Below are 115,343 nucleotides of genomic sequence, written 5' to 3' on the forward strand. Positions count from 1 at the left end.
GCCGTCGCGTTGGTGATGGTGGTCGTCGTCGCCAGCTACCGGCAGAATGTGCACGCCTACCCGTCCGGCGGCGGCGACTACGAGGTCGCGACGGTCAACCTGGGGCCCAATGCCGGCTTGACGGTCGGCGCGGCGCTGCTGGTCGACTACGTCCTGACGGTCGCGGTGTCGATCTCGTCGGCGATGGAGAACATCGGCTCGGCGTCGTCGCTGGTCCACGACCACAAGGTGATCTTCTCCGTCGCGGCGATCGTCCTGCTCGCCTCGGTCAACCTGCGCGGCATCAAAGAGTCCGGCACGCTGCTGGCCATTCCGACCTATCTGTTCATCGTCAGTGTCGCGATCATGCTGGCCTGGGGTGCGATCGACATCTTCGTCCTCGGCGACGACGTCCAGGCCGAGACCGCGGGGTACGCCATCCGCGCCGAGCACGACCACTTGGTCGGACTGGCCTTCGTCTTCCTGCTGGCCCGCTCGTTCTCCTCCGGTTGTGCGGCGCTGACCGGCGTCGAGGCGATCAGCAACGGCGTACCCGCGTTCCGCAAGCCCAAGTCGCGCAACGCCGCGACGACGCTGCTGCTGCTGGGGTCGTTTTCGATCGTGCTGCTGCTCGGCCTGGTGCTGATGGCCCAGAAGATCAACGTCAAATATGTCGCGAATCCCGTCACCGACCTGGTCGGCGCCCCCGCCGGATATCAGCAGAAGTCGATGATCGCGCAGCTGGCGCATGCGATCTTCAACGGCTTCACACCCGCCTTCTATGTGGTCGCGGTGGCCACCGCACTGATCTTGATGCTGGCCGCGAACACCGCCTTCAACGGTTTCCCGGTGCTCGGTTCGGTGCTCGCGCAGGATCGTTACCTGCCGCGGCAGATGCACACCCGCGGCGACCGTCTCGCCTTCAGTAACGGCATCGTCTTCCTCGCGCTCGCCGCGATCATCTTCGTCGTCGCGTTCGGAGCCGAAGTCACCGCGCTGATCCAGCTGTACATCGTCGGCGTGTTCGTGTCGTTCACGCTCAGCCAGACCGGCATGGTCCGACACTGGACCCGCCACCTGCGGACCGAGACCGATCCGCGTGCCCGCACCCGGATGTACCGTTCGCGGATCATCAACGCCATCGGTCTGGTGATGACCGCCACCGTGCTGGTGATCGTGCTGATCACCAAGTTCGCGGCGGGCGCCTGGATCGCGATCGTCGCGATGGTGACCCTGTTCATCATCATGAAGCTGATCCATCACCACTATGCGACGGTTCAGCGCGAACTCGACTCCAGCGAAGAGGACGAGGTGCTGCCCAGCCGGACCCACTCGATCGTGCTCGTCTCGACGCTGCACCTGGCCACCAAACGGGCGATCCGCTACGCGCGAGCCACCCGGCCGGACACTCTGGAGGCGATCACCGTCAACGTCGACGACCGCGACACCCGCAGACTCGTCTCAAAGTGGGAGGCCAGCGACATCACGGTGCCGCTGAAGGTGATCGCCTCGCCCTATCGCGAGATCACCCGGCCGGTGATCGAGTACGTCCGGCGCGTGCGACGCGAATCGCCGCGTGACGTCATCACCGTGTTCATCCCGGAGTACGTCGTCGGGCACTGGTGGGAGCAGATCCTGCACAACCAGTCGGCACTGCGCCTCAAAGGTCGACTGCTCTTCGAGCCGGGGGTGATGGTGACGTCGGTGCCGTGGCAACTGACCTCGTCGGAACGGCGGAAGAACGCCGACGGCGTCTACACCGCGCCCGGTGACGTGCGCCGCGCGCTCGGCGACGCCGCGGAACGCCGGTGAGCGCCCCGGCGTCGACGCCGCGTGGAGCATGGTCGGGTCGTGAACTCGAGGTCACGCTGGACCGGCTGGCGCACGGCGGAGCCGCGGTGGGACGGGTCGACGGCCGCGTCGTGTTCGTGCGGGGCGCGCTCCCCGGCGAACGGGTGCGGGCCCTCGTCGTCGACGATCGCAAGGCGGCCTTCTGCCACGCCGACGTCGTCGAGATCGTCGAGGCCAGTCCGTATCGCATCGACCCGGCGTGTCCGGCGGCGGCCGCCGGTGCCGGTTGCTGCGACCTGTCGTTCGTCAGTCTCCCTCACCTGCGCGACCTCAAGACCGAAGTACTGACCGACACCCTGGCACGAGTCGGACGCCTGCCCGACGTCGAGGCGAGCGTCCGCTCACTCATCGGCCCCGACGACCCCGGCGCGGCCTGGCGCGTTCGCGCACGGCTCAGCGTCGACGGCCAAGGGTATCCCGGATTCCACCGCCATCACGGCGCGCAGATCGTCGCCGAACCGTGTATCGCGCTGCACCCGGCGATGTACGCGACCGTCCGTGACCAGCGTTATCAGCCCGGCAGCGACGTGATCGTCGTGCGCGATACCGAAGCGCAGGTGCACGTCGTCGAGATTCCGGAGGAGTCGGCTCCGCGTCGCGGCCACTCGCGGGCCACCGCGCAACGCAACCGGGCACGGTCTGGACGTAAGACCTCGCATCTGGTGGCCGGCTCGGCGACGGCGACGTTCCAAGTGGGACGACGACGATGGGAGATCCCGTCGACCGGCTTCTGGCAGGCCCACGAGCGCGCCCCGCAGGTGTACTCCGACACCATCGCCGAACTGGTCGCCGCTCATCGGCCGCTGTCGGGCGGGTCCACCGTCTGGGACCTCTACGGCGGGGCGGGCGTGTTCACCGCCGGACTGCTCGACGCCGCGGCGGCGGGCGGCGTGGAGCTCGGCCAGATGCATATCGTCGACACCGACTCCACCGCCCTCGACGCGGCGCAGACCACCCTCGACGACCTGCGCGTGCACGTCCATCGCGGCTCCGCGCAGGCGGTCGTCGACGGGCTGCCGACTCCCGACGTCGTGGTGCTCGATCCGCCGCGCAGCGGTGCCGGACGCGAGGTCGTCGAGGCCGTCGCCGACGCCGATCCCGCGATCATCGTGCACATCGGCTGCGACGTCGCCGCGTTCGCCCGCGACCTCGGTCTGTTCGCCGACCGCGGCTATCGGGTGGTTGAGCTGCGCGGGTTCGACGCCTTCCCGCGGACCCACCACGTGGAGGCGATCGCCGCACTGGTACCGGCGTCGGGGTGAGCTCCCCGTCGCCGGTGAACGTGCCGCCGGGTGACGGCTGTCGGGTTGATCACGCTTGAGCGCTTGTGGCGGTACAAGCGTGGGTGTGCGGTGGTCGAGTCCGTAGACTGACCGGAGAATGACACACGCCGACGACGCGGGCCCGTGCGTGACGGGCGCATCCGTCACTCGGATGGCGTCGGCGCAGCGATGAGGAGGACAGGCGATGAGTGTGCTGGAGACGATCAGCTCACCGGCCGATCTGGCGGGGCTGGACCAGCAGCAGATGACCGAGTTGGCCGTCGAGATCCGGGAGTTCCTCGTCGACAAGGTCACCGCGGTCGGTGGTCACCTCGGCCCCAACCTCGGGGTGGTCGAGCTGACCCTGGCGATCCATCGCGTCTTCGACTCACCCACCGATCCGGTGATCTTCGACACCGGCCACCAGTGCTATGTGCACAAGATCGTCACCGGCCGGCGGGACGGTTTCGACGAGTTGCGCCAGCGCGGCGGGCTGACCGGATACCAGGAACGGGCGGAGAGCCCGCACGACTGGGTCGAGTCGTCGCACGCGTCGGCGGCGCTGTCCTACGCCGACGGGCTGTCGAAGGCCTTCGAATTGCGCGGTGAGGATCGCACGGTCGTCGCCGTCGTCGGCGACGGCGCGCTCACCGGCGGCATGTGCTGGGAGGCGCTGAACAACATCGCCGCCGCGCGCCGGCCGGTGGTGATCATCGTCAACGACAACGGGCGGTCGTACGCGCCGACGGCCGGCGGCTTCGCCCAGCATCTGTCCGGGCTGCGACTGCAGCCCGGCTACGAGAAGTTCCTCGACGAGAGTCGCCGTGCGCTCAAGCAACTGCCCGTCGTCGGGCCGCCGACCTATGCGGTCCTACACGGCATGAAGAGCGGACTCAAGGACCTGCTCGCACCGCAGGCGATGTTCGCCGACCTCGGGCTCAAATACGTCGGCCCGGTCGACGGCCACGACGAGGAGGCGCTGGAGGCGGCGCTGCGCTCGGCCAAGTCGTTCGGACGGCCCGTCATCGTGCACGCGGTCACTCGCAAGGGCATGGGGTATGCGCACGCGGAGAACCACGAGGCCGACCAGATGCACGGCATCGGCGTCATCGACCCGGCGACTGGGCGCTCGAAATCCGTTGCGGCACAAGACTGGACGTCGGTGTTTTCGGGTGCCCTGGTGGAGGCGGGCGGTCGCCGCGACGACGTCGTCGCAATCACCGCGGCGATGGCCGCACCCACCGGGCTGGCACCGTTCGGCGAGAAGTTCCCCGACCGGCTCTACGACGTCGGGATCGCCGAACAGCACGCGATGACGTCGGCGGCAGGCCTGGCGCTGGGCGGCATGCATCCCGTCGTCGCGATCTACGCGACCTTCCTCAACCGCGCGTTCGACCAGATGCTGATGGACGTCGCGCTGCTCAAACTGCCGGTCACCATCGTGCTCGACCGGTCCGGCATCACCGGCCCCGACGGCCCCAGTCACCACGGCATGTGGGACCTCAGTCTGTTCTCCATCGTGCCGGGTATCCGTGTCGCCGCACCGCGCGACGCTGTGCGGCTGCGCGAGGAACTCGACGAGGCGCTCGCCGTCGACGACGGTCCGACCGCCGTGCGTTTCTCCAAAGGGGCTGTGCCAGAAGATATTCGGGCCACCGCGCGGCTCGATGACGGCGTCGATGTGCTGAATCACACGCGCGCGGGCGGTGGCGCGCTCGCCGGGGACGTGCTGCTCGTCGGTGTCGGTGCGTTCTGCGGACTCGCCGTCGAGACCGCCGAACGGCTCGCGCAGCAGGGGATCGAGGCGACCGTCGTCGACCCGCGCTGGGTGCTGCCGGTGCCGCATTCCCTGGTCGATCTCGCCCGCAGGCACACGCTGGTGGTGACCGTCGAAGACGGTCTGGCCTCCGGTGGTGTTGGGTCGGCGATCAGTGATCTGTTGTCCGACAACGATGTTCATGTCCCGGTGGTGCGGCGCGGCGTCGACAAACGGTTCATCGAGCATGCCTCACGCGGCGAGATCCTGGCCGAGTTGGGGCTCACGGCTCAGGATCTCGCGCGCACGATCACCGCGACGGTGTCGGGCATGTCTCCGGCGCCCGCGGTGAGTCTCGACGAGACCGCGGGTCGGTAGCGGATTCGGCGGGTTCGCCCCGGCGTCGACCGGCGAGAACAGCGCCGAGGACCGCTGCGACGGGCAACGCCCAGGGCAGTGAGTTGATCCAGGTGACCGTCGACCCGGTCAACGTCGGGTAGTTGGCGACCATCAGGACCAGTGCCACGGCGAATCCGACGACCGCCAGGGCCGGTGCGACGATGCTGGTGACGACCGACTCGGTCAGCCGGTTGCGCAGGAAGTAGGCAACGATCGAGGTCGCCGCAATGGCCTGCAGCACGACGATGCCGAGCACGCCGAGCCCATAGAAGCTGATCCCCATGCTGAGGTACGGGTGCTGACCGGCCACGCCGAAGCCGACGGTGAAGACGATGACGACGACGAGCTGGGCGGCGCTGGCCGCGACCGGTGAGTGGTGGCGGGAATTGATGCGCGCCAGGAAGCGGGGGAGCAGCCCGTCGCGGGCCAGTGCCACGTGGTAGCGGGCGGTGTTGCAGTGGAAGGCGAGGAACGCCGCGAACAGGCTGGTCACGACCAGGATCGCCATCATATCGGTGACAGCCTTGCCCAGATACTGGGTGGACGCGTTGAAGATGAAGTTCTCGGTGTCGGCCTGCGCGGCCTGCTGGGCCTTGCCGACCCCGTAGGCGCTGATGGCCGCCCAGCTGATCAGCACGTAGAAGACGGTGATGACGGCGAGGGACAGGTAGGTCGCGCGGGGCACCGAGCGCCGCGGGTCGCGTGCTTCCTCACCGTAGAGGGAGGTCGCCTCGAAGCCGACGAAGGAACCGAACGCGAGCATCAGGCTGATGCCGAATCCGCCGCCGAAGACCGCGGCGGGTGCGAACACGTGCATCGAGAAGCCGTGGAAGCCCAGGCGGACCAGCACCGCTACGTTGAAGGCGAGCAGGATCAGCACCTCGGCGGCGAGCGCGACGGCCAGTACCTTGGCGCTGGCGGTGACTTCGAAATACGACAGGACGGCCACCGCGATGAGGCAGACGACGGCCACCGCGGGCCACGGCACGCTGACGCCGAACAACTGACTGGCGACGTCGGAGCCGTAGTAGACCAGACCGCCGAAGATCCCGACGGTCGCGGCGTTGTAGGCGACTACCGCGACCATCGCCGTCGCGCCGCCCGCGCGGCGGCCGAGTCCTTCCTGGGCGAAGGTGTAGAAGCCGCCGACGTTGGTGATGCGGCGGCTCATCTTGATGTATCCCGCGCTGAACAGCGCGAGGATCGCGCCGGCGACGACGTAGGCGCCCGGTACGCCTGCGCCGGTGCCGCGGGCGATCGACACGGCGAGGATGGCGACGACGACGCCCATCGGGGCGACGCCGGCGAGAACGAAGAACACGATGTCGGCGGTGGTGAGACCGGTGCCGCTCTTGAGTTCGTCGGGTGAGGATTGGGTCGTGGACATCGGGTGCATTCTCCGTGGCTAGGCTGGACGAGAGTCATTGCGACTGACTCTGGCAATTCAAGTAATACACACGACTTGAATTGAGTAGGATCATATGGCGGGCATCACAGTTGCGCAATGGCCAATGTGCGGCCGGGTGAAAGAGGTAGGCGATGAAGTACGTGGAAGCGTCGGTGCGGCGCCCGCAGTTGGTGGCCGCGGCGCAGGTCGTGTTGGCGCGCGACGGCGTGGCCGGTACCGCGTTGCGGGCGGTCGCGGCCGAGGCGGGGGTGTCGCTGGGAACCGTGCAGCATGTCTTCGGGTCGAAGGCCGAACTGTTGCGCGCGGTCATCGAAGACGTCGTCCACGGCATTGCCGAAGTACTCGACGATGCCGCGCACCTGGGCTCGGGCTTGGAGTTCGCGATCCGCGACGGGATGACCGGCTTCTGGGACATCCTGGTCGCCGACGAGGTGAACCTGCAGATCATGCAGTACGAGTTGACGTTGTACGCGCTCCGGGAGCCGGGCCAGGCGGAACTCGCGCGCTGGCAGTACCAGCGCTACGGTGAGATCGTCGCGAGCTGGTGTGAGAACGCGGCGCGCAACGCCGGGGAGACCTGTGCGGTTCCCTTCGATCAGCTCGGGCGGCTGATCGTCAGCGGCATCGACGGAATCCTGATCCAATACCTGGTCGAGCGCGATGCTCGGCGTGCGCGCGCCGACTTGGCGGCCACCATCAAGATGCTCGTCGGGTTGGCCGACGTACGGCTGGCGCCCGCGCCGCTGTAGTCGGCGTCAGGTGTCGGACTGGTGCTTACGTGTTGTTCGACTGCCTGTGACGCGCGCGCATTCGGAATCGTACGTATGTATTGAAAATGCCCGTGGTGACAGCCCGTCGTCCGCTCTGTTGTTCCGTGGCCGCGAGGTCGCGAGACGTTCGGCGAACACCTGGGCTCGTAGCTGCTCAGCGGCGACGACGAGTTGACTTGAACGCGATACGACCCGGTCAGATCGCGGCGATTCGCGAAGAACATCCGAAATCATGTGAAATTCCAGCGAACAGTTTCGCCCACGCGCCGCCAAATGGATGAGTTGTGCGGGCTGGGTCGCTAATGTGCGCAACGGGGCGGGAACCGCAACGAAGGAGAATCATGGCTGTATCGGTAAACCTGGCGAAGGCGCTCGACAAGGCTTATGAGGACAAGGACCTGTCCGAGATCCTGGATGCGCCGCCGTCGGCGCTCGCGGGCCTGACCGAGAAGCACGACGCCGCGCTCAAGGAAGCCTTGAACATCAAGACGATTCGCGAGCTCGGAACCAACAAGTTCATCGCGGTCGCCAGCGTGCTCGCCGCACTCGAGGGCAAGACCGGCTAGGACGGCTCCGACGTCGGGTCCCGATCGCGTCCGCCGCGGCCGCGACCCGACGTCGGTCGGCACCTGCCCCGGCCGCCGGACAGATCTCACGTCGCGGTGCCGTTGAACACTACGTAGAAGGGGCCGATACCCCAGGGTCGGTGTGCGTGCAGAACAGCGCCACCGCGTTGTTGGCTGCGGTCACACCCGCCGGGCCGATCGCGGCGCGCAATCGACTGCGCAGTGTGCGCTGCGTGTCCGCGTCGAGAACCAGCTGGTGCGAATAGGTGAAGACCATGTCCAGGTACGCATCGGCGTCGTAGTGCGACCGTTCGTGGTATTCGCGGTAGTCGACGGCGAATCCGGCGTCGGTGAGCTCCTGCAGCGCGCGATCGCGACCCCCGTCGAAGCCGTGCGCGGCGACCGGTACGCCCCGCACGTCGGCATGAATCTCGTCGAACACGATCTGCTCGGGTTCGACCGCGGCGATGCGGTTCCACATCAACACCAGTTGGCCGCCGGCCGGCAGCAGGTGCACGACCTTGTCCAACGCAGGACTTGGTTGCACCCAATGAAACGATTGCGCGAACACCACGCGGTCGAACATCCGCCGGTCGGAGTGCCACTGCTCGAACGTGCTGATCTCGACGTCGATGCCCTTGTCCGCCGCGACGCGGGCCATCCGCTCGTCGGGCTCCACCGCAACAACCCGCGCGCCGGCATCACGCAGCTGGACCGAGGCGATTCCAGTGCCCGCGCCCACGTCGAGCACTCGCAGACCGGCACGTGGGACCACGTCGGCGATGAGCGCAGCGGGATACCGCGGGCGAAACGCGTCATACGCGGCCGCCGCCGACCCGAACGACTCCGCCCGACGACGATCCTCATAGGACCGCGGTATGCCCGTCACCGGGCCGCCTTCGACATTCCCGGGACTCGCTCCGGTTGAGTGCAGATCACCTCGCCAACGGTACTCACGATCGTCCGCTCCGGCTCGACGTCGGTGCGACCGATCCGCTGACCGCGGGAGATTCCTTGGCAGACAAGTCTATTCGTGCTCGGACTCGACGACGGGTTCGATCGACACGCCGCCCGACGTCAGCTCGACACGGCACCGATCACAGGCCAGACGTGGACGGAACTCGTGGCCGGTGCCGCGGTGGGTGAAGATCAACGCGGGCCCCTCGGGAGCGTGAAACCACCGCTGCCCCCACGTGATCATGAACACCACGACGGGAAAGAAGGCGAGACCCTTGCCGGTCAGCCGATAACTGACCCAGTCGGGTCGGGCGGGGTTGGGGACGGTGTCGACGGCACCGAGGCGCACGAACCGAGCCAATCGGTCGGCCACCATGGTCGGTGGAGCACTGGTCCGTTCGGAGAATTCGCCGAACCGGTGCGCGCCGAGAAACAGTGCCCCGAGGATGGCCGCCGACCAGCGGTCGCCCAGCAGTTCCATGGTGTGCGCCAACATCTGCGACGGCTGCTTGGCTTTCGCCGAACGGCGTCGCGCGATCGACGCTGGGACGCTGCGCGACCATACCCCGCTCGGTCCGAGGTCGGCGACGACGTCGTGTACGTCCACCGCCTTGCCGCACTCGCGGCAGATCAGCATCGGCGAGAACAACTCTCCGCAGGTCAGGTGGCGCATCTCCGGCAACGGAGGCGACGACGTGGGGGCCCACACCTGTTCCCAGGCCCACATGCTCAGCAGCAGCGTCCAGACGCCCGCGCCGCGTCGGGTCAACACATACTCGTACCGATCGGGCCGCTGCGCGTACTGGACACGTTCGAACAGCCCCTTCTCGGTGAGGTTCGCCAGACGCGACGACAACACCGAATTCGAGATCGCGCCCTGGCCCATCCAATCGCCGTACCGCTGGGCGCCCTGCACCGCGTGCCGCAGGATCCACAGGTTCCACTCGTCGCCGAGAATGCCCAAGGCAACCGCGATGGCGTTGTCGCCGTCGGGTTCGAGTGTGGTGACGCGGTCGCACTCCACTTCGAGACCCCTCGCTCAGGTGGCGCTGCCGACGGCGCTGCGCTGTGCGAGTCGACGGCACGCGGCGTCGTATTGCGCCTCCAGTCGGTCGACCACGTCCGCGACCGGCTCGACGGCGTCGATCGACGACAATCCCTGCCCGGCGGCCCAGACGTCGCGCCATCGGGCGGGAACGCCGCCGGCGGAGTCGTAGGTGCGGGCGCCGGTGAAGGCCATGCGGTCGGGATCGAATCCGTTCGCGATCAGACTGGGGCGCAGCCAGGAGGCGTCGGCTCCGGTGACGCCGTCGCTCACGACGAGGTCGTCTGCGGTGGAGTCGACGACCATCTGCTTGTACGCCTGCGGTGCCATCGATTCGGTGGTCGCCAGAAACCGGGTGCCCATGTACACCAGGTCGGCGCCGGCCGCGATGGCACCCGCGACGCCCGCGCCGTCGGCGATCCCGCCGCCGACGGTGACGATTCCGTCGAAGAACTCGCGGACCGCACTGACGAACGCGAACGGCGAGAGGTGTCCGGTGTGTCCGCCGGCTCCGCTCGATACGCACGCGAGACCGTCCACGCCGGCGGCGACGGCCTTGCGCGCCAACGCAATCGATACGACGTCGGCGATCACGACGCCGCCGTAGGACTTGACCACGTCGATCGCCGGGGCGGGGGAGCCCAGCGCGGTGATGACGATGCCCGGTCGGTGTTCGGCGACCAGACGCAGATCCTCGGCGAGTCGCGTGTTGGTGCGGTGGGTGATCAGATTCAGCGCCCAGGGGGCCGTGTCCGACGCCCCGACGCTATCGGCGATCGTGCCCATCCAGGTGTCGAGCTCGGCGGTGGTTCGGCAGTTTGGGCTGGGGAACGACCCCACCACCCCGGCGCGGCACGCCGCGACCACCAGTTCGACGCCAGAGACCAGGAACATCGGTGCGGCGACGACCGGCAAGCGCAGATGCTGCGAGATGGGTTGTGTCATAGTCGAATTCCTCACTCTCGAGCCGTGCTCAGCCGACGACGAAGCTCGCGACGGTGGTCGTACTGCCGCCGATGTTCAGTGTGGCGGCCCGCCGGGCGCCGTCGACCTGGTACCCGCCCGCGGTGCCGGTGATTTGCCGGTGACAGTCGAGCAGCATGCGAATCCCGGTGGCGCCCACCGGATGTCCGCCGCCGAGCAGGCCGCCGCTCGGGTTCATCGCGACGCGGCCGCCGATCTCCAGTTCGCCGTCGGCGATCGCCCGCCAACTCTCGCCCGGCGCGGTGAGCCCGAAATGGTCGATCGCCAGGTATTCGCTGATCGTGAAGCAGTCGTGGGTCTCGATGACGTCCAGACCGTCGACATCGTCGACGCCCGCCCGCCCGAGCGCATCCGCGATCGTGTCGGCCACGTGCGGGAACACCAGTTCTGCGCCTGCGCTGCGGGCCAGCTTGTCCTCAAGCAGCAGACCGACGGTGCGGTGACCCCAGCCGAGGACGCGCGAGCACCCCGACGAGTCGAGTGCCGGATGGGTGCGCCGATAACGGTCGGAGACCAGTACGACACCGGCTCCACCGTCGGTCAGCGGGCCGCAGTCGACTTTGCGCAGTCGGCCTTCGACGATCGGGTTGGCATCGTCGTCGTCGGTGAACGACGCCGGGTGATACTCCCAGCCGCGCGTCTGCGCCAACGGATTTCTGCGGGCGTTGCGCGAGTTCAGCTCGGCGATCTGCCACAGGTACGTCGCGTCGAGCCCGTAGCGCTTGTCGTACTCCTCGGTGATGCGGCTGAACATGTACGGCCACATGAAGTTCGCGTCGCGACCCTCCTCGCCGATCCACGCGGCACCGGCCATGTTCCGCGCTCCGACGTCGCCGGGGACGTTCTTCTCCAGCTCCGCGCCGACGACGAGTGCGCAGTCGTAGCGTCCCGACTCCAGATCGGCCATGGCCGCGAGGATCGCCAGCGATCCGGAGGCGCACGCCCCCTCGTGCCGGCTCGCGGGCACACTCCAGAGTTCGGGCCGGACCGACGCGGGCATCGCTCCCAGGTGCCCCTGCCCGGTGTAGACCTGCCCGAACGCATTGCCGACGTGAATCACGTCGACGTCGTCGACGGGGACGCCCGACGCCGCCAGTGTTCCCGCCACAACCTCGTCGAACAGCGTGGCGAGGCCACCGCCTTCTCGGGTCAGATTGCGGGCGAAGTCGGATTGGTATCCGCCGGTGATCCATACGGTGGTGTCAGACATCTTGACGAATCGCTTTCGGAGACGAGTCAGCTACAACTGCGAGAGTAATGAAGTCGAATCGTCGAGGGAAGTCTTGACAACCCCTGGCTGACTCGGTCACTCTCGTAACTGTAGTCAGTTCTTCGGAGGAAGTTGAGGCAATGGAGATCGAGGTACTGGGCAAGCTGCTCTCGACGCTGCCCGCAGACGACGACCATCCCTACCGAACCGGACCGTGGCGGCCGCAGACCACCGAGTGGAAGGCCGACGACCTCACCGTCGTATCCGGCGAGATCCCCGCGGACCTCGACGGCGTGTATCTGCGCAACACCGAGAACCCGCTGCATCCGGCGATCAAGAACTATCACCCCTTCGACGGCGACGCGATGATCCACGTGGTGGGCTTCCGCGATGGAAAGGCGTTCTACCGCAACCGATTCGTGCGAACAGACGGCATGCTCGCCGAGTACGAGGCGCAGCGGCCGCTGTGGGCCGGGGCCTCGGAGATGCCCGAGTGGGCGCAGCGCGAGGACGGTTGGGGCGCGCGGCGTCGGATGAAGGACGCGTCGAGCACCGACGTCGTGGTGCACCGGGGAACCGCGTTGAGCAGCTTCTGGATGTGCGGGGATCTGTATCGTATCGATCCCTATTCCGCTGCGACCCTCGGCAAAGAGGACTGGAACGGCGCATTCCCGTATCACCTCGGCGTCTCGGCGCATCCCAAAGTCGATGACCGGACCGGTGAGCTGCTGTTCTTCAACTACAGCAAAGAGGCGCCGTATATGAAATACGGCGTCGTCGATGCAGACAACAATCTGGCACACTACGTCGATATCCCGTTGCCCGGCCCGCGTCTGCCGCACGATATGGCATTCACCGAGAACTACGCCATCCTCAACGATCTGCCGCTCTTCTGGGACGAGGAGTTGCTGAAACGCGGTGTGCATCATCCGCGCTTCCACCGCGGCATGCCCGCACGATTCGGGGTCATCCCGCGTCGCGGACAGTCGTCCGATATCAGGTGGTTCGAGGCCGATCCGACGTATGTGCTGCATTTCGCGAATGCCTACGAAGACGGCGAGGAGATCGTCCTGGAAGGCTTCTACCAGGGTGAGCCGGAACCGAAAGCCGACGGTATCGCCGATAAATGGCAACGCGCGTTTCGATTCCTTGCGCTCGATCACATGCAGTCGCGCCTGCATCGCTGGCGGTTCAATCTGCGCACCGGGCAGACGAGGGAAGAATCACTGACCGATCAGATCACCGAATTCGGCATGATCAACGGTGCTCACGCCGGAGTTCGACATCGGTACGTGTATGCCACGTCCGGCGTCGACGGGTGGTTCCTGCTCAACGGCGTCGTGAAGCATGACACTGAAACCGGTGTCGAGGAATCATTCCGTTTCGGAGACGGAGTGTTCGGCAGTGAAGCGTCGATGGCGCCTCGTATCGGTAGCACCGACGAAGACGACGGCTATCTGATCACGTTGACCACCGATATGAACGACGACGCGTCCTATTGTGTCGTATTCGACGCCAAACGTGTCTCCGATGGTCCGGTTTGCACTCTGCAATTACCGGAGCGCATTTCCAGCGGAACACACTCCACGTGGGCGGCGGGCAGTGAATTGCGTCGGTGGCGCAATGTCGACAATGCGGCGCAGGCGGTAGGACTGTAACGCTACCATTCGACAGCGAGGGGGAAGACGGGCGAAGCAACAGTCGGAGGAAATGGCCAATGGTCGCCTTGAAACGCGGGCTTCATCCGCAAGCCCGCATCGACCGCTACCGCGAACGCGGCTGGTGGTCGGACCGCACCCTCGACCGCGTCTTCGCCGACCAGGCCGCTGCGCGCGGCGACGCACTCGCGATCGCCGACCCCGCCAATCGCGCCGCGCTGCTGGGATCGACTCCGCGGCGGCTGACGTGGAACGAAGTCGACGACGAGGTGACCTTTCTCGCCGCGCGGCTGCTCGAATACGGCGTCACACGCGGTGACGTCATCGGCGTGCAATTGCCCAACACGATCGAACTCGCCGAGGTCTACCTGGCGGCTTGGATGATCGGCGCGGTGGTCTCACCGCTGGCCATGCAATACCGTGAGCGCGAACTGACGGCGATGGCGAACAAAGCCGAATTCGTGCTGTTCATCACCACCGGCACATTCGGCGGGCGTCGTCCCGCGGCGTCGGCCGACGCCATCCGTGACGAACTGCCGCAATTGCGCGCCGTGCTCACCTTCGGCGACGCCGCCGACGCCGGCGGCGGTGACGGACATATCACGCCCGGCAGCGCCCGGCCCGGCGATTGCGAGACGCTCGCGGCGTATCGTCGAGCCGACCCCAATGACCCCAACGACTGTGTCACGATCTGCTGGACGTCGGGCACCACCGGTGAACCGAAAGGCGTGCCGCGCACCCATTACGACTGGCTCGCATTCACCGTCTCGACTATCGGCGCGCCGCACGTCGTCGCCGACGACGTGTTGTTGAATCCGTTCCCGATGATCAACATGGCTGGAATCTGCGGCATGTTTCTGCCGTGGATCTGCACCGGTGCCACCTTGATTCAGCACCATCCATTCGACGCGGTGACATTCTTCGGTCAGATAGCGGCGGAGAAGGTCACCTATACGCTCGCACCTCCGGCACTGTTGTGGAAACTGCTCAACGATGAGTCGCTGCTCGACGCGGTCGATATCTCCACACTGACGCGAGTCGGGTCGGGCTCGGCTCCACTGCAGCCGGCTATGGTACGCGGATGGCAAGAGAAACACGGATTGAATGTCATCAATTTCTTCGGCTCGAATGAAGGCGTATCGCTGCTGTCCGACCCCGTCGACTTCCCCGATCCCGACACTCGCGCGCGCTTCTTTCCCCGGTATGGAACGCCCGGAGTGTCGTGGGAGTCGGCCATAGCCGACCGCACCGTCGTGAAGATCGTCGACGTCGAGACCGGCGCCGAAATCACCGAGCCGGGGCGCCCGGGAGAATTGTTGATCGGCGGACCGGGAGTCTTCCCCGGCTATCTCGACGGCGCGAATCTCGCCTGCCCGTTCGACGCCGACGGACTTCTCAAGACCGGCGACATGTTCGAGATCGACGGGGAACAGAATCAATACTTGCGCTACGTCGACCGCTGCAAAGATCTCATCATCCGCGGTGGAATGAACGTCGCGCCGGCCGAACTCGAGGGGCTCATCGCCGAACACCCCGCCGTGGCCGAATGCGCCGTCGTCGGCGATCCCGACGACTCTCTCGGCGAGACGGTCGCGGCGGTCGTCGTGCTGAATGCCGGGCAGCGCCTCACCCTCGGCGATCTGACCGACTTCCTCAGGTCGCAGCGCATCGCGTCCTACAAACTCCCCGAGCGGCTCGAAATACGAGAATCATTGCCGCGCAACGCAGTAGGCAAACTGATGAAACGCGAACTTCGCCGGCTGGCGGGTTGATTGCGCGGGGTGAGCCGGGCGAGCCGCACCCGCTCCGCTCCCCGAGTGCCGAAGCGGACTGTCGTGCCTACCCGAGCCGCAGCCCCTCCGCTCCCCGAGTGCCGAGGCGAGGTACGAGCTTCGGTGTAACGAGGGGTCGGTGCGACGAAGCACTCAACGGAACCCCAGAAACGTTGGAGACAAGCAGTTTTCGCCCATGGCGCTCGTGGTCACGATCCGACGCCATCTCACCGCATCTCGATCGCCGGCGGGCTCGCTGCGCTCGCACGACGGCACTCGATGAGCGAAACGCCATCGTGCCCCGCCAGCCGCCCTACGACCCCGTGCCCTCGACCTTGCGCAGCGCGGCTGCGATCGTCTCCGACGTGAGTTCGCGCTGCCACGGGCGGGCGCCGCCGGTGGCGAGTGCGGCGTCGACGGCGTGGGCGTCGATCTCGCCGGCGATGCCGGTCCAGCTGAGCTGCCGCACGAGGTCGGGGGAGAGCAGGTTCTCGACGGGCAGATTGTGTTGTTCGGCAAGCTCTTTCACGGCCGGCCGGACCACCGCGACTCGGGCCGCGGCCTCCGGGTTGCGCTGATCCCACCGGTTGATCGCGGGCAGCCCGACCGTCTGGATCTTCTTGGGGGGCAGCTCGGCATCGGGCAACTGTCGTGCCCGATCGATCGCCGACCACCACACCCCTGCCTGCCTGCGTTGGCGCGGGCCCCCGAACACCGGCAGAGCGGTCAGCTCAGCCACCGTCTTGGGGTAGGCCGTCGCCGCCGTCACGATCGCCGAGTCGGGCAGCACCCGCCCCGGCGCGATGTCCCGCCGAGACGCGACATCCTCACGGGCGGTCCACAATTCGCGTACGACGGCCAGTCCGCGCTGCGTCTTGATGGCGTGGATGTTCGACGTCCGGCGCCACCGATCGGCACGCGGTGGGGCCGGCGGTCGGTTGAGCACGTACTCGAATTCCTGTGCGGCCCACTCAGATTTGCCAGTCGCCGCCAGTTCGTCCGCGATCGCCGCCCGCAACTCGATGAGCACCTCGACGTCGAGTGCGGCGTAATTGAGCCAGTCGGCGGGCAGCGGACGGCGCGACCAGTCGGCGGCTCCGTGTCCCTTCGCCAGGCCGAGCCCCAGGAAATGGGCGATCATCGCCGCGAGATTCACCCGCGGCAGTCCGAGCAGGCGCCCGGCAAGCTCGGTGTCATACAGTGTCGTGCAACGGAAGTCGAGTTCGCGCAGGCAGGGGAGATCCTGGTCGGCGGCATGCAGAATCCATTCCGGACCGTCGAGCGCCTCGACGATCGGCGTCAACGCATCCGGGTGTTCGATCGGGTCGATGAGGAAACTGCCGGACCCAGTGCGGCGCAACTGAATCAGATACGCGCGCGCGGAATACTTGTAGCCCGACGCCCGTTCGGTGTCGACGGCGATCGGGCCGGTCCCGGTCGCCAATCGTCGTGCGGCGTCAGCGAATTCGTCGGGCCGCAACAGCACCGGAGGCACCCCGTCGCGCGGGGCGGGCAATGGTGTCGGTTCGGGTCCGTCGGCGTCGTCGACGGTGGTGCCGGTGTCGTCGGTATCCGCTGTCGCCATCAATCTAGAACGACTTGAGTTCGGTGATCCCCAGCGGCGGCAAACCGGCTGCGGATGCGAGCGCCTCGGAGAAGGCCTCGAGGTGTGAGGCGACGTCGCCACGGGTCGCCGTCCACGACGCGCGCAATTCGAGTTGGTGCGCACGGGGTGGACCGGCGATGTCGCCGAATCGCACCGACGTCGTTGAGGTGACTGTGCCGCCGAGCGCGGTGACCTCCTCCGACGTCGCGCCTTCCGACGTCCCCAGCGCGTCGGTCAACCAGCTCCACGCCACCTCCGGGAGCAGCGGATCCGATGCCAGGTCCTCTTCCACCTCGGCTTGAATGTAGGCGACGAGCCGAATGTTGCCATTCCATGCTTCTTGGCCGTCGGGGTCGTAGAGCAGAATGAGTCGGCCGAACGCCGATCCCTGGGAATCCGTGGACATCGCGTCGAGCTCGGCGTCGTCGGACTGGCGTATCTCGGCGCCGATGGCGTAGCTGTACGGGGCCAGACGCTGGGGCGGGCGGATCGCTCCGACCTCGATCTCTGGGCGCACCCGTGCCGTATGCAGCGAGTCGACGGCCGTGCGGAACTCCGGTGGCTCGGTCGCAGCGCCCGATCGAGGCGCACCAGAAGTGGTCACCATCTGAAAATAGGACGCGCCGAGCGCTCGATGGTGGAGGCGCGCCGCGCCGTCTCAGCCCGCACTCAGGTTCTGCGGCCGACCCGGTTGAACCCGAGCGATCCGGGCAACGCGATGTGGGGAAACGTCGCAGTCATGGCACAGTAATGGTCGTGGCTGAAGCGAAGACGTCCTCCAAGCCCCTGATCGCCGCCGCGACCGGGGGGACACCGAGCCGACGGCCGGTTTGGTTCATGCGGCAAGCCGGGCGGTCGCTGCCGGAGTATCGGGCCATCCGTGCCGATCGCGGCATGCTCGAATCGTGTTTCGACGCCGCGCTGGTCTGCGAGATCACCATGCAGCCGGTCCGCCGCCACGACGTCGATGCAGCGATCCTGTTCTCCGACATCGTCGTTCCGCTCAAAGCGGCCGGCGTCGACCTCGACATCGTCGCCGGCACCGGGCCCGTCGTCGCGCGCCCCATCCGTACCGCCGACGACGTCGCGGCGCTTCCCCGCCTCGACGCCGCAGCCGTCGGGTCGGTGTCACAGGCCGTCGGACTCATCCTCGGCGAACTGACCGACGCCCAGGCACTCATCGGATTCGCCGGCGCCCCGTTCACCCTCGCGTCATACCTCATCGAGGGCGGCCCCAGCCGCACCTACGAGAACACCAAGGCGATGATGTACGCCCGCCCCGAGCTGTGGCATCAGCTGATGGCGCAGCTCGCCGACATCACCGTCGAATTCCTCCGTGTTCAACTCGACGCCGGGGTCCACGCGGTGCAGTTGTTCGATTCGTGGGCCGGCACGCTGTCGGTCGCCGACTATCAGACCTATGTCGCGCCGCACAGCGCGCGCGTACTCGCCGAAATCGCCGAATACAAGGTGCCGCGCATCCACTTCGGAGTCGGGACCGGCGAGTTGCTGGCCCCGATGGCCCACGTCGGGGCCGACGTCATCGGCGTCGACTGGCGTGTCCCGCTCGACGAAGCCGCCCGCCGCGTCGGGCCGGGCAAAGCGGTGCAGGGCAACCTCGATCCGACGCTGTTGTTCGCCGGGCCCGAGGTGATCGAGTCGCAGGTTCGCCGGATCGTCCGGGACGGCGAGAAGGCGATCGACGCGGGCGCGGTCGGTCACATCTTCAACCTGGGGCACGGCGTGCTCCCCGCAACCGACCCCGACGTGCTGACCCGCACCGTCGAACTGGTCCACCGGTTGTGACCTCGCGTCTCGCGGTCATCGGCGGCGGGCTGTCCGGCCTGACCAGCGCGTATTTCGCGCGTCTGGACCTCGGCGCCGATGCCGTGATCGACGTCTTCGAGCGCACCGATCGCCCCGGCGGTATCCTGCGCGCGGCGACGGTCGCGGGTCGTTCCGTCGACGTCGGGGCCGAGGCGTTCGTCGTTCGACGCCCCGAGGCACTCGCGCTGATCACCGAACTGGGCCTCGCCGATCAGGTGGTGTCGCCGACGGGCCGACGCCCGGCGGTGTGGGCCGGTGGGCGCCTGCACGCGTTGCCGACGCCCGCCCTGATGGGAATTCCCGCCGACGCCGCCGCACTCGGTTCGCTCGTCGACGATGCCGCCCGGGCGCGAATCGAGTCCGAACGGACCCGCCCGCTCGCGTGGACGCCGGGGGCGGATCGATCGGTCGGCGCCCTCGTGGACGAGCGCTACGACCCGGAGATCACCGCGCGCAGTGTCGACCCCATGCTCGGCGGTGTCTATTCCAGCTTGGCTGGGGATATCGGTGTGCGAGAAGCACTTCCGGCGCTGGCGGCGCGACTCGACGCCGGGGCGCCGAGTCTGGGCGATGCGGTGTCGTCGTTGTTGCCGCCCGCCGGAAACTCGGCGCCGGTGTTCGGCGCGGTACGCGGCGGGTATCGCACCGTCGTCGCACGGTTGCTGGAGGCGTCCGGCGCACGATGGCTCGCGGGTTCGGCGCCGGAGCTCACCGGTCGTCCCGGTCGGTGGTGCGTCGACGGCGTCGACTACGACGCCGTCATCGTCGCGCTGCCCGCGCCCGACGCGGCGCGGGTGCTCGCCGATGTCGCCCCCGACTCCGCCGCGGAACTTGGGCGTGTCGCGATGGCCGGTTCGGCCCTCGTCGCACTTGCATTGCCGCCGGATACCGTGCTTCCGGACAATTCCGGAGTACTCGTCGGCACCGGAGAATCGTTGCGCGCCAAGGCGTTCACCTTCAGCTCGCGTAAGTGGGCGCACTACTCGACGCCCGACGCCGTGTGGGTGCGAGTGTCATTCGGGCGGTTCGGTCAACCCGTCGTCGTCGACGATGCGACGCTGATCGATTGGGCGACGACGGATCTCGCTCAGGTGTGCCGGGCCGCGGGTGCGCCGGTCGACGCCGCACCGCTCGACGCCGTCGTGCAGCGGTGGCCGGCCGGGTTGCCGGTCTACGCTCCCGGTCATCAGGCGGCGATGCGACGGGCGCTGGCCGCCCGCCCCGCGGGTCTCGGATTCGCGGGGGCGAGCTATCAGGGCGTCGGGGTGCCCGCCTGCATCGCACAGGCACGCGCGGCGGTGGACGCGGTGATCGGCGAATCAATCGCCAGTGGCACGATGGATTCATGACCCGCTTGGACTATGCCGAACTCAACTCCACCATCCGCTACCTGATGTTCTCGGTGTTCGCGGTTCGACCGGGTGAACTGCCCGACGACCGCACCGACGCCGCCAACGAGCTCGCCGAGTTCATCAAATCGGTGGAAGATTCCGGCATCGTCGTGCGCGGCGTCTACGACGTCTCCGGGCTGCGCGCCGACGCGGACTTCATGATCTGGTGGCATGCGCCGGCCGTCGAGGATCTGCAGGGCGCCTACCAGCGATTCCGCCGTGAGACCGCACTCGGCCGGGCCAGCAATCCGGTGTGGAGCAACGTCGCGGTGCATCGTCCCGCCGAGTTCAACAAGAGCCACATCCCGGCTTTCCTCGCCGGCGAGGACCCGGGCAATTACATCTGCGTCTACCCGTTCGTGCGTTCCTACGAGTGGTACCTGCTGCCCGACGAGGAGCGCCGCAAGATGCTGGCCGACCACGGCAAGGAGGCACGCGGCTACAAGGACGTCCGAGCCAACACGGTGCCTTCGTTCGCCCTCGGCGACTACGAGTGGATCCTCGCCTTCGAGGCCCCGGAGCTGATCCGGATCGTCGACCTGATGCGCGACCTGCGTGCTACCGAGGCGCGCATGCATGTCCGCGAGGAGACGCCGTTCTTCACCGGTCCGCGAGTGGATCCGGCGGCACTGGTCTCGTTGCTGCCGTAGTGGGCACCCGCACAGTGTGTCGTCGGGGGTCGGCGAGCCGAGACCAGGGGAGCACCGTTGACACCATCTGACGACCGAACTCCGGTCATCGTCGGCGTCGGGCAGCTTCGTGCCAATCGGGGTCGCGACCCACGGGCCGCGCGGTCACCGCTCGACCTTCTCCTCGACGCCATCGGCCGTGCCGCCGTCGATTCCGGTGTCCCGGACATCGTCAAGCGGGCCGACACGATCGGCACCACCGACGTGGCGTCCTGGGGATACGACGATCTGCCCGCGATCGTCGGGCGCGAGATCGGTGCGCGGCCAACGCAATTCATCTCCGGGCCGATGGGTGGCAACCAGCCGGGACAGATCCTCGACGACGTCGCCGCCGCGATCACGGCGGGCACGAGCAGTGTCGCGATACTCGGCGGTGCGGAGGCGGTGGCATCGCTGCGCGCGGTCCTGGCATCGGGGTCGATGCCCGACTGGTCGCCGGGCAGCCTCGCCCGCGTCGACGTCTCCGAGATCGCCTCGGCGACGATGATGCGCTATCACCTCGGGCTGCCCGTGCGGTGCTATCCGCTGTACGAGAACGCTTTTCGCGCCTACCGCGGGTTGAACTACGCCGACGTGCAGGCCGAGTCGGCGCAGTTGTTCGCCGACTTCACCACCGTCGCCGCACGTCAGGCGGCGGCATGGGATCCCGCTGTGCGCACCGCCGCCGACATCGGCACCGTCACGCCCGGCAACCGGATGGTATGCCAGCCCTACCCGGTCCGGATGAACGCGCAGATCGGCGTCGACCAGGCCGCGGCGGTGATCGTGACGAGTGTCGCCGTTGCGCGCGACGCCGGGATCGACGAGTCTGACTGGATCTACGTGCGCTCCGCGGCCGGTGCGGCGGAGCCGGTGGATATCATGTCGCGCAACGACTTTCATTCATGTCCGGCGCTCGCGACAGCGCTGGAGACGGCTCTGCGGCGCGCTGGGATCACGGCGTCGGACCTCGCCGTCCTCGACATCTACAGTTGCTTCCCGATCGTTGTGAAGCTTGCCGCGCAGGTATTGGGGCGTCCGCTCGACGCCCGGTTGACCGCGACGGGCGGTCTTTCCGCGTTCGGCGGACCCGGCAACAACTATTCGACGCACGCGCTGGTCGCGGTCACCGAGCGGTTGCGCTCGCAGGGCGGCGCGGGACTCGTCTACGCCAACGGCGGCATGCTCACCAAACACCATGCGGTGGTGCTTGATTCACGACGACCGACCGAGCCGTTCAGCGGGGGAGCGGCGTCGTCGAATGTGCGGGACCATCCGCCGATCGTCGAACCCCACACCGGGATCGGTACCGTCGAAACCTACACCGTCGAATTCGATCGTGACGGAGAACCCGTGCGCGGCTGGGTGATCGGACGCACCGCGGGCGGGCGCTTCCCGGCGATCATCGTCGACCGAGAGACGCGCGCCGAGTTGCTCCGCGAGGACGTCGAACCGATCGGACGCCGGGGCACCCTGTCGACGATCGACGCGGCGTCGGTGAGCGATGGGTCACACGAAGCGACGGGTCGGTTGACGACCTTCTCATTCTGAGCTGCGCGTCAAGATGGCGTGGAGTTGTTCCCGCCGAGCGCAAAGCTTCCGTTAAGACCGGTGACGGGGCTTCGGCGCGGGAACACCATGGGCTCATGACCAGCTATCAATGGGGCAGTTACAGCGAGTCCGACGAGTGCTACGGCCTGCACCGAATCCACATGGTCGTCTATCCGCCCGCGACGAGCAGCGGCGATCGGACGTGGCTGCGCGTGTGGCGGGCCTGGCCGATCGTCGGCTTGCTGGTCGGCGCCGCGCTGTATTCGCTCATCGCCGGTCAGCTGAGCACCGCTCCGGCGATGACCGTCGCAGTCGTGGTTCCCCTCGCCGTCGGGGCCGGGTTGGCCGTACGGGTACGCGCCATCCGATCGCAAGTCGCCGAGGTGCTCACGCTGACCCCGCCGCGCGCGCGTTTCGGCCACCCCGCGGCGGGCCTGATCGTCGCCGAGCGTCTCATCGACGCGAGTGCCCGGCATCGTCGGGGGGAACTCGACGACGCCGCGTACCGGCGGGACTGGCAGCGCGCCTATGACTACCTGCGCGGGGCCGCGCGGGGCGCGACTACTCCGTCGGCTCCAATGACAAGCTGATCGAATTGATGCAGTAGCGCAGGTCGGTGGGAGTGTCGTAGCCCTCGCCGGAGAACACGTGCCCGAGGTGGCTGCCGCAATTGGCGCACAGCACCTCGACGCGGCGCATACCGAGCGAGTCGTCGGCGCGTTCGATGATCTTGTCGCCGGCGAGCGGCGAGAAGAACGACGGCCAGCCGCAGTGCGAATCGAATTTCTCGTCGCTGCGGAAGAGTTCGGTGTTGCAGGCGCGGCACCGGTAGACGCCGGTGGTCTTGGTGTCGGTGTACTCGCCGACGAACGGAGCTTCGGTACCCGCTTGACGCAGCACACGGAACTCGGCGGGCGTCAACCGTTCCCGCCACTGCTCAGCGGTGAGGTTGCTCAGGTCGTCGACGGGCGCGGGCTGCGAATCAGAAGTCATTTGTCCAGCGTAGCGACGAAGGGTCGGTCGCTGCCAGATTCCTCGTCCGACTGCGTCGAAGGGGCGTCGGACTTGGCGAATTCTTCCAGGATCGGTCCGGCCAGACCGGCCTTACGCAGGTCGAGATAGCGGAACAGCAGCGAGCAGAACACCGCGATCATCAGCAACGACCAGCCCCAGGTGACCTTGTTGTACTCGATGGCGCGGCCGAATGTCTCCCAGCGGGTGGAGAAGTAGGTATCGAAATTGAAGCACCCGTATACGCCGAGCCAGGCCGGCCAGTTGCGCATCGGCGACCCGGGCAGGAACACCGACATCAGCAGCGGGAACAGCAGCATCGAGTAGTACCCCTGGCCGAGTGGACCGACGAGGAACCAGGTGCACAGCAGAATGCCCGACGACGCCGTCAGCCACAGCAGCGGCTGCGATTTCCGGTAGTAGCGGTAGAGGAACCAGAGACCGAAGACCGCCATCGCGGCGAATGCGACGCGCAGCACCAGGACAAGCCACGGGTCGACGCCGTAGTGCAACCCATTGCCGCCGATGGACGAGTTGTAATAGTCGCGAACCTCGCTGAGGTACGGGTACGTGCGGGTGAAGAATTTCATCGGGTCGACGCTTGCCGGCCACGCGGCGGCGGTCAGCAGTGCGGGCACCCCGACGGCCGTGACGAGAATCCGCCACTGCCGATTGAGCAGCGGCAGCAGCAACAGGGGCGCCAGCACGGGTTTGACCGCGAACGTCAGCCCGAGCGGGATGCCGGCCCACCACTGGTGATTGCGCATCATCAGAATCATGAACGCCAACATGCCCAGCAGGACGAACGAGTTGAAGTTGGTGAAGATCAGCGTGTGCGCCACGGTCTCGGTGCTGAAGAAGAAGAACAGCACGGTCGGGAACACCCAGGAACGCCAGCCGTAGCCGAACAGCATCGTCAGCAGGTACGCCGAGGCGATCAGAGCAATCACGCTGAAAGTGATGAACAGCCAGCGTGCCCGCTCGGGGTCGATCACCGCGAGCGGTGCCATCAGCAGCGTGCCCGACGGCGGATAGAGGTAGTGCGGTTCAACGGTCTGGTACGCCTCGCCGTACACCGGCTGATTGTTCAGAAAACGCAGTGCTGCCTGGTAGACGGGCGTGAAATCATCGGTGCGGTCGCCGTTGACGCCCAGGATGATCGAGCGCTCCAAGACCATCATGATGCTGATCGGCCACAGGATCATCGGAATGATCCGTTGCGCGTTGAACTGCGGAAACAAGACACGGTCGGCTATGGCCACTTGCGAACCCTACTACGTCGTCGTGAGCGGAGGAAAAATCATGGGTGCTACGGCCGTGTACCTGCTCCTACGGCATCGATTCCCGCCGTACGAGGCTCGATCAGAGATGCGCGGCCTGTCGGACTACCGCGAGCAAGCGCGGAATCATCCGACCGTACTCCAGGCGCTCCACGTCCACCGGACCACCTCGAAGCCAAGGGATCGGAGCAGGTCCTCCCGAATCTTCTCCTCGATGACGACGTCCGACGACTCCTGGCCCTCGCGCATCAGCTTCGCAAAGTTGGTGAAGTGCACGCGTTCGAAATCTGCGGCCAGCAGATCCAGACCGTGTACCGCTGCCGCAGATTGGAAGCTCAGCACCGAAGTGGGAGCCTCGGCCGACGCCACAGACGACCCGACCGCCAATGCGACGAGCCGGTGCCACTCTTCGGGGAACAGATGTCGATCGGGTCGTCGCACGTAAACTCCGGGGGCCACCCGGGCGAGCTCGCGCGTCTTCGATGCCGCGCGTTTGAGCTGTGCATCGGTCATCCCGTACGCGAGTGCCGCGCCGCGGAAGACGAATGCCTGTGGATCGAGGATTGATTGCGACATGAGTATTTGACGCACACCACGTCCGATCGGTTCCATCGGACCTTCCAACGGCACGTCTTGCAACATACGGCGTTCACGCGAGCCGTATTCTGCGATTCGCGCCGTAGGAGCCCCTACAACACCATCACCGAGAACTGGTCGGCCCGACATTGATACACCGACCCGAACCGCGCATCCAGCCAGCTACAGCTAGCTCGGGCACGCGCGTTCAGCCGGGCCGGACAGCGGTGTGGCGCCGAGATAGTCGCCGACGACGTCGGCCGCGCACGAACTGTGTGCGAGCACCGAGTAGCCCAGTCCGTCCCAGGAGACGGAGATCGGTGCCGTGCCGGCTTCGGTGAAACCGGCGTTGAGGGTCGAGGCGTCGCTGCCGTTGATGGGGTCGTTGGTTCCGGCGAGCACCAGCGGCGCCGTCGTATACGAGGTCGGTGCCTTCGCCGGCTGCGACGTCGCCCAACCGTTGCAGCGGACCAGCGACAGCGCCGCGTTGGTGCCGGTGATCGGATTCTGTTTGGTCCACTCGGTGATCAAACCGGGAACCTGATCCAGCCCGACCGTGCCCGACGAATTGTTGCACCTGCTGAGCAGCTGCGGCTGTGAGTCGCGAAGCCCCGTGGTGGTGCTGACCAGTGTGGTCAGCGCTTTGGTGTCACCGCGGTCGGCGGCACTGATCGCGGCCGCGAGCGCGGCGCGGTCGGCGTCGGAGATCGCGGTGCCCAACGCGGTCGTGATCGCGGTTAGGACATTGGTATCGGAGATGTCGGGGATATCGCCTTTCGCGGCCTTGTTCACCACGCTCGCGATGGTCGCCAGGCCGTTGCCGCCCAGCGAGCACTGCGCGATCTGCGCGCACCGCGACGCGTACGTCGTGAGCGCCCGCTGCACACCGGTCGCCGCCGTCGACGCGCGGTCGCGGGTGTTCGAGCCGAACGAGGTCGGCGTGTCGAGGATCAGGCGCCCGACCCGGTCGGGATACTGCGCGGCGAACGACAGCGCGACGTCGGCGCCCTCGCCGAGCCCCAACACGGCCAGGCGGTCGACGCCCCATCGGACCCGCAGGGCGTCGAGGTCGCTGGCCGCGAGGACCGAGGTGAAGTTCACCTGATTGGGCGTCAGGGTGTCATTGCAGCTGTCCGCCGCCGACGAGCCCGACTTCGCGAGGCGGTCGATGCGCTGGGCAGTGGCCAGTGCGGCCGGAGCGCGTAGCGGGCCGGGGTAGCCGGCGATGCCGTTGTTCACGATCGTCGACGAGTCGAGCATCGTCATGCAGTCGATCGTCGAGCGCGAGTCGGTGCCCCTCATCTCCACCGCGACGACGGGGTTGCGCGCCAGAATCGACTTGCCGTCGCCCGCGGTCAACATCAGCAACGCCCGCTGTGCGGGCATGTCGGTTCCAGTGGTCAACACCAGAGGTGGAGCGTCCTTCGGCGTCGCGGCGGTGCGAGCACGCACGGCATCGATGGTCAGCAACTCGGCCGACTGTTGGTCGGGAGTGATCGGTGACGTGAACGATGCGCATTCGATCGAGGTGCCGGCCGGTGCGGTCATCCCGAACCGGTCGGACACGGCCTTCGCGCAGTCGGTCCAGCCGAGGTCGTTGCGCGGCGCGGCCAGCACCGGGCCCTGCGGCGCGCTCGACGACGACTGGGCGGGATTGCCGTCGCCCTTCCCGCCGGTGATGGCGGTCGGACCGGTATCGGGCCCGGTCGCGCAGCCGGCGAGCAGCAGGATCGCGGCGGTGAGGCCGGCACCCAGAATCAAGCGTGGTCGCATACCGGCGAGGGTAGTCGGAGGCACGGGCGCTCTCCTCAAGCCCGCCGCTCCCAGCGTGCGTACAGATAGCCGTCGTCGTCGCCGAGCAGCTGCGTGAGCCGCACTCTCTTGGCGTCGATTGCGTTGGCGCCGTGCGCAATCCGCGGACCGTCGCCTGCCGCGAGCAGGGGAGCGGTGGTGAGGCACAGTTCGTCGACGAGATCGTCGGCGAGCAGCGTGGCGAACAACGACGGCCCGCCTTCGCACAGCAACTTGAGCTGTCCGCGAGCCCGACAGTGGGCGATGAGCGTAGCCATGTCGACACCGTCGGTGCCGCAGTCGACGATCGTCGCGCCGGCCTCGGTCAGCGTCGCGCGGCGGTCGGGATCGGCCGTCGTGGACGTCACGACGACGACTCGCGGCGAACGCAGAGTCTCGTAGTCGGTCGGGATCGACAGCGACGCCGAGACGAGGTAGAGAACGCCCACGTCGGGAGCGTGATAGTTCTCCGCGACCGCGGTGCGGGCACCGACGATGACCGCGTCGGCCAGGCTGCGCAGCACACCGAAGATCAGTCGGTCGCCGTCGCCGCCCAGCCCGCCGGAGCGGCCGTCGACGCTCGCGGCGCCGTCGACAGTGGCGATGAAGTTGACCCGCAGCACCGGCGTGTCGGCGTCGGGGTAGGCGTAGGCCTGCGTCAACCAGGGGGTCGGATCGGCGCCCGGCGCGGGCACGGACGTTGTGACCTGGGTCGCTTTATGCAAGAGGAACACCATGACATTGTGCCTGTACTGGTTACCCTTACCTGCATGGATAGTTGCACGGCGAGTCAGGCGGTTCGATGACAGCACGACTTTGTGATCGAAACCCGGTCGTCGCACCGGACGCACTCATCGCCGAGATGGTCCCGCCGCCGACCTTCGACGACGTCAGCTTCGACAGTTACATCCCCGATCCCAACGAGCCGACGCAGGCCGCCGCCGTCGCCGCCGGGCGCAACTTCGTCGAACGGGCCAGCAAGGCGCGGTCGGGTAAGCGCGGCTTCTTCGGCCGCAAAGCCGCACCTACGGGCATCGGCCTGTACCTCGACGGCGGATTCGGCGTCGGCAAGACCCACCTGCTGGCATCGATCTATCACTCCATGCCCGGCCCCAAGGCATTCGCGACCTTCGTCGAGATCACGCAGGTCGTCGGGGCACTCGGCTTCATCAACGCCGTCGAACGGCTCTCCGGACACAGTGTCATCTGCATCGACGAGTTCGAGCTCGACGATCCGGGTGACACCATGCTGGTGTCGCGGCTGCTCGCCGAATTGACGGCGAAGGGCGTGTCGATCGTCGCGACGTCGAATACGCTGCCCGGCCAGCTGGGCGAGGGGCGCTTCGCCGCGCAAGACTTCCTGCGGGAGATCCGCAAATTGTCGGGCATTTTCGAGACGATCCGCGTCGACGGTCCCGACTACCGTCACCGCGATCTGCCGCCGGCGCCTGATCCGCACTCCGATGCCGAACTCAGCGCGCTCGCGGCGTCGACCGACGGAGCGACCCTCGACGACTTCGACGAGCTCTGCGCGCACCTCGCGACACTGCACCCGTCGAAGTACAAGGCGCTGGTCAACGACGTGAAGCTGGTCTGCGTCAGCGGTGTGCATCCGGTCAACGACCAGTCGGTGGCGCTGCGCATCGTCGTGCTCGCCGACCGCCTGTACGACGCCGGTGTGCCGGTGATGGTCTCGGGTGCGAAGCTCGACCAGATCTTCACCGAGGAGATGCTCAACGGCGGGTACAAGAAGAAGTACCTGCGCGCGACGTCGAGGCTCCTGGCATTGTCGCGGTTCGCCGAGGCCGGGGTGTAGGTCGGGGTCAGCGGCTGAAATCTGTAGAATACTGGTCGATCGAGGGCAGAATGCCCTCGATCGACCTTTTGTTTGCAGAAATGATAGAGCCGCGCTTCTGACATGCGGGAGGTCCGGCAGAAATCAGCAGACAATCTGCGTGTTGAGGGCAGTATGCCCGCAACGGGGTATTGTCTGCGGACTTCTGTTTGTCTTGTGGCTATAACCAGTTAGTTCCAGTAACAATGCACCGCCGCGCATTCGTCCGATCGGGCTACATCGGTGTGCAGCATCGACGGCTACTCTCGATCACACAACAGATTGGTAGGCGTCGTCGAATCGATGGCGCGTCAGCTGTTGTAGCCAAGGTGAACGACGGGAGCAAAGATGTACGACGATCGCTGCAAAGACTGCCGATATGGGCAGTGCTCGACTTGCAAAGGGGCCGGGAAAGTCTGGGGTATGTCGGGAAACTGCACCAAGTGCCACGGTCAGGGTGGAAAGCCGTGTGCGCGGCACAGATAGCGACGATCGATCTGTTCTGTGAATGATATCGGCACGGCGCACTCCCGTTGTTTTCCAATCCATCCAACGCGGGGTACGTCGGGCGTCTGTCAAAATCCTCTGATCGTTTGTTTCGGTCGCAACTAACTACCTTGGTAGAGAAGGAACGGTGGGTGAAGCATGGGGATGTTTGAGGATGCCCAGAGGCAACGAGAATCAGAGTTGGCGCATGACAGGGCGGAGGCACGTGCGCTGGCTATGGGAGCAGACTCGCAGCGTGACGCCGTGCGAGAGTTTGTTGACGCAATGAACAAGTTGGGGTGCGCGGCGTATGCGGTGCGTCTCGCGAATTCAGGGAAACGAGGCGCCTACATAACGGGCTGGCGAATTGACAATTCCTCCCGCGACATCATGGATCGATCGGACCAAGCGATTGTTGCAGGAGATATTGAAGCAAGCTTAATAATCGACCAAAATGCGGAAAGTAATGCTGCGAGACGTGACTTTATTGTAACTCCGGACTATCGTGTCTTTGCTGCATCGGGGGACGTTAATGGTAAGTCTGTGCGTCCGGTAGAATTGGAATTTCCAGTCGGTTTGCGGATGGGACTTTGGCGGGCAAATAGATCATCTGATCTCACCGACAAGTATGGCCAAACCCTCGCAACGATACTGTCTGCCTACGTACAGCAGGTAATGCGGTCAGGTTATCTCTATGGTAAAGCTCCCCTCGAAACGGAGAAAGAAAAGCGTTCCCGGCTTATTCGCAACTTCAAAGACAGGCTTTCAGTGGTGATACCTGGAATGCTCTTGACTCTTGGAATCCTGTGGATAGCAAGCGTGATCGGCCATCCCACGAAAAGTGCACACGAAGACGTCCAGACCTATATACCTGACTTCAGCAATTTGTACCTGGCTACGATATTGTCCTCTGTTGTTGCGTTGGCGCTCACAAGCTTGATTGAAGTCATTCATGAGGGTAAGAGCTTCTGGTTCTACGTCGGGTTCCTGATGGGCGTACTGATCTTCTTCATCCATCTACCCTGGAGCAAGCTGGATCAGTTCGGCGGCTTGATGTTCTCGGTTGCATCGTGGTGGATCGCACCTATGCTCGCTGTAGCCGGATATGGGTTGTCGGCCATCTTGGCCGTGATGAGACCGCCGCTTGATGCGCGGAGGACGTAACTGCATTCTGCGGGTACCGAACTTGCACCTGCCCCCTTTCGTTGGGGAGGTCAGAACTCGGCTCAGGCCGCTCGTTGAGCGAAAGCCCAATTGTGAGTGGCTCGTCACCCCAACCCCAACCCCAACCCCAACACGAAGTCCTGCTCGATCACCCCACCCAGATCAAAGGTCTTCGTCCCGACCTCGACGAAGCCCATCTTGGCGTAGAACCGTTGCGCCCGAACGTTTTCCTGGTTGACGCCCAACCATACGACGGCGCTACCACGCGCCCGTGAGATGGCGATCGCCTCGGCCATCAACGCGTGCGACGTTCCCGACCCGTGATGGTCGGGCAGGACGTAGATCTTGCTCACCTCCGACGCCGGTCGATCCGTGACCACCGCCGCGACGTCGGGATCCGCCGGATCTCGGTGCAGCACAAGCGAATAGCCGATGATCGCGCCGTCACCGCCGGATGCGATCAGCACATCCGCGTCGGCGCTGTCGATGTACTCCCGGAACTTCGACGCCGACAGGTGTGTAGCGATGAACTCGGCGATCGCGGGCGCGGGCGAGTGCGGGGGACAGGCGAGCGGAAAGGTCACCGCCGCGACGTCGGCGATCTGGTCGGCCAGCGCGACGTCGACGGCGAGTGACGCCGACACGGTACGGTTCTCGGTCACCGGGCAACCGTAGCGAATCGCCTCAACACGTTTCACTACCGGACAGAAACTGACCTCATTGGGCGTCAGACTGGTTCTCGTAAGCACGACGGACCACTCACGACGGACCACAAGGGAGCGACCATGTACCTGCCGCAGCGCGACGACGAGGCAACCGGCATCGCCAACTACATCGACCAGCAGCTCGCCGCCATCCGCGCGGCGGCCTTCGGCCTCACCGCCGATCAACTGCGCGAAACACCTTGCCGCAGTGCTCTTTCCATCGGCGGCCTGATCAAGCACTCCCTGCACGGTCTCCGCGGGACCGTCCAACGACTGTCCGGGGAGGACATGACGCCGGAGGTATCGGAGGCCGGCATCGCCGACTACCTCGCCCAGTTCGCCGTCGGACCCGACGAATCCGTCGATCAGCTCCTCACCGACTTCGACGCCGCGCAGGCGGAGGTACGCGCACTGATCCTCGCGGCGGACCCCGACGCCGAGGTCGTCGCTCCGCCCGCTCCCTGGAATGGTGTCTTCTACTCCCGCCCCATCCGGCTGCGCTACTACCTCAATCACCTCGTCGAGGAGTTCGCGCGGCACGCCGGCCACGCGGACATCATTCGCGAACAGATCGACGGAATGTCGGTGCCCGCCTTGGTGATGACCCTCGAAGGCGCCCCCGCCAATCAATTCTTCACGCCCTACGTTGCCGCCTCCGGAACCATCGGCGCGTAGCTTTCCTGCCGACTTGTCACCCCCGGTCGGTACGGTCGACCACGTGGACACCGCATTCAGCTCTGCCGCCGACCAGCTCGCCGCGATGCGCCGTGGCGAGATCACCTCGATCGAACTCACCGACGCCGCGATCGCCCGCATCGAAGCGCTCGACGGCAAGATCAACGCCGTCTGCGTACCCGACTTCGAGCGGGCGCGCGCGGCGGCCCGACGCTCCGACGCAGCCCGCGCGGCCGGCGACGACCGTCCGCTGCTGGGGCTGCCGGTCACCGTCAAGGAATCGTTCAACATCGCCGGGCTGCCCACCACCTGGGGCATCCCGGCGTCGCGCGACTTCATCGCCGACGCCGACGCCGTGCAGGTCACCCGGCTCACCGACGCCGGTGCGGTCATCCTCGGCAAGACCAATGTGCCGCTATTCCTCGGCGACCTGCAGAGTTACAACGACATCTACGGCACCACCAACAACCCGTGGGATCTCACTCGCACACCGGGCGGATCGTCGGGCGGTTCCGCGGCGGCGCTCGCCGCGGGATACGGCGCGTTGTCCATCGGCTCCGACATCGGCGGCTCCCTGCGCACACCGGCTCACTTCTCCGGAGTCTATGCACACAAACCGACTTTCGACCTATTGGCATCGCGCGGTCATACACCTCCCGGCGCGCCCGCGTTGCCGTCGAGCGTCGATATGGCCGTCGTGGGCCCGATGGCCCGCACGGCGCCGGATCTGACGCTGCTGTTCGACGTCATGGCTGGACCCGATCCACTGACGGAGGGCATCGCTTATCGGACGCAGGTGCCGGCGCCGCGCCATGACCGCATCGCCGACTTCCGGGCACTCGTGCTGACCGACCATCCGCTGGTGCCGACGGGCTCAGCGGTCCGCGCAGCCGTCGAATGGATCGCGTCGACGATGGAAAGCCAAGGCGCACAGGTCATTCGTTCGTGTGAAGCGCTACCCGACCTCGGCGTTGTCGCCGCCCTCTACAGCGAGATGCTGATGGCCGAGCTCGCGGCCGCGTTCCCGCCGGAGGTCTACCGGACGCTGGCCGCGCAGGCCGACGGCCTCGCGCCCGACGACACCAGCCTCGACGCGGCTCGCCTGCGGGGCGCGGCGTCGACCCATCGCGCCTGGATCGAGTCGGCCCGACGCCGGGAGGTCATCCGCCACCGGTGGCGTCAGGTGTTCGACGAGGTCGACGTGGTGATCGCCCCGATCACGCCGACCCCGGCCTTCCCACACGACCACACCCCCAATCCCCATGCGCGGCGACTCGACGTCGACGGCGTCGAAATCTCGTTCAACGACCAGCTGCTGTGGGCGGGTGTCGCGACGCTGCCCGGTCTGCCCGCGACCGCGATTCCCACCGGACTGTCCGAGCAGGGTCTGCCGGTCGGCGTGCAACTGATCGGCCCGATGTTCGAGGATCGGACACCGTTGCGCCTGGCCGAACTGCTCGCCGACGAGATCGGCGGATTCGTCGCACCGGAACTATGACGATCGAGCCACAAGGATGGGCTTCTCGATGAACCGTGAGCGCCTGATCCGAATCGCCGGCCAACTCGGCGTCGATGCCGAGGAAGCAGGTCGGGCCGCCGACGCGGACGAACCGGTCATCGCCCGCGCTCTGGTGCTGCGCCGGATCTGGAACGAGATCGACGCGCTCAGCGCCAGCACCGGCCTTCTTCAGGCGGTGCCTGCCGGACGCCGGCTCGTCGAGGCCGGAGCCGACGTCGACGACCTACAAGCGCTCACCGCCCACGCGGCCTATGAGATGGCCTTCAGCGTGTTGTTCGGATTGTCCGAAGGCATGGCCGCGGATATGCCGATCGATGCCGCAGACCTTCCCGGCGTCGCGCTGATGGAAATCGACAGTGACGGCGATCTCACCGATCGAAACCTCGTGGGTATACACGAGTCGTTGTTGTCGGCGGATCCGTCCGGGATGCAAGGACACCGGTTTCTGCGCTGACCGCAGGAGAACGTCAAGCCTTGCTGACGTGAGAGCAACATCACATGACGTCACCCGTAGCGCCGGAGGTCTCGAGCATGCGGAGGCGAAGTTGGCAGGCAAACAGAAAGGCACCCCAGAAAGGGTGCCTGAACTGCGATAACGATGGTGCGCGATACAGGGATTGAACCTGTGACCTCTTCCGTGTCAGGGAAGCGCTCTCCCGCTGAGCTAATCGCGCGAGATTATGAAAGTTTATGTCACCGGTGGAGGTGGCGACGGGAATCGAACCCGTGTGCACGGCTTTGCAGGCCGTTGCCTCACCACTCGGCCACACCACCAGTTGCGAGTGGAACTCGCGTGCGAGTCCCGAGGGACCCACTCCGAGCGGATGACGGGATTCGAACCCGCGACCCTCACCTTGGCAAGGTGATGCGCTACCAACTGCGCTACATCCGCATTCCCGCACCTCCCGGGCCGTGTTGGCCTCCTTGGCGGTGCGAGATGAAACATTATCGGATGCGATCTAACTTCGCCAAATCGGCTGGTCAAACCGTGTTTTCGCGTTGAATTGCCTGTCTGTCGGTGACCATCGGATGACTTTTCAACGACATCGCGGGGCGGACGGAGTTGATTTGGTTAATCAGGGGGGACACGTGCTAGTGTTCTGGCTCGTGCACGGGAGTAGTTCCCGTCCGGTCCCATAGCTCAGTGGAAGAGCGCTCGCTTCACACGCGAGAGGTCGCTGGTTCGAACCCAGCTGGGACCACTTTCGAAACCACCTGGTGACAGGTGGTTTCTTCCGTTTCGGGGGAATCGATCATCGTCGACCGGGGAACGCCTCTGCCGTGCCGAGTCCGTGGAAAGTGATCTCGCAGATGATGCGCGCGGTCGCGTCGACGTCGAGTTCGATGCCGCGGAAGTGTGCGTCCATGGCGGCTCCCCAGCACATCCCGACGAACATCGGCGTGGTGATCGCCGGATCGAACGGACGGTGCTCCCACGCGGCGAGATTGCTGCCTACGGTTGCCGCCGTCGCGTCGATGAACGGAACGATCCGCTCGGTGTAGAACGTCCGCCCGGTTTCACGGTCACCGAACAGCATGGTGCCGAACAACTCGATTGTCTCGGAGAACACGCGGAGCACCGATTGGTAGTACGCGTACGTGTACTCGGTCACTCCGACGTCACCGATCGCAAGTCCGGTGGCCTCGGCGAGCAGGCGAGAGGCCAGTTCGTCGAGAGGTTCGACGATCGCCGCCTCGAAGAGTTCCTCCTTGGAATCGAAATGGCGGTAGATCAGCGCCACGTTGACGCCGGCCCGGTCGGCGATGTCGCGGATTCTGGTTCCGTCCGCACCGGACCGCAGGAACTCTTCGCGCGCCACCGCGAGCAACTGCGCGCGTCGATCTGCGGCTGACAGCCGTGCCATGACTTCTCCTCTCGAGTGACCCCAGCCTAGGCATGAGCTCCAGTGTGATTCTTGACACGGGGCGCAAACTAAGTCAACGTTTACTTACTTAGTGCATCACGTTTGGGAGCCTTATGAACATCAGCACCACCCACGGAGTTGTGACCGGTCGTATCGAGAACGCCGTGTCGAGGTATCTGGGGATCCCCTATGCCGCACCGCTGTCCGCGGCGAACCGCCTTCGTCCACCTCGACCGGTGGCTTCGTGGAGCGGAGCGAGGAATGCCCTCGAGTTCGGCCCGACGGTGCCGCAGAACGGGTACGCGCCGCCGTACTCGGGGTTTTTCGTCGAGCCCGACATCCCCGGCGAGGAATCCCTGAACCTGAACGTCTGGGCCCCGGAGTCCGCTCGCGGAGCTCCAGTCCTGGTGTGGATCCACGGCGGCGCCTTTGCTCACGGCTCGGGCGCCGTGCCGCAGTACGACGGGACCGCCTTCGCGAAGTCCGGGATCGTATGCGTCACCATCAACTATCGACTGGGCGTCGAGGGCTTCCTCGACCTCGGCGACGGTGACGTCGCCAACGTCGGCCTGCTCGATCAGCTCGCCGCCCTGCGCTGGGTTCGCGACAACATCGCCGCGTTCGGCGGAGACCCGGCGCGGGTGACGGTGGCCGGAGAATCGGCCGGGGCGATGAGCATCGGCTGTCTGCTGGCCAGCCCGCTCGCCGTCGGCCTGTTCCAGGCGGCGATCCTTCAGAGCGGCGCCGCACATCACGCAATCGGCCAGGACACGGCGCGGGCGGTGGCGGCGCACGTCTGCGACGAACTCGGGATCGAGCTGACTCGTGAGGCTGTCGCGACGGTGCCTACCGCGCGGCTCCTCGAGGTGCTGGGCGCGGTGGAGCAGCAGGTGCAGACGCAGCCCGACTTCACCCGCTGGGGCGAGGTTGCGGCGACACTGATGCCGTTCATGCCCACGATCGACGGAACGGTCGTTCCCCAGCGGCCGCTGGCAGCGATCGCCGGGGGTTCGGCCGCGGGTATTCCGTTGCTGATCGGCACGAACACCCATGAGAACCGGCTTTTCATGGCGCCCACCGGTGTTGTCGATCTCATCGACGAGGCCACCCTCACCGGGGTTGTCGCCGCTTACGGATTCACCGATGCCGGTGCGATCGCCGAGCTGTACCTCGACCCGACCGATCCCTCACCCGGCGCGACCCTCGCGGCCCTGTCGACCGATTGGATGTTCCGAATCCCCGCCATTCGACTGGCCGAAGCGCAGGGCGCCATCGGTGCCCCGACCTGGATGTACGAGTTCGCCTGGGAATCGCCGGTCCAGCGACTTCGGGCCTGTCATGCGTTGGAGCTGCCGTTCGTCTTCAACTCCCTCGACCGCGACGGCTCCGACCTGATGACCGGCCCGGATGCGCCGCAGGCCCTCGCCGGGAGAACCCATGCGGCGTGGGCGCGGTTCATCACCAACCACGACCCCGGCTGGGACCGCTACACCTCCGAGCACCGAGCCGTGCATACCTTCGACCTAGACGACCACACCGCACTCGACCCCGCCCGCGACCAGCGGAAGTCCTGGGACGGACTTCGCTAGAACCCTGAAACGAGACGACGATGACAAACGCCACTCACGACGTGTCAGACATCTACCTTAAGTACGCCGCCGAGCGCGACAAGCGTCTTCGACACGACGGCCTCGGCCAGTACGCCAGGGTCACGAAGGTACTCACCGGCTACGGCGTCGACCCTCACCAACCGGTGCAAGCGCGCGAACCCGTCACCGATCACGTCACCTTCGCCTTCATCGGGGGCGGCTTCGCGGGGCTCACCGTGGGTGCCCGGCTCCACGAGGCCGGTATCGACGACGTGCGATTGATCGACAAGGCCGGGGACTTCGGCGGTGTCTGGTACTGGAATCGGTATCCGGGCGCAATGTGCGACACCAGTTCGCTCATTTACCTGCCGCTGCTCGAGGAAACCTCGTACATGCCGACCGAGAAGTACGCACACGGCCCGGAGATCTTCGAGCACGCCCGGCGAATCGGCCGACACTACTACCTCTACGACAACGCGCTGTTCCACACCGAGGTGCTCTCCGTGGACTGGGAGCAGGATGCGTCGAGGTGGCGCATCACAACCAACCGGGGCGACAGCTTCACCGCCCAATTCGTCGGCGTCGGATTGGGCCCACTGCACGTGGCCAAGGTGCCCGACGTTCCCGGCATCGACTCCTTCGCTGGCGTCTCCTTCCACACCACGCAGTGGGACTACGGGTACACCGGCGGCGACGCCGACGGGGCACCGATGGACAAGCTCGCCGACAAGCGGGTCGGTGTGATCGGGACCGGCGCCACCGCACTACAGGCCGTTCCCGAACTCGCCAAGACCTGCGGCGACCTCTTCGTCGTCCAGCGGACACCCACCTCGGTTGACATCCGCAACAACGCCCCGATCGACCCCGAATGGTTCGAGCAGATCTCGGCGGAACCGGGCTGGCAGCAGGCCTGGCTGGACAACTTCACCGCGAACTGGGAGGCCTACCTGGGCAATGCCGCCGACCACGCCGAACTCGAAGACCTGGTGGGCGACGGCTGGACCGATTTGGGGCGGCGGCTGCGGGATGCCGTCGCCGAGATACCGGCCGGGGAACTGACCGAAGAGCGCTTCATCCAGGCGATGGCGGGCGCGGACCTGTCCAAGATGGAGGAGATCCGTGCTCGCGTGGACGACGTGGTCGCCGATCCCCGAATCGCCGAAGGACTCAAGGCCTGGTACAGCCAGCTGTGCAAGCGCCCGGGGTTCCACGACGACTATCTGCGGGTCTTCAACCAGGACAACGTCCATCTGGTCGACACCGACGGCAAGGGCATCGAACGGATCACCGAGCGCGGGGTCGTGATCAATGGCGAGGAGTTGGAGCTCGACTGCATCATCTGGGCGACCGGCTTCGAATACGCGACGGACTACGCGTCTCGCACCGGTTTCTCGCTGGCGGGCCGCGACGAGGCGACGCTGGCGAAGCATTGGGCCGACGGAATGCGCACAATGCACGGCATGCACATGCGCGGCTTTCCGAACCTGTTCCTGGTGCAGATGTTGCAGGCGGCGTTCCTCGGTTCGAACGTGCCGAGCAATTACGCCGACAACGCGCGGACCATCGCCCAGATCGTCGGGCATGCCCGCGGCGCCGACATCGCAACGATGGAAGTGACCGCCGAGGCGGAGCAGGCCTGGGTGGACATGCTCTACGAGCGCGGGCGTCCGTTCGGCTCACCGGAGTGCACTCCCGGCTACTACAACAACGAGGGATCTGCCGTCACCGATCGGGATCGCTACAACGTCGGCTACCCGGACGGCGCCGGCGCGTTCTTCGCACTGATGAAACAGTGGCGCGCTTGCGGTGATTTCGAGGGCCTGACCTTCTCCTGACACGGGGCGGCGCAAGTGCGGCTCTTGGGCCCCTCGACGAGTCGCTCGCGTTGCTGCACCGCCGTCGCAGACTTGCGGCGTAGGGTGTCAAGGCGTGTCCAGTGACTCGTCAGAGGGCTCGGCCCGGGGTACCGAGCCGATAACGCTGACCTGGTGGATCGTTGCCGGATTTGGAGTTCTTGCCGGTCTGGTCGTGATCTGGCACGCTACCGCCATACCGCTGGACAACCCGTTGTACGGACTGTTCGCGAACTACACCGATCTGCGCGTGTACCAGGCGGGGGGTCGCGCGGTTCTCCACGGTGCGCCCGTCTATGGCGGTCCGTTGCTGTGGCAGCTGGAGTTCACCTATCCACCGATGTCGGCACTGGTCTTCGTGCCGCTCGCGCTCGTGAGCGCGCCGACCGTCGCGGTCGTCTGGTGGTCGGCCACCTATGCGGCGCTCGTTGCCATCATCGTCTTGTCGTTTCGCAGTCTCGGCTACCGTGTCGACGTCAAATTGTGTTGTGCCGCAGCCTTTCTCGGGATCGCGGTGACCGCGCTGGAGCCGGTGCGCTCGACGATCTGGCTGGGTCAGATCAACGTGTTCCTCGTCTTGATGGTCGTTGCGGACCTGGTTGGCCGACGCCCCGGTGCGTCGTCGGGACGATGGCGGGGCGTCGGTACCGGACTGGCCGCCGGACTGAAACTGACGCCCGGATTCTTCCTCGTGTACTTCGCGGTGACCCGCCAATGGCGCACGTGCGCCACCGCCGCGGCGACGCTGGCCGCCACGATCGCGGTCGGATTCGCGGTGATCCCGCACGACGCCTGGCAGTACTGGACGCATGATCTCGCCGGGTCCCAGCGGGTCGGCCGCGCCGATTCACCGGCCAATCAATCCATCCACGGATTTCTTTCCCAGTTGCTCGCGTACTTCGACATTCGACGATTCCTCGTACGTCAGGAATTCGGTCCGCCGGCGTTCGACGCACCCAAATGGATGTGGATGAGTGCGGCGCTGGTCGTCGCGGTGCTGGCGCTGTGGGCTGCGGCCGTCGCACACCGCTCGGGCCGCGAACTCCTCGCGGTGACCATTGTCGGTATGACGTCGTGTGCCGTCTCTCCGTTCGCCTGGGGACATCACTGGGTGTGGTTCGTGCCGCTACTGGTGGTGGCGTTCGACGTCGTCTACCGCAGCCGGCTTGCGCGCGACCGCAACTGGTGGTGGCGCCTGATCCTGCCGATCGGGGTCGTCGCGCTGAGTTTCACCTACGTGTACAACTGGTTCGATTCGGGCAGGCACCTCACCTCCGACCACATCATCGGATTGGGGTTGTTCATGATGCCGCGCAACCCGGCGTCGAACTGGTGGAACATCCCGCCGACCCTGTTGTACGCCGGCGGCTATCTGTTGGTGCTGGCGGCGACGGTCGTGCTCACGGTGCTCGACGCGCGACGCACCCGCGTCGCCGACGACGCCGAGCCCGCCGATTCGACGCGCTAGAGCGCCCACTCGCGCCGGAGGGCGGCGCACGTCGTGTCGGTGTGCGCGGATAACATACTTGCCAGGCATCGTCGTCGGCGATGTGAATTCCGCCGCGCTCTCCGCGCGGCCGTCGTGTGCAAGGAGTGTTACCAGTGCCCGAGGACCAACTAGTCACCAGCGCAGCCACGATCCGTGTGCCGGCCGGGACTACCGCGGGCACCGCGCTGCGCGAACTCGACCTGCCCAACAAGGGGCCGCAGGCGATCGTCGTCGTGCGCGACGCCGACGGGAAGCTGCGCGATCTGTCGTGGGCGCCCGACGCCGATACCGACGTCGAGCCGGTCGCCGCCGACACCGAAGACGGTCGCAGCGTCATCCGGCATTCGGCCGCACATGTCCTCGCGCAGGCCGTGCAGGACCTCAACCCCGACGCCAAGCTCGGCATCGGCCCGCCGATCCGCGACGGCTTCTACTACGACTTCGACGTCGCCGAGCCCTTCACCCCCGAGGACCTGACGGCACTCGAGAAGAAGATGAAGCAGATCATCAAGTCGGGCCAGCGCTTCTCGCGGCGCGTCTACGGCTCACTCGAGGAGGCCAAGGCCGAACTCGCCGGCGAGCCGTACAAGCTCGAACTCGTCGACGACAAGGGTGCGGGCGACGACCCCGAGGTGATGGAAGTCGGCGGGGGAGAACTCACCGCCTACGACAACCTCAATCCCCGCACCGGGGAACGCATCTGGGGCGATCTGTGTCGCGGCCCGCATGTGCCGACCACCAAGTACATTCCGGCAGTCAAGCTGACCCGGTCGTCGGCGGCGTACTGGCGCGGCGATCAGAACAACGCCGATCTGCAACGCATCTACGGCACCGCGTGGGAATCGCCGGAGGCGATGGAGCACTACTTGGCGATGCTCGCCGAGGCCGAGAAGCGTGATCATCGAAAGCTGGGGCTCGAACTCGACCTGTTCTCCTTTCCCGACGAGCTCGGCTCGGGGTTGCCGGTGTTCCATCCCAAGGGCGGCATCATCAAGCGTGAGATGGAGGATTACGTCCGCGCCAAGCACATCGAGAACGGCTTCCAGTACGTCGGGACGCCGCATATCTCCAAGGAACATCTGTTCCACCTGTCCGGGCATCTCCCGTACTACTCCGAGGGCATGTTCCCGCCCTTGCGCGTGGACGAGGAGCGCAACGAGGCGGGGGAGATCACCCGCCAGGGCCAGGACTATTACCTCAAGGCGATGAACTGCCCGATGCACAACCTGATCTTCCGGTCCCGCGGGCGGTCGTATCGGGAACTGCCGCTGCGACTGTTCGAGTTCGGTCACGTGTACCGATACGAGAAGTCCGGTGTGGTGCATGGGCTGACCCGCGTTCGCGGGTTCGCTCAAGACGACTCGCACAGCTATGTGACGCCCGAACAGGCCGCCGACGAGATCCGTCACCTGCTCGACTTCATTCTCGGGCTGCTGCGTGACTTCGGTCTCGACGAGTTCTACCTGGAACTGTCCACCCGCGACGACTCGCCGAAGTTCGTCGGCTCCGACGACCAGTGGGCGCAAGCGACCGAGGTACTCGCGCGCGTCGCGCAGGAGTCGGGCCTGGATCTGGTCCCGGATCCAGGAGGCGCGGCCTACTACGGACCGAAGATCTCCATCCAGGCCAAGGATGCGATCGGCCGTACCTGGCAGATGTCGACCATCCAGTACGACTTCAACCAGCCCGCCGGCTTCGACCTCGAATACACTGCGTCCGACGGCACCAAGCAGCAGCCGGTGATGATCCATTCTGCCAAGTTCGGCTCCATCGAACGCTTCTTCGGTGTGCTGACCGAGCATTACGCGGGAGCGTTCCCGGCCTGGTTGGCGCCGGTGCAGGTAGTGGGCATCCCGGTGGCCGAGGCTTTCGGCGACCATTTGCAGGAGGTGGCCGAACTGTTGCAGCGTAAGGGGATTCGCGCCGAAGTGGATCATTCCGACGATCGCATGCAGAAGAAGATCCGCAACCACACCACGCAGAAGGTGCCGTTCATGCTGCTGGCCGGTGAGCGCGACGTCGAGGCGGGTGCGGTGAGCTTCCGCTTCCGCGACGGTACCCAGGTCAACGGGGTACCGGTCGCCGACGCAGTCGAGCAGATCGCCGACTGGGTGGCCGCACGACGCAACGAATCCCCGACGGCGGAACTGCTGGCCGGACAGGCGCAACCGTGACCGGCGTCGACGACGAGATACGCGACAGCGGGCCCGGGTCGCCCGACCACCTGCAGCGGTTGTGGTCGCCTCATCGGCTGACCTACATCACCTCCGAGCCGGCGGCCGCGAAGTCGACTGGGCACCCGTTCCTCGATATCCCCACGATGTCGGACGAGGACGGACTGATCATCGCGCGCGGCGAGACCGTGTACGCGGTGCTCAACCTCTACCCGTACAACCCCGGCCATTCGATGATCGTGCCGTATCGGCAGGTCGCGGATCTGGAAGCGCTGACGCCTGCCGAATCGTCGGAGTTGATGGCGTTCACGCAGCGGATCATCGCGGTGATCAAGCAGGTGTCCAATCCGGACGCGTTCAACGTCGGGCTGAACCTGGGCCGCTCGGCGGGCGGCTCGTTGTCCGAGCACCTGCACCAGCACGTGGTGCCGAGGTGGGCCGGTGACGCCAATTTCATCACCGTCGTCGGCGAGACCAAGGTCATGCCGCAGCTGCTGCGCGACACCCGCGCGCTGCTCGCGCAGGCATGGCAGGATCAGACTTCGTGCTGAGTATTCTCGGGCGAGCGTCGGTGTCGAAGGTGACATTGCCGATGGGGCGGGCGTTGCTGCGCACCGGGCTGACCCCGGATGCGGTGACCGTGATCGGAACCGTCGCGTCCATCGCGGCAGCGCTGACCCTGTTCCCGACGGGTCACCTGTTCTGGGGAACGATGGTCATCTGGCTGTTCGTCATGTTCGACATGCTCGACGGCGCCATGGCCCGCGCGCGTGGCGGCGGTACCCGGTTCGGGGCGGTCCTCGACGCCACCTGCGACCGCATCGCCGACGGCGCGATCTTCGCGGGTCTGGCGTGGTGGTGCATCGTGACCCAGCCGCACCAACTGCTGTTCGTCGCGACGCTGATCTGTCTGGTCACCTCCCAGGTGATCTCCTACGCCAAGGCCCGCGCCGAGGCGAGTGGGCTCAACGGCGACGGCGGCCTCATCGAACGACCCGATCGCCTGATCATCGTGCTCGTCGGCGCGGGTGTCACCGGCTTGGGACTGTGGTGGGCGATCCACGTGGCCATGTGGCTGCTCGCCGCGGGCAGTGTGATCACCGTCGGGCAGCGGATGTACTCGATCGCGCAGTCACCGGGCGCGCGAGACCTAATCCCGACGGCTGCTCCGGCGAGCGACTCCACCGACGACCCCGCGACCGGTCCGCCCCATGAAGCGGGAGCCCAGTGAGGATCCCGGGAGTGGGGGCGGTGTCGGAGACCCTCACTGATGTCGGCTATCGCGCCGGGTGGGCGGCCGTACGCTATGCGCCGGACTCGTTCGCACGCAAGGCGTTCGGCGCCGCGGGCGGCTACTTCGGCAGGCGCGACGGCGGTCCGGATCAGTTGCGGCGTAACCTCGCCCGCGTCCTCGGCGTCGTACCGGAGGCGGTTCCCGACGACCTGATGGCGCAGGCGATGGCGTCCTACGCTCGGTACTGGTACGAGGCCTTCCGGTTGCCGTCGATGAATTTCGCCGAAGCTGCTGCGAACGTCCACATCACCGACGAGGACGTCGCGCGATTCACCGCGGAACTCGACAAGGGCAAGGGCCTGATCTTCGCCCTCCCGCACAGCGGCAACTACGACATGGCCGGGGTGTGGCTGGTTCAGCACTTCGGCAGTTTCTCCACGGTCGCCGAGCGGCTCAAACCGGAGTCGTTGTTCCGGCGATTCCTCGAGTATCGGGAGAGTCTGGGCTTCGAGATCTTCCCGCTGACCGGTGGCGAGCAGCCGCCGTTCGGGCAACTCGCCGACCGGCTGCGCGACGGCAAGATCATCTGTCTGATGGGGGAGCGCGACCTCACGCACAAGGGTGTGCCGGTGACGATGTTCGGCGAACGGACCCGGATGCCGGCCGGTGCGGCGAAACTCGCCATCGACACCGGCGCGGCGTTGATGCCGGTCCACCACTGGTTCACCGACGGCCCGACGTCGCGGCTGCAAGTCGGCGACGCGCTGGACACCTCCGGCGGCGTCGAGGCCACCACCGCGCGGCTGGCCGCCGAATTCGCGAAGAACATCGCGGCTCACCCGGCGGATTGGCATATGCTGCAACCCTTCTGGGAGGCGGACTGGTCGGCGGAACGGCGTCGCCGACTCGCCGTCGCCGAGGGCGGATCCTGATGAAGATCGGGATGGTCTGCCCGTATTCCTTCGACGTTCCCGGCGGCGTGCAGGCGCACGTCGTTGAGTTGGCCCAGGTCTTCATCGAACGCGGCCACCAGGTCAGCGTGCTCGCGCCCGCGGGCGTGCAGACGGTCCTGCCCGACTACGTCGTCTCCGCCGGTCCCGCCCTGGCGATCCCCTACAACGGGTCGGTGGCGCGAGTGAACTTCAGCCCCACCGGCTACCGCCGCCTGCGACGCTGGATCGACGAGAACCAGTTCGACGTCATGCACGTCCACGAGCCCAACTCGCCGTCGATTTCGATGCTCTCGCTCATGGTGGCCGACGGCCCGATCGTCACCACCTTCCACACCGCGACCACGAAGTCGTTGTGGCTCAGCACTTTTCAGAGCATTCTGCGCCCGTATCACGAGCGCATCTCCGGCAAGATCGCAGTCAGCGAGCTGGCCCGACGCTGGCAGATGGAATCGCTAGGCTCCGACGCGGTGGAGATTCCCAACGGAATCAATGTGCCGATGTTCGCCGACGCCGCACCCCTCGACGGTTACCCGCGGGCCGGGGGCACGGTGTTGTTCCTCGGCCGCTACGACGAACCCCGCAAGGGCATCGACATCCTGATGCGCGCGTTGCCGCGCGTCGTCGAACAATTTCCCGATCTGCAGGTGATCGTCGTCGGCGGCGGCACCGAGAAGGCGCTGCGACGCCGTGCCGGCGAACTGTCGAAACATCTGGTGTTCCTCGGTCAAGTCGACGACGAGACCAAGGCGCGCGCGCTCGCGTCGACCGACGTCTACGTCGCTCCGAATCTCGGCGGTGAGAGTTTCGGCATCGTGTTGGTCGAGGCGATGGCCGCGCGCGCGGCGGTGATCGCCAGTGACCTCAATGCGTTCGCACGCGTCCTCGACGGTGGGCGAGCCGGGAAACTGGTCACCACCGGATCCGGTGAGGCACTCGGCAGTGCGCTGATCGAGTTGCTCTCCGACGACGCGGCGCGTGGCGAACTCGTCGAGTCGGCGTTCGCGCACGCCTGGCGCTACGACTGGTCGCGGGTCGCCGATCAGATCATGCGCGTCTACGAGACGGTCACGCTCGGTGCGGGGCCAGTCGAGGTCGTCGCCTGATGGGCATCGTCGTGGTGCTGATCTGCCTCGGCGTCGTCGTCGTGGCCGCGCTCGGCTGGGCCTACCGAACAGCGCATCGTCTCGATCGGCTCAACGTCCGCGTCGATCTGGCCAGACAATCACTGCTCGCGGCACTGGATCGGCGGGCCGTCGTGGCGCGAACCATCGGTGCGGCGCTTCGCGACGGGTCCGACGCCGCGCGAGCCGAGATCGGTCGCGAGCTGATGGTGGCGGCCGACCTGGTGGAGAGCGTCGACGAGGCCGACCGCGAAACCGCCGAGAACCAGCTGTCGTCGCTGCTCGGGCAGATCGGGGTGGGTGCACGGCCGGTCGCTCTCGCGACCGAACTCGCCGACGCCGAGACCCGCGTGATGATCGCCCGGCGGTTCTACAACGACGCTGTCCGCGACACGCGCAACCTGGCGTTGCGGCGTCCGGTTCGGTGGCTGCGGCTGGCCGGACGGGCCGCGCCGCCCCGCTACTTTGAGATCATCGAGCGTGTAACTCCCCGGTAGCCACGTCCGCTGGTGAACGGCGCGCGACGCTGGCCTAAACTGGTCGGGTACCGAGCTGTCTTTATTGATTCAGGAGTTTCACAGTGAGCGATATCCAGTCAGGCGCCCAGCCCGGACCGGACACCCCGACCATCCTCGGCGCCGACGGCGGCACCGGCGGCGCGGGAACGGCCCGAGTCAAGCGCGGAATGGCTGAAATGCTCAAGGGCGGTGTCATCATGGACGTCGTCACTCCCGAGCAGGCGAAGATCGCCGAGGATGCCGGCGCCGTCGCGGTGATGGCGCTCGAGCGGGTGCCCGCCGACATCCGAGCGCAGGGCGGCGTCTCGCGGATGAGCGACCCGGACATGATCGACGGGATCATCAACACAGTCTCCATCCCGGTGATGGCGAAGGCACGCATCGGCCACTTCGTCGAGGCGCAGATCCTGCAGAGCCTCGGCGTCGACTACATCGACGAATCCGAAGTTCTCACCCCGGCCGACTACGCCAACCACATCGACAAGTGGCAGTTCACCGTGCCTTTCGTCTGTGGCGCAACGAATCTCGGTGAGGCGCTGCGTCGTATCACCGAGGGCGCCGCGATGATCCGCTCGAAGGGTGAGGCGGGCACCGGCGATGTGTCCAACGCGACGACGCACATGCGTAAGATCCGCGACGAGGTCCGCCGCCTGACGTCGCTTCCCGAAGACGAATTGTATGTTGCCGCAAAGGAATTGCAGGCACCCTACGACCTCGTTGTCGAGGTCGCCAAGGCGGGCAAGCTGCCCGTCACGCTGTTCACCGCCGGTGGCATCGCGACCCCGGCCGACGCCGCGATGATGATGCAGCTCGGCGCCGAGGGTGTCTTCGTCGGATCGGGAATCTTCAAGTCCGGCAACCCCGAACAGCGCGCGGCGGCCATCGTTCAGGCGACCACCTTCTACGACGATCCCGATGTGCTGGCCAAGGTGTCGCGCGGTCTGGGTGAAGCGATGGTCGGCATCAACGTCGACGAGATCCCGCAGCCGCACCGGCTGGCCGAGCGCGGCTGGTAATCGCCATTTGACCAGGTGAACAGGCCCACGCTGCGGAGTTTCGTAGCGTGGGCCAGATTCTTTCGGAGATGCCGCTGTGGTGAAGGGCCGTGGTCCAAAGTGGGATCGCCGCGTACAGGTCGACCCGGGAACGCGGCTGCGTCATCGGTGGCACTACTGACGTAGCACGCCGTGGGCTCGACTTTCGGCACCGGGCCACCGCCTGGGAATGGTGATCGCATGCGAACACAGTCCGGAATCAGTGGCCCTACCGAGGTGCCTGGTCATGTGCTGCGCAGGCTTCGGTGGGCGGTGCTGGGGCGGCCCGGAGTGCGGGGTATGACCGCCGACGGAGCCGATGAGCAGCGAGTACGCCAGGTCGAGTCCCACTGAAGCCCAGGTCAGTACGACGGCCCGACCTTGCGTGGTGACGAAGATGTTGGTGACGAGCATGCCAGGATCAGGTCTGTGATGCCGTCGACGACATCAACCTCGACACTACCTGTCCGCCCCGTGTCCCTGGCGCGACGAAGATCTGCTTGCGCGGTGCCTAATCGGTCTTCCCGCAACACCTCGCGGGCCCCTTAGTGTTCGCTGCTGAAGAACCGTAGCAACAGCGGGCCGACGATCTGTGGGTCGACGACGTGATCCGGCCCCTTGAGGGTCTTCCGTTGAGCGTGGGGTAGGAGGTCTGCAAGTTCGTCGGCAGCGCGATCGAAGAAGTCCGGGGGCAGGCCTGCCATGTAGGGGACCGTGATCGGTCCTCCGGTAGTGACCAGGACCGGTTGGGTGACCGTTGCCAGTCGATCGGCCGGCACCTGGTAGTGGTTGAGGAAGAGGCTGTCGTGGACCAGTGTGGGCGCGAGGGCGACCGAATCCGCCCAATGCGCCGTCTGCTTGCCTGCCGCTTTCCTGGCCGCGATGTTGTCGTCGGAGGCGCCGGTCATGCGCATGAACAGTTCGAGAACCTCCTCGTCTCGCCCGGCGTCGAAGGCGTGTCGGGTGTCTGCTACGTACTCCTCGAATCGCGGGCGGATGTCGTCCCCGACCGCGTACGGCACCTCCCACACGGCGATCGTGTCGATGGCTGACCCGGCCGCGGCGGCTTCCAGCGCCAGAGCGCCACCAGAGGACGCCCCGAACAGGTGTGCCGAGCCGCCCGCCTCCGCGATCAATGCGTCCAGGTCCTCGATCTCCCTTTCCACGGCGTAGGGCTCGGTGAAGCCGCTCGCGCCGCGTCCCCGACGGGCATAGTTGTAAACCGTGAAGTGCTCGGCGAGAGCAGGTATCAAGGGAGCGTTCTCGGCTCCGGCGTCCTGTGCGCCGCCTACCAGGACGACAGCCGAGCCGCTTCCCTTCCGGTCGTAGGCGATGGTGGTGCCATCGTTTGACGTCACGCGAAAGGCCATCTCGTTCATCTCACATCTCCGTTCGAGAGGTTTGTCTCAGCGCCTGAGCAGCGTGCCGACGACGGCCTCGGTGCGCGACCACCGCGCCCTTGCGATCACGGCCGCCACGACGAGAAGGGGGAGCGGCAGCCAAGAGCTCTGCTCGAACACGAACTGATCGGTGATGACAGCACAGGTCAGCAATGCCGCCAACCCGAGACTGGCCAGGCCCGCCAGAGACGGGATCAGAGTCCAACCCCTCCCGCGACCTCCAGCGCTCCGACCAGGTACCCGAGCCACTGGCCAGCCCCGATGTCGGCGAACATGTCCACCATGACCGGGTCGCCGGCGAGCTTCGAGATTTCCGCCGCCGGCGATTATCGCCGCCAGCACGACTTGCAGAATCCAGACCCCGATGCTGCTCGCCCGCCCGGGTGTGCGCAACGGTTTCCGAGCTGTTCTTGGGGATGACGCTCATTGAGCTCTCCTTGCCGCGTCCGGACGTAGCTGGCTAGTCAACTTTGATTACTCGCCTAAAGTACACAAGGATGAGCGTCTAGTCAAGGTTGATTAGGGGACCGTTCGCCACGAACCCGGATCATCGGCCATGGTGTAGGCGCCCTCAGCCAGTCGTTTGCTCAGGCTCTTCGCCCACTCCAGTTCGGTGCGTGCGTGTCCCGCCCACAGTTCGGCCTGATCGCGGACGTGTTCGGGAATGTCGGGGTTCGGGTGCTCCCGCCACTTGGTCTGCTCTGCGAGCTCCGCTTCTAGGCGCGCGACCCGCTCGTTAACGTGCGCGATGGCATCTGTCCTGGTCAGCATGGGCAACATGGCGATGGACGCGTCGAGCATGGTGGGGTCATGGGTGCGCCGCAGACCGTCGCGGACCAGTTCGACTATCTCGTCACGTCCCCGAGCTGTCGCGCGATACAGAACGCGATCCGGCCCGGAGCTGCCCGGCTCGGCGTGCTCGGTGAGGAGGCCATCCGCCGCCGCCTTCTTCAGCGCGTGATAAATCGAGCCGGGCTTGATATTCGCCCAAATGTCCGCACGCCAGGTCTGCAGTTCGGACCGCACCTGGTAGCCATGCGCGCCGCCGGAGAGATGCACGATACCGAGTACCAGGAGCTTCGTCGCCGACATACGCCCACCTCCGCTCAATCTGCTCGGACTCGCTCCGCTTGCGCGCCCGCCAGGGTCGTGTCAACTCCCGCCAACACTAGGGTGCCCTCCTGGTCCGGGTGGTGTCAGCACTGACCTACAAGACGGTGCTGGTGAAGACCTCCAATTCCACACGCTCGACGAGCGAGGGCAGCGTCCGGCTCGTGTCACTGGCTGCTCAACTCGTGATTGGAGTAACGACGTCATGCCCTCACGCGCTTAGTTCGTGATGTCCGTATCGCGGCACAGGGTCGCGATGTTCCCTATCGGGACCGGGTCTTGATTGCGCACCATGCCCGATGCCCGCGCCGAGTGTGCGCCGAGATACCCTTGTCGGCATGCGTGTAACTTCGCCAAACGCGGTTCAGCTTGGAGTTTCGCCCACTTTGGACCATGGCATCGACGTCGACGAGATCCCGCAGCCGCACCGGCTGGCCGAGCGCGGCTGGTAATTCATTCGTGCTAGTTCACCGTGGTAATACGCCGGTGTCGACCCTCGGATGAGTAGGATCTGCTGATCATGACAGCGGCACAAATCGTGCGAGACGACACTGCAACCGGATCCGATGTCGTGGGGGGGCTGCGACTGGACTGGTCGGTGTCGTGCAACGTCGGACGGGTACGCGAGGCAAATGAGGATGCCGCCCTGGTTCTGCCGGGGCGGTATCTGCTCGCCGACGGCATGGGCGGCCACGAGAGCGGCGAATTGGCCAGTGAAGCAGCGCTGCTCGCGCTGTCCGAGGCTCCCGTCTACGACGAGCAGGACGCCACCCGCGACAAGCTCGACGAGCTGCTCCGCTCGGCGCAGCGGGCCATCAGCGACATCGATTCGGAGAGCACCCGCCGCGCGGGCACCACCGCCACGGGTGCCGTGCTGGTGACCTACTCCGACGCACCGCACTGGCTGGTGTTCAACATCGGCGACTCGCGCACCTACTGCTCGCGCGGCGGCCTGCTCGAACAGGTCACCATCGACCATTCGCAGGTTCAAGAATTCGTCGACGCCGGGTTCATGACGGCGGACCAGGCCCGCATCGATCCACGACGCAATGTCATCACCCGGGCCCTCGGCGCCGGGATGTCGGAGCCGCAAGCCGACTTCTTCGCCTTCGAAACCGAACCCGGCGACAAACTGCTGATCTGTTCCGACGGCCTCACCGGCGAGCTGCCCGACGAGGAACTCAGCGAACTCCTCAACGCTGCGGCCACCCCCGAGGCGGCCACCACCGCATTGGTCGACGCCGCGCTCGCGCTCGGCGCGCACGACAATGTCACGGTGATCGTGGTGTCGGTCGCCGACGACGCCGACGATGTCTCGAGCACCGTCGTCGACGAGGCGGCGACACTGAATTTCGAAGCGGTCGACGACACCACCGTCACGGACGCCTCGGCGGTCGATGACACCGACGTCGACGACGGAAATGGCAATCAAGGAGAATCTGCGGCCTCCGACGGCACGCGGGAGGGATGAGTCGACCTGATGGTGCCGGACGGGATAGATGTCGAGACCTACGTCGAGTACTGCGGTGAGAGGTTTCCGCTGTCGCCGCAACAGCGGTTCTTCATCGGCCGCGAAGCCGACCTCTCGGTAGACAACAACCCGTACCTTCATCGACGTTTCCTCGTTCTGCACTTCGAGGGCGGCATGTGGTGGCTGTCCAACCTGGGCTCGCACCTGTCGGCCAGCATCTCCGCGGGCGACGTCGGATTCTCCGGCGTCGTCGGGCCGGGTGCCCGGATGCCGCTGGTGTTCGGCAAGACGACGGTGGTGTTCACCGCCGGGCCCACGACCTACGAGCTCGACGTCTACGCGGGCGCTCCCGGTGTCGACGAAGTGACTCAGCCGTACATCAACATCGGTCAGACGACGGTGGGGGTGCCGAAGCTGACCGAGTCGCAGAAAGTGCTGATCGTCGTGCTGGCAGAACAGATTCTGCGTCGCGACGGCACCGGATCGAGTGCGATTCCGTCGTCGGCGCAGGCCGCCGCACGGTTGGGGTGGTCGCTGACCAAGTTCAATCGCAAACTCGACAACGTCTGCGACAAACTCGATCAGCTGGGTGTGTCCGGCATGCGCGGCGGCGGAGGCAAGCTCGCCAGCAACCGTCGCACGAAGCTCGTCGAGTATGCGATCGCGTCGCGGGTGGTCACCCGTGACGACCTGCCGCTCATCGACGAAGAGGCACAGCGCAACGCACAGGGTATGTAAACGCCTGCGCCGCCGGCCTATTCGCCGCGTAACCCCGCTGAGCCCAGTACCCGGGACACCGTCACCTCGATGACGACCCGACGGGGATTGGGCTTGGGGCGGCGGTAGCGCGCCGCGTACCGGTCCTCGGCGTCGCGCACCCGATCGGGCTCCCGGCTGACCCGTGCGGGCCCCTCCAGCGTGAGCCAACGCGCGCCGTCGACGTGCGTGAGCGACGCGTACCCGCCGCGTTCGACGTTGCGAACCTTCTGGCTGCCATCGAATGTGATGACCCGGGCGAGGGCCGTGGCGGGATCGTAGGTGAAGCCGACGGCGACGACATGCGGGGTACCGTCGGCCCGGACGGTACCCAGGGTTCCCAGGTGGCGTTCGGTGAGGAAGTCGAGGGCCTCGGGGGTGAGGTCGGCCGTGTTTCGGTGCCGTGGGGTTCGAGTCACCGCTTCACGTTAGTGCCCGGATACCCGGGCGCGTCAGCGGCATCGGCCGGGTGGGATGATCGAGGAATGTCACAACCCGACGCGGGCACCATCATTCTGTTCGGCGGCCGCAGCGAGATCGGCGTCGCGCTGGCAGCTCGACTGGCAGCGGGCCGTCGAGTGGTGCTGGCGGCCCGACGTCCCGACGACTTGGCCGCCGAGCGCGCGATCGTCCTCGCCGCGGGCGCGCGCGACGTGACGGCCGTCGCCTTCGACGCCGACGACACCGCATCGCATCCCGCGCTCGTCGAACAACTGACCGCCGACTACGGCCCGGTCGAGGCCGCGATCGTCGCCTTCGGCATTCTCGGCGACGCGGCGAAGTCGGAGACCGACGTCGCACACGCGCTGCAGATCGCGCAGACCGATTACGTGGCACAGGTCAGCATTCTCACGCTGCTGGCCAACAGTCTGCGCAAACAGACCATGCGCTCGACGCTGATCGTCTTCTCGTCGATCGCCGGCGCGCGCGTCCGGCGAGCCAACTACGTCTACGGCTCCACCAAGGCCGGCCTCGACGGCTTCGCCAGCGGATTGTCGGATGCGTTGCACCACACCAAGGTTCGCGTGCTGCTCGCGCGGCCCGGGTTCGTCATCGGCGCGATGACCGCCGACCTGATGGCCACCGGCGTGAAGCCGGCCCCGATGAGCGTCACCGCCGACGCCGTCGCCGACGCCGTGGCGCGCGCCTACCGCAGTGGTCGGCGAGAAGTGTGGGTGCCGTGGGCGATACGCCCGACGATCTTCGTGTTCCGCCTGCTGCCACGCGCGATCTGGCGCCGGCTGCCGAGGTGAGCGCGGTCCGCTTCGTCGTCGTCGGCATCGGAGCCGACGGCTGGGAAGGCCTGACGCGCGCCGCGCAGAACGAATTGGCCGGCGCGACCACGATCCTCGGTTCGCCCCGGCAACTGGCGATGCTCGACGGCCACGTATCGGCGACAATCGTGCCGTGGCGCTCACCGATGAACGAGCACCTGGACGAGCTGGCCCCGCGCTCGTCGGGCGAGGAAGGCAGCTCGGAAGTTCGGGCCCTGCGCTCCCCGGGCGAGGAAGTTACCGGCTCCCCGAGTGCCGAAGCGAGCGTGCGAGTTCGGGACCTCCGCACCCCGAGTGCCGAAGCGAGCTCGCGTGTTCCGGACCTCCGCTCCCCGAGTGCCGAAGCGAGCGTGCGAGTTCGGGCCCTCCGCTCCCCGAGTGCCGAAGCGAGCTTGCGAGCTTCGGTGTATCGAGGGGCCGGCGACCCAACCCACCCCACGCACATCCTCGCCTCGGGCGACCCGATGTTCCACGGTGTCGGGGCGTCGATCATCGCCCGCGTCGGCGCCGACGCGGTCCGGGTGATCCCGGCCGTCTCCAGCGCCAGCCTCGCCGCCGCCCGTCTCGGCTGGGATCTCGCACGGACCCAGGTGGTGTCCCTGGTGACCGCGTCGCCGTCGACGATCCTCGCGCACGCGTCCGGCGGCACCCGCCTGCTCGTCCTGTCGCGCGACGCACGCACGCCGTCGAATATTGCGGAACTACTGTGCGACAACCACTTCGGCGCGAGCTCGATGACCGTCCTGGAGCAGCTCGGCGGCCCGGCGGAACGGATCAGGTCCGACCGCGCCGACGTCTGGAAAGCCCCCGACGTCGACCCGCTGAACATCGTCGCCCTGCAATTGCGCGGACCCAAGCGGATCGCCACCCCCGGCCTCGACGACACCGCCTACGATCACGACGGCCAGCTGACCAAGAGGGTCGTCCGGGCGCTCACCGTGAGCGCGCTGGCGCCGAGCGACGGACAGCTGCTCTGGGACGTCGGCGCAGGCTCGGGCAGCGTCGGCATCGAGTGGCTGCGGGTCGAGCGATCAAGTCGCGCAATCGCTTTCGAGACGGTGACGACCCGGGCCGGGCGAATCACCGGCAATGCCGCGCGACACGGGGTGGCCGACCGCTTGACGATCGTCGGCGCGGCGCCGGCCGCCTTCTCGAAGGCGCCGGACCCCGACACGGTGTTCGTCGGCGGCGGACTCGACCGCACACTCTTCGACGCCGCGTGGGCGCGTCTGCGGCCGGGTGGACGACTCGTCGTCAACGCGGTCACCGTCGAGAACCAGACCCTGCTCGCGACCCTGTTCGCCGAGTTCGGCGGAACGATGACCAGGCTCGGCATCGAACAAGCTGGGCCGCTGGGGACGATGACGACGTGGCGGCCGTTGCTACCGATTGTGCAATGGGTGGTTGAGAAGGGGAGTGGCGAGTGACGGTCTACGTGATCGGCGCGGGGCCGGGAGCGCCCGATCTGCTGACGTTGCGGGGCGCCGAGCTCCTCGCTCGGTGCCAAACCTGTTTGTACGCGGGCTCATTGGTTCCGCGGGAGATGCTGGTGCACTGCCCACCGGATGCGACGCTGATCGACACGGCGCGAATGCCATTGCCCGACATCATCGAGCACATCGCCGCCGCCGATGCCCGCGGACATCATGTGGCTCGGCTGCATTCGGGCGATCCGTCGCTGTATTCCGCTGTGGCCGAACAGGTTCGACGCCTTGCGGAGTTGGGCATCGACTATCAGATCGTGCCCGGCGTACCCGCCTTCGCGGCAGCCGCGGCGGCGATGTCGACCGAGTTGACGGTGCCCGGCGTCGGGCAGAGTCTGCTCATCACGCGGGTGTCGACGCTGTCGACGGATATGCCCGACGGAGAGGATTTGGCGACGTTGGCCACGACTGGCGTCACCCTCGCTCTGCATCTGGCCGCGCATCAGGCACAGCAGATAGTGGATGCGGTGGCGCCGCATTACGGGGCCGACTGTCCCACGGCGACAGTCGCTTTCGCGAGTCGCGACGATCAGCGGATCGTTCGGTGCGCGCTCGCGGACCTGCCGGGAGTGCTCGACGCCGTAGGCGTCCGACGGACCGCCGTCATCTTCGTCGGGCGGGTGCTCGACGCCGCGGCGCATCCGGACGTCACCGACAGCTACCTGTACTCGCAGGCCCGAATGACCAAGTTGCGCAACGATGCCGGGCACTGAACGGGGCGGTCGCCTGTTGATTCTGGGTGGCACCGGGGAGGCGCGTGAGTTGGCGGCCGGTGCCGTCGATGACGGTATGGACGTCGTGTCGTCGCTGGCCGGCCGGGTGCAGCGGCCCCGACTTCCCGTCGGCGAGGTCCGTATCGGCGGCTTCGGCGGCGTCGACGGCCTGGCGGACTATGTTCGGGCCGAACGGATTTCGTGCGTCGTCGATGCGACGCACCCGTTCGCCGCGACGATGACGCGCCACGCGGTTGCCGCGTGCGCGGCATCGTCGACGCCGTTGCTGCGTCTGCGTCGCCCGCCGTGGTCGCCGAGTGCCGGGGACGATTGGTTTCGCCTACCCGACATGGCCGCCGCCGCCGACTACGTCGCGACGCGACGCGGCCGTGTATTTCTGACGACCGGACGCCAGGACGTCGGCGTATTCGCGGGCGTCACCGATGCATGGTTTCTGATCCGCGTCGTCGACCCACCGTCGGCGCTACTGCCACCGAACGCCGAAATCCTCTCCGCGCGTGGGCCATACCGTCACGACGACGAGGCCGCGCTTATGACGGCACACCGGATCACGACACTGGTGACGAAGAACAGCGGGGGAGCGCTGACGCGGGCCAAACTCGACGCCGCGCGAGAGTTGGGCATCGAGGTCGTGATGGTCGAGCGCCCGGTCGAGCCGGCGGGACTGGTAGCGGTCGACGACGCTGCGTCGGCGCTGGCTTGGGTGCGGACGGTGATTCGGCGATAGCCGTGGCGAAAGGTACCCGTCAGCTGTAATGGCGGGGCGTGAACACCACGTCGCCCGCGGACCGCTCGACCACCCGAGTCGTCGACGACCCGACGATGATCAGCGTCCGCATGTCGACGACGGTCGGGTCCAGCTCATCGACGCTGGTCACCCGCGTCGACTGCGTCGGCCCGCCGACGTCGCGTCCCAGCAGGACGACGCGATCGCCCGGAAGATGCTGTTGCAGAAGCGCTTTGAGTTCGCCGACCTGCCACGTCCGTTGCGACGACCCCGGGTTGTAGATCGCTACCACGAGGTCGGCCGTCACCGCGGCGCGAATGCGTTCGGCGATCACCTCCCACGGCTTGAGACGATCCGACAGCGACACGATCGCGAGGTCGTGGCCCAGCGGGGCGCCGAACGCGGCGGCCACCGCAGTCGCCGCGGTGACACCCGGCAACACCCGCACCGCGACGTCGTGCCAGCGTGGCTCCGCCGCGATCTCCGCAACCGCGGTTGCCATCGCGAAGATCCCCGGATCACCCGACGACACCACCGCGACCCGCGCACCACGCTCGGCGAGACTCAACGCGAACTCGGCGCGCTCGGACTCGACCTGATTGTCACTGGCGTGTACGCGCTGCCCGGGCCGCGCGGTCAGCCGGGCCAGGTATGTCTTGTATCCGATCAGGTCGGTCGCCTCGGCCAGCGCCGCCGACACCTGCGGGGTGGTCTGCGCGTCGTCACCCGGCCCCAGGCCGACGACGGTCACGCAACCCGGCGTCGACGCGGCGTCGGGTACCTCCACTCGATCGCCGACCCAGTCCCGATTCATCGGCGACGGGACGACTATCAACGAGAAGTACGGCACCGACGCGGGGTCGACGTCGACGACGCGCGCCACCCGCTGTTGGCTCGTCGATGCGCGTTCGACGTACCACGCCTCGTCGAGGCGTCCCGATTCCTCAAGTGCGGCAACGACAGTGGGGAAGGTCCGGCCCAACTTCATGATCGCCAGCGCATGTCCCGCCCGCAACTTCGCGACGAGTTCGGCCTTCGGGGCGGTCCCCGGCAGTACCGTCAGATTCTCCTCGCCCTCGACGAGCGGGACGCCGATCGCCGCCGACGCCGCGGACACCGACGTCACACCGGGAATGATCTCCGCGGGGAAGTGCGGCGCCAGCCGCTTGTGCATGTGCATGTACGAGCTGAAGAACAGCGGGTCGCCTTCGGCCAGGAGCACCACGTCGCGCCCCGCGGCCAGGTGAACCGCCAACCGCTGTGCGCTCTCGGTGTAGAAGTCGGCGAGCGCGCCGGCATAGCCGCCGGGATGATCGGTGGTCTCGACCGTCACCGGGTACATCAACCGCTCCTCGATCTGTCCCGACGACAGATACGGCTGGGCGACACCGCGCGCGATGCTCCGACCGTGCCGGGCGCAGTGATACGCCACGACGTCGGCGTCCCCGATGACCCGAGCGGCCTTCACGGTGACGAGTTCGCTGTCACCGGGGCCGAGGCCGACGCCCCACAACTTTCCGACCCGCACGGCTGCCTCGCTCATTCGACCGGACTCGCAAGCGCGTTGAGTGCCGCGGCGGTGATCGCCGAACCGCCCCGCCGGCCGAGCACCGTGAGGTAGTCGACGTCGGGCCGTGCGGCCAGGGCCGCGCACGATTCCGCAGCCCCGATGAACCCCACCGGCGCACCGATGACCGCCGCAGGCACGGGTCCGCCGGCGTCGATCAGCTCGAGCAGCGCGAACAGCGCGGTCGGAGCGTTGCCGATCGCGACGACGGCACCGGCCAGGTGCGGGCGCCACAACTCGACGGCCGCGGCGGTTCGGGTCGTACCCAGCTTCTCCGCCAGCTCGGCCAGTCCGGGCTCGCCGAGAAAGCACCGGACGTCGTTGTCGGCGGGCAGTCGCTTGCGAGTCACGCCCGACGCGACCATGGTGGCGTCGCACAGAATCGGCGCGCCGGCGTTCAGCGCGGTGCGCGCGGCGTCGACGAGTCCGGTGCTGGCCCGCACGTCGGTGGTCAGGTCGGTCTGCCCGCTCGCGTGAATCATGCGAACGACGACCGTCGCGAGGTCGTCGTCGAAGGCCGACAGGTCGGATTCGGCACGGATGGTGGCGAAGGACCGACGATAGATCTCCGCGCCGTCGCGGACATAGGAGTAGTGCTCACTCATGATGAAAGTCAGCCTATGACATGGGCGTACGACGATATTCGGTCGCCCCGGAGGCGTCGGAGATCGCCTCGACCCGCACATGCGCGTGGGTGGGCGTTCCGCAGCCCCGACTGCAGCCGACCCAGTGTTGCGCCGTACCGATCTCACCGGGAGCCACGGTGGCGACGTAGGCGACGAGGTCGTCGCGCACCGGTGCGAGCGCCTTGGCGCATCCCGGCATCCCCGCGCATGACGACACCGACGTCCACGGCGACGCCGCGTCGAAGATCAGCCCCATCGGTGCGAGGACGCGCACGACGGTCTCGGCGACCCCTTCGGTGAGGTCGCAGATCAGGATTTCGCGGTGCGGTGTGATCACCAGCGGCGCGCCGATCGCCGCCAGGAACTCGGCGGTCCGCGCGGGGAGCCGTCCGAGCGCGACGGTGGCACCCAACAAGACCCGGCCGTCGTCCTGATCGAACCACCCGACCACCGGGGTACGCGGTGCGGGAGCCGGCGCAGCGGTGTGAAATGCCGGGGCCAGGGACGTTCCGAGGTGTGCGCGCATCGCCGCGACGAGGCGCGCGTCCACCTCGCTCACCCGCCAGGCATCAGGCGCGGCGGACACGAAATGCGTTGCGACACCCAGCAATACGTCGACGGCACCGGCCGCGTCGGTCGATCCCACGTGCTCATCGCCGAACACGACGTCGAACCGTTGCTCGCCGGTTGCCACCAACGTCACGTCCGGCCGCTGCGCGATCACGTCGCCCCGACCGTCGTCGACGCCGAACCAGAACCGCCGGGACAGCCCGCCGGGCGCCGCGCCCCCACGCAGCGCATCGTCGAGTCGTCTGGCCACCTCACGCACGTCGTCGACGCCTCCGACCCGCCCCGACAACGCCGAGACCACGACGTTGCGCTGCCGATCGGTCGCCGCATCGGCCACCAGCCCGGCGTCGGCGATCAACGCGGCCACCGCCCCGACGTCGCGGATCGCGCGCAACTGGACATTCGCCCGTCCGGTCAATTCGAGGTGACCGTCGCCGTGGTCGGCGGCGGCGCGCGCCAATGCCTGCAACTGCTCGGCGGTCAGTGCGCCGCCGGGCAGCCGGATTCGGGCCAGCGGACCATCGGCAGCGGCGTGGGTCGCGAAGACGCCGGGGCAGTGGTCATCGCCCGTGCGGGGTGCCGTCTGGGCCGCGGATCGGGGACTGAGGGTCACCTGACCAGGGTAGCCACGTCGCCATTAGGCTGGCAGCACCATGACTGCTGACGCCGCTGACACCGACACCGCCCAGATCCTGTTGCTGTCCACTTCGGACACCGACCTCATCACCGCGGCCGCGGCCACCGACCGGCGCGATCACGCCAGATTCGCCGGCGCCAACCCGTCGCGGCTGCTCATCGACGACATTCCCGACCTCGCCGCCGACGCCGACCTGATCGTCGTGCGCATCCTGGGCGGCCGTCGGGCCTGGGAGGAGGGCCTCGACGCGGTGCTCGCCGTCGGCAAACCCGTCGTCGTGCTGTCCGGCGAGACGTCGCCCGATCCCGATCTGATGGCGCTGTCCACCGTCGCGGCCGGCGTCGTCGCGCAGGCGCACAACTACTTCGCCGCGGGCGGCGTCGACAACTTCGCCAATGCCTACAACTTCCTCTCCGACACCGTGCTGTTCACCGGACTCGGCTTCGTCGAGCCGGTGCAGACGCCGTCGTGGGGAATCCTCGACCGTGCGACGAGTGACGCGACGTCGGAGACCGCCGCGGACGAAGCGGCGTCGCAGGTCACCGTCGGCGTGCTCTACTATCGCGCCCAGCATCTGGCCGGCAACACCCGCTACGTCGACGCATTGTGTGCCGCAATCGAATCCGCGGGCGCGCGGGCGCTGCCGGTGTTCTGCGCCTCCCTGCGTTCGGCGCCCGACGAACTCATCGAGTTGCTCGGTACCACCGACGCACTCGTCGTCACCGTCCTCGCGGCGGGCGGAACCACTCCGGCGACCGCGTCCGCGGGCGGCGACGACGAGGCCTGGAACATCGAACGCCTCGCCGCGTTGGACATCCCGATCCTGCAGGGCTTGTGCCTGACCGGCTCGCGCGAGGACTGGGCCGCCAGCGACGACGGCATGTCGCCGCTCGACGTCGCCAGTCAGGTGGCCGTCCCCGAATTCGACGGCCGCATCATCACCGTGCCCTTCTCGTTCAAGGAGTTCGACGAGAACGGTCTGCCCTGGTATCAGCCCGACCCCGAGCGGTGCGCGCGCGTCGCGGGCATCGCCGTGCGCCACGCGCGTCTGCGGCGCATCCCCGCCGCCCAGCGTCGCGTCGCCTTGCTGCTCTCGGCATACCCGACCAAACATGCGCGCATCGGCAACGCGGTGGGCCTCGACACCCCCAAGAGCCTACTGCGACTGTTCGACGCCCTGCGCGCCGCGGACTACGACATCGGGCCCGCGGCCGGCGACGATGCGATTCCCGGCCTGGCACAGGACGATTCCGATGCGCTGATGCACGCACTGATCGCCGCGGGCGGTCAGGATCCCGACTGGCTCACCGAAGAAGCGTTGGCCGCCAACCCGATTCGTGTCTCCGCCGCCGACTACCGAGCCTGGTTCGCCACCCTCCCGCGGGGGCTGCGCACCGCTGTCGAGGAGCATTGGGGACCAGCGCCGGGCGACCTCTTCGTCGACCGCTCGGCCAACCCGGACGGCGACATCGTCGTCGCCGCACTGACATTCGGCAACATCGTGCTGATGGTGCAGCCGCCGCGTGGGTTCGGGGAGAAGCCGGTCGCCATCTACCACGACCCCGACCTCCCGCCGAGCCACCACTACCTCGCCTGCTATCGCTGGTTGGCCGACCAGCAGTGGGGCTTCGGCGCCGACGCCGTGGTGCACGTCGGCAAACACGGCAACCTCGAATGGCTGCCCGGCAAGACGCTGGGCATGTCGGCCGACTGCGGCACCGACGCCGCGCTCGGCGACCTGCCGCTGATCTATCCGTTCCTCGTCAACGATCCCGGCGAAGGCACGCAGGCCAAGCGTCGTGCACACGCCGTCCTCGTCGACCATCTGATTCCGCCGATGGCGCGTGCCGAGTCATACGGCGACATCGCTCGACTGGAGCAGTTACTCGACGAGCACGCGAACATCTCCGCGCTCGATCCCGCCAAGCTGCCCGCGATCCGTCAGCAGATCTGGACGCTGTTGACGGCGGCCAAGATGGACCACGACCTCGGACTCGCACAGCGCCCCGACGAGGAAGTCTTCGACGACATGCTGCTGCACGTCGACGGCTGGCTGTGCGAGATCAAAGACGTGCAGATCCGCGACGGTCTGCACATTCTGGGCGCACCGCCCAGCGGTGAGTCGGAGACCGACCTCGTCCTCGCGATGCTGCGGGCTCGGCAGCTCTGGGGTGGCACCGCCGCGCTGCCCGGGCTGCGTGAGGCGCTGGGCATGATCGAAGGCGACAGCATCCAACGGCGCCGGGAGCGCAGCGAGCGGGCCGAAATGATCCGCGCCGACGTCGACGCCACCGAAGCCGTTGCACGCGAATTGGTTTCGCAGTGTGCGGCGGGGGACTGGTCGACGCAGGCGGTCGCCGCGGCGTCGGCGGGACGCCCACGGGCCGTCGCCGACGTGCTGACGTTCGCCGCCACCGAGGTGGTACCCCGCCTGCGCCAGACCACCGCCGAGATCGACCGCATCCTGCATGCGCTCGACGGCGGGTTCATCCCCGCGGGACCTAGCGGTTCACCGCTGCGGGGACTGATCAACGTGCTGCCCACCGGACGCAACTTCTACTCGGTCGATCCCAAAGCGGTGCCGAGCCGGTTGGCCTGGGAGACCGGCCGGGCCATGGCGGACTCGCTCGTCGAGCGCTATCTCGCCGATCACGGCGAGTACCCGACGTCGGTCGGCCTGTCGGTGTGGGGCACCTCGGCGATGCGCACCTCCGGCGACGACATCGCCGAAGTGCTTGCGCTGCTTGGCGTCTCACCGATCTGGGACGAGGCGTCGCGGCGCGTCGTCGATCTCGAACTCATCGACCTCGCCGAACTCGGCCGGCCTCGCATCGATGTGACGATCCGCATCTCGGGCTTCTTCCGCGATGCGTTCCCCCACGTCGTCGCGATGCTCGACGACGCCGTCGCGCTCGCCGCGGGTGCCGACGAACCGGCCGAGCAGAACTTCGTCGCGGCACATGTCACGGAATCGCTCGCCGAGCACGGGGACCGTCGTCGAGCCACCACCCGCGTCTTCGGCTCCAAACCCGGAACCTATGGCGCCGGGTTGCTGGAGCTGATCGACTCGCAACAGTGGCGTACCGACGCCGATCTCGCGCAGGTCTACACCGAGTGGGGCGGCTATGCCTACGGTCGTGGGCTCGACGGGGTGGCCGCCGTCGACGACATGCGCAGCGCGTACCGCCGGATCGCGGTCGCGGCGAAGAACACCGACACCCGCGAACACGACATCGCCGACTCCGACGACTACTTCCAGTACCACGGCGGCATGGTCGCCACGGTGCGCGCGCTGACCGGGTCCGCGCCGGAGGCCTACATCGGTGACTCGACCCGGCCGGACGCGGTGCGCACTCGTACGCTGTCGGAGGAGACCAGCCGGGTCTTTCGCGCCCGAGTCGTGAATCCGCGCTGGATCGCCGCGATGCAACGCCACGGTTACAAGGGCGCTTTCGAGATGGCCGCGACCGTCGACTATCTGTTCGGCTACGACGCGACCACCGACGTCGTGGCGGACTGGATGTACGAGAAGCTCACCGAGTCCTACGTCCTCGACGAGACCAATCAGAAGTTCATGAACCAGTCGAATCCGTGGGCGCTGCACGGTATCGCCGAACGACTCCTCGAAGCCGTCGAACGCAAGATGTGGCAGGCACCGCCGGACCAGATGCTCGACGACCTACGTCAGGTGTATCTGCAGACCGAGGGCGACATCGAGGGGCGAGGAGAGTAGGCGCCGGGAGCAAAATCGTCTCCTCGTTCGTTGTACTCGACGTGCGGCTTGTTCACACCGGCCGCGGAAGTCTGCGAAGGGACGGAACCTGTCATGAAACGCCTCATCTTTCTGGCCTACCTCGTCGTCGAGATCGGGGTGTTCGTCGGGCTGTCGATATGGCTCGGCTTCGGCTGGGCACTGCTGATCGCCGTCGCCGCCGGCGGAGCGGGACTGATCCTGCTCGCCCGGCGCGGCCGAGCGGTCTTCGGCGACCTGGCCATGGCCGCGCGCAACGAGATCGCACCGGCGAAGGCGCTCACCGATACCGCGCTGCTGGCGGTGTCGACGATGCTGCTGATCGTGCCGGGGATCGTCACCTCGGTGCTCGGGTTGGCGCTGCTCGCCAAGCCCGTGCGGCGGGCTCTCGCGCCCGCGGTGAGCGCCTACGGTGAACGCAAATTCGCCGGCGCCGTCGACCGTGCCACCCTCTACGCCACCGGTGCGATGCCGGGAACCGTCGTCGACGGCACGGTGTTCGTCGAGAGCACCGTCGTCGCCCCGACTACCGCCTACCCGCACGTCATCACCCAGCCGCAACTCGAGCGGGGGCACTGACCGCGGGCGTGCCCGGGCACGGCACACTAGAAGCCCTATGGCTACCCAACTTCTGGTCTCCGGTCACGTCTATACCCCGGCCTCGCCGGACGCCACCGCGATGGCGGTCACCGACGGTGTCGTCGTGTGGGTCGGCTCCGACGCCGTCGGCGCGGCACTTCACCCCGACGCCGAGGTCATCGACCTCGGCGGGCGGTTCGTAGCACCGGCATTCGTCGACTCACACGTCCACCTGACCCCACTCGGGCTTGCGCTGAGCGGGCGCACCGCCGCAGACGCCGTGTCAGCGGCGGATCTTCTCGATCGACTGCGCGTGTTGGTCGGCGGTCTGAGCCGCGACGCCGTTGTCATCCAGGGCGGGTGGGACGAATCCACGTGGACCGACCGCCGGATCCCGACGACCGAAGAGATCGACGCCGTCGTCGGGGACCGGTTGGTGTATCTGTCCCGGGTGGACGAACATTCGGCGCTCGCGTCGTCGGCGCTGCGTGCGGCGGTTCCGGAGCTTGCCGGCATGACGGGTGTCGGCGTCGACGGCCCGCTGACCGGGGACGCCCACCACGCGGTCCGAGCCGCCGCCCGCGCGTCGCTGTCCGCGGGGCAACGCGCGACCGCTCAGCGGCGTGCCCTCGACCACTGCGCGGCCGCGGGCATCGTCGCCGTGCACGAGAACGGCGGCCCGGAGATCGCCGGCCTCGACGATTTCCGCGCGGTCGGCGACCTCGATCACCCGGTCGCCGTCCGTCGACTCTGGGGCGCACCGGTCGCCAGCGCAGCGCAGGCCACGGCGGTCCTCGCCGAAACGGGCGCCGACGGCCTCGCCGGCGACCTCTTCGTCGACGGTTCCCTCGGCTCGCGCACGGCCCTGTTGTCCGAGCCGTACGCCGACGATCTGGGCACCAGCGGCGTCGAATTCCTCGACGCCGAGCAGATCTACACCCACCTGCGCGCCTGCACCGATGCCGGTGTGCAGGCCGGATTCCACGTCATCGGCGACCGCGCGATGGCCGGCGTCGTCGATGCGCTGGACCGCCTCGCCGCGCAACTTCCGACGGCGTCGATCGCGAAATGCGCGCACCGCGTCGAGCACGCCGAAATGGTCACGGCCGCACAGGCGGCGACACTGGCGCGCTGCGGCGTCATCGCGAGCATGCAGCCCGCCTTCGACGCCGCATGGGGCGGACCCGGCGCGCTGTACCGTACTCGCCTCGGCGATCGCGCCGACGGTCTGAACGACTTCGCGATGCTCGCGAAAACCGGTGTGGCACTGTCATTCTCGTCAGATGCTCCAGTCACCCAGGTCGACCCGTGGGCAACGGTGCGGGCGGCGGTACATCACCACACGTCGACCAGCGCGGTGTCGGCGCGAGCAGCGTTCGCCGCCTGCACCCGCGGCGGGTGGCGCGCGGCGGGCATCAACGACGGGATGACCGGAACGCTGGTTCCGGGGGCGCCCGCGCACTACGCGGTCTGGGAGGTCGAAGACTTCGTCGTCGCCGGCTCCGACGAGAAAGTGCAGCGCTGGTCCACCGACCCGCGTTCGCGAGTTCCGTCGCTGCCCGACGTCGCTCCCGGCGCCACGTTGCCGACCTGCGTCGCGACCGTGTCGGCCGGTCGGGCGATCTTCGGCGACATCGGCGTCGGAGCCGACGCCCGGTGATCAGCGTCGAGCCGGGACGGCTGTTGCGCGACGAGCGCGCCCGCGACTGGGGGTGGCGCACCGCCGTCGGCGCCGTGGCGGGCGGTTTGATGTGGGCGGCCTTCCCGCCGCGCAATCTGTGGTTCCTGGCCGTCGTCGCACTCGGTCTGCTCGCCGTCGCATTGCGCCTGGGCCGGCCGCGCGTACGTCTGGGCGCCTGGGTGGGCTTCGTCTTCGGGCTGGCCTTCTTCATTCCGCTGCTGCCCTGGATCGGGGTGTACGTCGGGCCGTTGCCCTGGCTGGCGCTGGCGACGGTGTTGGCGGTGTTCCTCGCGGCCTTCGGGGTGATGGCCACGGTGAGTATGCGTCTGCCGGTGCCGCCGCTGTGGTTCGCGTTGAGCTGGGTCGCCGTCGAAGCGGCCCGCTCGACCTTTCCGTTCGGTGGATTCCCCTGGGGCAGAGCAGCTTTCAGTCAAACAGATGGTCCGCTGCTGCCATTGGCCTCGGCGGTCGGCGTCACCGGGTTATCGTTCGGCGTCGCGCTGTTCGGGTCGTCGGTGGCGTGGTTGCTGGTGATGCTCGGGCAGTCGTATCGGCGCTCGGCGTCCGACGACGCGCTCAGCCCCGACGACCGCCATCCATTACGCTCGGCGCGGCTGCGGACGGCGATGGTCCTCGTCGTGCTGGCGTTGGTGGCGCCGGTCGCAGCGATCGCGCTGACTCCCGGGTCGCAAGACAAGAATCTATCGCCGACGACGGCGTCGGTCGCGGTCATCCAGGGCAATGTCCCGCGGCTCGGTCTCGACTTCAACGCACAGCGTCGCGCGGTGCTCGACAATCACGTCGCGCAGACACAACGACTGGCCGCAGCCGTCCACGCCGGAACGACACCCCGGCCGGATTTCGTCGTGTGGCCGGAGAACGCCTCCGATATCTCCCCGCTGACCAACTCCGATGCGGCCGACGAGATCACCGCGGCGTCGGTCGCCGTCGGCGCACCCATCCTCGTCGGCACGCTGGTGAGCAATCCCGACGGCCGATACACCAACACGGTGCTGCTGTGGGAGGGGACGCACGGCCCGGTAGGGCGCTACGACAAGCACATCGTGCAGCCGTTCGGCGAGTACCTGCCGTGGCGGCCGTTCTTCCGGCTGTTCTCGTCCTACGCCGACATGGCGGGGGACTTCGAAGCCGGCACCGGTCCGTCGGTGCTCGACGTCGCGGGCACGTCGGGGCCGGTGCGCGTCGGTGTGTCGACGTGCTGGGAGGTCGCCTTCGACCGATCCGCCCAAGCAGCCGTCGATCAGGGCGCGCAGATCCTCTACGTACCGACCAACAACGCGACCTTCGGCCGCACCGAGATGACCTATCAGCAGCTGGCGATGTCGCAGGTGCGCGCCGTCGAACACGGTCGCACGGTGCTTGTCGCGGCGACGTCGGGAATCAGCGCGATCGTCGCACCGGACGGATCGATCACCGCCCAGAGCGAGTTCTTCACCCCCGACACCCTGACCGGACGAGTGGTGTTGCACACGTCGAAGACGCTGGCCACGCGGCTGGGCGGCTGGCCGACGCGGGTTCTCGTGCTCTTTGCCATCTGCGGTTTTTTGTTTGCGATCGCCACGCACACTAGATTGAGTAGTCGATTCAACCGACTGCCGGGTGCCCCGAGGGGAGACGGCACAACTACGAAGGAGCCCGATGGCAGCCGGGACTGACGGTGCGCAACACCCGACCGAGCAGGTCGGCCCCCATGGCGAAGGCGCACTGGTCGTCATTCCGACCTTCAATGAGCGGGACAATCTGCCGATCATCATCGACCGGCTGCACAAGGCGTTGACGGGTATTCACGTGCTCGTCGTCGACGATTCGAGTCCGGACGGAACCGGGGAGGTCGCCGACAAGCTGGCAGCTGCCGACACCGACGGCCGGATCCACGTGCTGCACCGCGTCGAGAAGGACGGACTCGGCAAGGCCTATCTCGCCGGCTTCGCGTGGGGCCTCGACCGCGACTATCACGTCATCATCGAGATGGACGCCGACGGTTCGCACGCGCCCGAACAGTTGTCGCGGCTGCTCGACGCCGTGAACGCGGGTGCCGACCTCGCGATCGGCTCGCGCTACGTCCCGGGCGGGCAGCTCGTGAACTGGCCCAAGCGCCGCGAGTTCCTGTCCAAGGGTGCCAACACCTACGCCCGACTCGCGCTGGGGTCGTCGATCCGCGACATCACCGCGGGGTTCCGCGCCTATCGGCGCAGCGTGCTGCAGACGATAGGCCTCGACGAGGTCGATTCGGCCGGGTACTGCTTCCAGATCGACCTGGCCTGGCGGACGCTGCAGGCCGGGTTCATCGTGCGCGAAGTCCCGATCACCTTCACCGAGCGGGCCATCGGCGAGTCGAAGATGAGCGGCGGCGTGATGACCGAGGCGTTCCTGCAGGTCGCCAAGTGGGGCATCGAAAGTCGGCGCAAGAAGTTCGCCCGCACGTAGCCGCGGGCGAGGCCTGCACCGAGACGAGGCCGCCCCCGACCGGAGGTACCGGTCGGGGGCGGCTGTCGTCGGTTGGGGCCTATCCGCGGCGACGCGCCTTGAGGATGTCGAGGCGCTCATTGAGCAGCACTTCGAGTTCCTCTTCGGAACGACGCTCGAGCAGCATGTCCCAGTGGGTACGCGGCGGCTTGACCTTCTTCTCCTCCATCACGCCACCTTCGAGGATGGTGCCTTCCATGCCGTTCTTGCACGGCCATTTCGAGGGCACTTCGGCGTCGTCGGCGAACGGGACGTCGAAGATCTCGCCGTTGTCGGTCTTGTACTGAACGATGCGCCGAGGCGCGAGATCGTGATCTCGATCGGTCTCGTAGCTCACCGCGCCGAGACGGCTACCCCGAAGAACTCGATCTGCCATGAAAATTCCTTCCAAATCGCTTGCGCGTAACCCGGCCATTCTACGCGCTTGTATTCTCGACCGTGTGACCAGTGTTGTTGCCGGGCGCCGGCGCCCGTATGCCTGCGCGTGGTGCGGCGCTACCATCGTCGATTCGGAGCGGGGCAGGCGGCGCAAGTACTGTAAGCAGTCGTGCAGGCAGCGTGCCTACGAACAGAGAACGCTCACCGAGGGTACGTCCATTCCCGCTGACGCGATGATTCTCGCTCCCGACGAGCTCGAATCGTTCCGGGATCGGCTCTTCGAGCTGCGCTGCGCCGCCGAAGATCTTGCGACGGCGGTCGCCGAGGGAGCGGGGAGTGACGAAGTGACACGACTGTGCGACGACGTAGTGACCAGGGCGACACAAGCCGAGAGGTTCCGCTGATGACCGAGGATCTTGAACCGGATCCTGATGCAGTGCCGCAGACACAGCCGCGACGGTCGGCGCGCCGGCGCGCCGTCGAGTTGATCGAACGGGCCGATTCCAGCGAATCCGCCGTCCGGATGGCTCGTACCGCGCGCAGCATGGTGGCGGGCTCCCCGATCACGGTCAATCCGGCTGAGCGGACGTCGGATCGTCTCGCCCGGCTGATCGATGAGGCCAATCGTGAACAGCCAAGTGCGGTAAGAGAATTGGGTCTGGCGACAGTTCAGGTATGGCAGAATCTCACCCGTCGTCGGGCGAACAGCGATGAGCCGGTGCCCACCACGATCCTGTTCACCGACCTCGTCGCGTTCTCCACCTGGGCCCTGGCCGCCGGCGACGACCAGGTTCTCAAACTCCTCTCCGCGGTAAACACCGCGACGTCCGACGTCGTGCGTCAGCACGGCGGACAGGTCGTCAAGGGACTGGGCGACGGCACGATGGCGGTCTTCGCCGACGCCGGTGAGGCGATCATCGCCGCCCACGAGACGATCCAGGCGGTGAACGCCATCACCATCGACGACTATCGGCCCCAACTGCGGGCGGGGGTGCACACCGGAGCGCCGCGGGCCGTCGGCGACGACTTCCTCGGCGTCGACGTCAACATCGCCGCCCGGGTTGCCGCCGCCGCCGGAGCGGGGGAGGTCTTCGCCAGCGACCGTGCGCTCGCGGAATGCGACCCGGAGGCATTCTCCGTGCGCCGCAAACGGTTCAAGGCCAAAGGCGTGCCGAAGGAGCTGAAAGTGTTCTCCGTGGTACCGAGGTACTCGGGACCACCGGTCGATTGAGTGGGCGCGAGAATGGCTGTGTTCGCTCGACCGGGGTCCACGGTGGTAGGTCTCCTGGGCTGGTTGAGCCTGGTTTCACCGGCCGAAGCGTCCCTCTGCTGGTTGAGCCTGGTCGAGCGCCGTGCTGAGCGAGGCGCTAGCCGAGTCGAAGTAGCGCTACCCGAGGCCGTGTCGAAACCATGTCGGCGCAACCGATTTCGTCGGGGGTCGGGTTCGCTGAGGTGGTTGCGTGGTTTCGACTCGCTGCGCTCGCTCAACCAGCGGGAATAGCTCGCTCAACCAGCGGGAATAGCTCGCTCAACCAGCGAGAGTAGTTGGCAGTGTTACTTCGGATCGCGCAGCTCGGCGTTGGCGGCCCGCTCCTTCGCGAGGGCCCGGCCGCGGCGGCGGAACCGCCAGATGTAATAGCAGACGAGCGCGCCGACGACGGCGGCGATGATCGCTCCCCACGCGCCGGCGCCGCGGAAACCGGGACCGTTGACGTCGAGGATGAACTGTCCTCGGTACGCACCGCTGGTGCGCCCCAACACGATCGACAGTGTCAGCAGGTTGGGGACCGCGGCGACGACGGCGAGCACGGTGAATGCGATCGTCGGGACGTACTTCAGTTTCGCCCGGTTGACGAAGGCGAGGCACAGGAACACAATCGGCAGCAGGGTGCAGAAGAAGGCGAGCGTGAAGCCTACCCAGATGCCGGTGCTGAATCGCCCGCTGACGCGTTCGGCGATCCGTTGCGCCCACCACTGCGGTAGCAGATTGGCCAGCACGAAGTAGGTGATCACCGCGAGGCCGATGAACACCAGCCAGACGACCCCCTTCTTCGCGAGGCGATTGACCTTGTCGCCCAACGCTTCCGGCTTCGCCGGTGCCGGCTGGTCGACGTCGAGTCGCGGCTTGTCGAAGGCGGTCGGATCCAGGCCGGGCTGGGTGTGATGGTCGGCCGGGTGCCGACCCGTGGAGTGATTCGCGGAGGGATCGTACGACGACGGGTCGTACGCGGGCGGGTCGCCGTGCTGATTCGGGCTCATGTCAGCGAGTCTAGGACGCAGCTGAGGTCTGTTCTATGTGTGCCACGCCGGGTTTCGCACTATTGGGCGAGTCAACTCGACAGATGCCACACTGCGGCGACCGCGAGCGCTCCGGTGGCGTTGAGGGCCCAATGTGCGGCGATCGACGCGAGCAGCGTACTGCTGCGGTAACGCAGCCAGCCGAACACGATGCCGGCGAATGTCGTGGCGATCACGGCACCGACGATTCCGGCGATCTCCCCGAATGTGCCGTCACCGAGGATGCCGCTCAATCCCCGGTTGCCGCCGGTGAGGCCGAAAGACGAAGCGATGTGCCAGGTTCCGAAGAGCAGTGCGCCGATGGTGATCCCGATGCGCAGCGGAAACACCTTCAGCATCGCGGCCTGCAACACACCGCGAAACGCGATCTCCTCCGGCAGAACGGTCAGCAGGGGGATCGTGACGAAGGCAGCGTAGAGCGCATCGCCCGACGACCCGTAGCGGTCCGAGGTGAAGAACTGTCGAAACCATGGGATGGCCACGGCGATCGCGACGATCACCGCGACGACGCCGATCGCACCGCCAGCCCAGGGCAGCCCGACGCGCAGTTGCCGGGGCGTCAATCCCAAGTCGTACCAATTCAATCCGGCGAGCGCGCCACCGGCGAGCAGCAGCGCCGCCGCGATCGGAACCACGATCACCGAGGCGAGCGGCGTCGTGAAGTGCGCGAGCAGGTTTGCGGCGACGAGGACGGAGATCACCGTGAGTACCAGCGCCAGTCCGCGCCGGTGCTCGGCGAACAACGACAGCGCACGCGACATGCGCGACCCGATACCCGACACCGTGCAAGCGTACGCGTCCGACGCCGCGGCGTAAGTTGATGTCGGTGAGCAGCAAGCAGTTTCAGATCTCGCAGCGCGCGCAGCGGGTCGCGCCGTTTCAGGCGATGGAGTTCGCCAAGCATGCCGACGCCATGGAAGCCACCGGCCGCCACGTCACCCGCCTGAACATCGGCGAGCCCGATTTCGGTGCGCCGCCGGAATTCCTGCGCACCGTCCGCGAACTCGCCGATGGGCGTCCTACGCCGTACACGCCGTCGGTGGGAATCGGGGAACTGCGGTCGGCGATCGCCGAGCACTACCGCGCCGTCGACGGCCTCGACGTCGATCCGCGGCGCGTCTGCGTCACCGCCGGGGCGTCGGCAGCGTTGCTGTTGTGTGCCGCCGCGCTGATCGACCCGGGCGACCGCGTGCTCGTCGCCGATCCCTCCTATCCGTGCAACCGGCAGTTCGCGGAGAGTTTCGGCGCCGACGTCGCATTGCTGGCGACGTCAGCGGCGACCAGATTTCAGCTCGACGCGGCCTCGGTGATCGCGGCATGGGACTCCGATACTCGCGGGGTGATGCTCGCGTCACCGTCGAATCCGACCGGAACATCGCTCGCCGCAACGGAATTGACGAAGATCTGCGCGGCGGTGGCCGAGCGCGGCGGCTGGCGCATCGTCGACGAGATCTACCTCGGCCTCACCCACGACGCCGGGGCGCGCAGCGTGCTCACCGTCGACGACGACGCGATCGTGGTGAACAGCTTCTCCAAGGTGTTCGGCCTGACCGGTTGGCGTCTCGGCTGGTGCGTCGTGCCCGACGTCATGGTCCCGGTGATCGAGAAGTTGGCTCAGAACTACTACATCTGCCCGTCGACGCCCGCGCAGTACGCGGCGGTCACCTGTTTCGAGCCGGCGACACTCCAGCTGGCACAGGATCGGCGACGCCGGATCGTCGAGCGCAAAGAAATTGTGCTGCAAGCGCTTTCGGAGATGGGACTACCGGTTCCGGTTGCGCCCGACGGCGCCTTCTACGTGTACGTCGATGTGAGCGGCACCGGGCTCACGTCGTGGGAGTTCTGCGAGCAGGCACTTGAGCGAGCCAGGGTCTCGTTGACGCCCGGCCACGACTTCGGAGTCACCGGGGCCGAGCGGTTCGTCCGGCTGTCCTACGCGATCGCCCCCGACGATCTTCGCGCCGGTCTGCGGCGGCTAGCCGACTTCGTCGCCGATCAGCCGACGAAGCCCGCGCCGACGTCGTAAAGCAGATACAGGTTCAGCCCGGTGATCACGACGGTGATCACCAGCATCGCGATCGTCGTGCCGAGCCGATTGACCATGTCGCCCATGATCGATCGGCGCCGCGTCAACAACAGCAGCGGTACCAGCGCGAACGGTATGCCGAACGACAGCACGATCTGCGAGACCACCAGTGCCTCACTGGGATTGACACCGATGGCGAGGATGACGAGCGCGGGTGCCATCGTGATGGCGCGCCGCAGCAGCAGCGGCATCCGCCAGTTCATGAACCCGGCCATCACGATCTGCCCGGCGTGGGTGCCGACACTCGCCGACGACAGGCCCGAGGCCATCAGGGCGATCGCGAAAGCCAGTGCCGCACCGCCGCCGACCATTGCGCCCAGTTGGGCGTGGACCTCGTTGAGATCGCTGACATCGGTCATCCCAGCCGAGTGGAACAGTCCGGCGGCGATGCACAGCATCGCGAGATTCACGACTCCGGCCAGGCCGAGACCGATGATGCAGTCCCATTTGTTGTAGCGGAGCAGGACCTGGCGGTCGGCGGAGCTGTCGGCGCGAATTCGATTGCGCTGCAATGCCGAATGCAGATATACGACGTGCGGCATAACGGTCGCTCCGACGATGCCGACGGTCAGCGCGGCGGCTCCGTGGCCGCCGAGGTCGGGGACCAGCCCGGCGATCAGCGCACGATAGTCCTGATGCCCGGCGGCGAAGAACACATACACGAAACCGGCTCCGACGAACGCGAGCATCGCGATGATCGCCAGTTCGAATTTCCGGTAACCACGCTGTTCGAGCGCGAGGATCGCGAATGCGACGACCGCGGTGATGATCCCGGCGGGCAGCAGTGGAATCCCGAAGATCAGGTAGAGCCCGACGGCGGCGCCGATGAACTCGGCGAGGTCGGTGGCCATCGCGACGACCTCGGCCTGCAGCCACAACACCGCGTTCGTCTTGCGCGGGAAGTGGTCTCGGCACAGCTCCGGAAGCGATCGTCCGGTCGCCAGACCGATCTTCGAGGACAGATACTGCACGACGATGGCCATCACATTGGCCATCACGATGACCCACACCAGTTGGTAGCCGTGCCCCGAGCCCGCGGCGAAGTTGGTGGCGAAGTTGCCCGGGTCGATGTAGGCGACGGACGCGACGAACGCCGGACCGAAGAGTGCGACGACGACCCGCCAGCGCCCCTTGGTCTGCAGTTCACTGACCGACACGTGAGGACCGTCGACCTGCTCGCGCCGTCCATCGTCGACCGCCGTCACTGGCGTCCACCACCTTTCGCCTCGGCTCGCCGCACCCGTTCGATGGGCCGCCGTGAATCAGATGGTGGTCATCCTAACCCAAAAGTTCGGGTACCCGAAACATTTCCCGTCGGGGAATTGTCACACAGAGTCCGGCGGCGAGGGCGCACAGCAGGGCGGCGACCACGAACGTCGAGGTGTAGGAGCCGGTGACATCGCGCATGACGCCCGCGCCAAACGCGGCGACAGCCGCACCGACCTGGTGCGATGCGAAGATCCAGCCGAAGACCACCGGCGTCGAGTTGCCGAAGACCTCGCGGCAGAGCGCGATCGTCGGCGGTACCGTCGCCACCCAGTCGAGCCCGTAGAAGACGATGAACACAGCCGTGCCCGCGGACGCATGCGGCGACAGCAACGACGGCAACACCGCCAGCGAAGCACCGCGGCCCACGTAGTAGACCACCAACAGCACGCGGGGGTCGTAACGGTCGGTGAGCCAGCCGGACACGACGGTCCCGCCGACGTCGAAGATCCCGACGAGCGCCAGCAGGCTAGCCGCGGTGGTCGCAGGCATTCCGTGATCGCCCGCCGCCGGGATGAAATGGGTCTGCAACAGGCCGTTGGTGGTGGCGCCGCAGATCGCGAAACTCCCCGCGAGCAGCCAGAACACGCGCGAACGCACGCCGAGTCGTAGTCCCGCGAGCGCGTCGGGCACGACGCCGTCGCGTTCGGTGGGATCGACCTCGGTGGCACCGAATGGGGCGACCCCGACGTCGGACGGCCAGCTGCGCAGTCCCGCGACCGCGACCGGAATGACGATCAGGGTGGCACCGGTGATGACCAGCGATGCCACTCGCCAGCCGTGCGCGGAGGTGACCGCCGCGACCAGCGGAAGGAAGATCAACTGGCCGGTCGCGCTCGCAGCCGTCAGGACGCCGGTGACCAGTCCGCGGCGAGTGACGAACCATCGGGTGGCGACGGTCGCGACGAAGGCGCTGGACAGGCATCCCGCGCCCGCGCCGACGAGGATGCCCCACAGTAGGACGAGCTGCCACGAGGCGGTCATCATCGTCGACAGTGCCGTGCCGACGGCGATCGACGCTAGCGCCGCACCGACGACGGGCCGCACGCCCCAGCGGTCCATCAACGCCGCCGCGAACGGCGACACCAGGCCGAACAGCATCATGTTGACCGACATCGCGAGCCCGATGATGCCGTGTGACCAGCCGAATTCCCGGTTGAGGGGGTCCATCATCACGCCGGGGGCGGAGCGGAAGGCCGCCGCGGCCAGGAGCGCGACGAAAGCTGCGCCGAAGACGATCCAGGCGCGATGTAAACGAAGCATGGGTACGAGCATGGCAGTTCGCGACGGAGCCGACCATTGGCATAAGTGCCAATATATGAAAGGATTCTGCCATGAGTCAGTCGCCGCACCGGATCGTCGTACTGATCCTCGCGCCGGTCATCGGCTTCGATGCGACCATCGTTCCGATGGCGTTCGGCGCGGCCGTCGACGACGCCGGGGAGCGGCTCTACGATGTTCGCCTGTGTTCGATCGACGGTGAACCGGTCGAGTCGACGCACGGTTACGCGCTGGGTGTGCACGGCGACCTGGCGCTGCTCGACGACGCCGACACGGTGATCGTCCCGGGTACCCGCAATCCGTCGGTCCGCGACACGGGCACATTGCCCCGCGAGGTCGCTGAAGCGTTCCAACGGCGCTCTCCGACAACGCGTTTCGCATCGATCTGCACGGGCGCGTTCGTGTTGGCGGCCGCCGGGATCTTCGACGGCCGCCCGGCGACCACCCACTGGCAGTCGGCGGCCGACCTCGCCGCGATGTTCCCGACGGTCGTCGTCGATGAGAAGGTGCTGTTCATCGACGACGGCGATGTTCTGTCGTCGGCCGGCCTGTCCGCGGGAATCGACTTGTGCCTGCACATGATTCGCCGTGACCATGGCACTCGGGTCGCCAATCGGGTCGCGCGCTATGCGGTGGTGCCACCGTGGCGGGACGGCGGCCAGGCCCAGTTCATCGAGCGACCGGTCCCCGACGATGCCGGACAGTCGACGACCGACGTGCGACAGTGGTTGTCGCGCAACCTGTCCGAATCGGTGACCGTCGCGCAGATGGCCCGCCGCGCGCACATGAGCGAGCGGACCTTCGCCCGCAGATTCCGGGCCGAGACCGGCGAGTCGCCCGGTGACTGGCTCGCCGCGCAGCGGATCAACGCGGCCCGCGGACTGCTCGAGTCCACCGATCTGCCGGTCGACGACATCGCGGCGCAGGTGGGATTGGGCAGCGGCACCAACCTACGGGCGCATCTGCGTCGAGCCGTCGACGTCGCACCGTTGCAGTATCGGCGACGTTTTCGCGGTGCGGCGTCGGGCTAGGGTATGTCTCCCAAGGTTAACCGGACAACCTAATCCGATAGGCTCGGATCATGAGCGAGTGGCTCGATGAAGCAAGCATGCAGGCCTGGATGGCCTATGTCCGGATGCGGATGAAGGTCGAAGGCGAGATCGCCTTCGGGCTCGAGCAAGACGGACTGTCGGGCGCTGATTATGAGGTGCTGACCACGTTGTCGGATCAGCCGGGCGTCAGCATGCGCGCCAAAGACCTTGCGCGCGTCATGAATTGGCACAAGGCACGGCTGTCGCGGCAGCTCGCGCGAATGGACAAGCGAGGCCTGCTGACTCGCTGTCAGGCGCCCGACGACGCACGCGGAATCGTGGTGACGCTCTCCGAACAGGGCCGCACGATCCTTGAACAGGCGGCGCCCAAACACGCCGCCCTGATTCAGCGGATCTTCGCCGACCAACTCACCGAACCGGAGATCGAAGCGCTGATCTCGTTGTCCGCCAAGGTGATCGCCGCGGCAGACAAGGAGAGCGACAGCCTCTAGTGCAGCGCAGCCTGCGGCGCAGCGAGGGGAGGTTTCGTCGCTACCACCTCGGTCCCCGAGTGCCGAAGCGAGGAACGAGCTTCGGTGTAACGAGGGGCTGGTGACCCGACGACGCCGCCCTCCGACGGCGGTAGTCGATTCGCTACTGCGGTAACCATTTCCCGCGACGGTGGTTACCCAAGTGTTGGGGGTTGCCGCAGTGGCCGGTCAAATAGCGCGGTGCCGACGGGTTACCGCAGTGCACGCTGGGGCCACGACTAGCGATGCTTCGATATGGCCGCGGGGCGCGTCGGGGGTCGGGTTGGGTTCTTCGTCTCACCAGCCCCTCGTTACACCGAAGCTCGTTCCTCGCTTCGGCACTCGGGGAGCGGGGTCGTTAACCGACTGCGATCGCGTCGTCGTCGGTGGCGGTGGCCGGCACTGCCTGCGCGGACCGCTTCTTCGCCACCGGGATGAACAGGGTGATCGCGGCGCCGACGAATGCGGCGACGGCGCCGATCAGGAAGCACAGATGGAAGGTCGACTCGGCGGGCAGGGTATGTCCGCCCAGATCGATCGTCGACGACGTGAGCACCATCGTCATGACCGCGGCGGCCGTCGTGGTGCCGATCGAACGCATCAGACCGTTGAGACCGACGGCCGCACCGGCCTCCGACAGCGGAGTCGCGTCCATGATCAGCGTCGGCATCGCCGCATAGCCGATGCCGACACCGGCCGAACCGATGACCGAGGCGACCAGCAACTGCCACGGCGCGTTCATCAGCAACAACGCGGCCAGGTAGCCGATGCCGAGCACCGTCGCCCCGAGGGCGAGGGTCGGTTTGGCGCCGAACCGATTGATCATTCCGCCGGAGATCGGCGCGAAGACCAGCATCATCAGACCGCCGGGAGCCATCCACAGACCGGCGGCCAGCAGACTCTGGCCCATGCCGTAACCGGTGGCCTCGGGCAGTTCGAGCAGCTGCGGGATGACGATCGACTGCGCCATCATGCCGAATCCGATGGCGATCGCGGCGAGGTTGGTCAGCAGCACGGCGGGACGGGCCGTCGTGCGCAGATCGACGAGGGGATCGCTGTGGCGCAGCTCGTACACGCCGAAGCCGATCAGCACGACGACGCCGCCGACGAGCAGAACCAGCGTGGCGGGCTCGCCCCAGCCCCAATCGTTGCCTTTGCTGATCGCGATCAGCGCGGCGACCAGACCGACGGCTAGCAGCAGGGCGCCGACGGCGTCGAAGTGTCCGCCGACGGCGTCGTCGACACGCGGGACCACAATCGCCACGAGCGCGGTGACGATGGCGGCGAGGATGGCCGACATCCAGAACAACGCATGCCAATTCCACTGCTGCGCAACCCAAGCCGAGAGCGGCAGGCCGATCGCGCCGCCGACGCCGAGCGTCGCGCTCATCGCGGCCACCGACATCGACGTCAGGCGCGGCGGTGTGACCTCACGCATGAGGCTGATGCCCAGCGGGATGAAACCCATCGCCAAACCCTGCACGGCGCGACCGATCACCATCGGAACCAGTCCCGAGCCGAGCGCGCAGACGAGTGATCCGACGACCAACAGCACCGCGCTGATCAGAATGACGCGGCGCTTGCCGAACATGTCGCCGAGTCGACCGGCGACCGGCATCGCAACGGCGGCCGCGAGCAGGGTCGCGGTGATGACCCACGACGCGTTCGAGCTGCTCGTACCGAGCAGTCGAGGCAGTTCGGGCTGAATCGGAATGATCAGCGTCTGCATGAGCGACGCGACGAGGCCGCCGCCGCACAGGGTCGCGACGATCCAGATCGCTTTCGCGGTCGATTCGTCGGCGGGGTCGGCGGATTGTGCGGTCGTTGACGGTTCGGCACTCACCGGGCACCTCCTACAAGGGTGGGAACTGAAGTGTGGAACTGGAATCGAGCAGTGGATATGTATAGTACATATGTAATCTACATATGCAAACCCGACGATTCTGCGGGCGCTAGGGTAGTCAGCGGAGCGGCTGACGGCACGGAGGATGAGTCACGGGTGAACGATGATGAACGCGCTATCTGGCCTTCGCCGTTGTATGCGGACCTGGTCGACGAGATCCGCAGGTTGGGGCGGCGCAAGGCCACTCATTACGCGGGTGCTCAGCTCGACGGCTCGGCGTTCTCCATCCTGCTGGTGCTTTCCGACGGTCGCTCGCGGACGCTGCGCGAGTTGTCGCTCGAACTGGAACTCGAGCAGTCGACGATCAATCGCCAGGTCAACGCCGCCATCAAGCGCGGGTACCTGGAACGTTACGACGTTCCCGGGCAGGTCAGTCGACTGATCCGCCCGACCGTACTGGGTGCGCAGGCATTTCACGACGACGGCATGCTCCGGGTCGACCGATTCAACCGGATCTTCGACGACCTCAGTCCGGGTACGCCCGAAGCGCTGCTGCGCGAGTTGCGCGCATACAACGACGCTTACGATCGGGCGGTCGATCACGAGGCGCGATAGAGGTACGAAAAATTAGAACACGTTACAGTTCTGCTGTATCGTGTCTGGTCATGGAGCGGTTGAGTGGCCTCGATGCAAGCTTTCTGTACCTGGAGACACCCGAGCAACTGATGCACGTCTGCGGTGTGCTCGTACTCGATACGTCGACGATGCCGGGTGGGTACTCATTCGCCACCGTTCGCGCCACGCTGGAGTCACGGGTGCGTAAAGTCGCTCAGTTCACCCGCAAGATCCGGCGCGTGCCGCTCGACCTCGGGCACCCGATCTGGGTGCACGACGATCACTTCGACATCGACCACCACCTGCATCGGATGGCGTTGCCCGCGCCCGCCGGCCACGACGAACTCGTCGAGATCTGCGGACACCTGGCCGGACTGCCGATGGACCGCGGCCGTCCGCTGTGGGAGATGTTCGTCATCGAGGGCTATCGCGACGGCAGCGGCGGCGAGCAGGTCGTCGTGTTCTCCAAGATGCATCACGCGACGGTCGACGGGGCGTCGGGCGCCAACCTCATCTCGTATCTGTGCAGCCTGGAGCCCGACGCACCCGCGCTGGCACCCGACTCGCCACTAGATCGTTCGGCCCGCAATCCGGGCAGTCTCGAACTCTTCGGCCGCGGTGTGATCAGCACCTTGGCGCGTCCGCTGGCCATTCCGGGGATGGTGGCGCCATCGGTCGGACTCATCGCCGACACCATCGGGCGTGCCCGGCAGGGCACCGCGATGGCGCCACCGTTCACCGCGCCCCGCACGTCGTTCAACGGCACCATCACCGGGCACCGGTCACTGGCGCTGGCCGACATGTCGCTGACCGACATCAAAGCGGTCCGTGCCGCGACCGGCGCCACCGTCAACGACATCGTCCTGTCGATCGCCGGCGGTGCGCTGCGTGCCTACCTCGATGACCGTGGCGAACTGCCCGACGCTCCGTTGCTCGCGTCGGTGCCGGTCTCGGTACGGGAGGATTCGCAGCGCGAAGGCGGTGCCAACAAGGTCTCGGCGCTGTTCGCGCGACTGGGCACCGACATCGACGATCCACTCGAGCGCCTGCGCTCGATGACCGACGCCAACCGCAATGCCAAGGAGCATCACAAGGCGATTTCGGCTGACACGCTTCAGGATTGGGCGGAATTCGCCGCGCCGCGCACCTTCGGTCTGGCAGTGCGCGCCTACGCCGGACTACGGCTCGCGGAGAAGCATCCGGTGGTGCACAACCTGGTCATCTCCAACGTCCCGGGCCCGCCGGTCCCGTTGTATTTCATGGGTGCCCAGATCACGGCGCTCTACCCGCTCGGTCCGGTGTTCCACGGCGCCGGGCTGAACATCACCGTGTTGTCCAACAACGGCGTCGTGCACGTCGGCATCATCGCCTGCAAGGAGAGCGTGCGGCACCCGGAGAAGATGGTTGCGCACTTCCCGGCCGAGCTGGCCCGGCTCACCGAGGCCGTCGCCGGACTCGCGCCCGCCGCGTCGCAATCGTCTAGTCGACCACCGCGGCGCTGAACGACGGTGGATCGCCCAAGAACGGACGGTGCGACGGGGGTTGGTGCCCGTCGGTGTCGACGACGCCGAGTTCGACGGCCACCTCGGCGCCGATCAGCACCTGCCCGCTGCGCCTCATCCGGTCCGGATCGTCGGCGAGCGCCGCGATGATCCGGCCGGGGAACTCGACGGACTCGGCTGCGGCGGCCATCCCCGCGTACATCGCGGGGTCGACCGCGAACGCCGCCAGCGTCCGTTCGGTTTTCAGCAGGCCCATCCACAACGACACCACCGCGACGTCGTACTCCTTGAAGTCGACCGCCATGTCGTGGGCCATCTTGTCGACGGCCGCCTTGCCCGCACCGTAGGCCGGACCGTGCATGTAGCAGGTACCGCCGAACGACGACGTGTGGACCACCAGGCCCGAACCGTTGGCAACCAGCAGGGGAGCGGCGTAGTAGGTCGCGACATAGTTCGAGCGCATCCCGACGTCGAACAGGTCGGTCAGCGCCAGCGGTTTCGACCAGAACGGGCCCTTGCGGGTCAGTGCCCCGGGCAGCGTGATCGCGTTGTTGACGAGGATGTCGAGCCGTCCGTGGTCGGCGGCGACGCGCTCGAACAACTCGGCGACCGCCGCGTCGTCGGCGTGGTCGACGACCATCGGCACGCCGGTGCCGCCGCGTCGGGTGATTTCCTCGGCCGTCTCGAAAACCGTTCCCGGAAGCGGTGATTGGCCCTCGACGTTGGTGCGGCCGGTGACGTACACCGTCGCGCCCGTCGCGCCTAGAGCCAGCGCGATGCCCTTGCCCGCGCCGCGGCTGGCGCCGGTGACGACGGCGATGCGCCCGGCGGTCACGCGTGCCCCCCGACGACTGTGCCGACCGCGTCGACATCGTCGGCCCAGCGAGCGCGGACCGTGGCGCATGCCTGCATGAGTGAGGGCACGAAGGCCTGCGAGTTCAGCACGCAACTCGCGTGCCCGCCGTCGAACTCGTGGATGGTGGCACCCGGGATCCGCCTGCCCATCGCGATCTGCCGTTGCGGCGGAATGGCCTTGTCGCGCAACGGAACGACGACGGCGGTAGGCGCCGTGATCCTACCGATCCACGGCCGCGAATGATGCTTGCCGATGGCGGCGACGGCCTGCGCCACGGCCCGCGGACGCGTCGAGCGGAACTCGGCGAGCGCCCAGCGGTGAATGTCGTCGGTCGGGTCCACCGGCTCGGGCTGGTCGTTCGACGCCGCGCGTTCGCGTCGGGCGCCCGAGCCCTGTAGCGCGGCCATCGACGCCCCGACGCTGCGATGGAAGATGCGCTCGGTGATCGTCGACTGAAAGACATCGGTGCTCGCGCACAGCACCAGGCCGCCGACTCGATCCGGGTGCTGTCGCCAGACCCGCTGTGCCACAAGCGAACCCATCGAATATCCGGCGATCATCGCTTGCTCTACGCCGAGCACGTCGAGCAGGGCGACGGCGTCGTCGGCGCAGTCGTGCAAGGTGAACTCCACCGCGCCGATACCGCGGCCGTGCAATCGTTGATCCAGCGTGATCACCCGAAAGCGTTGTGCGAGTGCGGGAATGCTCGGGAACCAGGTGAGCAGCCCGGTGGTGGACAGTGCGTGCAACAGAAGGATCGCGGGTGCGTCGACGTCGGGTCCGGGAGTGTCGGTGACGTAGGTGGTCCCGCGGCCGGGCAACTCGACCAGCTCGCCCGTCGGGACGTCGACGTCGGGGATGGTCACCCCGGCGGGGAGCCGGGCGGCCAGGTCGGTGCGCCGTGCAGCGTTCATTCGGGTCAGACCCCTAATCCTTGTGGACAATCTAGAACGTGTTTCATTTCTGCGTAACTATGCCACACGTCACTTTCAGCGACCTATAGTCATAAAATTGAATAGGTGCTACGGTGCATATGCCGTCCCCGACACACGTGAGGAACCCCACATGAAAGCATTCCGCGACGCCGTGCTGGCAAACGACATCGACGCGGTTGGCGCATTGTTCGCCGACGACATCGTCTTCACCAGCCCGGTGGCATTCGCGCCGTACCCGGGAAAGCCGATCGCCTACGCGATCATCGAAGCGGTCATGGGCGTCTTCGAGGGCTTCCACTACGTCCGCGAGATCGGCCACGACGGCGACGCCGACACCGCCCTCGTGTTCGAGGCGACGGTGGACGGCAAGTCCGTCAACGGGTGCGACTTCATCCACGTCAACGACGAGGGGCTCATCGACAGCCTGACGGTGATGGTCCGTCCGCTGTCGGGGGCTAACGCGTTGTCGGCCGCGATGGGCGCCAGATTCGAATCCATCAAAGAACGCGCCGCGGCCATGGTAGCGATGCAGTCATGAAATTCGGTCTGCAACTTGGGTATTGGGGTGCACAGCCACCCGCGAATCATGCTGAACTCGTCGCCGCGGCAGAGCGATCGGGCTTCGACGCCGTCTTCACCGCGGAGGCCTGGGGCTCCGACGCCTACACGCCGCTCGCCTGGTGGGGGTCGTCGACGAGCAAGGTCCGCCTCGGCACGTCGGTGCTGCAGCTGTCGGCCCGCACTCCCACCGCATGCGCGATGGCGGCCTTGACACTCGATCACCTCTCCGGCGGTCGACACATCGTCGGCCTCGGGGTTTCGGGGCCGCAGGTCGTCGAAGGCTGGTACGGACAGCGTTTCCCCAAGCCGCTGGCGCGCACTCGCGAGTACATCGACATCATGCGCCAGGTCTGGGCACGCGAGGCACCGGTCACCAGCGCCGGTCCGCACTACCCGTTGCCGTACAACGGCGACGGCGCCAGCGGCCTCGGCAAGGCGCTCAAGCCCATCGTGCATCCGCTGCGCCGCGACATCCCGGTGATGCTCGGCGCCGAAGGCCCCAAGAACGTCGCGCTGACCGCCGAGATCGCCGACGGTTGGCTGCCGTTGTTCTACACACCGCGGATGGCCGACACCTACAATTCCTGGCTCGACGAGGGCTTCGCCCGGCCCGGGGCCCGGCGTACGCGCGCCGACTTCGAGATCTGCGCGACCGCGCAGATCGTCATCACCGACGATCGCGACGCCGCGATGGCCGGGATCAAACCGTTCCTCGCGCTCTACATGGGCGGAATGGGCTCGGAGGACACCAACTTCCACGCCGAGGTCTATCGGCGGATGGGCTACTCCGACGTCGTCGACGAAGTGACCGCACTGTTCCGCAGCGACCGCAAAGACGAAGCGGCACAGATCATTCCGGACGCACTGGTCGACGACTCGGCCATCGTCGGCGACGTCGATCACGTCCGCGAGCAGATCAAGGTGTGGGAGGCCGCGGGCGTCACGACGATGCTGGTGTCACCCGGCAGCGTCGACGAGATCGAGCGGCTCGCGGCGCTGGGCTGACCGGGTGACCGTGCGCGCCGACGGCGACGATCAGATGAGGGTGACCGCCCGCAGGGCGACGTAGAGCTCGGCCGACTGCGCGGGGTCGGTGGTGTCACGGCCGGTCAATTCGCAGATCTTGCGCAGTCGATAGCGCACGGTGTTGCGATGGCAGTACAGCATCTCGGCGGCGGTCGCGGCCGAACCGCCGCTTCGGAACCAGACGTCGAGTGCGGCGAGAAGATCGGACCGTTCGGCGTCGGGCAGCGACAGGATCGGTCCGAGGATCGAAGTGGCTGCCACCCGACTGGCATCGGGCGCGGAGACCAGCAGATGCGCCAACGGATCCGCACCGAAGCGCACGAGGGTGCCGGGGCGAGCGCCGCGTGCGGCCAGGCGTGCCTGTGCGGTCGCCGCCGCGATCCCGTGGGCGGTGGCGAACACCGCGCTCACTCCGACTCGTCCGTCGACCGTTCGTCCGTCGAACACTGTCGTCAGCCGGTCGAAGGCACTCGCGGACTCGGCGGTCGGCGGCAGTACCAACAATCCGAGGGTCGTCTCCAATCCGGCATCCCACACCGATTGGATGCCGACGTCGGCGAGGATCGATGTCAGGCGCTGCCCGGTGGGGTGGTCGTCGCCCGCGGCGACCACGACCGCGAACGTTCCCGATTCCGGCAGGCCGAGGGTGCGCAGCGCGTCGAGCAACCGTCCGGGGTTGGCGGAATGATCGTCGAACAGGGTGCGAACCAACTGTCGATGTTTGTGCTCGTCGGCGCGGGCCAGGTCCAGTTCGGTGTCGTGATAGGCCTGGACCGCGGCGTCGGAGAAGGTGTCGACGATCTCCCAGAGATCGGCCGCCAGGTCGCCGAGATCTCGGTCGGCCGGCTCGACGGCGCGCTCGACCAGCGCCGACCAGACGTTGCGGCCGCCGAGTCGGAACGCATGCAGCAACGACGCGATCGGAATGCCGAGTTCGGCCTTGAGTCGCCCCGCCGCGCGGGCCGGTTCCAGGCGCAGGTCCGCGCGGTCGGCCAAGGCGTCGACCATGGCGCCGAGGTTGTCGATGCAGGACTTGCGCAATTGCTCGGCGGTCAACAGCGTGGCGTCGGCGTAGTGCCGATCGGCGGCGACGATCTTCTCCACCAGGTCACCGACCAGCGCATCGCTGTTATAGCGCAATTCCATGGCCAGGCCGGCCGCCAGCGCCGAGGTCCGGTGTGCAGTCGTCATCAGCCGACAGTAGCAGCCGGCCGTGATCTGTACCACCACATCTTTGTGCTCACGCACAAAGGGAAGTTCCGATCTCATGGCGGATGTACATACCGTTAATGCTTGCGCACATTGACAATGGATGTAGACACCTTCGGGCCGCGACCCGAACTTATCCGACCTAGGAGTATCGCCGTGGAAACAGCCACCGCATCATCACTGGCCGCCGTCGATCAGGCGATCACCGACCTCGCGCAGGGTGAGCGACGCTGGGCGGCGCTGTCGCTGCGTGACCGCGCCGATCTGCTGGATCGGGTCCGCGCGCTCACCGTCGAGCATTCGCAGGAATGGGTGGACGCCGCCCTGGTCATCAAGGGGCTCGACCCGGCGTCGACGCTGGTCGGCGAGGAATGGATCTCGGGTCCCTACGCGCTGGCGACGAGCCTGCACATCGTCGCGGAGTCGCTGCGAGCGCTGGCTCGCGGTGAGAGTCCTCTCGCCGACGTCACCTTCGGTAGCGCCGCCGGACAGACCACCGTCAAGGTGCTGCCCGCGAGCCTGTACGACTCGCTGTTGATGAGCGGTTTCAGCGCGCAGGTGTGGCTCGAACCAGGCGTCACGCGGGAGCAGGCGATCGCCGACGCCGGTCTGGCGCAACGCCATCCGGAACTGACCTACGGAATCGGCGTGGTGCTCGGCGCGGGCAATATCACCTCGATCACCCCGCTCGACACGCTCTACGAACTGATCGCCCACAACCGGGTGGTCGCGCTCAAGCTCAATCCGATCACCGATCCGCTGCTGCCCGTGCTGTCGAAGGTGCTGGCACCCTTCATCGAACTGGGTGCGGTGCGCATCCTGACCGGCGGGGCCGAGGTCGGCAAGTACCTCGTCGAACACGACGGCATCGCGCACGTCCACATGACCGGCAGCGCCAACACCCACGACGTCATCGTGTGGGGCACCGGCGACGAGGCACTCGAGCGCAAGAAGGCGGGCACGCCGCTGCTGGCCAAGCCGGTGACCAGTGAACTGGGCGGAGTGTCGCCGACGATCATCATCCCGGGCAAGTGGAGCAAGGCCGACATCAAGTTTCAGGCGGCGCATGTCGCGACCCAGCGCCTGCACAACGGCGGCTACAACTGCGTCGCCTCCCAGGGCATCATCCTGTCCTCCGACTGGCCGCAGCGCGACGAGTTCCTGGCCGCCCTGCGCGCGGCGATGAACGACGCACCGGCCCGCCGCGCCTATTACCCGGGCAGCGATTCGCGTGTCGCCGGGGCCCGCGAGTCCTACCCGGACGCCACCGGCCTCGGCCCCGACGGTGGGCGACTGCTGGTGGAGGGCGTCACCGCGTCGGCCGTCGAGCCGCTGCTGTCGGGCGAGTACTTCGCCCCGGTCCTCGGGGTCGTCGAGCTGCCCGGTACCGGAGCCGACTTCTTCCGCGCCGCCATCGCCACCGCGAACGACTCCTTCACCGGCACGCTGGGCGCCAACGTCGTCGCACATCCGAAGACCATCGCGTCGATCGGTGCGGCCGAGTTCGAGTCGCTCGTCGCGCAATTGCGTTACGGCACAATCGCAATCAACGCATGGACCGCGGTCGGCTACCTCACCCCGACGGCTACCTGGGGTGCCTTCCCCGGCCATACCCTCGACGACGTGCAGAGCGGAATCGGCGTCGTGCACAACGCGTGGCTCATCGCGCGTCCGCAACGGACCGTGGTGCGTGGGCCGTTCCGGCCGGCGCCGCGCTCGGTCGTGCACGCCGAGTGGTCGCTGTCGCCGAAGCCGCCGTGGTTCGTCAACAACAAGACCGCACCCAAGACCGGTCGACTGCTCGCCGAGTTCGCGGGCAAGCCGAGCCCGGCGAAACTGCCGGTGATCGTCGCTTCGGCGATGCGGGGGTAGTCGCCTCGGGCGCCTTGGGCGAGTCACCACCGGGCATCGTCGAGCGGCAGCAAGTCCGACCGAGGTCGTGCGGCCGACGCAGGTTTCCCATCGAGATGCGCGACGTTTCGTTTCGTTGCACAATCGGCGGTAGAAATCGGCGAGGCATGGCACCCTCGTGTCGGGAAGGTAGTCATCGTGAGATTTGTCTGGGACACCGCCCAACATCCGGTAACCGATCAGATGGCCTACTGGACAGACGTGGTATGCCAAGCGTTCACGCCGCTTGTTCCGGAGCGTCGCAGCGACCACCTGGCGAACAGTGCTCAGCAGACCGGGCTCTATGGATATGTTCGCTCTGAGCGCCTTGCGGCGACCAATACAGCCGAAATCGCCTCGTGCACTCAGGAACTCAGCCACGGTAGGCGGGAAGTGAAGTGCGCCCCCAGCGAGGAGGTATTCGTCAATCTTCAGCTGGAGGGGACATGCCTCGGCGAACAGGATGGCGCCCAGTGTGTAGTCCCGGCCGGCGGTTTCGCGGTTTTCGATACAACGCGTCCCTACAAGCTGGAGTTCATCGAATCCAGCGAAGGGCACCCATGGCGTGTGCTTTCCTTTCGCATCCCCCGCGACCAGTTGATGCCCTTGGTCCGGCTCGATGCGCAGATCACTGCCCGCACGGTGTCGGGTGGGAGCGGTGTCGGAGCCGTCGCAGCAACGATGATGCAGACTCTGTGGAAGGCACACGGTTCACTGGATGAGGTGTCCCGGCTGGCGCTGGATCACGCGTGTAGCCAGGTTGTTGCCTCGTCCCTCGGTAGCGGCGTGATCGACAGCGAGAACCCCGATCGAGCGGCTATCGACGACGCGCTACGAACAGCTGTACGGCACTACATACTCGCCAACATCTCGCACGGCGTTGTGCAAGCAGCAGCCGCTGCCCGCCACGTAGGCGTATCGGTTCGCAAGCTGCACCAGCTTTTCAACGGGGTGGGCACGAGCTTCGGAGCCGAGGTCCGCGAGTTACGACTGACTCACGCCGCGCGTGACCTGGTCGACTCCGATCGATCGTCGTCGATTGCCGATATCGCTGCACGCTGGGGCTTTTGTGATGGTTCGCATCTGACACGTGCCTTCAAGCAGCGGTATGGGTGTGCGCCTCGCGACTATCGCGCGCAGCATATCGAGCAGGTCGCTCGCTGACGCCGAGTTGTCGTCGGGGCTTGTCGGTCTGTCTTCGGTGAGTGGGCGTGCACAGATATCCAACGGGGGTGTGCACATCTGTCCATGCGGCGGTGTGTTGCGACGGCCGACACTCGTGAGCACGCAACCGAGCGTGCACCCCTACGAGTCCCGGGAGATCTTCCATGGCTATCGATTTCACTCTGAGCAACGACCAATTGGCCCTACAGCAAGCGGCGCGGACTTTCGCGACGACCCGTCTGGTCGACGTCGAGAAGGCCATCGCCGACCTTGCCACGCCCGATCTGCGGTTCTATGCGCTCAAGCCCTTCTACCAGGAGATGGTCGATGCGGGATTTCTCAAGGCACTCATCCCGGTAGAGCAGGGTGGTGCCAAGATGGCGTCTCTCGACTTCGCATTGGCTGCCGAAGAGCTGACCAGCGTCGACATCAACGTGCCGACTGCACTGTTGGCCACCGGCCTGGGGCTGCAGCCGATCATCCAGTACGGGTCGCCGGAGCAGAAGGACCGGTGGTTGCGGCCATTCACCGGGACCGAATCCACCACTGCGGCGTTCGGTTTCACCGAAGCGGGGGGTGGCGCCAACTTCGACTCCGATGACCCGTCGGTGGGAGTGCGCACCCATGCATACCTCGACGGTGATGACTGGGTGATCAACGGCGCTAAGCATTACACCACCAACGGCATCGGCTGGGATGGGCTCGGCCCGGACCTGATCACCCTGGTCTGTCGTACCGACCTGACCAAGCCGCCACAGGAATCTCTGGCCGTCATCGTCATCCCTCGCGGCACCCCCGGCGTTGAGATCACCGGGCTGATCGACACCGTCGGTCACCGGGCGTGCATCTCACCGAAACTCAAGTTCACCGATGTACGGGTACCAGCGGAGAACATTCTCGGCAAGCCCGGCGACGGGATGGACATCTGCCGCCTGGCTTTCAACTGGACAGCCTCGCTGATCGGCGCCGCCTGCGTCGGCCGCATGCGGGCCGCGTTCGATTTCGCCCTGACATGGGCCAAGACCGAACGCCGCAATGGTCCGGTGCCGGTCATCGACTACCAAAACGCCGGCTACATGCTCGTCGACATCAAGACCCGGATCGAAGCTGCCCGATACCTGACCTGGAAAGCGTGCCACCACTTCGACATCACCGACGGCCGAGACGAAGAACTCGGCCACATGGCCAAAGTCCACTGCTCGGAATTGTCGGTGCAGGCGGTCTACGACACCATGCGCCTTGTCGGCGTCGACGGATACGGCGACCAAACACCTATCGCCGCCATCATGAACGACGTACTCTGCTTCCCCGTCTACGACGGTGGGAACATGGGCGTGCGTCGCCGCCAACTCCACGCCCTATTACGTCGCGACACGTACAACGCCATGGCGTCGGCGGAAGGCCGACTCGCCGGAGTCTGACTATCCAGAGCTGGTACCGAGTGAAGTAGCGGGTGCTGCGGCTCAAGCTCGCCGGTCAGTGCGTCAACGCGACCTTCAGCGCGACTATCGCGGCGGCGAAAGCCGCCGCGAGCAGACCGGCGAGCAGCACCCGCGGCGTCAGCGGGACACCGCGGATTCGCTTGGCCACCATCTGCACGGTGGCGATGCGGAACACAACGATGCCGCCGGCGAGGGTGAACGCCCACGCCGTCGGGAGCAGTCCCAACCACCCGAGAACCAGCGCGAGCGTGGGAAATGTCGCCGACGTCGCGATCGGCGTCGCGTCCCGCAACTCGGCGAGCGCGTGTTCCCGCTCGCCGGCGGCGTCGGTGTCGTCGTCCGAACCCAGCCCGCCGTGTGCGACGAAGTCGGAGAATACGTGTGCCACAAAGGTTGTCGCGCCGGTGGCGGCCACGACGAGCGCCGCGTCGCCGTCGGCGATCGATTCCGGGGTCGCGATGACGACCGCGCCGAGCGCCAGAATGTTGCCGTAGACGTAGGCCGACAACCGTGCCGTCGCCCGTGCGGTGGTCAACGGTCCGTCGGTGCGCTCGGTGAGCTTGCGATAGCCGCGCGACAGTTTCGCCCGGCGGAGGAAGTCTGCGGCAGTCATACGCAAGATGGTGCCAGAGGCCTGCCACACTAGAAGCCATGACACAACCCAGCGCGCCCGCGATCGTGATCGTTTCCGCGGAACACGCCGACGACCTGTATGTGCAGTTCGGTCGTTATCACGCCGAGTATCGCGTCGAGTGCGTGCATTCCGCGATCGAGGCGATCACCCTACTGAGCGCGCTGCGTAGCGACGGTGTGCCGGTGTCGCTGATCGTCGTCGAATCGCAGCTGCCGGATATGAGTCTGATGGAGGCGGTCGGGGCGTTCCGCAGCGTCGTGCCGACCGCGCGGCGCGTCGTCGCCATCCACTGGAGCCGCTTCTCCACCGATTCTCCCGCGTTGCGACCGGCATTGCAGAAGGGCAAGTTCGACGCGTCGCTGCTCATCCCGCGCGGTCAGCGCGACGAGGAATTCCATTACGCGATAACCGAATTGCTCTCGGACTGGGGAGCAACGGTGGGCGTCTCGGAAGTGGAGGTGCTGCGCATCGTCTCCCCGACGCTCAATCCGCTGACGATGGCGATCCGGGACTTCCTGGACCGGATGGGCATGCCGAACCGGACCCACCTTCCAGAGAGTCCGCAAGGCCGCGACACCATCGCGGCGGTCGGTGGTGCGGCATCGTTTCCGCTCGTGCATCTATTGCGGGACGACGGGAAAGTGATTGCGCCGCAATCGGTTCGCGACGTGTCGACGATGGTCTACGGGCGCCCGTCGGACATCAAGGTCGACACGATCGCCGATCTGGTGATCGTCGGAGCCGGCCCGGCCGGATTGGCGGCCGCGGTCTACGCCGCGTCGGAGGGGCTCTCGACGGTCATCGTCGAGTCGGAAGCCGTTGGGGGACAGGCGGGTACGAGCTCGATGATCCGCAACTACCTCGGCTTCCCGCGTGGTATCTCCGGGATGCGGCTGGCACAGCGGGCCCGCAGCCAGGCCATTCGCTTCGGCGCCCAGATCACCACCGGATGGCCGGTGCTGCGGCTGGAACCGGCGAGTGTCGCCGACCCACATCGCATCGTGACCGAGGGCGGTGACGTGTGCGCCCGCACGGTGTTGATCGCCACCGGCGTCGCCTATCGTCGCCTCGGAATCGCTGCGCTGGAAGACTTGATCGGTGTCGGGGTGCACTACGGCGCCGCCATGACCGCGGCCCGAGAGATGGAGGGCCGCGATGTCTTCGTCGTGGGTGGCGGCAACTCGGCGGGCCAGGCCGCGGTCCACCTGGCGCGATATGCGCGGTCGGTGACCATCGTCGTGCGCCGCCCCGACCTTATCGCGACGATGTCGCGATACCTGATCAACGAGATCGACTTCAATCCGCGGATCACGGTGCGCGGATCCACCGACGTCGTCGACGGCGGCGGCGAAGGGTCACTGGAATGGCTCGAACTGCGTGACCGCACGTCGGGTACCACGCAGCGCTGCCCGGCGGGCGGTCTGTTCCTGCTGATCGGGGCGGCACCCAAATGCGAGTGGCTCCCACCCGACGTCGACCGCGACGACAACGGATTCGTCCTCACCGGGCGCGACGTCCACAAGTCGCGGTGGATGGGTGGTCTGCCGCCGGCCAGTCTGGCGACGAGCCTGCCCGGAGTGTTCGCGGCGGGCGACATCCGTGGCGGATCGATGAAGCGCGTCGCCGCGGCGACCGGGGAAGGCGCGAGCGTGGTGCCGCTGGTGCACGACTTCCTCGCCGAGTCGTCGCGGCGTTGATCTCCGCGCCGCGCCGCGTCGTTCACACGAGCGCCGCGACCTCGCGGGCCAGTGCGAGACACGAGGTGAGCCCCGGCGATTCGATACCGAACATGCCGACCAACCCGGCGATTCCGTGGATGGCCGGGCCGACGATCGTGAAGTCGGCGGCAGGTCGGCCCGGTCCGCTGCATTTCGGGCGGATACCGGCCATCGCCGGAACCAGCGCAGCGTCGGGCAGAGCGGGCCAATAACGTCGGATGGCGGCGTAAAAGCCGTCGGCGCGATGGGGATTCACCGAGTAGTCGAGGGGTGCGTCGGCGTCGAGCCACTCGACGTCGGGGCCGAAGCGTGCCGACCCGGTCAGATCCAGCGTCAGATGCACGCCGAGCCCGCCGTCGACCGGTACCGGGTACACCAGGTGCTCGAACGGGGCGGTGCCGCCGGCCAGGCCGAAGTAGTTTCCCTTCGCGCAGTGCTGCTCGGGAATGTGCTGTGCGGGAAGACCTTTGGTTGCGCGTGCGACCGACCAGGCGCCGAGTCCGGCGCAGTTGATCACCGCCGAACAGGTGATCCGGTCGGCGTTGGTGGCGACTGTGAACGCTCCCGGATCGTCGACGGTCACCGCGCTCACCGGTGAGCGCAGCACCACGTCGGCGCCGGCGTCGAGAGCGTCGCGCAGCAACGCACGCATCAGCCCGTGCGAATCGACGATGCCGGTGGACGGGCAGAGTAATCCGGAGGTCGCCCGCAGCGCGGGCTCGACGGCCCCCACGTCTGCAGCCGAGAGTCGTCGCAGATCGTCGACGCCATTGCGCCGGGCACGCTCGGCGATGACGTCGAGTGCTCCGTGCTGATCATCCGACGTCGCCACGATCAGTTTGCCGGTGCGCCGATGTGCGATGCCGCGCTCGGCGCAGTAGCGGTAGAGCGAGTCGCGTCCGGCCACGCACGCTCGTGCCTTGAGTGAACCGGTGGGGTAGTAGATGCCGGAGTGAATCACCTCGGAGTTGCGTGAGCTCGTCTCGGTGCCGACGTCGTCGGCGGCCTCGAGGATCGCGACCGACCGGCCGCGGGTCGCCAACTCCCGTGCCACAGCGAGGCCCACCACGCCGGCTCCGACGACGACGACCTCGATGTCCGGCGAGTTGCTCACCTCACCGAGGTTAAGGCGTGTTCGGAAACACTCGGCATCGGCCGCTAACTTACGGTACCGTAACTTCATGGACGTGAAGATGGAACAGGCAAGCGAGGTCTACGACCACTACCTGGCACATCAGCAGCCGGTCGCGAAGGCTCGGATGATGTACGGCATCCTCGCCTGGCGGCACAAGCCCCAGGTCACCTACGCCGACGGCGCGAAACAGGCGCTGCGGGAGGCGATCCGCAGCGGAGCGCCGATCATGATCAGCGCCAATCACGTCCGCGAGACCGATCCGTTCATTCTGGCCGCTACCGGCTTCCTGTCGCCGTTGCGATCACATATCGGCCACATGCGGGTGCTCGCCAAAGACGAACTGTTCGAAGAGCCTGAGCAGCGGGCCAAAATCGACGCGCTCGGCGGCATTCCGGTGTTCCGCTCCAAAGATCACGGGGTACGCGCCGCGATGGCGGCCGGTCAGCGGATGATCGACATCTGCGCTCAGCGGATGTCCGACGGCGACTATATGGCGATCTTCCCGGAAGGCACCTGCAACAAAGAAGATCCCGCACGAGTCCAGAAGTTGGGCAGCGGCGTCGGGCATATCGCGACTCGGGCGGCCAAGCTCGGGGTGTCACCGTGGCTGGTCAGCATCGGCATCGCTTACCGGGACGGCGAAGCGACACCGCGACGTCCGCTGGCCGTCATCAACACCCCGGTGCGCATGGCCGACGCCGGGCTGACCACCCCGGCCGCGGTCACCCGGCATATCGCCGCGGACCTGCAGTCGACGGTCGACCTCGCCCACGGCGTACGGGCGGTGTCGGCGGTGGCTCACTCCTGAGAACTAGACCGATACCGCACCCGCGGGGGAGGTGCGTGCGCGGCCATCGCCCATAGCGTCGGGGCATGGACCTGCCACGTATCGGAAAGCCACTTCTGCTCACCAGTGCCGCGATGGCGGCACTGGCCGTATTCTGTTTCGCCGCAATGGGATTCGACCATCGCATGCTTCTCGGTGTGAACATCTGGGTCAAGCCGGCGAAATTCGCCGTCGCGTTCGCGATGTACACCTTCACCCTGGCGTGGTTGCTGTCGCACCCGCATCGCGGCAGTCGATGGACACGACGGCTCGCGGTGCTCTTCGCGGTCACCGCCGTCGTCGACGTCGGGTTCATCGTGCTGCAGGCGGCCCGGGGGACGTTCAGCCATTTCAACACCCAGGGCGATCCGGTGAACTCCATCGGTCAGATCGTCTTCGCCTCCGGGGTGCCCGGACTGTTCGTCGCGAACCTGGCCATCGCCGCAATCTTGATCTGGCAGCGCATCGGCGACCGGGCGACGACGGTCGCCATGCGCATCGGATTGATCATCAGCGTCGTCGGAATGGGACTCGGCTACCTCGTCGGCTGGGCAGGCACGCAGGTCGTGGGCGACGCCGACGGCCATCTCGTCGAGCTCAATGCGCGGCACACCTTCGGTGGCGTCGACGGTGGTCCCGGGATTCCGATCGCCGGCTGGAGCAGTGTCGCGGGTGACCTTCGGGTCCCGCACTTCCTCGGGATCCACGGAATGCAGATTCTGCTGTTGGCTGCCTTCGCGCTGTCGGTGCTTGCGCCCAGAATCGCGGTGTTGCGCGACGAACGGGTGAGGACTCTGCTCGTCGGGGTGACCGGCGGAGCCTACAGCGCGCTGATTGCTATCGCCCTGTCCCAAGCGCTGCGCGGTCAGTCTGTCATTCACCCCGATCGAGTCACACTCATCGCCTACGGCGCTGTCATCGCGGGTGTCGGAGCCGCACTGATGTGGTGGTGGCCGGTCACTGCCGACGGCGTCCGGGCGTTGTCGGAGGTGGCTGGCTCTTGAGTGGACCCGGCCATCGGATGTTGCGGCTGTCGGCGAATCGGGCCGACTGGCTGGAGATCCCTTTCAGGTTCAGGCGAAGAGGTCATCGTCGGGCGGTGGCGATGATGCCGGCGAGGTTCTCGAGTGTGTCGGTCATCTCTGAGCACAGGTCCAGTGCCCGTCTTCGGGCGTGCTCGGCGCTGGGCTGTTGCGGGTGTTGTTCTCGTGCGCGGTCCAGCACGCCGTCGACGGCGGCGCGCAGGGTGCCCCGGGGGACGGGGTGTGCTCCGGCTGCGGCCCTGGCGAGCGCGCCGACAAGTTCGTGGACGGGATCGGTCAGCTCAGCGAATTCCGGGATTGCCTCGGGTGGGGTCGTCGGTCTGTGTTCGCTCAGAAGTGCGGCGTATCGGGCCGCCTGGTCCACTTCGGCTTGAATCTGGATCAGTTGGTCGTTGTTCCAGACGCTGCGGCGATGCGCGGGTTCTGACTCCACCTGCGCGATGGTTGCGTGCAGCTGCTCACGGATCTGGCGCGATGTCGATCGCAGTTCATCGATGGCTAGTGGGTCTCCCACGCCGACCGCGGTGTATCCGGTGAGTATTTCGGGGAGGAGGCGATCGAATATTCGGAGCCATTCGGAGAGAACGTCCGGCACGCGGTGGGTGGACCAGGTGGGCCACAAGCCGAAGATCGCCATGGCCAGCGCGGCGCCGACTACGGTGTCTGCCGCTCGTGCCCATGCAGTGGGAGCTGGGAAGCCGCCTACCTCGTGGATCAAGAAGACGAGCCACGCGGTAAGCCACAGATTGAGCATCAACTGTCCGGTGCGCAAGGTGAGCAGGGCTACCGCGGCGAGCGCTACCGATGCGACCGCGAGTTCTCCGTGCGACCAGTCAGCGAGTGACAGGGCCCACGCGAGCAGGCCGCCCAATATTGCCCCGACCGAGCGCCCCCACCCACGCGCCATCGTGTGGCCATAGTCGGGGAAGAGCACGAGCATCGTCGTCAGGGCAACCCAGAAACCGTGCGAGGCCAACCCCCACCCGCCCCATGTACCGATGCCTCGGCCGACGAGTTCACCGATGACAACGCCCACCGCCAGCCGTACACCATGCCGGAACAAGTGCGCGTGGGGGTTCAGTTCACCTCGTAGTCGGGACGCAGTCCGGGCGAGCACCGACGTCCCGGAATAGAGGCCGGGGACCTCGGCATTCGGTTCGAATGCATCACCGATCCGGTTGTTCGTGGCCAGGAGTCCCAATCGCTGCGCCTCCCGGAGGAGGGCGACGAGCCGCTCCGCCGAGGCGGCCGACGACGACTGCGCCCACCGATCGAGGCGTTCCCACACCGTGGCCGCGGTGTCCTGGACACGGCCCGTGGACACGGTGCGCGAGATGTCGGTGAGAACCTGCGATACGTCGTCGTCGTGTGGCGTCGGGCCGGTTGTGCGGTTCATCCACCCAACGGATTCCATGGTGCGGCGAAGCTGTTCTGCGGTACCGAGCAATCCGAACAGCGCCGCCGCCGCCGGTCGAGTGGACCGAGGTAGCGTCCCCAGCGCGTGACGGGCGGCGATGAAGGGTTGCGTCGGCATCGACGCTCCCGACGCTCCCGACGCTCGTGCGAGTGCGCGGTACAGGGCAGACAGGGTGCGCCGCTGGGCGGGGTAGCGCAGTCCGTAGGGCGGGAGCAGCTGCGTGCCGACCGCGAGTGCGGTCCCGGCGGACATCCAGCCGGCCATGATCAGTCCTTCGTGCAGGTCGGGTGCCATGTCGCCGGTGATCATGAGACCGATGACGGCCAGGCATCCGCGGATTCCCGGCGCGATCCCGAAGGTGCGGCACAGCCCGGCGATGAACGCGAACACGGCCAGCGATGTCAAGAACAACAATGCACTGGAGTGGACGAGTGCACCGAGCAGTGCCATGGCGCTGAAAGCCACCGCCATGGCTGACGCATTCGCCGCCCGGTGCCACACCGGTGACAGCAGTGTTCCGATACTGCAGATGAACGCGCCGACGGGGAGCATCGCGCCGGCTAGAGGGTTCCCCGTCGTCCAGCCGATGGTCGCTGCCGCCGCGACGGCCACTATTGCGCGGGCGATAGCCTGGGGGTCGGAGAAGGTGCGTTCGATGCGCATTCCCTCACGAATGCTTCGGCCAAGGGATTTCCGCCAGGACATGGTGGTGCTAGCCTCTCGCTCGTGGGAACTGGCCGGGTCGTCGGCCCGTGCCGGGCTTGCCCGCGTAGGCCTGCGCGAGGGCGAGGAACTCGTCAGCCAAGTGACCCTGAGTGGTCAGGTCGGTGTCGTCGGGGTGCCGGCGTTGGGTGAGGACGAGTGCCAGATCGAGGGCGGGCCCGCGGATCACGTCGGTCTGCGACTGCCCGTATGTCCAGATGGTCCCGTTGGGGGCGGTGACCTCGAATCGGATGTCGTGCGTGGGGACGTCGAGGCCTCGGTTGCGGTAGGCGAACGCTCGGGCGCGGTATCCGATATGCAACACGTGCTGGATGCGGTCGGTGGCCGGACGGTCGATGCCGAGTGTGTCCACGATGTCTTGACCGTGCGCCCACGTTTCCATCAGCCGCGCCGTGCACGCCGATGCGAGGCTCATCGGCGGACCGTACCACGCGACGCGGGTCGCGGGATCCGCGTGACGCATGGCATCGGTGACGGCTGTGCATCCTGCCCGCCACCGGTCGAGCAGGGTTGCGGCGGGAAGGGCGGCAAGCGGGGCGGCGACGACGTTGACGTAGTCGGGTGTGTCGCGGCGGATCGCCAGCGTGGCCAGGAATGCCGGAGCGTCAGTGATCGACTGCGTCATCGCACCGTCGAAGAAAGCCAGATGCGCGACCTGGTCTCGGATCCGCCATCCGTCGGCGGGTGTGTCGAGGTCCCACTGCTGGTCGCTGAGCGGTGTGAGCAGCTTGTCGAGTTCGTCGTGTTCTGTTTGCAGGTCGTCGACCAGTGCGCTGATGTCGGCCATGGTGATGTCCTAGGCGGGGGTGAATCCGTCGATCTTCGCCAAGACTTGCAGCATCACCTCGTCGGCGCCGCCGCCGATTCCCGCCAGGCGGATGTCGCGCACGAAGCGAGGTACCCACGATTCCTCGATGTAGCCGGTGCCGCCGTGGAATTGCAGTACCCAGTGGGCGGTGTCGCGGCAGAGTCGGCTGCCCATCAGTTTGGCGATGGTCGCCTCTCGTGTGGTGTCTTCGCCGCGCGAGTACTTCTCCGCCATGGCGTAGCAGTAGGTGCGCAGCATGTCGAGGCGGCCGGAGAGTTCGGCGAGTTGGAACGCCGCGTACTGGTTGGAGATCAGTGGCTCGCCGCGGACGATGCGATCGCGCATGTAGTCGCGGGTCTGTTCCAGGGCCCATTCGATCTTCTTCAGCTTGCTGTATGCGCCGCTCATGCGTTCGACGATGAATTGGCTCATCTGTTGCTGAAAGCCGCGTCCGATCTCGCCGATGGTGTTCGATACCGGTACGCGGACGTCGTTGAAGAACAGTAGAGCGGTGTCTGAGCAGCGGCAGCCGAGTTTGTCGAGTTTCTTGCCGATGACCACTCCGGGGGTGTCGCGTTCGACGATGATCTGGGACATTCCGCGGTGGCCGCCCTCGGCGGAGGTGCGTGCGAGCAGGCACATCCAGTCCGCCTGGGTGCCGTTGGTGATGAACATCTTCGAGCCGTTGATGACCCAGTCGTCTCCGTCGCGGACGGCTTTGGTGCGCAGGGCGGCGACGTCGGATCCGGCGTCGGGTTCGGTGACCGCGATCGCGGTGACCATGTCGCCGGCGATGGCCGGTCGCAGATACTTCTCCTTGAGTTCGTGGGTTCCGAAGCGGTGCAGGGCGGGGGTCGCCATCATCATCTGCACGCCGAGGGCCATCGGGATGCCGCCGGCGTGGACTCGGCCGAATTCTTCTTGAGCGATCATCGCGAAGGTGTGGTCGGCGCCCATCCCGCCGTACTCTTCGTCGTATTCGATGCCCAGGATTCCGATGTCGCCGGCTTTCTTGAACAGTTCGTGCGCGGGAAAGATCCCGGCTTCTTCCCACTGGTCGACGTAGGGATTGATGTCGCGGTCGACGAACCCGCGGATAGATGCGCGGAAGGCTTCGTGTTCTTCGGAAAATACCATTTCTACTCCTTTGTGATGAGGATGTTCGAGGTTTCGAGCACCCGGTGAGCTAGTTGTCAATTATTGGTGATGTCGCGCTGTCTCGGTGAATGTTGCGGGCACTTGTTCGTAATTGCGCCCTATTTTTCATCTCAACTGACGAGTGCACCGCCGTCGACGGGTAGGGTGATACCGGACATGTAGCTGCTCGCGTCACTGGCCAAGAAGACCAGCGCCGAATCGAGCTCCGGTCCGTCGCCGAGGCGTCCGAAGAGGGTTCGGGGTATGACGTAGCGATCCAGAGCGTCGGAGCTTAGTTCCGCGGTCATTTCGGATGCGAAAAACCCTGGCGCGAGCGCATTTACGCGTATTCCTTTGCGAGGTGTCCATTGTTGCGCCAAGTCGCGGGTGAGTCCGATGACTGCTGATTTGCTGGCTGAGTAGGCGGCTTGGGGCATGAGGAAGCTGGTGAGCCCGAGGACGCTGGCGATGTTGATGATCGAGCCGCCGGGGTTCATGACCCGGGCGCAGGATTGGGCCATGTGAAAACTGCCGTTGACGTTGACGTCCATCACGCGGGCGAAATCAGTCGGTGTCTCACGCAGCGCGGGCATCACGGTGCCGAGTCCGGCGTTGTTGACCAGAATGTCGAGGTGACCGAACTCGTCGATCGCGGCCCGGGCTACTCGGTCGCAGGCTGCCGGGTCAGTGACATCGCAGGTCGCCGTCACGCAGCGGCGGCCTGTCCGTTCGACGAGCGCCTTAGTGTCCTCCAGCATCGCGCAGCGGCGAGCGGCGATTACGACGTCGGCGCCGGCTTCGGCGAGTGCGCGGGCGAATCCCACTCCGAGGCCGCTTGATGCGCCGGTCACGACGGCTGTGCGCCCGGTGAGCATGAATCTATCGAGGATGCCGGTCATTTCGAGTTCTCGGTTTCGGTCGGCCCGGGATCGGGATGGGTTGTTGCCAATCGAAGTAGGCGTATTTCGTAGTCCAATGCTCCGATTTGGCGGTGGAGCCGGCGAATATCGGTGGCTGAAGGGATATTGGCGAGGTGAAGGAGTCCTGCTTCGGCGTTGGCGATCACGCTGCCTATGGTGCGACGCAACCTAATGACGGTATTCACCGTGGTGAGGAAGTCGGCGGAGGCCACGATTGCGTCGGCTTTGGGTGCGACGGCCGTCTCCACCTGGTTGTAGAGGCTGCGGAGCCTGTTCTGGTGTGGGCTCTTGGAGGATGAGTCGTTCATGCGTCGTTCCGAATTTGAGCGCTGTCTCGGTCAGGATTGACGAATAGGATTGCCAGTACGGCGCTGATTCCCGCGACGATTCCGATTGCCTGAAATGCGGCGGCATATCCGTCGGCTTTATCGGCGTGTTGTTCGACGAGCACTCCGGTCATATAGGGTGCGATGAGGCCGCCGACCGCCATGAGAGCGAGGAATGTTCCGACGGTTCCGGCGACTTGACTCGGTGGGCACAGGTCTGCGACTGCGGCGTTGAACAGCGGAAAGATTGCGGTGACGAATCCGTATCCGATCGACAGCAGTAGCACTGACACTATCGGTGTGTGAACGTATGGAATCGCGACGAGGGCGATCGCGCAGAGGATCAGTCCGGCACTGGGCAGAATGATTCGGACTGCTCGTGCTGATGAGCCGCGTTTCATTGCTCGGTCACTGACCACCGACGAGATCAGGAGGACGATCAGCCCGAAGATGCTGGGTAGGGCGAACATCGCGCCGGCGGTGAGTTGGGAGTATCCGAGGCCTTCTTCGAAGTAGGAGGGCAGCCAGGTGAGCACGACGGTGACCAGTGCGTAGCCGGCGGCGACGACGAGCGCGCCGATGAGGAAGGTCTTCGACAGCAGGATCGTGCGCCACGGCACCCGCGGTTCATCGGTTGGTGAGGCGTGCTTGGTCTGCGACACGTAGGGTCCCGGGCTCCACACGTTGATCCACGCGACGGCCCACACCAGGGTGCATACCGCGAGCACCATGAGTGAGGCACGCCAGCCGTGGTGCACGACGACGTACGTGAGTGCGGGCGCGAAGGCGATCTTGGCTATCGCGGCGGCACCGGCCAGTAGCGCTCCCGGGAGTCCCCGGTCTTGCGGCTTATGCCATGAGTATGCGGCGGTGTGAAGCAAAGCTGAACTGGGTCCCTCGGTGGCGCCGAGGAACATCCGGCTGACGATCAGGACCGCGAGCGATGCTGTGACGAGCATCGGCAGCATGGCTGCCGACCAGCACAGTGCCAGCGCCATCAGACCCCATTTGAGGGTGAGCCACCGGTTGATCGCGCCGGCGAAGAATCCGCCGACGGTGAATGCGGCGAAGAACAGGCTGCCCACCAGTCCGATCTGGGCCGGGCTCAGGCCCAACTCCTGGCGCAGAGGCTTGGCGATGATGCCGAAGACGGCCTTGTCCGCGTAATTGAAGATGTACATCACCACGAGCATCCCGGTGAGTGCCCATGCCTTCGTACGCTGGTCGTTTCGGGGAGGTGAGGTGGTTTCGACGACTGAATTCATGTCTTCTGGTTCCTTGGATTGGCGCACCGAATCACTTCGGTGTTCTGGAGTCGGTGATGGCGATTGCGCGGGCTAGTGGATGCGCAGGCGGTCCGCGGCGATTGCGAGGACCTGCGAGTCGACGGGGAAGGAGAAGTGAGCGCAGTTCACCTCGATGTTCTCGGCGGTGGGGCTGGGCACGTCCATGCAGGTGCGCCACGCCACGATCCCGTCGGTGCGGCTGTACAGTGCGGTACTGGGCACAGGTAGTGCCGGCGCGTCGGCCTCCAACGGGAGGTCGAGCGCACGCTCGTGCCAGGCACTCACAGCCCGGTAGGCGATGCGGGCTCGGCTCTGATCGTGGTGTTCAAGCCGGATGGGGCTGGCGAGCGTTATCACGTGGCGGACATGGTCGGTTTGTTCGCGGGCGAGTTCGCGGGCGAAGACTCCACCGAGGCTCCAGCCGACCAGCGCCACGGGACCCTGATGGTCGGATGCGATCTGGTTGAGGCGGTCGCGGAGTCCGGTCATCGCGTGCCGCGTGGGCCCGACGTTGACGCCTTGGTTCCAGCGGTATGGCTGGTAGCCGAGCCGTTGAAGGTAGCGGCGGAGAACTGAGAGGTGCAGGTCAGACGTTCCGAAGCCGGGGATGGTGAGGACTGGTGTGCCGCCGCCCGGGTGGGTGGTGGTCGGGGAGCGGCGGGACCATGCCCCGGAGATCATGCTGACTAGGGCACGTGGCTGTTCGAGGCCGGTCAGAACGGGCGAGGGCGCGCGGGTGCCTGACTGTTCGATGAGAGGGTCGAATGTGAGCATCGGATACTCCGGTTGTCGTCGGGTTGTCAGTGAAAGGTTGTGGGAAGGCCGGCGACTTGCGCGGTGGCGGCGGCGGTGTTCGCGTGCAACGCGAGGGTGACGATGTCGTGCAGGTGGCCCGAGCGGTCGCGGATCTGGTCGCGCAGCAGTGCCTCCCCGGTGAAACCCAGGCCGAGGAACGTTCCGATGGGACCGTCGGCTTCGGCGTCGAGTTCGATGACGAGTTTGTCGACACCCGTGGCGAGTGCCCCGGTCACGGCGGCTTGCGCCAAGAGGCGGCCGATTCCGAGCCGGCGAGCGTCGTGCGCGACCACGATCCTCAGTTCGCCGACATGTGAGGACCACCCGGGCAGTCGATCGACGCAGGCGTATCCGGTGACGTCACCGTCGTCGCTGACGGCAACCCAGCGCAGTTGCGGGTCGTCGCATAGGCGAGCGGCGGCGTCGAGATCGTAAAGGTCCCCGCGCATCATGGTCAGATCGTGATCGGATAGTTCGCGGAAGAGTGCGACCAGCTGATCGGAGTCGTCGTGGTCGAGCTTTCTGATGGTCATGGCGTTGCCTCACTGCGGGTGCGGAAGAATTCGATGAGGGTGGGCAGGGTCTGCTGTGCTGCCGTACGCCCGACGAACAGACCGGCGTGGCCGCCGGGCAGCGTGTGAAGTTCTTTGTCGGTCGAACCGACGAGGTCCATCACGGGTGCGGCGGCGGATGCGGGCACGATGTGGTCCGATGCGCCGAGTACGGCGAGGAATGGCACGGTGATCTGGGAGAAGTCGACCGGTGTGCCGCCGATGACGAGTGTCCCGTCGACGAGGGCGTTCTCGTCGAGGATCCGTCGCATCTGCCGCGCCGCAGCGCCCGGAAAGGCGACGTGGCCGCTGGCCCAGCCCATCATCGCTTGGTGCGCTTCGACATAGTCGTCACTCCACAGTTGCTGTACGAGGTTGACGTAGCCGGTGACTTCAGAGGTGGGTGCGATCGCCCGGAACGCCGCGAAGATGACGTCGGCCGGAACGTTGCCGTCGTCGTCGAGGACGTCTGCCAGATCGTCGGTTGAGTTGAACACGGTGGTGAGGACGCCGAGTTCGGTCAGATCGACGGGGCACGCGACCACGGTGAGGCTGCGCAGTACCGCCCGGCGTTCACGGGCCGCGTACATCAGCGCCAAATCGCCGCCGAAGCAGTATCCGACAAGGTTGACCTGATCGTCGCCAGACGTACGTCGCACAGCGTCTACGGCCTCCGGGAGGGCGTGATCGACGTGATATTCGAGGCCGAGGTGGGAATCGCGTTCGTCGGGCGTCCCCCAGTCGAGCAGATAAACGTCGAACCCGGACTGAATCAGCTTCTCGATGAAGCTGTTTCCCGGCCGGAGATCCAGGATGTAGGGCTTGGTGACCAGGCTGTACACGAGCAAGATCGCCGGCCGGTAGGCGCGTTGGTCACTGCGGTAGCGATACAGCCGGGTACGGCCGTCCCGCAGAATCAGGTCACGTGGGGACAGGCCGACCCGCGGGTTCGACAAGCCGGCCACCAGCTTGATGCCGTTGCGAGCGCGCAGCAGATTGCGGCCGATCTCGCGTCGGAGCTTGTCGACCGCTCCGTCGTCGCTCGCGGTTTCAGACATTCACTTCCGCCACTTTCGCTCCCTACCGCCATCGGCTGTATCTAACGATCGATATATTCGACTGAACCCAAGGATGCCCCGCTCTGAATGAGGAGGTTGGAATCACGAGGATTCGAGGTATGGAAGTACTATATACCTAACGTTCGCTATATAGCTAGAAGACTGCGACACTACTGCCGAGTAAGAATGAAAGGTGCAGGTCAGAATCGAAAATACCGGTGAAGCAGACGCTTCACCGGTATTCGGTGTGCACTCAGTGGCGTGAGACGACGTGGGCCGCGGAGAGAATCAGTCCGTGGGGTCGGCGCCGACGAGCCGCAAGGTAAGTGCTTCGTAGCGGTCGGCGATAGTCGATGGTGAGTCCGCGCCGTTCGGGCGGTACCAGTCGGCGATGCCTTGGGCCATACCGAGGACGGCGAGTTTTGTGTACTCCATGTCGGTGATGTGGAACTGCCCGGTCCGATTGCCGTCGTTCAAGACCTCCACGAGCATGTCGTCCACTTCATGTCGACGCTCAAGGTACGGGGCGACGGCGGCGCGTTCGAGAAAACGGAACTCGCGATGCAACGAGGCGAGGTCCTGCCGCTGAGTGACGTGCAGAACCGTGGAACGGACGATCCAACGCAACCTGACGACCGGATCTTTGGAGCTGGGATCGTCTAAGACCTTCCGCAGTTTGTTCAGAAGGTCGTCCATGGCGATGTTGAGAAGCGCGACGAGCACGCCCTCCTTGTTTCCATAGTGGTAGTACAAGGAGGGCAGGGTCAGTCCCGCGCGTGTGACGATTTTGCGCACCGACGTCCCGTGATACCCGTTCTCACGAAGCTCCACGAGCGCCGCGGACAGGATAGGCGACAGGTGGAGATCATCGCCTTCCGCCGACGCCACGTCTCCCATCATGACAGTGTCGGTCATTGCTTCGCCTGCTATCTATCGTTCGTTAAACACGTCTGGTGAACTGAAAGATACCCGCAATAACGTGGCCTCGCCACTCAGACACTGGCTACACCTAGCTCGGGATCTGATTGAACGGGATGGATTTGGACGGGTCAGGCTCTTTGGGCATTCGCAGGATCCGCTCGCTGATGATGTTCCGCTGAATCTGGTCCGTCCCACCGCCGATCGAGGTGAAGTAGGCATCGAGGGTGAGGAAGTTCGCGATCTCGGCGTCGGACGGCGGTTCGGTCGCGGCCGACCGCTCGTCGATGAGGCCGGCGATTCCGACGATGTCGGTGCGTAGCGCGGCGGTGGCGTGCAGCAGCCGTGACATGGCGAGTTTGCTCATCGACATCGCGGCCGGGTCCTTGGCCTTTCCCGCGTTCGCGTAGCGAAGCTGGTTGAGTGCTACCGCGGTGCGTTGCGCGTAGGCGTCGGCGATGCGGTCCCGAATCAGTGGGTCGTTCAGGGCGCCGTGACGTTCTGCGAGTGCTACCAGATCGTCGGCGGTACCGACATACCGTTCGTCGTCTTTGACGCGTGATCCCGATGCCCGACCGCCCATCACCGATCGTTCCAGGCCCAGGGCCGACATCAGCGCGGCCCAGCCGCCGTTGACGTCACCGAGGCGGTTGTCGTCGTCGACGAAGGCATCGGTCAGGAAGACCTCGTTGAAGTGTTCGTCGCCGGTGATCTGCATGATCGGCCGCACATCGATGCCAGGCTGATCCATGGGAATCACGAAGAATGTGATGCCCGCATGTTTGGGCGCCGTCGGATCGGTGCGTGCGGCCAGCAGCCCGAAGGCGGCCCGGCGGGCGCCCGACGTCCACACCTTCTGTCCGTTGATCCGCCAGCGGTCACCCTCCCGAACCGCGGAGGTTCGCAGGCTGGCGAGGTCGGAGCCGGCGGCGGGTTCACTGTAGAGCAGACACCCCTGGATCTCGCCGGAAAGCAGCGGGCGCAGGTAGCGTGACCGCAGGGTGGCGGTGCCCATCTGCCGCAGGACACGTGCGTGCAGGTTGGTCAGGTCGGCACGGCCGGGGGCGCCGACGCGCTCGAACTCGGCGCCGACGATTGCGGCTTCCTCGGTAGTGAGGCCCTTTCCGTATGACTCGGGTTCCCACGTCGGCACGAGCCAGCCGGCGTCGAGGGCTTTGGAGCGGAACGCGATCGTGTCGTCGCCGACGGGGTTGGCAGCCAGCCAGGCGGATACCTCGGCGCGCAGGTCGGTGGTGGTCATCGATTCTCCTCCCGATTGGTGATGAGGTCGGTGTAGTCGCGCTTGGCGATCGCGGCGCTGCCGAACAGGTTGCGGTTCGTTGCGGCGCGGCGTCGGTACAGGTGTGCGCGGCATTCGGCGGTGAATCCCATGCCGCCGTGGATCTGGATGTTGTCGGCGGCCACCGCGACGAATCGGTCAGCGCAGAAGAACCGTGCCAAGGCCAGCCGCTCGGCGGCCGAGTCGACGCCGTCGACGGCCGCGTCGACCGCGAGGCGAGATACCGACAGGGCGAGTTCGGCGTCGACGAAGCGGTCGGCCAGGATGTGCTTGAGCGCCTGGAAGCTGCCGACCGGCCGTCCGAACTGGATTCGCTCGCGGGCATAACCGGTGGCGTCGTCGAGCGCGGCGACGGCACCGCCACTGCTGTCTGCGGCGAGCGCGAGGCGTGCTGCGGCCAACGCTTCGGCGAACGCCGCCTGTCCGGTGCCCGCGGCAAGAATGCGCACCGGCGCGGTGTGCGCGGTCACGTCGGCGAGTCCACGGGTGAGGTCGAATGGCGTTCGCGGGGTCACCGACAGGTCCGTGCCGCGGGCCAGCGCGATCTCCGCACCGTCGGACCCGACGAGCAGGACGACATCGGCGACGTCGGCGTCGAGAACGTAGCCGAAGCTGCCGGTTGCGGTCCCGTCGGCGTCGAGGAGGGAATCGGTCCGAACGTCGCCGTGGTCGGAGAGGAACGCGACCGTCGCGATGGTCGTGCCCTTCGCCAGTTCGCCGAGGAGTTCGCGGGCGTCATCGGCGCCGTCGGCGTCTGATCGGGCGAGGCCGGCGAGCAGGACCGGCGCGAACACGGCGGTCGTGAGGAACGGTACCGGCGCGAGTTCGGCGGAGAGCGTCTCGGCGACTCGGGTCGCCTCGGCCAGGGTGGCGTCTGCGCCGCCCAGGTCGTCGGGGATCAGCAGGGCCCCGATGCCGAGTTCGGCCGCCATACGATGCCAGTTCTGCCGTACGACGTCGGGGTCGCGGCGGTGCCCGGGTTTCGACTCGATGGGGTCGGGGAAGCGTTCGCGGCAATAGGCGGCGACAGTAGCGGTGAGTTCGGCGAGGTCGGCTTCGTCGAGCCGCACCACAGTGTCGGTCATGATCGTCCTCTGGTGTTCTCGGGTTCGGTTCGGGCCAGGACGACGTTCTCGCCGCCGTCGACGCCGTCGATCACGGTGATCACGATCGGGTCGCCCACGTGCAGCGAATCTCTGTGCGTCGTGGTGAGTAGCCGGGTGAGCACCCATGGGCCCTCGTCGAGTTCGACGATGGCGGCCAGGTACGGCGCTGGAATGAATGGAACAGGGGAGCGGTGCACCAGCGACCAGGAGACCAGCGTCCCGGTTCCGGCTGCGGCTATGGCGTCGTGCGCCGCGCTGTGGCAGACCGAGCACAGGGCTGCCTGCGGACCGCGGATGGCGCCGCAGGTGTGACAGCGCCGCAGCAACAGTTCACCGCGTGCGGCGAAGTCGAAGAAATCGGCACTGTCGGCGGTGCGGTCGAGTTTGGGCACTGGTACTCGTGTCTCGCTCATGCGGGCTTCTCCGATCGTCCCAGGATGGTGGTCGAGTGGTACTCCAGAATTCCGCCGTTGCCGCTGACGAGAGCGAGGTCCGAGTTGGGTGCTTGGCGGGAACCGCCGTCGCCGCGCAGTTGGATGATCGCCTCGCTGAGGGGGGTGAAGCCCCACATGTAGTAGCTGGAGAGTTGCCCGCCGCCGGTGTTGACCGACAGGCGTCCGCCGGGGGCGAGCGCGCCGTCGGACACGAAGTCGCCGCCCTCGCCTTTGGCGCAGAATCCGTAGTCTTCCAGGCTCACCAGGACGGTGTAGGTGTAGCAGTCGTACAGTTCTACGACGTCGATATCGGCGGTGGTCACCCCCGCTCGTGCCAGTGCCCGCCGGCCCGACTCCACGGCACCGGTCTCGATGCCCCAGGTGGAGTCGCGGTGCAGCACCCGCGGTCGGTGTCCCTCGCCGTACCCCCAGATGTGGACGGCCGGATGAGGTAGGTCGGCGGCCCGATCGGCCGACGTCACCACCACCGCGATCGCCCCATTGGTGACCAGACAGCAGTCGAGTCGATGCAGCGGATCGGCGATCATCGGTGAGGCCTGGTGGTCGGCTATCGTGATCGGTTCGCGGAAGCGGGCCAGCGGGTTGCCGGCGGCCCACGCGCGCTGGGCGACGGCGATTTCGGCGAGTTGCTCGGTGGTCGTTCCGTAGCGCTCCATGTGTCGGCGCGCGGCGAGAGCATACTGGACGTTCGGGGTCGTCGCGCCGGTGGCGATGGTCCACCCGCGATAGCCGGCATTGGTCATCGGTGCCGACCAGGTGGTCGCAGTCTTCTCCTTCATCGGAACGTCGGCGAACGAGCACACCACGGTGGTGGCCGAACCGTCGGCTATCGCACGGCATGCTTGGGCGATCATCGCGCCCGCGCCGGCGCCGAACGTCGAGGTCACCGCCAGTAGGCCGAGTGTGCTGATCCCCAGCTCGGCGACCAAGTGCGGGGCGAGCTCTTCGCCCAGGCCAGCACTCATCAGTACCCCGTCGACGTCGCCCATCGTGAGTCCGGCGTCGGCGACGGCGCGGGTGATGGCCTCGACGGTGAGTTCGGCGGCGGATCGGCCGAACACTTTACCCAGCTCGGTCATGCCGAGCCCGACGATCGCGGCGTTCATCGTCCCTCCCACCGGGGTGCGCGCTTCTCGGCGAACGCGCGTGGCCCCTCCTTCGCATCACTGCTGGCGAACACGATGTCACGTGCCTTCTTGCTCACACTCCACGGATTGTCCGTCCAGGCCATGGACCAGTCCGAGCCCGCTGCGCTTGCTTCATAGATCGCGCGTTTGGTGTGCTGCACTGACAAGGGGGCGTTCGCGGCGATCTTTCCGGCCAACTCGTATGCGGCGTTCATCAGTTGGTCCGCCGGAGCGACGCGGTTGATCAGGCCGACGTCGCGGGCGGTGTGTGCGTCGAAGGTGTCGCCGACGAGGGCGATCTCGAGCGCCTGCTTCAGTGCCACTTGGCGTTGTAGGCGGACGACACCGCCGCCCGCGGCGATGAGGCCGCGTTTGACCTCGGGCAGCCCGAATTTCGCCTCGTCGCTGGCGACGGCGAGGTCGACGGCCAGTAGCATCTCCGTGCCGCCACCGACCGCGAAACCGTTGACGGCGGCGATGATCGGTTTGTCGATCCAGTGCGTCATGAGGCCACCGAAACCCCACTCGGCGCGGTCGGGGAACACGTTCTCGCCAGCGGCGACGGCCTTGAGGTCGGCGCCCGCACAGAATGCGCGGCCGACTCCGGTGAGTACGACGACTCGTACGTCGCGATCATGTGCCGCGGCCTCGAGCGCGTCACCGATCCCGTTCGCGAGATCCGCGTTGACCGCGTTCATCGCCTCGGGACGGTTCATGGTGATGGTGGCGATATGGTCGGCTACCTGATAGCGCACGATGGCATCGGCATCGTCGGTGGTCATGCTTTGGCTACTTTCTCTGTGGCGTGGTTCTCCGTGGGGTGGTTCTCTGTCGCGTGGTTCGTTGCAGCGCGACGCAGTTTCGCCGCGAGGTCGGATTCCTCGACTGCTCCTCGCTCGAGGAGCGACGCGATCTGGGGACTGTCGTAGCCGAGTTCCCGCAGGATCGACCACGTGTGTTCGCCGAACGCGGGAGCCGGACCGAGGGTCGGCGCCCGACGGCCGTCGACGATCAACACCGCCCGCTCGACCGGCACGATCTGCTCGGTGCCCGACACCGACGTGGTCGTGTAGAAGTCGCGGGAGCTCAGACCTGCGTCATCGGGAAGATCTCCCGGCGACAACATGGGCGCCGCGGGTACACCTGCCGCCTGAAGCGCTTCGGCTACTTCGGCGCCGTCCCGGTCGGCGACGGCATCGGCGATCGCCGCAGTGTCGCGTGAGGCTGTGCCGAGGACGACGTATACCCGGTCGAGCTGTTCTGGAGTACGCGGATCGATGACGCACCACCGCTCGGGGCCGCGTGTGGCGAAGACTTGCTGCGACAACAACGCGCCGGGCGCGGAGCCGGGTGGTTGTACACTTCCGGGTGCCTCGGACTCGCGAGCGAGATAGGGAGCGAGGTGGATCAGGCCGATGTCGCTCTGTGCGAGGCTGATATGCGCGCCCCGTCCGGTGCGCAAACGGTTGAGCAGGCACGCCGCGACAGCCACGGCGGAGACGCGCGCGGCGAGATGATCGGGGTAGATGGTTATTCCGTCGCTGAAATAGGACGCATCTGCGTTCTCGCGCCACAACCACGACAATCCGGTCAGCGCCCTCACCAGCGGGCCGTAGCCCATGGAGTGGCGTCGCGGACCGATGGCGCCGAATGCACTCGACTCGACGGTGATGATCTCGGGGTTGATCGCGGCGAGGTCATCGTGGCCGATTCCGAGCTTCTCGGCGGTGCCGGGCTTGAAGTTCGAACATACGACGTCGGCGTGAGCCACTAGTTCCCGAAATATGGCGAGGCCCTCGGCGGATCGCAAGTTCAGGCCCAGATTCTCCTTGCCCATATGTCCGCGGGCCAGCGCGGGAGTCAGGGATTCGAACGAGCGGCGCATACCGTCGGGGAAGGCGGTGTTCTCGATGCGGATGACCCGGGCGCCGAGTTCGGCGAGAAGTTGCCCGGTCTGCGCCCCGGCGACGATGACACCGAGGTCCAACACGGTTACCCCGGCAAGCGGACCGCCGGTCGGCCGCTTGTGGCCCGCGGGGACGATCCGGGGCTCGGTCGGCGGCTGCGTGCGAGCCGCGCATCGTGTGCCGTCCACGTGAACCATCCCTTCGGGGAAGGTTCGCCGTACACCGTCGGAGCAGGCGTCGTCGACGAAGATGCCGATCTCACGAAAATGCGGCTCGGTGAGCACATCGGATACCGACAGCACTTCAGCGGCGGGAATGCGCCGCGCCACACACTCGGCCACCATCTCGGCAACCGTCATCGAGGAGAAGAAGTCGCCCAACGCCGGGACGACCAGATGAGCACGCGCGTACCGGCCGGGATTGGTCTTGAGTTCGTCTCCACACAGGTGCGTCGGTCGACCCATCCAGTCCAGCATCGACTCCCACTGCGCTAGAGACAGTACACAGACACGCACATATCCGTCGCGCACGGAGAACACCGGATAGATGTCGCCGGCGGCAGGTCGGCCCAGATCGGGGACGAAATCCGGTGTACCCGAACCCGTCATTCCCTGGGCGGGGTCCAGGCACGTCATCCCGGCCTCGAAAATCGAGCAGTCGAGAATTCCGCCGAGCCGGTTCGGGCCCCGCAGGCTGCTGAACATCGCACCCACGATGGAGACGGCGATAGCCTCAGCGGCGCCGAGCCGGAAGAGTTCGCCCGGCGGCAGCAGTGGCGGACGGCCCGGCTCGCCCGAGCGTGCCAGCGTTCCGCCCAACGCCTGGTAGACGGCTTCGGTGCCCACCCAGTCACGCCGCACTCCGGTGAGGCCGAAATCCGAGATGACCGCGACCAGCAGCTCGGGGTGCGCGGCGACGATGTCCGAGTGGGAGATTCCTCGGATGCGCGGACCGCACAGCAGGACGTCCGTGATAGGCAGCGCAGCTTCGATGATCTCACCCAACGGGCGGTCACCGGTGTCGAGCATTCGCTTGCCCCGGCTGTCAATGGAATACGCGACCTCATCGCCGACAACGACGTCGGGATCGGCGATCACGTCGACCATGGCCCCCAGGTCGGCGAGAATCTTGCCCAGCGAGGGGAGGAGCTCGTCGACGACTGTCAGCACGCGCAGGCCATGCAAGGGAAGTGCGGTAGTTTTCGGGAAAGTATGCATCGAGGCCTCGTCACATCAGCGTGTGTATATAACGTTCGTTAGGTTACTCAATGTGCCGCGGCTGTCAAGCCCCTTCTGCTCACCCGGGGAACGACGTCTCCGACTTTGACCTATATATCGTTCGTTAGGTATGGTGCGTCGCGAGACTTGCACCACAACGAGGAGGCGCCGTGAGAAGCACCATGATGAACGATCAGCTGTCGATAACCGACGTGCTTGAGCACGGCCAGCGTTGGAACGCCCAACGCGAAGTGATCACCAAGACCGCAGATGGCTGGCGGACAGCAAGTTTCGCCGCGGTCGCCGAGAATGCCGCGCGGCTGGCGAACGCACTGCAGAGTCTCGGAATCGACGGCGACCAACGCGTCGGCACGTTCATGTGGAACAACCAGGAACATCTGGAGGCCTATCTCGCCGTGCCGGCGATGGGGGCGGTACTGCACACCGCGAACATGCGACTCACTCCTGAACAGGTGGCTTACACCATCAACGCTGCCGACGACCGCGTCATGATCGTCGATGCGTCGCTCGCTGAACTGTTCGTCAAGGTGCTGCCGCTGCTGACGAGCGTGCACACCATCATCGTCAACGGGAGTGTCGAAGCCACCGTGTTCGCCGACGCCGACATCACCGTGCTCGACTATCACACGCTGGTCGACGCCGCGTCACCACAGCGGGTCTGGACGATCGGTGACGAGCGAAACGCGGCCAGCATCTGCTTCACCACCGGCACCACCGGCAACCCCAAAGGCGTCGCCTACAGCCACCGCTCCATCGTGTTGCAGTGCCTGGGCACCAGTACGATCGACACGCTCGGCATCGGAAACCGGGATCGGATGCTGGTCCTCGTGCCGATGTTTCACGCAACCGCGTGGTGCTACCCGTACACAGGATTCTGGTCGGGCGCCGACATCGTCCTACTCGACGAGTTCCTCTCCCCGGCCGCGATCATCGACGCGATCCAAACCTTCGGTATCACGTTCGCCAACGGTGTCCCCACCGTGTGGAACGATGTACTGCGGATACTGCGTGCCGAACCTCACCACAATCTCTCCTCGTTGCAGCGGGTGGTGATCGGCGGCGCCGCGGCGACGACAGCCTTGTTCGACGGGTTCGACGAAGTCGGCGTGCGCATCGTCCAAGGCTGGGGCATGACCGAGACGTCGCCGCTGGTCACCGTGGGCCGCGACTCGCGAGGTGTCGACGCCACGACCGCCGCATCCCAACGCCTCTCGCAAGGGCGCGTGCTAGCAGGCGTGCGTATCCGCGTGGTCGACCCGGACTCCGGCGACCCCCTGCCCGACGACGGGCGCTCGGTGGGCGAACTCGAACTTCGCGGCCCGTGGATCGCCGGCGGTTACCTCGGCGACGAGGGCTCCGACAAGTTCCACGACGGCTGGTTGCGCACCGGAGACGTCGGCACCATCGACGATCAGGGCTTCGTCCGGCTCACCGACCGCGCCAAAGACATCATCAAGTCCGGCGGGGAGTGGATCTCCTCGGTGGACCTGGAGAACGTGCTCGTCGCACATCCCTCCATCCGGGACGTCACCGTGATCGGTGTGCCCGACGCCCGCTGGGACGAACGCCCTTGCGCCATAGTCGTCTTCGAGGACGGACGGGACGTCGATGTAGAGGAACTGCGCGTCTGGCTGGTGGGCCGCGTCGCGCGCTTCTGGGTACCCGAGAACTGGATCACCACCACGGCACTACCGAGAACCAGCGTCGGCAAGATCGACAAGAAGGACCTCCGCAGTCGCCACGCCGCAGGTGAGTTCGAGATGCACCGAAGCACCTCGAAGCTTCCCTCCGAAGCGTGACCGCAAACCTTCCCGCACGCGGATGTTGCCGCAACGAATACGCACCGTTTCGCACTACGAGTTCAACTCGCCTGACAATGAAGGAACGTTCATGACCACCCAACAATCACGAGCATTCGGCGCAGCGCTGCCGGCGCTCATTGCCGTAGTCGGACTGGCCGCCGGAGCAGGCGCGGCTTCAGCGGACACCATGGTCCGACTCCCCAACAGATCGGTATCGGGTGATGAAGGGTTGAAACTGGTACGCACCAATGAGTCGGCGCGCATCTCACCGTCGCTGGCCGCCAACGGCGCTGGACGAAATGCCTGGGTGACCGCATCGGTCAAGCTGACCGCCCCGCACATCGGCACCTCCGACCCCGGAATCAGCAACGGCCCCGTCGGTGAGGCAACCGCACCGGGCACCAACGGAAGCTCCTTCAACAATGCCGCCGCCACCTTCACAACGGGCTACATCATCGGCTGCCAAGTAGCCATCGGCAACCTCACCCTCGGCGGGAGCGGATCACTCTCGTCGACGACTGTCGGCCTCTCCGGCTCGCTCAGCGTTCCGTTGACGCCCGGCGCGGTCACCTACGCGGTCATCGACTACAAGAACCTCACCAAGCCCGGCACGTATCACATCGCCTATACCGACTATTCCGTCCAAGTTCACGGGTGCGGCGGTTATGCACAAGCGCGCTCCTACACCGTCGTGGAAACCACGGGCGACAACCACCAGAAGATCACCCTGCTCGGCCAACCGTTCTCCCTCGGCTGAGCCGACGCATCTGACAGCCCCCCGAGCATCTCAATTCCATTGCTTTTCAAGGAGTTCCG

General features: G+C 66.6%; 103 protein-coding genes and 4 tRNA genes (1 of these 107 only partly in view). 56 read left to right on the top strand and 51 right to left on the bottom strand.

Annotation, left to right across the window (positions count from 1 at the left end; all coding sequences use genetic code 11):
* The 3 genes from HH308_RS01850 to dxs form a co-directional block, all read left to right on the top strand.
* Positions 1 to 1,791, top strand: partial view of an APC family permease gene (locus HH308_RS01850; protein WP_170192431.1) — the 3' portion only. It extends 222 nt beyond the left edge of the window; 1,791 of the gene's 2,013 nt are visible here — the last part of the coding sequence; its start codon lies off the left edge, out of view; its stop codon occupies positions 1,789 to 1,791.
* Positions 1,788 to 3,092 (top strand): class I SAM-dependent RNA methyltransferase, encoded by a 1,305-nt coding sequence (locus tag HH308_RS01855; protein WP_170192432.1) that lies wholly within the window; start codon positions 1,788 to 1,790, stop codon positions 3,090 to 3,092. The genes HH308_RS01850 and HH308_RS01855 overlap by 4 nt, the downstream gene beginning before the upstream one ends.
* Before the next feature lie 205 nt (positions 3,093 to 3,297).
* Positions 3,298 to 5,226 (top strand): 1-deoxy-D-xylulose-5-phosphate synthase, encoded by a 1,929-nt coding sequence (dxs, locus tag HH308_RS01860; RefSeq protein ID WP_170192433.1) that lies wholly within the window; start codon positions 3,298 to 3,300, stop codon positions 5,224 to 5,226.
* On the opposite strand, the gene HH308_RS01865 is transcribed toward dxs, so the two are convergent.
* A complete protein-coding gene (locus tag HH308_RS01865) occupies positions 5,159 to 6,634 on the bottom strand; it encodes an APC family permease (RefSeq protein WP_170192434.1) in 1,476 nt (491 codons plus the stop codon). The genes dxs and HH308_RS01865 overlap by 68 nt on opposite strands.
* A gap of 152 nt (positions 6,635 to 6,786) precedes the next feature.
* Between HH308_RS01865 and HH308_RS01870 the strand changes: the two genes are divergently transcribed.
* Together HH308_RS01870 and HH308_RS01875 are read left to right on the top strand one after the other, a co-directional pair.
* On the top strand, positions 6,787 to 7,404 hold the full coding sequence (locus HH308_RS01870; protein WP_170192435.1) for a TetR/AcrR family transcriptional regulator: 618 nt from the start codon (positions 6,787 to 6,789) through the stop codon (positions 7,402 to 7,404).
* A 362-nt stretch (positions 7,405 to 7,766) separates the two neighbouring features.
* Positions 7,767 to 7,991 (top strand): hypothetical protein, encoded by a 225-nt coding sequence (locus tag HH308_RS01875; RefSeq protein ID WP_170192436.1) that lies wholly within the window; start codon positions 7,767 to 7,769, stop codon positions 7,989 to 7,991.
* A gap of 109 nt (positions 7,992 to 8,100) precedes the next feature.
* Here HH308_RS01875 and HH308_RS01880 read toward each other — a convergent pair whose 3' ends face one another.
* The 4 genes from HH308_RS01880 to HH308_RS01895 all read right to left on the bottom strand — a co-directional run bounded on the left by HH308_RS01880 (position 8,101) and on the right by HH308_RS01895 (position 12,187).
* The gene (locus HH308_RS01880) at positions 8,101 to 8,880 is read right to left on the bottom strand and encodes a class I SAM-dependent methyltransferase (RefSeq protein ID WP_312870271.1); all 780 of its coding nucleotides are present in this window, start codon (positions 8,878 to 8,880) and stop codon (positions 8,101 to 8,103) included.
* A gap of 138 nt (positions 8,881 to 9,018) precedes the next feature.
* Complete coding sequence (locus HH308_RS01885) at positions 9,019 to 9,972, bottom strand: winged helix-turn-helix transcriptional regulator (RefSeq protein ID WP_170192437.1); 954 nt, start codon at positions 9,970 to 9,972, stop codon at positions 9,019 to 9,021.
* 15 nt (positions 9,973 to 9,987) lie between these two features.
* Positions 9,988 to 10,938: an NAD(P)H-dependent flavin oxidoreductase gene (locus HH308_RS01890; RefSeq protein WP_170192438.1), complete on the bottom strand. Its 951-nt coding sequence runs from the start codon at positions 10,936 to 10,938 to the stop codon at positions 9,988 to 9,990.
* Positions 10,939 to 10,966: 28 nt separating this feature from the next.
* Positions 10,967 to 12,187: an acetyl-CoA acetyltransferase gene (locus HH308_RS01895; protein WP_170192439.1), complete on the bottom strand. Its 1,221-nt coding sequence runs from the start codon at positions 12,185 to 12,187 to the stop codon at positions 10,967 to 10,969.
* Between the two features lie 140 nt (positions 12,188 to 12,327).
* Here HH308_RS01895 and HH308_RS01900 point away from each other — a divergent pair, with 140 nt between their 5' ends.
* Positions 12,328 to 13,845 (top strand): carotenoid oxygenase family protein, encoded by a 1,518-nt coding sequence (locus tag HH308_RS01900; protein ID WP_170192440.1) that lies wholly within the window; start codon positions 12,328 to 12,330, stop codon positions 13,843 to 13,845.
* Between the two features lie 59 nt (positions 13,846 to 13,904).
* Positions 13,905 to 15,617, top strand: a complete 1,713-nt coding sequence (locus HH308_RS01905; RefSeq protein WP_170192441.1) for a class I adenylate-forming enzyme family protein — start codon at positions 13,905 to 13,907, stop codon at positions 15,615 to 15,617.
* Positions 15,618 to 15,930: 313 nt separating this feature from the next.
* Here HH308_RS01905 and HH308_RS01910 read toward each other — a convergent pair whose 3' ends face one another.
* Entirely contained in the window at positions 15,931 to 17,202 is a 1,272-nt protein-coding gene (locus HH308_RS01910; protein WP_170192442.1) for an HRDC domain-containing protein, read from the bottom strand.
* 4 nt (positions 17,203 to 17,206) lie between these two features.
* The gene (locus HH308_RS01915; RefSeq protein WP_211188025.1) at positions 17,207 to 17,830 is read right to left on the bottom strand and encodes a DUF3000 domain-containing protein; all 624 of its coding nucleotides are present in this window, start codon (positions 17,828 to 17,830) and stop codon (positions 17,207 to 17,209) included.
* Between the two features lie 143 nt (positions 17,831 to 17,973).
* Between HH308_RS01915 and hemE the strand changes: the two genes are divergently transcribed.
* The 5 genes from hemE to HH308_RS01940 all read left to right on the top strand — a co-directional run bounded on the left by hemE (position 17,974) and on the right by HH308_RS01940 (position 23,250).
* Positions 17,974 to 19,029 (top strand): uroporphyrinogen decarboxylase, encoded by a 1,056-nt coding sequence (gene hemE, locus HH308_RS01920; protein ID WP_170192443.1) that lies wholly within the window; start codon positions 17,974 to 17,976, stop codon positions 19,027 to 19,029.
* Positions 19,026 to 20,399, top strand: a complete 1,374-nt coding sequence (locus tag HH308_RS01925; RefSeq protein WP_170192444.1) for an FAD-dependent oxidoreductase — start codon at positions 19,026 to 19,028, stop codon at positions 20,397 to 20,399. The genes hemE and HH308_RS01925 overlap by 4 nt, the downstream gene beginning before the upstream one ends.
* Positions 20,396 to 21,091, top strand: a complete 696-nt coding sequence (hemQ, locus tag HH308_RS01930; RefSeq protein ID WP_170192445.1) for a hydrogen peroxide-dependent heme synthase — start codon at positions 20,396 to 20,398, stop codon at positions 21,089 to 21,091. Before HH308_RS01925 ends, hemQ begins: the two co-directional genes overlap by 4 nt.
* A gap of 57 nt (positions 21,092 to 21,148) precedes the next feature.
* Positions 21,149 to 22,660 carry a TLP1 C-terminal extension domain-containing protein gene (locus tag HH308_RS01935; protein WP_170192446.1) on the top strand — a complete coding sequence of 504 codons (1,512 nt, stop codon included), beginning with the start codon at positions 21,149 to 21,151 and terminating at the stop codon, positions 22,658 to 22,660.
* A gap of 95 nt (positions 22,661 to 22,755) precedes the next feature.
* The gene (locus HH308_RS01940) at positions 22,756 to 23,250 is read left to right on the top strand and encodes a DUF6611 family protein (protein ID WP_170192447.1); all 495 of its coding nucleotides are present in this window, start codon (positions 22,756 to 22,758) and stop codon (positions 23,248 to 23,250) included.
* Here HH308_RS01940 and msrB read toward each other — a convergent pair.
* The 5 genes from msrB to HH308_RS01965 form a co-directional block, all read right to left on the bottom strand.
* Positions 23,222 to 23,653 carry a peptide-methionine (R)-S-oxide reductase MsrB gene (gene msrB / locus HH308_RS01945; RefSeq protein ID WP_170192448.1) on the bottom strand — a complete coding sequence of 144 codons (432 nt, stop codon included), beginning with the start codon at positions 23,651 to 23,653 and terminating at the stop codon, positions 23,222 to 23,224. The genes HH308_RS01940 and msrB overlap by 29 nt on opposite strands.
* A complete protein-coding gene (locus tag HH308_RS01950) occupies positions 23,650 to 24,933 on the bottom strand; it encodes a glycosyltransferase family 87 protein (RefSeq protein ID WP_170192449.1) in 1,284 nt (427 codons plus the stop codon). The genes msrB and HH308_RS01950 overlap by 4 nt, the downstream gene beginning before the upstream one ends.
* Before the next feature lie 144 nt (positions 24,934 to 25,077).
* Complete coding sequence (locus HH308_RS01955) at positions 25,078 to 25,527, bottom strand: hypothetical protein (RefSeq protein ID WP_170192450.1); 450 nt, start codon at positions 25,525 to 25,527, stop codon at positions 25,078 to 25,080.
* A 189-nt stretch (positions 25,528 to 25,716) separates the two neighbouring features.
* Positions 25,717 to 27,324: an alpha/beta hydrolase gene (locus tag HH308_RS01960; RefSeq protein ID WP_312870274.1), complete on the bottom strand. Its 1,608-nt coding sequence runs from the start codon at positions 27,322 to 27,324 to the stop codon at positions 25,717 to 25,719.
* Positions 27,325 to 27,335: 11 nt separating this feature from the next.
* Positions 27,336 to 28,052: a dihydrofolate reductase family protein gene (locus HH308_RS01965; RefSeq protein WP_312870275.1), complete on the bottom strand. Its 717-nt coding sequence runs from the start codon at positions 28,050 to 28,052 to the stop codon at positions 27,336 to 27,338.
* A 68-nt stretch (positions 28,053 to 28,120) separates the two neighbouring features.
* Here HH308_RS01965 and zapE point away from each other — a divergent pair, with 68 nt between their 5' ends.
* Positions 28,121 to 29,134, top strand: a complete 1,014-nt coding sequence (zapE, locus tag HH308_RS01970) for a cell division protein ZapE (RefSeq protein WP_170192452.1) — start codon at positions 28,121 to 28,123, stop codon at positions 29,132 to 29,134.
* Positions 29,135 to 29,797: 663 nt separating this feature from the next.
* Complete coding sequence (locus HH308_RS01975) at positions 29,798 to 30,802, top strand: hypothetical protein (protein ID WP_170192453.1); 1,005 nt, start codon at positions 29,798 to 29,800, stop codon at positions 30,800 to 30,802.
* Between the two features lie 104 nt (positions 30,803 to 30,906).
* Here the strand turns inward: HH308_RS01975 and HH308_RS01980 are convergent, their stop codons facing one another.
* A complete protein-coding gene (locus HH308_RS01980; RefSeq protein WP_312870276.1) occupies positions 30,907 to 31,464 on the bottom strand; it encodes a GNAT family N-acetyltransferase in 558 nt (185 codons plus the stop codon).
* A 123-nt stretch (positions 31,465 to 31,587) separates the two neighbouring features.
* On the opposite strand from HH308_RS01980, the gene HH308_RS01985 reads away from it, so the two are divergent.
* The 3 genes from HH308_RS01985 to HH308_RS01995 are packed head-to-tail and all read left to right on the top strand — an operon-like array spanning position 31,588 to position 34,154.
* Positions 31,588 to 32,181 (top strand): DinB family protein, encoded by a 594-nt coding sequence (locus HH308_RS01985; protein WP_170192454.1) that lies wholly within the window; start codon positions 31,588 to 31,590, stop codon positions 32,179 to 32,181.
* A 43-nt stretch (positions 32,182 to 32,224) separates the two neighbouring features.
* Positions 32,225 to 33,679, top strand: coding sequence for an amidase (locus HH308_RS01990; RefSeq protein WP_170192455.1), 1,455 nt, complete (start codon positions 32,225 to 32,227; stop codon positions 33,677 to 33,679).
* A gap of 28 nt (positions 33,680 to 33,707) precedes the next feature.
* Positions 33,708 to 34,154, top strand: coding sequence for a hypothetical protein (locus HH308_RS01995; RefSeq protein WP_170192456.1), 447 nt, complete (start codon positions 33,708 to 33,710; stop codon positions 34,152 to 34,154).
* Between the two features lie 145 nt (positions 34,155 to 34,299).
* Here HH308_RS01995 and HH308_RS02000 read toward each other — a convergent pair.
* The 3 genes from HH308_RS02000 to HH308_RS02010 all read right to left on the bottom strand — a co-directional run bounded on the left by HH308_RS02000 (position 34,300) and on the right by HH308_RS02010 (position 34,592).
* A tRNA-Val gene (locus tag HH308_RS02000) sits at positions 34,300 to 34,374 on the bottom strand.
* A gap of 26 nt (positions 34,375 to 34,400) precedes the next feature.
* Positions 34,401 to 34,474, bottom strand: a tRNA-Cys gene (locus HH308_RS02005).
* A 45-nt stretch (positions 34,475 to 34,519) separates the two neighbouring features.
* Positions 34,520 to 34,592 (bottom strand) — tRNA-Gly (locus HH308_RS02010).
* A gap of 238 nt (positions 34,593 to 34,830) precedes the next feature.
* Between HH308_RS02010 and HH308_RS02015 the strand changes: the two genes are divergently transcribed.
* Positions 34,831 to 34,902, top strand: a tRNA-Val gene (locus HH308_RS02015).
* A 51-nt stretch (positions 34,903 to 34,953) separates the two neighbouring features.
* Here HH308_RS02015 and HH308_RS02020 read toward each other — a convergent pair.
* Positions 34,954 to 35,565, bottom strand: coding sequence for a TetR/AcrR family transcriptional regulator (locus HH308_RS02020; RefSeq protein WP_170192457.1), 612 nt, complete (start codon positions 35,563 to 35,565; stop codon positions 34,954 to 34,956).
* A gap of 113 nt (positions 35,566 to 35,678) precedes the next feature.
* Here HH308_RS02020 and HH308_RS02025 point away from each other — a divergent pair, with 113 nt between their 5' ends.
* The 10 genes from HH308_RS02025 (at position 35,679) to pdxS (ending at position 47,512) form a co-directional block, all read left to right on the top strand.
* Positions 35,679 to 37,154: a carboxylesterase/lipase family protein gene (locus tag HH308_RS02025; RefSeq protein WP_170192458.1), complete on the top strand. Its 1,476-nt coding sequence runs from the start codon at positions 35,679 to 35,681 to the stop codon at positions 37,152 to 37,154.
* 20 nt (positions 37,155 to 37,174) lie between these two features.
* The gene (locus HH308_RS02030; protein WP_170192459.1) at positions 37,175 to 38,989 is read left to right on the top strand and encodes a flavin-containing monooxygenase; all 1,815 of its coding nucleotides are present in this window, start codon (positions 37,175 to 37,177) and stop codon (positions 38,987 to 38,989) included.
* A 94-nt stretch (positions 38,990 to 39,083) separates the two neighbouring features.
* On the top strand, positions 39,084 to 40,475 hold the full coding sequence (locus HH308_RS02035; RefSeq protein ID WP_312870278.1) for a glycosyltransferase 87 family protein: 1,392 nt from the start codon (positions 39,084 to 39,086) through the stop codon (positions 40,473 to 40,475).
* A gap of 134 nt (positions 40,476 to 40,609) precedes the next feature.
* Positions 40,610 to 42,670 (top strand): threonine--tRNA ligase, encoded by a 2,061-nt coding sequence (gene thrS, locus HH308_RS02040; RefSeq protein ID WP_170192460.1) that lies wholly within the window; start codon positions 40,610 to 40,612, stop codon positions 42,668 to 42,670.
* Positions 42,667 to 43,221: an ATP adenylyltransferase gene (locus tag HH308_RS02045; RefSeq protein ID WP_312870280.1), complete on the top strand. Its 555-nt coding sequence runs from the start codon at positions 42,667 to 42,669 to the stop codon at positions 43,219 to 43,221. Before thrS ends, HH308_RS02045 begins: the two co-directional genes overlap by 4 nt.
* Complete coding sequence (gene pgsA, locus HH308_RS02050; RefSeq protein ID WP_170192461.1) at positions 43,215 to 43,901, top strand: phosphatidylinositol phosphate synthase; 687 nt, start codon at positions 43,215 to 43,217, stop codon at positions 43,899 to 43,901. Before HH308_RS02045 ends, pgsA begins: the two co-directional genes overlap by 7 nt.
* Entirely contained in the window at positions 43,898 to 44,836 is a 939-nt protein-coding gene (locus tag HH308_RS02055) for a phosphatidylinositol mannoside acyltransferase (protein WP_312870281.1), read from the top strand. The genes pgsA and HH308_RS02055 overlap by 4 nt, the downstream gene beginning before the upstream one ends.
* Entirely contained in the window at positions 44,836 to 45,960 is a 1,125-nt protein-coding gene (locus tag HH308_RS02060; protein ID WP_170192462.1) for a glycosyltransferase family 4 protein, read from the top strand. Before HH308_RS02055 ends, HH308_RS02060 begins: the two co-directional genes overlap by 1 nt.
* Positions 45,960 to 46,475 carry a LemA family protein gene (locus HH308_RS02065; protein WP_170192463.1) on the top strand — a complete coding sequence of 172 codons (516 nt, stop codon included), beginning with the start codon at positions 45,960 to 45,962 and terminating at the stop codon, positions 46,473 to 46,475. Before HH308_RS02060 ends, HH308_RS02065 begins: the two co-directional genes overlap by 1 nt.
* 131 nt (positions 46,476 to 46,606) lie before the next feature.
* Positions 46,607 to 47,512: a pyridoxal 5'-phosphate synthase lyase subunit PdxS gene (gene pdxS / locus HH308_RS02070; RefSeq protein ID WP_170192589.1), complete on the top strand. Its 906-nt coding sequence runs from the start codon at positions 46,607 to 46,609 to the stop codon at positions 47,510 to 47,512.
* 153 nt (positions 47,513 to 47,665) lie between these two features.
* On the opposite strand, the gene HH308_RS02075 is transcribed toward pdxS, so the two are convergent.
* From HH308_RS02075 to HH308_RS02085, 3 genes are all read right to left on the bottom strand, one after another.
* On the bottom strand, positions 47,666 to 47,944 hold the full coding sequence (locus tag HH308_RS02075; protein WP_170192464.1) for a hypothetical protein: 279 nt from the start codon (positions 47,942 to 47,944) through the stop codon (positions 47,666 to 47,668).
* A gap of 131 nt (positions 47,945 to 48,075) precedes the next feature.
* Positions 48,076 to 48,888, bottom strand: coding sequence for an alpha/beta fold hydrolase (locus HH308_RS02080; protein ID WP_211188028.1), 813 nt, complete (start codon positions 48,886 to 48,888; stop codon positions 48,076 to 48,078).
* 561 nt (positions 48,889 to 49,449) lie between these two features.
* Entirely contained in the window at positions 49,450 to 50,022 is a 573-nt protein-coding gene (locus HH308_RS02085; protein ID WP_170192466.1) for a PadR family transcriptional regulator, read from the bottom strand.
* Between the two features lie 538 nt (positions 50,023 to 50,560).
* On the opposite strand from HH308_RS02085, the gene HH308_RS02090 reads away from it, so the two are divergent.
* Together HH308_RS02090 and HH308_RS02095 are read left to right on the top strand one after the other, a co-directional pair.
* Positions 50,561 to 51,511 (top strand): PP2C family protein-serine/threonine phosphatase, encoded by a 951-nt coding sequence (locus HH308_RS02090; protein ID WP_170192467.1) that lies wholly within the window; start codon positions 50,561 to 50,563, stop codon positions 51,509 to 51,511.
* A gap of 9 nt (positions 51,512 to 51,520) precedes the next feature.
* Entirely contained in the window at positions 51,521 to 52,249 is a 729-nt protein-coding gene (locus tag HH308_RS02095; protein WP_170192468.1) for an FHA domain-containing protein, read from the top strand.
* Between the two features lie 17 nt (positions 52,250 to 52,266).
* On the opposite strand, the gene HH308_RS02100 is transcribed toward HH308_RS02095, so the two are convergent.
* The gene (locus tag HH308_RS02100; protein WP_170192469.1) at positions 52,267 to 52,686 is read right to left on the bottom strand and encodes a PPOX class F420-dependent oxidoreductase; all 420 of its coding nucleotides are present in this window, start codon (positions 52,684 to 52,686) and stop codon (positions 52,267 to 52,269) included.
* Positions 52,687 to 52,752: 66 nt separating this feature from the next.
* Here HH308_RS02100 and HH308_RS02105 point away from each other — a divergent pair, with 66 nt between their 5' ends.
* Genes HH308_RS02105 through HH308_RS02120 form a run of 4 tightly spaced genes read left to right on the top strand, consistent with a single transcriptional unit; the run spans position 52,753 to position 56,486 of the window.
* Positions 52,753 to 53,520 carry an SDR family NAD(P)-dependent oxidoreductase gene (locus HH308_RS02105; protein ID WP_170192470.1) on the top strand — a complete coding sequence of 256 codons (768 nt, stop codon included), beginning with the start codon at positions 52,753 to 52,755 and terminating at the stop codon, positions 53,518 to 53,520.
* Positions 53,448 to 54,968: a precorrin-6y C5,15-methyltransferase (decarboxylating) subunit CbiE gene (gene cbiE / locus HH308_RS02110; protein WP_376767147.1), complete on the top strand. Its 1,521-nt coding sequence runs from the start codon at positions 53,448 to 53,450 to the stop codon at positions 54,966 to 54,968. The genes HH308_RS02105 and cbiE overlap by 73 nt, the downstream gene beginning before the upstream one ends.
* Positions 54,965 to 55,738 (top strand): precorrin-4 C(11)-methyltransferase, encoded by a 774-nt coding sequence (cobM, locus tag HH308_RS02115; protein ID WP_170192471.1) that lies wholly within the window; start codon positions 54,965 to 54,967, stop codon positions 55,736 to 55,738. The genes cbiE and cobM overlap by 4 nt, the downstream gene beginning before the upstream one ends.
* Entirely contained in the window at positions 55,725 to 56,486 is a 762-nt protein-coding gene (locus tag HH308_RS02120; RefSeq protein ID WP_170192472.1) for a cobalt-precorrin-6A reductase, read from the top strand. The genes cobM and HH308_RS02120 overlap by 14 nt, the downstream gene beginning before the upstream one ends.
* A 19-nt stretch (positions 56,487 to 56,505) precedes the next feature.
* Here HH308_RS02120 and cobJ read toward each other — a convergent pair whose 3' ends face one another.
* From cobJ to cobG, 3 genes are read right to left on the bottom strand one after another with little or no spacing between them, the layout of a single operon-like run.
* Positions 56,506 to 58,029: a precorrin-3B C(17)-methyltransferase gene (gene cobJ, locus HH308_RS02125; protein ID WP_170192473.1), complete on the bottom strand. Its 1,524-nt coding sequence runs from the start codon at positions 58,027 to 58,029 to the stop codon at positions 56,506 to 56,508.
* Positions 58,026 to 58,658, bottom strand: coding sequence for a precorrin-8X methylmutase (locus HH308_RS02130; RefSeq protein ID WP_170192474.1), 633 nt, complete (start codon positions 58,656 to 58,658; stop codon positions 58,026 to 58,028). Before HH308_RS02130 ends, cobJ begins: the two co-directional genes overlap by 4 nt.
* 13 nt (positions 58,659 to 58,671) lie before the next feature.
* Complete coding sequence (cobG, locus tag HH308_RS02135) at positions 58,672 to 59,862, bottom strand: precorrin-3B synthase (protein WP_170192475.1); 1,191 nt, start codon at positions 59,860 to 59,862, stop codon at positions 58,672 to 58,674.
* Between the two features lie 40 nt (positions 59,863 to 59,902).
* On the opposite strand from cobG, the gene cobN reads away from it, so the two are divergent.
* The 5 genes from cobN (at position 59,903) to HH308_RS02160 (ending at position 68,345) form a co-directional block, all read left to right on the top strand.
* The gene (gene cobN / locus HH308_RS02140) at positions 59,903 to 63,619 is read left to right on the top strand and encodes a cobaltochelatase subunit CobN (RefSeq protein WP_170192476.1); all 3,717 of its coding nucleotides are present in this window, start codon (positions 59,903 to 59,905) and stop codon (positions 63,617 to 63,619) included.
* Positions 63,620 to 63,712: 93 nt separating this feature from the next.
* On the top strand, positions 63,713 to 64,216 hold the full coding sequence (locus HH308_RS02145; RefSeq protein ID WP_170192477.1) for an FxsA family protein: 504 nt from the start codon (positions 63,713 to 63,715) through the stop codon (positions 64,214 to 64,216).
* A gap of 37 nt (positions 64,217 to 64,253) precedes the next feature.
* The gene (locus HH308_RS02150; protein ID WP_170192478.1) at positions 64,254 to 65,876 is read left to right on the top strand and encodes an amidohydrolase; all 1,623 of its coding nucleotides are present in this window, start codon (positions 64,254 to 64,256) and stop codon (positions 65,874 to 65,876) included.
* Complete coding sequence (gene lnt, locus HH308_RS02155; RefSeq protein ID WP_376767148.1) at positions 65,873 to 67,573, top strand: apolipoprotein N-acyltransferase; 1,701 nt, start codon at positions 65,873 to 65,875, stop codon at positions 67,571 to 67,573. The genes HH308_RS02150 and lnt overlap by 4 nt, the downstream gene beginning before the upstream one ends.
* The gene (locus tag HH308_RS02160) at positions 67,557 to 68,345 is read left to right on the top strand and encodes a polyprenol monophosphomannose synthase (protein ID WP_170192479.1); all 789 of its coding nucleotides are present in this window, start codon (positions 67,557 to 67,559) and stop codon (positions 68,343 to 68,345) included. Before lnt ends, HH308_RS02160 begins: the two co-directional genes overlap by 17 nt.
* A gap of 79 nt (positions 68,346 to 68,424) precedes the next feature.
* Here the strand turns inward: HH308_RS02160 and HH308_RS02165 are convergent, their stop codons facing one another.
* Positions 68,425 to 68,760: an RNA polymerase-binding protein RbpA gene (locus HH308_RS02165; protein ID WP_170192480.1), complete on the bottom strand. Its 336-nt coding sequence runs from the start codon at positions 68,758 to 68,760 to the stop codon at positions 68,425 to 68,427.
* Positions 68,761 to 68,824: 64 nt separating this feature from the next.
* On the opposite strand from HH308_RS02165, the gene HH308_RS02170 reads away from it, so the two are divergent.
* Entirely contained in the window at positions 68,825 to 69,166 is a 342-nt protein-coding gene (locus HH308_RS02170; RefSeq protein ID WP_170192481.1) for a hypothetical protein, read from the top strand.
* On the top strand, positions 69,166 to 69,993 hold the full coding sequence (locus HH308_RS02175; protein ID WP_170192482.1) for an adenylate/guanylate cyclase domain-containing protein: 828 nt from the start codon (positions 69,166 to 69,168) through the stop codon (positions 69,991 to 69,993). Before HH308_RS02170 ends, HH308_RS02175 begins: the two co-directional genes overlap by 1 nt.
* A 323-nt stretch (positions 69,994 to 70,316) precedes the next feature.
* Here HH308_RS02175 and HH308_RS02180 read toward each other — a convergent pair whose 3' ends face one another.
* Both HH308_RS02180 and HH308_RS02185 read right to left on the bottom strand, forming a co-directional pair.
* Positions 70,317 to 71,021, bottom strand: a complete 705-nt coding sequence (locus HH308_RS02180) for a hypothetical protein (RefSeq protein ID WP_246284076.1) — start codon at positions 71,019 to 71,021, stop codon at positions 70,317 to 70,319.
* Between the two features lie 71 nt (positions 71,022 to 71,092).
* A complete protein-coding gene (locus tag HH308_RS02185; protein WP_312870283.1) occupies positions 71,093 to 71,842 on the bottom strand; it encodes a CPBP family intramembrane glutamic endopeptidase in 750 nt (249 codons plus the stop codon).
* A 38-nt stretch (positions 71,843 to 71,880) separates the two neighbouring features.
* Here HH308_RS02185 and HH308_RS02190 point away from each other — a divergent pair, with 38 nt between their 5' ends.
* Complete coding sequence (locus HH308_RS02190; RefSeq protein ID WP_170192483.1) at positions 71,881 to 73,086, top strand: aminotransferase class I/II-fold pyridoxal phosphate-dependent enzyme; 1,206 nt, start codon at positions 71,881 to 71,883, stop codon at positions 73,084 to 73,086.
* On the opposite strand, the gene HH308_RS02195 is transcribed toward HH308_RS02190, so the two are convergent.
* Both HH308_RS02195 and HH308_RS02200 read right to left on the bottom strand, forming a co-directional pair.
* On the bottom strand, positions 73,056 to 74,351 hold the full coding sequence (locus tag HH308_RS02195; protein WP_312870284.1) for an Nramp family divalent metal transporter: 1,296 nt from the start codon (positions 74,349 to 74,351) through the stop codon (positions 73,056 to 73,058). The two genes, HH308_RS02190 and HH308_RS02195, sit on opposite strands and share 31 nt — an antisense overlap.
* A 73-nt stretch (positions 74,352 to 74,424) precedes the next feature.
* Positions 74,425 to 75,675, bottom strand: a complete 1,251-nt coding sequence (locus HH308_RS02200) for an MFS transporter (protein ID WP_170192484.1) — start codon at positions 75,673 to 75,675, stop codon at positions 74,425 to 74,427.
* A 71-nt stretch (positions 75,676 to 75,746) separates the two neighbouring features.
* On the opposite strand from HH308_RS02200, the gene HH308_RS02205 reads away from it, so the two are divergent.
* Together HH308_RS02205 and HH308_RS02210 are read left to right on the top strand one after the other, a co-directional pair.
* Complete coding sequence (locus HH308_RS02205; protein ID WP_170192485.1) at positions 75,747 to 76,724, top strand: GlxA family transcriptional regulator; 978 nt, start codon at positions 75,747 to 75,749, stop codon at positions 76,722 to 76,724.
* Positions 76,725 to 76,774: 50 nt separating this feature from the next.
* Entirely contained in the window at positions 76,775 to 77,236 is a 462-nt protein-coding gene (locus HH308_RS02210) for a MarR family winged helix-turn-helix transcriptional regulator (protein WP_170192486.1), read from the top strand.
* Between the two features lie 376 nt (positions 77,237 to 77,612).
* Here HH308_RS02210 and HH308_RS02215 read toward each other — a convergent pair whose 3' ends face one another.
* Positions 77,613 to 79,097: an MFS transporter gene (locus HH308_RS02215; protein ID WP_170192487.1), complete on the bottom strand. Its 1,485-nt coding sequence runs from the start codon at positions 79,095 to 79,097 to the stop codon at positions 77,613 to 77,615.
* A 156-nt stretch (positions 79,098 to 79,253) separates the two neighbouring features.
* Here HH308_RS02215 and HH308_RS02220 point away from each other — a divergent pair, with 156 nt between their 5' ends.
* Positions 79,254 to 79,712, top strand: coding sequence for a MarR family transcriptional regulator (locus tag HH308_RS02220; RefSeq protein WP_170192488.1), 459 nt, complete (start codon positions 79,254 to 79,256; stop codon positions 79,710 to 79,712).
* A gap of 50 nt (positions 79,713 to 79,762) precedes the next feature.
* The gene (locus tag HH308_RS02225) at positions 79,763 to 81,214 is read left to right on the top strand and encodes a WS/DGAT/MGAT family O-acyltransferase (RefSeq protein ID WP_170192489.1); all 1,452 of its coding nucleotides are present in this window, start codon (positions 79,763 to 79,765) and stop codon (positions 81,212 to 81,214) included.
* Here the strand turns inward: HH308_RS02225 and HH308_RS02230 are convergent.
* Both HH308_RS02230 and HH308_RS02235 read right to left on the bottom strand, forming a co-directional pair.
* A complete protein-coding gene (locus tag HH308_RS02230; RefSeq protein ID WP_312870285.1) occupies positions 81,192 to 82,049 on the bottom strand; it encodes an SDR family NAD(P)-dependent oxidoreductase in 858 nt (285 codons plus the stop codon). The two genes, HH308_RS02225 and HH308_RS02230, sit on opposite strands and share 23 nt — an antisense overlap.
* Positions 82,046 to 82,984, bottom strand: a complete 939-nt coding sequence (locus HH308_RS02235) for an alpha/beta fold hydrolase (protein WP_170192491.1) — start codon at positions 82,982 to 82,984, stop codon at positions 82,046 to 82,048. Before HH308_RS02235 ends, HH308_RS02230 begins: the two co-directional genes overlap by 4 nt.
* A gap of 151 nt (positions 82,985 to 83,135) precedes the next feature.
* On the opposite strand from HH308_RS02235, the gene HH308_RS02240 reads away from it, so the two are divergent.
* Positions 83,136 to 83,543, top strand: a complete 408-nt coding sequence (locus tag HH308_RS02240) for a nuclear transport factor 2 family protein (protein ID WP_170192492.1) — start codon at positions 83,136 to 83,138, stop codon at positions 83,541 to 83,543.
* A complete protein-coding gene (locus tag HH308_RS02245; RefSeq protein WP_170192493.1) occupies positions 83,540 to 84,571 on the top strand; it encodes an LLM class F420-dependent oxidoreductase in 1,032 nt (343 codons plus the stop codon). The genes HH308_RS02240 and HH308_RS02245 overlap by 4 nt, the downstream gene beginning before the upstream one ends.
* Before the next feature lie 30 nt (positions 84,572 to 84,601).
* Here the strand turns inward: HH308_RS02245 and HH308_RS02250 are convergent, their stop codons facing one another.
* Positions 84,602 to 85,783 (bottom strand): PucR family transcriptional regulator, encoded by a 1,182-nt coding sequence (locus HH308_RS02250; protein WP_170192494.1) that lies wholly within the window; start codon positions 85,781 to 85,783, stop codon positions 84,602 to 84,604.
* Between the two features lie 174 nt (positions 85,784 to 85,957).
* Here HH308_RS02250 and HH308_RS02255 point away from each other — a divergent pair, with 174 nt between their 5' ends.
* The 3 genes from HH308_RS02255 (at position 85,958) to HH308_RS02265 (ending at position 90,276) form a co-directional block, all read left to right on the top strand.
* Complete coding sequence (locus HH308_RS02255) at positions 85,958 to 87,673, top strand: aldehyde dehydrogenase family protein (protein WP_312870286.1); 1,716 nt, start codon at positions 85,958 to 85,960, stop codon at positions 87,671 to 87,673.
* 177 nt (positions 87,674 to 87,850) lie between these two features.
* On the top strand, positions 87,851 to 88,855 hold the full coding sequence (locus HH308_RS02260) for a helix-turn-helix domain-containing protein (protein ID WP_170192495.1): 1,005 nt from the start codon (positions 87,851 to 87,853) through the stop codon (positions 88,853 to 88,855).
* A gap of 164 nt (positions 88,856 to 89,019) precedes the next feature.
* On the top strand, positions 89,020 to 90,276 hold the full coding sequence (locus HH308_RS02265; RefSeq protein WP_170192496.1) for an acyl-CoA dehydrogenase family protein: 1,257 nt from the start codon (positions 89,020 to 89,022) through the stop codon (positions 90,274 to 90,276).
* A gap of 55 nt (positions 90,277 to 90,331) precedes the next feature.
* On the opposite strand, the gene HH308_RS02270 is transcribed toward HH308_RS02265, so the two are convergent.
* On the bottom strand, positions 90,332 to 90,910 hold the full coding sequence (locus tag HH308_RS02270; RefSeq protein WP_170192497.1) for a hypothetical protein: 579 nt from the start codon (positions 90,908 to 90,910) through the stop codon (positions 90,332 to 90,334).
* Between the two features lie 38 nt (positions 90,911 to 90,948).
* On the opposite strand from HH308_RS02270, the gene HH308_RS02275 reads away from it, so the two are divergent.
* Positions 90,949 to 92,628, top strand: a complete 1,680-nt coding sequence (locus HH308_RS02275; RefSeq protein ID WP_170192498.1) for an NAD(P)/FAD-dependent oxidoreductase — start codon at positions 90,949 to 90,951, stop codon at positions 92,626 to 92,628.
* Between the two features lie 22 nt (positions 92,629 to 92,650).
* Here HH308_RS02275 and HH308_RS02280 read toward each other — a convergent pair whose 3' ends face one another.
* Positions 92,651 to 93,763 carry an NAD(P)/FAD-dependent oxidoreductase gene (locus HH308_RS02280; RefSeq protein WP_312870287.1) on the bottom strand — a complete coding sequence of 371 codons (1,113 nt, stop codon included), beginning with the start codon at positions 93,761 to 93,763 and terminating at the stop codon, positions 92,651 to 92,653.
* A 67-nt stretch (positions 93,764 to 93,830) separates the two neighbouring features.
* Here HH308_RS02280 and HH308_RS02285 point away from each other — a divergent pair, with 67 nt between their 5' ends.
* Both HH308_RS02285 and HH308_RS02290 read left to right on the top strand, forming a co-directional pair.
* Positions 93,831 to 94,592, top strand: a complete 762-nt coding sequence (locus tag HH308_RS02285; protein ID WP_170192500.1) for a lysophospholipid acyltransferase family protein — start codon at positions 93,831 to 93,833, stop codon at positions 94,590 to 94,592.
* A 65-nt stretch (positions 94,593 to 94,657) separates the two neighbouring features.
* Complete coding sequence (locus tag HH308_RS02290; RefSeq protein WP_246284078.1) at positions 94,658 to 95,614, top strand: hypothetical protein; 957 nt, start codon at positions 94,658 to 94,660, stop codon at positions 95,612 to 95,614.
* A gap of 82 nt (positions 95,615 to 95,696) precedes the next feature.
* Here HH308_RS02290 and HH308_RS02295 read toward each other — a convergent pair whose 3' ends face one another.
* The 16 genes from HH308_RS02295 to HH308_RS02370 form a co-directional block, all read right to left on the bottom strand.
* Complete coding sequence (locus HH308_RS02295) at positions 95,697 to 97,733, bottom strand: FUSC family protein (RefSeq protein WP_170192501.1); 2,037 nt, start codon at positions 97,731 to 97,733, stop codon at positions 95,697 to 95,699.
* A gap of 49 nt (positions 97,734 to 97,782) precedes the next feature.
* The gene (locus tag HH308_RS02300; RefSeq protein WP_170192502.1) at positions 97,783 to 98,580 is read right to left on the bottom strand and encodes a TIGR03084 family metal-binding protein; all 798 of its coding nucleotides are present in this window, start codon (positions 98,578 to 98,580) and stop codon (positions 97,783 to 97,785) included.
* A gap of 9 nt (positions 98,581 to 98,589) precedes the next feature.
* The gene (locus HH308_RS02305) at positions 98,590 to 99,738 is read right to left on the bottom strand and encodes an acyl-CoA dehydrogenase family protein (protein WP_170192503.1); all 1,149 of its coding nucleotides are present in this window, start codon (positions 99,736 to 99,738) and stop codon (positions 98,590 to 98,592) included.
* Positions 99,739 to 99,869: 131 nt separating this feature from the next.
* A complete protein-coding gene (locus HH308_RS02310; protein ID WP_170192504.1) occupies positions 99,870 to 100,637 on the bottom strand; it encodes an SDR family NAD(P)-dependent oxidoreductase in 768 nt (255 codons plus the stop codon).
* Entirely contained in the window at positions 100,634 to 100,966 is a 333-nt protein-coding gene (locus HH308_RS02315; protein ID WP_170192505.1) for a hypothetical protein, read from the bottom strand. The genes HH308_RS02310 and HH308_RS02315 overlap by 4 nt, the downstream gene beginning before the upstream one ends.
* Complete coding sequence (locus tag HH308_RS02320; RefSeq protein ID WP_170192506.1) at positions 100,963 to 102,249, bottom strand: MFS transporter; 1,287 nt, start codon at positions 102,247 to 102,249, stop codon at positions 100,963 to 100,965. The genes HH308_RS02315 and HH308_RS02320 overlap by 4 nt, the downstream gene beginning before the upstream one ends.
* A gap of 72 nt (positions 102,250 to 102,321) precedes the next feature.
* Positions 102,322 to 103,044, bottom strand: coding sequence for an alpha/beta fold hydrolase (locus HH308_RS02325; RefSeq protein ID WP_170192507.1), 723 nt, complete (start codon positions 103,042 to 103,044; stop codon positions 102,322 to 102,324).
* A gap of 26 nt (positions 103,045 to 103,070) precedes the next feature.
* Positions 103,071 to 103,598, bottom strand: coding sequence for a GNAT family N-acetyltransferase (locus HH308_RS02330; RefSeq protein ID WP_170192508.1), 528 nt, complete (start codon positions 103,596 to 103,598; stop codon positions 103,071 to 103,073).
* On the bottom strand, positions 103,595 to 104,674 hold the full coding sequence (locus HH308_RS02335; RefSeq protein WP_170192509.1) for an alpha/beta fold hydrolase: 1,080 nt from the start codon (positions 104,672 to 104,674) through the stop codon (positions 103,595 to 103,597). Before HH308_RS02335 ends, HH308_RS02330 begins: the two co-directional genes overlap by 4 nt.
* Before the next feature lie 288 nt (positions 104,675 to 104,962).
* Positions 104,963 to 105,589 carry a TetR/AcrR family transcriptional regulator gene (locus HH308_RS02340; protein ID WP_170192510.1) on the bottom strand — a complete coding sequence of 209 codons (627 nt, stop codon included), beginning with the start codon at positions 105,587 to 105,589 and terminating at the stop codon, positions 104,963 to 104,965.
* A gap of 94 nt (positions 105,590 to 105,683) precedes the next feature.
* The gene (locus tag HH308_RS02345; protein ID WP_170192511.1) at positions 105,684 to 106,853 is read right to left on the bottom strand and encodes an acyl-CoA dehydrogenase family protein; all 1,170 of its coding nucleotides are present in this window, start codon (positions 106,851 to 106,853) and stop codon (positions 105,684 to 105,686) included.
* The gene (locus tag HH308_RS02350) at positions 106,850 to 107,977 is read right to left on the bottom strand and encodes an acyl-CoA dehydrogenase family protein (RefSeq protein ID WP_170192512.1); all 1,128 of its coding nucleotides are present in this window, start codon (positions 107,975 to 107,977) and stop codon (positions 106,850 to 106,852) included. The genes HH308_RS02345 and HH308_RS02350 overlap by 4 nt, the downstream gene beginning before the upstream one ends.
* Positions 107,974 to 108,411 (bottom strand): Zn-ribbon domain-containing OB-fold protein, encoded by a 438-nt coding sequence (locus HH308_RS02355; protein ID WP_170192513.1) that lies wholly within the window; start codon positions 108,409 to 108,411, stop codon positions 107,974 to 107,976. Before HH308_RS02355 ends, HH308_RS02350 begins: the two co-directional genes overlap by 4 nt.
* Positions 108,408 to 109,559, bottom strand: coding sequence for a thiolase family protein (locus tag HH308_RS02360; protein WP_170192514.1), 1,152 nt, complete (start codon positions 109,557 to 109,559; stop codon positions 108,408 to 108,410). The genes HH308_RS02355 and HH308_RS02360 overlap by 4 nt, the downstream gene beginning before the upstream one ends.
* Complete coding sequence (locus HH308_RS02365) at positions 109,556 to 110,362, bottom strand: enoyl-CoA hydratase-related protein (RefSeq protein WP_170192515.1); 807 nt, start codon at positions 110,360 to 110,362, stop codon at positions 109,556 to 109,558. Before HH308_RS02365 ends, HH308_RS02360 begins: the two co-directional genes overlap by 4 nt.
* The gene (locus HH308_RS02370; protein ID WP_170192516.1) at positions 110,359 to 112,704 is read right to left on the bottom strand and encodes a CaiB/BaiF CoA-transferase family protein; all 2,346 of its coding nucleotides are present in this window, start codon (positions 112,702 to 112,704) and stop codon (positions 110,359 to 110,361) included. The genes HH308_RS02365 and HH308_RS02370 overlap by 4 nt, the downstream gene beginning before the upstream one ends.
* A gap of 182 nt (positions 112,705 to 112,886) precedes the next feature.
* Here HH308_RS02370 and HH308_RS02375 point away from each other — a divergent pair, with 182 nt between their 5' ends.
* The gene (locus HH308_RS02375) at positions 112,887 to 114,524 is read left to right on the top strand and encodes a long-chain-fatty-acid--CoA ligase (protein ID WP_211188108.1); all 1,638 of its coding nucleotides are present in this window, start codon (positions 112,887 to 112,889) and stop codon (positions 114,522 to 114,524) included.
* A 91-nt stretch (positions 114,525 to 114,615) separates the two neighbouring features.
* A complete protein-coding gene (locus HH308_RS02380) occupies positions 114,616 to 115,284 on the top strand; it encodes an MspA family porin (protein ID WP_170192518.1) in 669 nt (222 codons plus the stop codon).
* The last annotated feature ends 59 nt before the right edge of the window (positions 115,285 to 115,343 follow it).

Source organism: Gordonia asplenii (assembly GCF_012933505.1).
Lineage (GTDB): Bacteria > Actinomycetota > Actinomycetes > Mycobacteriales > Mycobacteriaceae > Gordonia > Gordonia asplenii.

Excerpts from the sequence above, each read along its gene's own strand:
- dxs (WP_170192433.1), top strand. The coding sequence starts at position 3,298 with ATGAGTGTGCTGGAGACGATCAGCTCACCGGCCGATCTGGCGGGGCTG.
- HH308_RS01865 (WP_170192434.1), bottom strand. The coding sequence starts at position 6,634 with ATGTCCACGACCCAATCCTCACCCGACGAACTCAAGAGCGGCACCGGT.
- HH308_RS01870 (WP_170192435.1), top strand. The coding sequence starts at position 6,787 with ATGAAGTACGTGGAAGCGTCGGTGCGGCGCCCGCAGTTGGTGGCCGCG.
- HH308_RS01875 (WP_170192436.1), top strand. The coding sequence starts at position 7,767 with ATGGCTGTATCGGTAAACCTGGCGAAGGCGCTCGACAAGGCTTATGAG.
- HH308_RS01890 (WP_170192438.1), bottom strand. The coding sequence starts at position 10,938 with ATGACACAACCCATCTCGCAGCATCTGCGCTTGCCGGTCGTCGCCGCA.
- HH308_RS01895 (WP_170192439.1), bottom strand. The coding sequence starts at position 12,187 with ATGTCTGACACCACCGTATGGATCACCGGCGGATACCAATCCGACTTC.
- HH308_RS01900 (WP_170192440.1), top strand. The coding sequence starts at position 12,328 with ATGGAGATCGAGGTACTGGGCAAGCTGCTCTCGACGCTGCCCGCAGAC.
- HH308_RS01905 (WP_170192441.1), top strand. The coding sequence starts at position 13,905 with ATGGTCGCCTTGAAACGCGGGCTTCATCCGCAAGCCCGCATCGACCGC.
- HH308_RS01910 (WP_170192442.1), bottom strand. The coding sequence starts at position 17,202 with ATGGCGACAGCGGATACCGACGACACCGGCACCACCGTCGACGACGCC.
- HH308_RS01915 (WP_211188025.1), bottom strand. The coding sequence starts at position 17,830 with ATGGTGACCACTTCTGGTGCGCCTCGATCGGGCGCTGCGACCGAGCCA.
- hemE (WP_170192443.1), top strand. The coding sequence starts at position 17,974 with ATGGTCGTGGCTGAAGCGAAGACGTCCTCCAAGCCCCTGATCGCCGCC.
- hemQ (WP_170192445.1), top strand. The coding sequence starts at position 20,396 with ATGACCCGCTTGGACTATGCCGAACTCAACTCCACCATCCGCTACCTG.
- HH308_RS01940 (WP_170192447.1), top strand. The coding sequence starts at position 22,756 with ATGACCAGCTATCAATGGGGCAGTTACAGCGAGTCCGACGAGTGCTAC.
- msrB (WP_170192448.1), bottom strand. The coding sequence starts at position 23,653 with ATGACTTCTGATTCGCAGCCCGCGCCCGTCGACGACCTGAGCAACCTC.
- HH308_RS01955 (WP_170192450.1), bottom strand. The coding sequence starts at position 25,527 with ATGTCGCAATCAATCCTCGATCCACAGGCATTCGTCTTCCGCGGCGCG.
- zapE (WP_170192452.1), top strand. The coding sequence starts at position 28,121 with ATGACAGCACGACTTTGTGATCGAAACCCGGTCGTCGCACCGGACGCA.
- HH308_RS01975 (WP_170192453.1), top strand. The coding sequence starts at position 29,798 with ATGGGGATGTTTGAGGATGCCCAGAGGCAACGAGAATCAGAGTTGGCG.
- HH308_RS01985 (WP_170192454.1), top strand. The coding sequence starts at position 31,588 with ATGTACCTGCCGCAGCGCGACGACGAGGCAACCGGCATCGCCAACTAC.
- HH308_RS01995 (WP_170192456.1), top strand. The coding sequence starts at position 33,708 with ATGAACCGTGAGCGCCTGATCCGAATCGCCGGCCAACTCGGCGTCGAT.
- HH308_RS02020 (WP_170192457.1), bottom strand. The coding sequence starts at position 35,565 with ATGGCACGGCTGTCAGCCGCAGATCGACGCGCGCAGTTGCTCGCGGTG.
- HH308_RS02025 (WP_170192458.1), top strand. The coding sequence starts at position 35,679 with ATGAACATCAGCACCACCCACGGAGTTGTGACCGGTCGTATCGAGAAC.
- HH308_RS02030 (WP_170192459.1), top strand. The coding sequence starts at position 37,175 with ATGACAAACGCCACTCACGACGTGTCAGACATCTACCTTAAGTACGCC.
- HH308_RS02060 (WP_170192462.1), top strand. The coding sequence starts at position 44,836 with ATGAAGATCGGGATGGTCTGCCCGTATTCCTTCGACGTTCCCGGCGGC.
- HH308_RS02065 (WP_170192463.1), top strand. The coding sequence starts at position 45,960 with ATGGGCATCGTCGTGGTGCTGATCTGCCTCGGCGTCGTCGTCGTGGCC.
- HH308_RS02075 (WP_170192464.1), bottom strand. The coding sequence starts at position 47,944 with ATGCTCGTCACCAACATCTTCGTCACCACGCAAGGTCGGGCCGTCGTA.
- HH308_RS02085 (WP_170192466.1), bottom strand. The coding sequence starts at position 50,022 with ATGTCGGCGACGAAGCTCCTGGTACTCGGTATCGTGCATCTCTCCGGC.
- HH308_RS02090 (WP_170192467.1), top strand. The coding sequence starts at position 50,561 with ATGACAGCGGCACAAATCGTGCGAGACGACACTGCAACCGGATCCGAT.
- HH308_RS02095 (WP_170192468.1), top strand. The coding sequence starts at position 51,521 with ATGGTGCCGGACGGGATAGATGTCGAGACCTACGTCGAGTACTGCGGT.
- HH308_RS02105 (WP_170192470.1), top strand. The coding sequence starts at position 52,753 with ATGTCACAACCCGACGCGGGCACCATCATTCTGTTCGGCGGCCGCAGC.
- HH308_RS02120 (WP_170192472.1), top strand. The coding sequence starts at position 55,725 with ATGCCGGGCACTGAACGGGGCGGTCGCCTGTTGATTCTGGGTGGCACC.
- cobJ (WP_170192473.1), bottom strand. The coding sequence starts at position 58,029 with ATGAGCGAGGCAGCCGTGCGGGTCGGAAAGTTGTGGGGCGTCGGCCTC.
- HH308_RS02130 (WP_170192474.1), bottom strand. The coding sequence starts at position 58,658 with ATGAGTGAGCACTACTCCTATGTCCGCGACGGCGCGGAGATCTATCGT.
- cobN (WP_170192476.1), top strand. The coding sequence starts at position 59,903 with ATGACTGCTGACGCCGCTGACACCGACACCGCCCAGATCCTGTTGCTG.
- HH308_RS02145 (WP_170192477.1), top strand. The coding sequence starts at position 63,713 with ATGAAACGCCTCATCTTTCTGGCCTACCTCGTCGTCGAGATCGGGGTG.
- HH308_RS02150 (WP_170192478.1), top strand. The coding sequence starts at position 64,254 with ATGGCTACCCAACTTCTGGTCTCCGGTCACGTCTATACCCCGGCCTCG.
- HH308_RS02160 (WP_170192479.1), top strand. The coding sequence starts at position 67,557 with ATGGCAGCCGGGACTGACGGTGCGCAACACCCGACCGAGCAGGTCGGC.
- HH308_RS02165 (WP_170192480.1), bottom strand. The coding sequence starts at position 68,760 with ATGGCAGATCGAGTTCTTCGGGGTAGCCGTCTCGGCGCGGTGAGCTAC.
- HH308_RS02175 (WP_170192482.1), top strand. The coding sequence starts at position 69,166 with ATGACCGAGGATCTTGAACCGGATCCTGATGCAGTGCCGCAGACACAG.
- HH308_RS02180 (WP_246284076.1), bottom strand. The coding sequence starts at position 71,021 with ATGAGCCCGAATCAGCACGGCGACCCGCCCGCGTACGACCCGTCGTCG.
- HH308_RS02190 (WP_170192483.1), top strand. The coding sequence starts at position 71,881 with ATGTCGGTGAGCAGCAAGCAGTTTCAGATCTCGCAGCGCGCGCAGCGG.
- HH308_RS02200 (WP_170192484.1), bottom strand. The coding sequence starts at position 75,675 with ATGCTTCGTTTACATCGCGCCTGGATCGTCTTCGGCGCAGCTTTCGTC.
- HH308_RS02205 (WP_170192485.1), top strand. The coding sequence starts at position 75,747 with ATGAGTCAGTCGCCGCACCGGATCGTCGTACTGATCCTCGCGCCGGTC.
- HH308_RS02210 (WP_170192486.1), top strand. The coding sequence starts at position 76,775 with ATGAGCGAGTGGCTCGATGAAGCAAGCATGCAGGCCTGGATGGCCTAT.
- HH308_RS02225 (WP_170192489.1), top strand. The coding sequence starts at position 79,763 with ATGGAGCGGTTGAGTGGCCTCGATGCAAGCTTTCTGTACCTGGAGACA.
- HH308_RS02235 (WP_170192491.1), bottom strand. The coding sequence starts at position 82,984 with ATGAACGCTGCACGGCGCACCGACCTGGCCGCCCGGCTCCCCGCCGGG.
- HH308_RS02240 (WP_170192492.1), top strand. The coding sequence starts at position 83,136 with ATGAAAGCATTCCGCGACGCCGTGCTGGCAAACGACATCGACGCGGTT.
- HH308_RS02245 (WP_170192493.1), top strand. The coding sequence starts at position 83,540 with ATGAAATTCGGTCTGCAACTTGGGTATTGGGGTGCACAGCCACCCGCG.
- HH308_RS02250 (WP_170192494.1), bottom strand. The coding sequence starts at position 85,783 with ATGACGACTGCACACCGGACCTCGGCGCTGGCGGCCGGCCTGGCCATG.
- HH308_RS02265 (WP_170192496.1), top strand. The coding sequence starts at position 89,020 with ATGGCTATCGATTTCACTCTGAGCAACGACCAATTGGCCCTACAGCAA.
- HH308_RS02270 (WP_170192497.1), bottom strand. The coding sequence starts at position 90,910 with ATGACTGCCGCAGACTTCCTCCGCCGGGCGAAACTGTCGCGCGGCTAT.
- HH308_RS02275 (WP_170192498.1), top strand. The coding sequence starts at position 90,949 with ATGACACAACCCAGCGCGCCCGCGATCGTGATCGTTTCCGCGGAACAC.
- HH308_RS02285 (WP_170192500.1), top strand. The coding sequence starts at position 93,831 with ATGGACGTGAAGATGGAACAGGCAAGCGAGGTCTACGACCACTACCTG.
- HH308_RS02290 (WP_246284078.1), top strand. The coding sequence starts at position 94,658 with ATGGACCTGCCACGTATCGGAAAGCCACTTCTGCTCACCAGTGCCGCG.
- HH308_RS02295 (WP_170192501.1), bottom strand. The coding sequence starts at position 97,733 with ATGCGCATCGAACGCACCTTCTCCGACCCCCAGGCTATCGCCCGCGCA.
- HH308_RS02300 (WP_170192502.1), bottom strand. The coding sequence starts at position 98,580 with ATGGCCGACATCAGCGCACTGGTCGACGACCTGCAAACAGAACACGAC.
- HH308_RS02305 (WP_170192503.1), bottom strand. The coding sequence starts at position 99,738 with ATGGTATTTTCCGAAGAACACGAAGCCTTCCGCGCATCTATCCGCGGG.
- HH308_RS02310 (WP_170192504.1), bottom strand. The coding sequence starts at position 100,637 with ATGACCGGCATCCTCGATAGATTCATGCTCACCGGGCGCACAGCCGTC.
- HH308_RS02315 (WP_170192505.1), bottom strand. The coding sequence starts at position 100,966 with ATGAACGACTCATCCTCCAAGAGCCCACACCAGAACAGGCTCCGCAGC.
- HH308_RS02320 (WP_170192506.1), bottom strand. The coding sequence starts at position 102,249 with ATGAATTCAGTCGTCGAAACCACCTCACCTCCCCGAAACGACCAGCGT.
- HH308_RS02325 (WP_170192507.1), bottom strand. The coding sequence starts at position 103,044 with ATGCTCACATTCGACCCTCTCATCGAACAGTCAGGCACCCGCGCGCCC.
- HH308_RS02330 (WP_170192508.1), bottom strand. The coding sequence starts at position 103,598 with ATGACCATCAGAAAGCTCGACCACGACGACTCCGATCAGCTGGTCGCA.
- HH308_RS02335 (WP_170192509.1), bottom strand. The coding sequence starts at position 104,674 with ATGTCTGAAACCGCGAGCGACGACGGAGCGGTCGACAAGCTCCGACGC.
- HH308_RS02340 (WP_170192510.1), bottom strand. The coding sequence starts at position 105,589 with ATGACCGACACTGTCATGATGGGAGACGTGGCGTCGGCGGAAGGCGAT.
- HH308_RS02345 (WP_170192511.1), bottom strand. The coding sequence starts at position 106,853 with ATGACCACCACCGACCTGCGCGCCGAGGTATCCGCCTGGCTGGCTGCC.
- HH308_RS02350 (WP_170192512.1), bottom strand. The coding sequence starts at position 107,977 with ATGACCGACACTGTGGTGCGGCTCGACGAAGCCGACCTCGCCGAACTC.
- HH308_RS02355 (WP_170192513.1), bottom strand. The coding sequence starts at position 108,411 with ATGAGCGAGACACGAGTACCAGTGCCCAAACTCGACCGCACCGCCGAC.
- HH308_RS02360 (WP_170192514.1), bottom strand. The coding sequence starts at position 109,559 with ATGAACGCCGCGATCGTCGGGCTCGGCATGACCGAGCTGGGTAAAGTG.
- HH308_RS02365 (WP_170192515.1), bottom strand. The coding sequence starts at position 110,362 with ATGACCACCGACGATGCCGATGCCATCGTGCGCTATCAGGTAGCCGAC.
- HH308_RS02370 (WP_170192516.1), bottom strand. The coding sequence starts at position 112,704 with ATGCATACTTTCCCGAAAACTACCGCACTTCCCTTGCATGGCCTGCGC.
- HH308_RS02375 (WP_211188108.1), top strand. The coding sequence starts at position 112,887 with ATGATGAACGATCAGCTGTCGATAACCGACGTGCTTGAGCACGGCCAG.
- HH308_RS02380 (WP_170192518.1), top strand. The coding sequence starts at position 114,616 with ATGACCACCCAACAATCACGAGCATTCGGCGCAGCGCTGCCGGCGCTC.